This is a genomic window from Tenacibaculum sp. TB-53 (assembly GCF_059716285.2).
In genome coordinates this window covers 1,155,172-1,270,514 of sequence record NZ_CM202790.1, presented here as the reverse complement: position 1 = coordinate 1,270,514, position 115,343 = coordinate 1,155,172, and the positions used below count along the sequence as shown (strand labels likewise).

100 protein-coding genes (2 of these 100 only partly in view) are annotated in these 115,343 nt (G+C 32.0%); 30 read left to right on the top strand and 70 right to left on the bottom strand.

The features are described from left to right. From AC3VJB_RS05725 to AC3VJB_RS05710, 4 genes are all read right to left on the bottom strand, one after another. On the bottom strand, nt 1-114 hold the 5' portion of the coding sequence (locus AC3VJB_RS05725; RefSeq protein ID WP_159491364.1) for a DUF6452 family protein. 363 nt of this gene lie to the left of the window's left edge; the window shows 114 of its 477 coding nt (coding positions 1-114); the start codon lies at nt 112-114; its stop codon lies off the left edge, out of view. Nucleotides 115-121: 7 nt separating this feature from the next. After that, the gene (gene rlmD, locus AC3VJB_RS05720; protein ID WP_159491362.1) at nt 122-1,573 is read right to left on the bottom strand and encodes a 23S rRNA (uracil(1939)-C(5))-methyltransferase RlmD; all 1,452 of its coding nucleotides are present in this window, start codon (nt 1,571-1,573) and stop codon (nt 122-124) included. A 114-nt stretch (nt 1,574-1,687) separates the two neighbouring features. Beyond that, a complete protein-coding gene (locus AC3VJB_RS05715) occupies nt 1,688-2,383 on the bottom strand; it encodes a YiaD family glycine zipper/OmpA-like lipoprotein (protein WP_497666881.1) in 696 nt (231 codons plus the stop codon). Nucleotides 2,384-2,396: 13 nt separating this feature from the next. Further along, entirely contained in the window at nt 2,397-2,873 is a 477-nt protein-coding gene (locus AC3VJB_RS05710) for a lipocalin family protein (protein ID WP_047789007.1), read from the bottom strand. 248 nt (nt 2,874-3,121) lie between these two features. On the opposite strand from AC3VJB_RS05710, the gene rocD reads away from it, so the two are divergent. Continuing rightward, nucleotides 3,122-4,366 carry an ornithine--oxo-acid transaminase gene (rocD, locus tag AC3VJB_RS05705; protein WP_437824890.1) on the top strand — a complete coding sequence of 415 codons (1,245 nt, stop codon included), beginning with the start codon at nt 3,122-3,124 and terminating at the stop codon, nt 4,364-4,366. 250 nt (nt 4,367-4,616) lie between these two features. Here rocD and yidC read toward each other — a convergent pair whose 3' ends face one another. Both yidC and pyrG read right to left on the bottom strand, forming a co-directional pair. Continuing rightward, nucleotides 4,617-6,488 carry a membrane protein insertase YidC gene (yidC, locus tag AC3VJB_RS05700; protein WP_047789005.1) on the bottom strand — a complete coding sequence of 624 codons (1,872 nt, stop codon included), beginning with the start codon at nt 6,486-6,488 and terminating at the stop codon, nt 4,617-4,619. 195 nt (nt 6,489-6,683) lie between these two features. Beyond that, nucleotides 6,684-8,303, bottom strand: coding sequence for a CTP synthase (gene pyrG, locus AC3VJB_RS05695; RefSeq protein ID WP_047789004.1), 1,620 nt, complete (start codon nt 8,301-8,303; stop codon nt 6,684-6,686). 229 nt (nt 8,304-8,532) lie between these two features. On the opposite strand from pyrG, the gene rpmH reads away from it, so the two are divergent. The 3 genes from rpmH (at nt 8,533) to AC3VJB_RS05680 (ending at nt 12,316) form a co-directional block, all read left to right on the top strand. After that, entirely contained in the window at nt 8,533-8,694 is a 162-nt protein-coding gene (rpmH, locus tag AC3VJB_RS05690; protein ID WP_028891113.1) for a 50S ribosomal protein L34, read from the top strand. A 103-nt stretch (nt 8,695-8,797) separates the two neighbouring features. Beyond that, nucleotides 8,798-11,650, top strand: a complete 2,853-nt coding sequence (gene carB, locus AC3VJB_RS05685; protein WP_167713684.1) for a carbamoyl-phosphate synthase large subunit — start codon at nt 8,798-8,800, stop codon at nt 11,648-11,650. Between the two features lie 144 nt (nt 11,651-11,794). Continuing rightward, entirely contained in the window at nt 11,795-12,316 is a 522-nt protein-coding gene (locus AC3VJB_RS05680; RefSeq protein WP_073183636.1) for a flavodoxin, read from the top strand. 22 nt (nt 12,317-12,338) lie between these two features. Here AC3VJB_RS05680 and AC3VJB_RS05675 read toward each other — a convergent pair whose 3' ends face one another. Further along, nucleotides 12,339-12,890: an acyl-CoA thioesterase gene (locus AC3VJB_RS05675; RefSeq protein WP_159615986.1), complete on the bottom strand. Its 552-nt coding sequence runs from the start codon at nt 12,888-12,890 to the stop codon at nt 12,339-12,341. Further along, nucleotides 12,880-13,266 carry a 6-phosphogluconate dehydrogenase gene (locus AC3VJB_RS05670; RefSeq protein ID WP_159615984.1) on the bottom strand — a complete coding sequence of 129 codons (387 nt, stop codon included), beginning with the start codon at nt 13,264-13,266 and terminating at the stop codon, nt 12,880-12,882. Before AC3VJB_RS05670 ends, AC3VJB_RS05675 begins: the two co-directional genes overlap by 11 nt. A 104-nt stretch (nt 13,267-13,370) precedes the next feature. Here AC3VJB_RS05670 and AC3VJB_RS05665 point away from each other — a divergent pair, with 104 nt between their 5' ends. Beyond that, nucleotides 13,371-14,546 carry a GlmU family protein gene (locus AC3VJB_RS05665; protein WP_497666880.1) on the top strand — a complete coding sequence of 392 codons (1,176 nt, stop codon included), beginning with the start codon at nt 13,371-13,373 and terminating at the stop codon, nt 14,544-14,546. Between the two features lie 41 nt (nt 14,547-14,587). Here AC3VJB_RS05665 and AC3VJB_RS05660 read toward each other — a convergent pair whose 3' ends face one another. The 6 genes from AC3VJB_RS05660 to AC3VJB_RS05635 form a co-directional block, all read right to left on the bottom strand. Further along, nucleotides 14,588-16,918 carry a TonB-dependent receptor plug domain-containing protein gene (locus AC3VJB_RS05660; RefSeq protein WP_167713686.1) on the bottom strand — a complete coding sequence of 777 codons (2,331 nt, stop codon included), beginning with the start codon at nt 16,916-16,918 and terminating at the stop codon, nt 14,588-14,590. Nucleotides 16,919-16,960: 42 nt separating this feature from the next. After that, nucleotides 16,961-17,875, bottom strand: coding sequence for a FecR family protein (locus tag AC3VJB_RS05655; protein ID WP_047788997.1), 915 nt, complete (start codon nt 17,873-17,875; stop codon nt 16,961-16,963). An 82-nt stretch (nt 17,876-17,957) separates the two neighbouring features. Next, nucleotides 17,958-18,476 (bottom strand): RNA polymerase sigma factor, encoded by a 519-nt coding sequence (locus AC3VJB_RS05650; RefSeq protein ID WP_497666879.1) that lies wholly within the window; start codon nt 18,474-18,476, stop codon nt 17,958-17,960. Nucleotides 18,477-18,538: 62 nt separating this feature from the next. After that, nucleotides 18,539-20,287, bottom strand: a complete 1,749-nt coding sequence (locus tag AC3VJB_RS05645) for a M14 family metallopeptidase (RefSeq protein ID WP_497666878.1) — start codon at nt 20,285-20,287, stop codon at nt 18,539-18,541. Between the two features lie 19 nt (nt 20,288-20,306). Continuing rightward, nucleotides 20,307-20,759 (bottom strand): pantetheine-phosphate adenylyltransferase, encoded by a 453-nt coding sequence (gene coaD, locus AC3VJB_RS05640; RefSeq protein ID WP_047788995.1) that lies wholly within the window; start codon nt 20,757-20,759, stop codon nt 20,307-20,309. After that, entirely contained in the window at nt 20,759-21,742 is a 984-nt protein-coding gene (locus tag AC3VJB_RS05635) for a D-alanine--D-alanine ligase (protein WP_073183623.1), read from the bottom strand. Before AC3VJB_RS05635 ends, coaD begins: the two co-directional genes overlap by 1 nt. 154 nt (nt 21,743-21,896) lie before the next feature. Here AC3VJB_RS05635 and AC3VJB_RS05630 point away from each other — a divergent pair, with 154 nt between their 5' ends. Both AC3VJB_RS05630 and AC3VJB_RS05625 read left to right on the top strand, forming a co-directional pair. Next, entirely contained in the window at nt 21,897-22,478 is a 582-nt protein-coding gene (locus AC3VJB_RS05630) for a PASTA domain-containing protein (protein ID WP_073183621.1), read from the top strand. A 17-nt stretch (nt 22,479-22,495) separates the two neighbouring features. After that, complete coding sequence (locus AC3VJB_RS05625) at nt 22,496-23,530, top strand: RluA family pseudouridine synthase (protein WP_047788992.1); 1,035 nt, start codon at nt 22,496-22,498, stop codon at nt 23,528-23,530. 41 nt (nt 23,531-23,571) lie between these two features. On the opposite strand, the gene AC3VJB_RS05620 is transcribed toward AC3VJB_RS05625, so the two are convergent. The 15 genes from AC3VJB_RS05620 to AC3VJB_RS05550 form a co-directional block, all read right to left on the bottom strand. Beyond that, nucleotides 23,572-24,855, bottom strand: coding sequence for an APC family permease (locus AC3VJB_RS05620; protein ID WP_281979867.1), 1,284 nt, complete (start codon nt 24,853-24,855; stop codon nt 23,572-23,574). 221 nt (nt 24,856-25,076) lie between these two features. Further along, nucleotides 25,077-25,199: a hypothetical protein gene (locus tag AC3VJB_RS05615; RefSeq protein ID WP_389863903.1), complete on the bottom strand. Its 123-nt coding sequence runs from the start codon at nt 25,197-25,199 to the stop codon at nt 25,077-25,079. Nucleotides 25,200-25,234: 35 nt separating this feature from the next. Then, nucleotides 25,235-25,717 carry a M24 family metallopeptidase gene (locus AC3VJB_RS05610; protein ID WP_439655278.1) on the bottom strand — a complete coding sequence of 161 codons (483 nt, stop codon included), beginning with the start codon at nt 25,715-25,717 and terminating at the stop codon, nt 25,235-25,237. A 232-nt stretch (nt 25,718-25,949) separates the two neighbouring features. Next, the gene (locus AC3VJB_RS05605; RefSeq protein WP_167713688.1) at nt 25,950-26,993 is read right to left on the bottom strand and encodes a DKNYY domain-containing protein; all 1,044 of its coding nucleotides are present in this window, start codon (nt 26,991-26,993) and stop codon (nt 25,950-25,952) included. A 163-nt stretch (nt 26,994-27,156) separates the two neighbouring features. Continuing rightward, the gene (locus AC3VJB_RS05600) at nt 27,157-28,134 is read right to left on the bottom strand and encodes a DUF6630 family protein (RefSeq protein WP_253680012.1); all 978 of its coding nucleotides are present in this window, start codon (nt 28,132-28,134) and stop codon (nt 27,157-27,159) included. A 209-nt stretch (nt 28,135-28,343) separates the two neighbouring features. Further along, complete coding sequence (locus AC3VJB_RS05595) at nt 28,344-28,502, bottom strand: hypothetical protein (RefSeq protein ID WP_281979866.1); 159 nt, start codon at nt 28,500-28,502, stop codon at nt 28,344-28,346. 283 nt (nt 28,503-28,785) lie between these two features. Further along, entirely contained in the window at nt 28,786-30,057 is a 1,272-nt protein-coding gene (argH, locus tag AC3VJB_RS05590; protein ID WP_497666877.1) for an argininosuccinate lyase, read from the bottom strand. A gap of 364 nt (nt 30,058-30,421) precedes the next feature. Beyond that, a complete protein-coding gene (locus tag AC3VJB_RS05585) occupies nt 30,422-31,495 on the bottom strand; it encodes a M20 family metallo-hydrolase (protein ID WP_437824874.1) in 1,074 nt (357 codons plus the stop codon). Further along, nucleotides 31,492-32,271, bottom strand: coding sequence for an acetylglutamate kinase (argB, locus tag AC3VJB_RS05580; RefSeq protein ID WP_281979863.1), 780 nt, complete (start codon nt 32,269-32,271; stop codon nt 31,492-31,494). Before argB ends, AC3VJB_RS05585 begins: the two co-directional genes overlap by 4 nt. Nucleotides 32,272-32,589: 318 nt before the next feature. Next, a complete protein-coding gene (locus AC3VJB_RS05575) occupies nt 32,590-33,528 on the bottom strand; it encodes a Rossmann-fold NAD(P)-binding domain-containing protein (protein WP_281979862.1) in 939 nt (312 codons plus the stop codon). Beyond that, nucleotides 33,525-34,652: an aspartate aminotransferase family protein gene (locus AC3VJB_RS05570; protein WP_497666876.1), complete on the bottom strand. Its 1,128-nt coding sequence runs from the start codon at nt 34,650-34,652 to the stop codon at nt 33,525-33,527. The genes AC3VJB_RS05575 and AC3VJB_RS05570 overlap by 4 nt, the downstream gene beginning before the upstream one ends. Then, on the bottom strand, nt 34,652-35,449 hold the full coding sequence (gene proC, locus AC3VJB_RS05565; protein WP_497666875.1) for a pyrroline-5-carboxylate reductase: 798 nt from the start codon (nt 35,447-35,449) through the stop codon (nt 34,652-34,654). Before proC ends, AC3VJB_RS05570 begins: the two co-directional genes overlap by 1 nt. Before the next feature lie 10 nt (nt 35,450-35,459). Next, entirely contained in the window at nt 35,460-36,437 is a 978-nt protein-coding gene (argC, locus tag AC3VJB_RS05560) for an N-acetyl-gamma-glutamyl-phosphate reductase (RefSeq protein WP_497666874.1), read from the bottom strand. A gap of 165 nt (nt 36,438-36,602) precedes the next feature. Further along, nucleotides 36,603-37,781 (bottom strand): argininosuccinate synthase, encoded by a 1,179-nt coding sequence (locus AC3VJB_RS05555; protein ID WP_073183590.1) that lies wholly within the window; start codon nt 37,779-37,781, stop codon nt 36,603-36,605. Next, nucleotides 37,778-38,389 carry a GNAT family N-acetyltransferase gene (locus tag AC3VJB_RS05550; RefSeq protein ID WP_073183588.1) on the bottom strand — a complete coding sequence of 204 codons (612 nt, stop codon included), beginning with the start codon at nt 38,387-38,389 and terminating at the stop codon, nt 37,778-37,780. Before AC3VJB_RS05550 ends, AC3VJB_RS05555 begins: the two co-directional genes overlap by 4 nt. 899 nt (nt 38,390-39,288) lie before the next feature. Between AC3VJB_RS05550 and AC3VJB_RS05545 the strand changes: the two genes are divergently transcribed. From AC3VJB_RS05545 to ilvA, 6 genes are all read left to right on the top strand, one after another. After that, the gene (locus AC3VJB_RS05545; RefSeq protein WP_281979858.1) at nt 39,289-40,176 is read left to right on the top strand and encodes a branched-chain amino acid transaminase; all 888 of its coding nucleotides are present in this window, start codon (nt 39,289-39,291) and stop codon (nt 40,174-40,176) included. A 1-nt stretch (nt 40,177) separates the two neighbouring features. Further along, on the top strand, nt 40,178-41,854 hold the full coding sequence (gene ilvD / locus AC3VJB_RS05540; protein ID WP_497666873.1) for a dihydroxy-acid dehydratase: 1,677 nt from the start codon (nt 40,178-40,180) through the stop codon (nt 41,852-41,854). 167 nt (nt 41,855-42,021) lie between these two features. Continuing rightward, nucleotides 42,022-43,755, top strand: coding sequence for a biosynthetic-type acetolactate synthase large subunit (ilvB, locus tag AC3VJB_RS05535; RefSeq protein ID WP_281979856.1), 1,734 nt, complete (start codon nt 42,022-42,024; stop codon nt 43,753-43,755). A 6-nt stretch (nt 43,756-43,761) separates the two neighbouring features. Beyond that, nucleotides 43,762-44,289 carry an acetolactate synthase small subunit gene (gene ilvN, locus AC3VJB_RS05530; protein ID WP_281979855.1) on the top strand — a complete coding sequence of 176 codons (528 nt, stop codon included), beginning with the start codon at nt 43,762-43,764 and terminating at the stop codon, nt 44,287-44,289. A gap of 24 nt (nt 44,290-44,313) precedes the next feature. Then, nucleotides 44,314-45,816, top strand: a complete 1,503-nt coding sequence (ilvC, locus tag AC3VJB_RS05525; RefSeq protein WP_281979854.1) for a ketol-acid reductoisomerase — start codon at nt 44,314-44,316, stop codon at nt 45,814-45,816. Nucleotides 45,817-45,820: 4 nt separating this feature from the next. Further along, nucleotides 45,821-47,086 carry a threonine ammonia-lyase IlvA gene (ilvA, locus tag AC3VJB_RS05520; RefSeq protein WP_497666872.1) on the top strand — a complete coding sequence of 422 codons (1,266 nt, stop codon included), beginning with the start codon at nt 45,821-45,823 and terminating at the stop codon, nt 47,084-47,086. A gap of 115 nt (nt 47,087-47,201) precedes the next feature. Here the strand turns inward: ilvA and AC3VJB_RS05515 are convergent, their stop codons facing one another. The 3 genes from AC3VJB_RS05515 to AC3VJB_RS05505 are packed head-to-tail and all read right to left on the bottom strand — an operon-like array spanning nt 47,202 to nt 50,325. Beyond that, nucleotides 47,202-47,567: a YchJ family protein gene (locus AC3VJB_RS05515; protein ID WP_437824853.1), complete on the bottom strand. Its 366-nt coding sequence runs from the start codon at nt 47,565-47,567 to the stop codon at nt 47,202-47,204. Between the two features lie 2 nt (nt 47,568-47,569). Then, nucleotides 47,570-47,929, bottom strand: a complete 360-nt coding sequence (locus tag AC3VJB_RS05510; protein WP_497666871.1) for a hypothetical protein — start codon at nt 47,927-47,929, stop codon at nt 47,570-47,572. A gap of 47 nt (nt 47,930-47,976) precedes the next feature. Further along, nucleotides 47,977-50,325, bottom strand: a complete 2,349-nt coding sequence (locus tag AC3VJB_RS05505) for an FdhF/YdeP family oxidoreductase (RefSeq protein ID WP_437824851.1) — start codon at nt 50,323-50,325, stop codon at nt 47,977-47,979. 258 nt (nt 50,326-50,583) lie between these two features. Here AC3VJB_RS05505 and AC3VJB_RS05500 point away from each other — a divergent pair, with 258 nt between their 5' ends. The 6 genes from AC3VJB_RS05500 (at nt 50,584) to AC3VJB_RS05475 (ending at nt 57,592) form a co-directional block, all read left to right on the top strand. Further along, nucleotides 50,584-50,994, top strand: coding sequence for a response regulator (locus tag AC3VJB_RS05500; protein WP_047788969.1), 411 nt, complete (start codon nt 50,584-50,586; stop codon nt 50,992-50,994). After that, a complete protein-coding gene (locus AC3VJB_RS05495) occupies nt 50,994-51,533 on the top strand; it encodes a heme NO-binding domain-containing protein (protein WP_047788968.1) in 540 nt (179 codons plus the stop codon). Before AC3VJB_RS05500 ends, AC3VJB_RS05495 begins: the two co-directional genes overlap by 1 nt. After that, nucleotides 51,533-53,623 carry a PAS domain-containing sensor histidine kinase gene (locus AC3VJB_RS05490; RefSeq protein WP_281979852.1) on the top strand — a complete coding sequence of 697 codons (2,091 nt, stop codon included), beginning with the start codon at nt 51,533-51,535 and terminating at the stop codon, nt 53,621-53,623. The genes AC3VJB_RS05495 and AC3VJB_RS05490 overlap by 1 nt, the downstream gene beginning before the upstream one ends. A gap of 229 nt (nt 53,624-53,852) precedes the next feature. Further along, entirely contained in the window at nt 53,853-54,170 is a 318-nt protein-coding gene (locus tag AC3VJB_RS05485) for an Hpt domain-containing protein (protein ID WP_047788966.1), read from the top strand. Nucleotides 54,171-54,175: 5 nt separating this feature from the next. Continuing rightward, nucleotides 54,176-54,883, top strand: a complete 708-nt coding sequence (locus tag AC3VJB_RS05480; RefSeq protein WP_073183565.1) for a LytR/AlgR family response regulator transcription factor — start codon at nt 54,176-54,178, stop codon at nt 54,881-54,883. Between the two features lie 114 nt (nt 54,884-54,997). Then, nucleotides 54,998-57,592 carry a T9SS type A sorting domain-containing protein gene (locus AC3VJB_RS05475; RefSeq protein ID WP_073183563.1) on the top strand — a complete coding sequence of 865 codons (2,595 nt, stop codon included), beginning with the start codon at nt 54,998-55,000 and terminating at the stop codon, nt 57,590-57,592. Nucleotides 57,593-57,596: 4 nt separating this feature from the next. Here AC3VJB_RS05475 and AC3VJB_RS05470 read toward each other — a convergent pair whose 3' ends face one another. Then, a complete protein-coding gene (locus AC3VJB_RS05470; RefSeq protein WP_497666870.1) occupies nt 57,597-59,603 on the bottom strand; it encodes a tetratricopeptide repeat protein in 2,007 nt (668 codons plus the stop codon). Between the two features lie 206 nt (nt 59,604-59,809). Between AC3VJB_RS05470 and AC3VJB_RS05465 the strand changes: the two genes are divergently transcribed. The 3 genes from AC3VJB_RS05465 (at nt 59,810) to AC3VJB_RS05455 (ending at nt 62,678) form a co-directional block, all read left to right on the top strand. Continuing rightward, the gene (locus AC3VJB_RS05465) at nt 59,810-60,088 is read left to right on the top strand and encodes an STAS domain-containing protein (RefSeq protein ID WP_159491304.1); all 279 of its coding nucleotides are present in this window, start codon (nt 59,810-59,812) and stop codon (nt 60,086-60,088) included. 19 nt (nt 60,089-60,107) lie between these two features. Further along, nucleotides 60,108-61,364: an oligosaccharide flippase family protein gene (locus AC3VJB_RS05460; RefSeq protein WP_437824846.1), complete on the top strand. Its 1,257-nt coding sequence runs from the start codon at nt 60,108-60,110 to the stop codon at nt 61,362-61,364. A gap of 96 nt (nt 61,365-61,460) precedes the next feature. Continuing rightward, nucleotides 61,461-62,678 (top strand): glycosyltransferase, encoded by a 1,218-nt coding sequence (locus AC3VJB_RS05455; RefSeq protein ID WP_047788960.1) that lies wholly within the window; start codon nt 61,461-61,463, stop codon nt 62,676-62,678. Here AC3VJB_RS05455 and AC3VJB_RS05450 read toward each other — a convergent pair. The 3 genes from AC3VJB_RS05450 to AC3VJB_RS05440 are packed head-to-tail and all read right to left on the bottom strand — an operon-like array spanning nt 62,668 to nt 68,482. Then, the gene (locus AC3VJB_RS05450; protein ID WP_047788959.1) at nt 62,668-64,185 is read right to left on the bottom strand and encodes a cellulase family glycosylhydrolase; all 1,518 of its coding nucleotides are present in this window, start codon (nt 64,183-64,185) and stop codon (nt 62,668-62,670) included. The two genes, AC3VJB_RS05455 and AC3VJB_RS05450, sit on opposite strands and share 11 nt — an antisense overlap. Next, nucleotides 64,179-65,390, bottom strand: coding sequence for an Ig-like domain-containing protein (locus AC3VJB_RS05445; protein WP_047788958.1), 1,212 nt, complete (start codon nt 65,388-65,390; stop codon nt 64,179-64,181). Before AC3VJB_RS05445 ends, AC3VJB_RS05450 begins: the two co-directional genes overlap by 7 nt. 2 nt (nt 65,391-65,392) lie before the next feature. Then, nucleotides 65,393-68,482 carry a putative glycosyltransferase family protein gene (locus tag AC3VJB_RS05440; protein WP_047788957.1) on the bottom strand — a complete coding sequence of 1,030 codons (3,090 nt, stop codon included), beginning with the start codon at nt 68,480-68,482 and terminating at the stop codon, nt 65,393-65,395. 180 nt (nt 68,483-68,662) lie between these two features. Here AC3VJB_RS05440 and AC3VJB_RS05435 point away from each other — a divergent pair, with 180 nt between their 5' ends. Together AC3VJB_RS05435 and manA are read left to right on the top strand one after the other, a co-directional pair. Then, complete coding sequence (locus tag AC3VJB_RS05435) at nt 68,663-69,871, top strand: response regulator (RefSeq protein WP_159491296.1); 1,209 nt, start codon at nt 68,663-68,665, stop codon at nt 69,869-69,871. Between the two features lie 49 nt (nt 69,872-69,920). Next, complete coding sequence (gene manA / locus AC3VJB_RS05430; protein WP_159491294.1) at nt 69,921-71,147, top strand: mannose-6-phosphate isomerase, class I; 1,227 nt, start codon at nt 69,921-69,923, stop codon at nt 71,145-71,147. Between the two features lie 2 nt (nt 71,148-71,149). Here manA and AC3VJB_RS05425 read toward each other — a convergent pair whose 3' ends face one another. From AC3VJB_RS05425 to AC3VJB_RS05405, 5 genes are all read right to left on the bottom strand, one after another. Next, nucleotides 71,150-71,578 (bottom strand): hypothetical protein, encoded by a 429-nt coding sequence (locus AC3VJB_RS05425; protein WP_047788954.1) that lies wholly within the window; start codon nt 71,576-71,578, stop codon nt 71,150-71,152. Further along, nucleotides 71,578-72,129 (bottom strand): hypothetical protein, encoded by a 552-nt coding sequence (locus AC3VJB_RS05420; protein WP_047789155.1) that lies wholly within the window; start codon nt 72,127-72,129, stop codon nt 71,578-71,580. Before AC3VJB_RS05420 ends, AC3VJB_RS05425 begins: the two co-directional genes overlap by 1 nt. Nucleotides 72,130-72,192: 63 nt before the next feature. Next, nucleotides 72,193-73,188 (bottom strand): metal-dependent hydrolase, encoded by a 996-nt coding sequence (locus AC3VJB_RS05415; protein WP_167713712.1) that lies wholly within the window; start codon nt 73,186-73,188, stop codon nt 72,193-72,195. Between the two features lie 24 nt (nt 73,189-73,212). Beyond that, nucleotides 73,213-74,010 (bottom strand): hypothetical protein, encoded by a 798-nt coding sequence (locus tag AC3VJB_RS05410; protein WP_167713713.1) that lies wholly within the window; start codon nt 74,008-74,010, stop codon nt 73,213-73,215. A 33-nt stretch (nt 74,011-74,043) separates the two neighbouring features. After that, nucleotides 74,044-74,676 (bottom strand): putative DNA-mimic protein, encoded by a 633-nt coding sequence (locus tag AC3VJB_RS05405; RefSeq protein WP_167713714.1) that lies wholly within the window; start codon nt 74,674-74,676, stop codon nt 74,044-74,046. Between the two features lie 101 nt (nt 74,677-74,777). Between AC3VJB_RS05405 and AC3VJB_RS05400 the strand changes: the two genes are divergently transcribed. Next, nucleotides 74,778-75,245: a 2Fe-2S iron-sulfur cluster-binding protein gene (locus tag AC3VJB_RS05400; RefSeq protein ID WP_159616550.1), complete on the top strand. Its 468-nt coding sequence runs from the start codon at nt 74,778-74,780 to the stop codon at nt 75,243-75,245. A gap of 111 nt (nt 75,246-75,356) precedes the next feature. Here the strand turns inward: AC3VJB_RS05400 and AC3VJB_RS05395 are convergent, their stop codons facing one another. From AC3VJB_RS05395 to AC3VJB_RS05375, 5 genes are all read right to left on the bottom strand, one after another. Continuing rightward, a complete protein-coding gene (locus AC3VJB_RS05395) occupies nt 75,357-76,493 on the bottom strand; it encodes an alkene reductase (RefSeq protein ID WP_167713715.1) in 1,137 nt (378 codons plus the stop codon). A 99-nt stretch (nt 76,494-76,592) separates the two neighbouring features. Next, nucleotides 76,593-76,979, bottom strand: coding sequence for a cupin domain-containing protein (locus AC3VJB_RS05390; RefSeq protein WP_167713716.1), 387 nt, complete (start codon nt 76,977-76,979; stop codon nt 76,593-76,595). A 10-nt stretch (nt 76,980-76,989) separates the two neighbouring features. Continuing rightward, complete coding sequence (locus tag AC3VJB_RS05385; protein ID WP_167713717.1) at nt 76,990-77,502, bottom strand: GNAT family N-acetyltransferase; 513 nt, start codon at nt 77,500-77,502, stop codon at nt 76,990-76,992. A 9-nt stretch (nt 77,503-77,511) separates the two neighbouring features. Continuing rightward, complete coding sequence (locus AC3VJB_RS05380) at nt 77,512-77,676, bottom strand: hypothetical protein (RefSeq protein ID WP_167713718.1); 165 nt, start codon at nt 77,674-77,676, stop codon at nt 77,512-77,514. 10 nt (nt 77,677-77,686) lie between these two features. After that, a complete protein-coding gene (locus AC3VJB_RS05375; protein ID WP_167713719.1) occupies nt 77,687-78,670 on the bottom strand; it encodes a polysaccharide deacetylase family protein in 984 nt (327 codons plus the stop codon). 99 nt (nt 78,671-78,769) lie between these two features. Here AC3VJB_RS05375 and AC3VJB_RS05370 point away from each other — a divergent pair, with 99 nt between their 5' ends. Beyond that, nucleotides 78,770-79,609 carry an AraC family transcriptional regulator gene (locus AC3VJB_RS05370; protein ID WP_159491276.1) on the top strand — a complete coding sequence of 280 codons (840 nt, stop codon included), beginning with the start codon at nt 78,770-78,772 and terminating at the stop codon, nt 79,607-79,609. Nucleotides 79,610-79,827: 218 nt separating this feature from the next. Here the strand turns inward: AC3VJB_RS05370 and AC3VJB_RS05365 are convergent, their stop codons facing one another. The 21 genes from AC3VJB_RS05365 to mnmE form a co-directional block, all read right to left on the bottom strand. Beyond that, nucleotides 79,828-80,469 (bottom strand): DUF6266 family protein, encoded by a 642-nt coding sequence (locus AC3VJB_RS05365; protein WP_497666869.1) that lies wholly within the window; start codon nt 80,467-80,469, stop codon nt 79,828-79,830. A 177-nt stretch (nt 80,470-80,646) separates the two neighbouring features. After that, on the bottom strand, nt 80,647-81,303 hold the full coding sequence (locus AC3VJB_RS05360) for a DUF6943 family protein (protein ID WP_497666868.1): 657 nt from the start codon (nt 81,301-81,303) through the stop codon (nt 80,647-80,649). 858 nt (nt 81,304-82,161) lie between these two features. Then, nucleotides 82,162-83,214 (bottom strand): ArsO family NAD(P)H-dependent flavin-containing monooxygenase, encoded by a 1,053-nt coding sequence (locus AC3VJB_RS05355; protein WP_497666867.1) that lies wholly within the window; start codon nt 83,212-83,214, stop codon nt 82,162-82,164. A gap of 9 nt (nt 83,215-83,223) precedes the next feature. Continuing rightward, entirely contained in the window at nt 83,224-83,565 is a 342-nt protein-coding gene (locus AC3VJB_RS05350; RefSeq protein WP_320230589.1) for a heavy-metal-associated domain-containing protein, read from the bottom strand. A gap of 13 nt (nt 83,566-83,578) precedes the next feature. Further along, nucleotides 83,579-83,935, bottom strand: coding sequence for a hypothetical protein (locus AC3VJB_RS05345; protein ID WP_497666866.1), 357 nt, complete (start codon nt 83,933-83,935; stop codon nt 83,579-83,581). A gap of 3 nt (nt 83,936-83,938) precedes the next feature. Beyond that, nucleotides 83,939-84,913, bottom strand: coding sequence for a permease (locus AC3VJB_RS05340; protein ID WP_497666865.1), 975 nt, complete (start codon nt 84,911-84,913; stop codon nt 83,939-83,941). A gap of 1 nt (nt 84,914) precedes the next feature. Next, complete coding sequence (locus AC3VJB_RS05335) at nt 84,915-85,160, bottom strand: thioredoxin family protein (RefSeq protein WP_497666864.1); 246 nt, start codon at nt 85,158-85,160, stop codon at nt 84,915-84,917. 117 nt (nt 85,161-85,277) lie between these two features. After that, complete coding sequence (locus AC3VJB_RS05330) at nt 85,278-85,886, bottom strand: sigma-70 family RNA polymerase sigma factor (RefSeq protein ID WP_497666863.1); 609 nt, start codon at nt 85,884-85,886, stop codon at nt 85,278-85,280. A 17-nt stretch (nt 85,887-85,903) separates the two neighbouring features. Further along, a complete protein-coding gene (locus tag AC3VJB_RS05325; RefSeq protein WP_497666862.1) occupies nt 85,904-88,003 on the bottom strand; it encodes a Piwi domain-containing protein in 2,100 nt (699 codons plus the stop codon). 48 nt (nt 88,004-88,051) lie between these two features. Next, a complete protein-coding gene (locus tag AC3VJB_RS05320) occupies nt 88,052-91,201 on the bottom strand; it encodes a type I restriction endonuclease subunit R (protein ID WP_497666861.1) in 3,150 nt (1,049 codons plus the stop codon). A 2-nt stretch (nt 91,202-91,203) separates the two neighbouring features. Continuing rightward, a complete protein-coding gene (locus AC3VJB_RS05315; protein ID WP_497666860.1) occupies nt 91,204-92,181 on the bottom strand; it encodes a bacteriophage abortive infection AbiH family protein in 978 nt (325 codons plus the stop codon). Nucleotide 92,182: 1 nt separating this feature from the next. After that, nucleotides 92,183-93,274: a restriction endonuclease subunit S gene (locus tag AC3VJB_RS05310; protein ID WP_497666859.1), complete on the bottom strand. Its 1,092-nt coding sequence runs from the start codon at nt 93,272-93,274 to the stop codon at nt 92,183-92,185. 124 nt (nt 93,275-93,398) lie between these two features. Further along, a complete protein-coding gene (locus AC3VJB_RS05305) occupies nt 93,399-94,964 on the bottom strand; it encodes a type I restriction-modification system subunit M (RefSeq protein ID WP_497666858.1) in 1,566 nt (521 codons plus the stop codon). A 13-nt stretch (nt 94,965-94,977) separates the two neighbouring features. Continuing rightward, a complete protein-coding gene (locus AC3VJB_RS05300; RefSeq protein WP_497666857.1) occupies nt 94,978-95,268 on the bottom strand; it encodes a helix-turn-helix domain-containing protein in 291 nt (96 codons plus the stop codon). A 252-nt stretch (nt 95,269-95,520) separates the two neighbouring features. Then, nucleotides 95,521-97,338 (bottom strand): DUF3987 domain-containing protein, encoded by a 1,818-nt coding sequence (locus AC3VJB_RS05295; RefSeq protein ID WP_497666856.1) that lies wholly within the window; start codon nt 97,336-97,338, stop codon nt 95,521-95,523. A gap of 3 nt (nt 97,339-97,341) precedes the next feature. After that, complete coding sequence (locus AC3VJB_RS05290; RefSeq protein WP_497666855.1) at nt 97,342-98,073, bottom strand: BT4734/BF3469 family protein; 732 nt, start codon at nt 98,071-98,073, stop codon at nt 97,342-97,344. Nucleotides 98,074-98,248: 175 nt separating this feature from the next. Continuing rightward, nucleotides 98,249-98,545, bottom strand: coding sequence for a helix-turn-helix domain-containing protein (locus AC3VJB_RS05285; protein WP_497666854.1), 297 nt, complete (start codon nt 98,543-98,545; stop codon nt 98,249-98,251). After that, nucleotides 98,542-98,841: a helix-turn-helix domain-containing protein gene (locus AC3VJB_RS05280; protein WP_497666853.1), complete on the bottom strand. Its 300-nt coding sequence runs from the start codon at nt 98,839-98,841 to the stop codon at nt 98,542-98,544. The genes AC3VJB_RS05285 and AC3VJB_RS05280 overlap by 4 nt, the downstream gene beginning before the upstream one ends. A gap of 230 nt (nt 98,842-99,071) precedes the next feature. Further along, nucleotides 99,072-100,088, bottom strand: coding sequence for a DUF6617 family protein (locus AC3VJB_RS05275; RefSeq protein WP_497666852.1), 1,017 nt, complete (start codon nt 100,086-100,088; stop codon nt 99,072-99,074). Beyond that, a complete protein-coding gene (locus tag AC3VJB_RS05270) occupies nt 100,085-101,179 on the bottom strand; it encodes a phage integrase SAM-like domain-containing protein (RefSeq protein ID WP_497666851.1) in 1,095 nt (364 codons plus the stop codon). The genes AC3VJB_RS05275 and AC3VJB_RS05270 overlap by 4 nt, the downstream gene beginning before the upstream one ends. A 185-nt stretch (nt 101,180-101,364) precedes the next feature. Next, nucleotides 101,365-102,759, bottom strand: coding sequence for a tRNA uridine-5-carboxymethylaminomethyl(34) synthesis GTPase MnmE (gene mnmE, locus AC3VJB_RS05265; protein WP_159491230.1), 1,395 nt, complete (start codon nt 102,757-102,759; stop codon nt 101,365-101,367). Between the two features lie 373 nt (nt 102,760-103,132). Between mnmE and AC3VJB_RS05260 the strand changes: the two genes are divergently transcribed. From AC3VJB_RS05260 to AC3VJB_RS05245, 4 genes are read left to right on the top strand one after another with little or no spacing between them, the layout of a single operon-like run. Beyond that, on the top strand, nt 103,133-103,609 hold the full coding sequence (locus tag AC3VJB_RS05260; protein ID WP_073183544.1) for a hypothetical protein: 477 nt from the start codon (nt 103,133-103,135) through the stop codon (nt 103,607-103,609). 43 nt (nt 103,610-103,652) lie between these two features. Beyond that, entirely contained in the window at nt 103,653-110,912 is a 7,260-nt protein-coding gene (locus AC3VJB_RS05255) for a T9SS type B sorting domain-containing protein (protein ID WP_497666850.1), read from the top strand. Between the two features lie 10 nt (nt 110,913-110,922). Beyond that, nucleotides 110,923-111,864: a PorP/SprF family type IX secretion system membrane protein gene (locus tag AC3VJB_RS05250; protein WP_159616748.1), complete on the top strand. Its 942-nt coding sequence runs from the start codon at nt 110,923-110,925 to the stop codon at nt 111,862-111,864. A gap of 11 nt (nt 111,865-111,875) precedes the next feature. Further along, the gene (locus AC3VJB_RS05245; RefSeq protein ID WP_437824808.1) at nt 111,876-113,765 is read left to right on the top strand and encodes an OmpA family protein; all 1,890 of its coding nucleotides are present in this window, start codon (nt 111,876-111,878) and stop codon (nt 113,763-113,765) included. Nucleotides 113,766-113,817: 52 nt separating this feature from the next. On the opposite strand, the gene AC3VJB_RS05240 is transcribed toward AC3VJB_RS05245, so the two are convergent. The 3 genes from AC3VJB_RS05240 to AC3VJB_RS05230 form a co-directional block, all read right to left on the bottom strand. Next, on the bottom strand, nt 113,818-114,309 hold the full coding sequence (locus AC3VJB_RS05240; RefSeq protein ID WP_047790570.1) for a CAP domain-containing protein: 492 nt from the start codon (nt 114,307-114,309) through the stop codon (nt 113,818-113,820). 103 nt (nt 114,310-114,412) lie between these two features. Then, nucleotides 114,413-114,850: a DUF4268 domain-containing protein gene (locus tag AC3VJB_RS05235; protein WP_047790571.1), complete on the bottom strand. Its 438-nt coding sequence runs from the start codon at nt 114,848-114,850 to the stop codon at nt 114,413-114,415. Then, on the bottom strand, nt 114,850-115,343 hold the 3' portion of the coding sequence (locus tag AC3VJB_RS05230) for a MiaE family protein (RefSeq protein ID WP_073183535.1). The gene runs 88 nt beyond the window's last position; the window shows 494 of its 582 coding nt (coding positions 89-582); its start codon lies off the right edge, out of view; its stop codon occupies nt 114,850-114,852. Before AC3VJB_RS05230 ends, AC3VJB_RS05235 begins: the two co-directional genes overlap by 1 nt.

Sequence of the window (115,343 nt, the reverse complement as noted above, 5' to 3'; positions counted from 1 at the left end):
ATCGTAAAAACGAAGCACTAAATTAGGGGTTACAGGATTTTGTGTACAGAAATCATCTTTTTCACAGGCCGTTAAACCTGCTATAAATATGAATAGAGCAATGTATTTTTTCATATAATGTTTATTTTTCAAATAGAACTACCGTTTCTATGTGTGATGTATGTGGAAATTGATCTACTAAACTAATCTTTTTTAATTGATATCCGTTTTTCATCAATTCCTCCGTATCACGAGCTTGTGTTGCTGGGTTACAAGATACATAAACCATTCTATCTGCATTTAAGTTTATGATTTTCTTAAGTGTTTTTGGTGCAATACCCGCACGAGCTGGATCTAAAATAATGGTTCTTATCTTATTTTTATATTGTGGGTGTTCGTTTAGGAACTTTCCTACATCAGCTGCATAAAATTGCAAACCTTCAATATTGTTACGTTCTGCATTTTTCTTAGCGTCTTCAATAGCAGAGGCTACAATATCTACACCAACAATTTTAGTGTTATTCGACTTTGAAGCAATAATTTGTCCAATAGTTCCTGTTCCACAGAATAAATCCATCACTACGGTATTGTCAATTGCATCTTTGTTTTCTAACGCATAATCAACTACTTTGGTATATAGTTTTTCGGCAGATTTAGGGTTGGTTTGAAAAAAGCTTTTCATGCTAATTTCAAAATTTAAACCTAATAACTCTTCAACAATTTTATCTTTTCCATATACTAATTTTACACTTCCTGAGGTAGCAATAGTTCTATCGCCAGTTTCGTCATTAATAGTATGTAATAAACCAGCAACTCTATCGCTAAATAACTCTACTAAATAATTAGCAAATTCTTTTAAATCAAATTTAGGTAAATCGTGAGAAGTGGTTACTAAGTTGAATAACAATTCGTTGGTTTTGTATGATTTTCTTACTACAAAATACCTAAAGAAACCTTCTTTTTTAGGTCCGTGCCAAGGAGCTAAACCAGTTTTTTTACAATATTCTTTAATGTTTTTGATGTTGTCTTCAACTTGTTTGTCAAATAAACCAGAATCTTTTTCAAGGTTATCACCCATCCACCAAACACCGCGACGTTTAAAACCTAAGGTAAATTCATCTACATCGGTTTTGTTTTCACGGTCGTAACCAATGGCAGAAAAACCATATTCCATTTTATTTCTATAGTGGAATACATTAGGGGAAGCGATAAATTCATCAAATAAATCTTCAATATTTTCAACTTTACCAATACGCTTAAATAAAGATAACGTACTTTCTTGCTTGTATTTGTGTTGTAAATCTATAGGTAATTGAATGTAAGGTGCTCCAGGAATATCTTGATAAGGAATAGCTACTTCGTCCTCAGAATGTTTTAAAACATCAATTAATTTACACTCTGCATACTTTTTCTTTGATTTGTCTACACGTGCTTTTACTAACTGTCCTGGTAAAGTGTTAGGAACAAAAACAACAAAAACACCTTCTTCTGAACGTATTCTTCCAATTCCTTTTCCGCCGAAGGCATAATCTTCAATTAAAATTTCAATGACTTGTCCTCTTTTTACAAACTTATTTCGTTCTCTTCTTGGCATTCTATACTATGATTTATAGTGTGCAAAATTAGGAAAAGATATGGTTTGAAGGTAAAAAAAAGACCACTCATTGTAGAGCAGTCTTTTTAGGTATAGTTTGTAAAAGTTATTTTTTTATTGACGAGCTTCTTGCTTAGCTTCTTTTATCATTTGCTCGTTTGCAACGATAGCAAACTCTACACGTCTATTTTTACTTCTTCCTTCAGCAGTATCGTTTGTTGCTATAGGATCTTTAACACCAAGTCCTTTAGTTTTAAAACGACTGTTTTTTAATCCCTTACTAGCTAGGTAACTTTTTACAGAGTTAGCTCTTTTTTCTGAAAGCGTTTGGTTGTATTCAACCCTACCTGTACTATCTGTATAACCATAAATTACAATATTAGTATCTCCATAATCTTTAAAAACAGGGACTAATTTATCTAAGTTAGCTTTAGCAGTAGTTGTTAAAGTAGCTTTGTTAGTAGCAAAACGAACGGCGTTTTCTCCTAAGGTAAGTTTAATACCTTCACCAACTCTTTCAACTTCAGCACCAGGTAAAGCTTCTTCAATCTCACGAGCTTGTTTATCCATTTGATTACCAATTACACCACCGGCAACACCACCTACAACGCCACCTAAAATAGCTCCAAGTTCTGAGTTGTTTTTACTTCCTACATTATTACCTATTACAGCACCTATCACAGCACCAGCGGCTGTACCAATAGCAGCTCCTTTTTGAGTGTTGTTAGCATTTTGAATAGATTTACATGAGGTAAAAACTGTACTAGCTAAAAATAAAATTGATAAACTATAAATTATTGATTTTTTCATAATGTTTTATTAATTATTGTCTTTGAAATGAATAGGTAATGTTTTTTACTTGGCCAGCAACGTTTACTTTGTCTATTAAATCGAAGCTAGTTTCAGTAACATTATTTATATTTAATATATATCCTTGGTTTACTTCTTTTGCTTTGTGGTTATTTATAATTTTTAAAACAAAATTACCATCTTTATTAACATACCAAGTAATTGGAGAACTAAAGTTTTTACAATTTGTACTTGGATTATTTAAATTCATTTGTCCTTTATTATTGTTAGAGATAAAACTCCAATCACTACCAATAAAACAGTTAGAATCTTCTAAATTAAATGAGTTTACTTTTAAATAATTTGAACCCGGAAAACTTACAGCAGTAATGGTCCAGTTACCCTTTAACATTCGTTCAGTTTTGTTGTCAAGTTTTGTGTTAGTTACAGATGTAGATTTACAGCCGATTGTAACTATAGAAAGCAGTAGTAAAAAAAAGATTTTTTTCATAAAAATGATATTTAGTTAAATTCTCTTAAAGATAAAAAAACTAATTAACTGTTGTTTTATTGTAAATAATAAAAAGTTAAGTAGTCTATATTTTTAGACCCTATAAAATCTAAGAAAGTCACTTAAATTTAATAATTTTGTAGCTAGGGATGATTTCTTTCCCACGCTGAATTTTCGAAACTTCTTTTTCGAAAGGATAAAGGTAGATAAGGAATGGTTATTTTATAAATTTTAAAAAATTAAGAAAAATGGCTGTTTTAGACCAATTAACTTCGCAACAAGCGATTGACTTAGAAAACAAATACGGAGCACATAACTACCATCCATTACCAGTAGTGTTGAGTAAAGGAGAAGGAGTATATGTATGGGATGTTGAAGGAAAAAAATATTATGATTTTTTATCGGCTTATTCCGCAGTAAACCAAGGACACTGTCACCCAAAAATTGTAGGGGCAATGGTAAACCAAGCGCAAACATTAACATTAACATCTCGTGCTTTTTATAACGATATGTTAGGAAAGTACGAAAAGTTTGCAACTGAATACTTTGGTTTTGATAAATTATTACCAATGAATACTGGTGCAGAAGCTGTTGAAACGGCTTTAAAAATCTGTAGAAAATGGGCGTATGAAGTAAAAGGAATTAATGAAAACGAAGCGCAAATTATTGTTTGTAAAAATAACTTCCACGGAAGAACAACTACCATTATTTCTTTTTCAAATGATCCAGTAGCACGTAAGAATTTTGGGCCATTTACTAATGGGTTTATAAAAATAGAGTACGATAACTTACAAGCTTTAGAAGAAGCGTTAGAAAACAACGATAACATTGCTGGTTTTATGGCCGAACCTATTCAAGGAGAGGCTGGAGTATATGTACCTTCTGAAGGGTATTTAGCAGCAGCGAAAGCGTTATGTGAAAAACATAATGTATTATTTATTGCAGATGAAGTACAAACAGGTATTGCACGTACAGGTCAGTTATTAGCAGTAAACCACGAAAATGTACAGCCAGATATTTTAATTTTAGGTAAAGCATTAAGTGGAGGAGCATATCCAGTATCTGCAGTATTAGCAAATGATAGCATTATGAATGTTATTAGACCTGGAAACCACGGTTCTACTTTCGGAGGAAACCCAGTTGCAGCAGCAGTAGCTATAGCGGCTTTAGAAGTAGTTAAAGAAGAAAAATTAGCTGAGAATGCTAAGCGTTTAGGTAAAATCTTTAGAGAGGAGTTAGCTGAGTTTGCCAAAGAAAACGAGTTAGTAACGTTAGTACGTGGTAAAGGGTTATTAAATGCTGTTGTAATTAATGATACTGAAGATAGCTCAACAGCTTGGGATATTTGTATGAAGTTACGCGATAACGGATTATTAGCAAAACCAACGCATGGAAACATTATTCGTTTTGCACCACCATTAGTAATGAATGAAGAGCAATTAAGAGACTGTATTAATATTATTAAGAATACTATTACTGAGTTTAAAAAATAGTTTATAGCCTTGATTTATAAGGTATGAGTTATAAACTACTCTTAATCACATTATATACTTTATGGAATGAGCTCGATAAAAATTGAGCTCATTCCATTTAATATTAAAAGTGTTCTATGGTTAATTTAATTAGTTTAAAAGTTAATGGTAGAGTGTATATTTAACTTTTATCTTAAAATCCCTCAAATAGTATCTAACTATTTGAGGGATTTTTTAAAGTGTGTTTTCAGTTAAAATATATGCTGAAAACTTATTTTTTATTTTTAGCACGTTGTTGTGCGGCTTGTTGCTCTTGAGCTTGTTTCATGGCAGCATCTAAACGCTCACGGAATTTACTCTTTTTAACGGGCTTCTTTTTGTTTTCTTCAATCTTAGCATGAATCTTAGCTTCATCAATAACATAGTTCTTAATAACAAACATGATTATGATGGTTAATAAGTTTGAGATAAAATAGTATAAACTTAATCCACTAGCATAGTTATTAAAGAAGAATAACATCATAATAGGAGAGAAGTAAATCATCCATTTCATCATCTTACTCATGTCAGGCATTCCTTCTTGAGTAGGAGCTTGCATATTAGCTTGCTGGCTTTGGTTCATTTTCATGTAGAAGAAAATAGCTACAGAAGCTAAAATTGGAAATAAACTTACGTGGTCTCCATAGAAAGGAATTTTAAATGGTAATTTAAAAATAGTATCATATGAAGATAAGTCATTAGCCCATAAGAAACCTTCTTGTCTAAAATCAATATTGGTAGGGAAAAATTTGAATAAAGCAAAGAACACAGGCATTTGCATTAATGCGGGTATACAACCAGACATCATGCTCACTCCTGCTTTTCGCTGTACAGCCATAATTTCTTGCTGACGCTTCATAGCGTTTTCTTTCCCAGGATACTTTTTATTGATTTCTTCCATTTCTGGACGAATCACTTTCATTTTAGCACTTGATAGGTACGATTTGTATAATACAGGAGACATTATAATACGTACTACGATTGTCATTAAAATGATAATTAATCCGTAGTTACCAATAAATCCTTTTAACATATTAAATACAGGGTAGAATATAGTACGGTTTAAGAAACCAAAAATTCCCCAACCTAAATCAGCAATTTCGTCTAAGCTAGTCCCTTTATAAGATTTTAATAAATTATAATCTGTAGGTCCGTAAAACCATTGCATATTATAATTTAATTCTCCGTTTGTTAAAGCTAATGGAGTTTTTAATCCGTAAGTTTTAGTGTACACACTATCTTTATCTTCACCTGCAAAGTCAACAGATTTCAAGGTGGCATTACTAAACGGTGTATCAGATGTTAAAATAGAAGAGAAGAAGTGTTGTTTATAAGCAACCCAATCAATATCACTCACAACATCATCATCATTCATTTGTAAGTAATCTACTTCATCATCGGCTTTATAATAGTAGTAAGAGTACATGTTTTCGGTTTTCAAACTCTTTTCGTGTCTAAAACCTTTTAAACTCCAATCTAAATTTATTTCTTGAGAACTATTAATTGTATTACTCAACCCTTGTGAACGAACAGCAAAACCTACACGGTAATCACCTTTTTTCATTTCGTAGCGGTATTCTAAAAACTTAGATTCAGAAACCTTTAACTTCATAGAAAGTACTTGCGTATCTCCATTTTTGGTTAGAGTAGGAGTAAATAGTAAATCTTTAGTATTTAAAATTCGGTTATCAGTAGTTCCGAAGTTGATATTGAAAGAAGCATTATTATCTTTAACCAAGTATAGAGGTAAAGAATCGTATGTTTTGTAGTTTTTAACTAAAGCTTCGATGATTTGCCCCCCTTTGTTATCAATAGTTAACTTAACAACGTCATTTTCTAATGTTGTGTTTCCTTCTTGGCTTTTTGAAGCTCCGTATGCAAAAGCACCAAACTTATTTCGTAAAGCAATTTGCTGTAACGAGTCGTTTACAATTACATTATCGGTTAAATTGTTTTCAGTGTTAGTAGCATTAGCAGTTTGCTCTGTCTGGGTAGTAGCTTCAGGAGTTTCTTCTGGCTTTTGAGTATTCATCCACCAAAGCATAATTCCTCCTAATAAAAGCATTCCTATGAAGGAATTTAAATCAAATTTTTTTTGTTCCATTGATATATGTTAAAATGTCAACTTGTCATTTAAAGTTTTTCTTAAAAGCTGAAAAACCCGACAAAGGTAGTAAAACCCTATAGTTTTTTTGAGGTTTTACGGTGAATAATTTTGTTAGTAATGGTAGTTCAAACAGTATTCCAATTTTTATAAACAATAAAAAATCCTGTAAACTTAATTACAGGATTTTAAAATTTACTTCTTTGATTGTTTTAAAGCCGCTTTAATAAAGCTAACAAACAGTGGATGCGGATTCAACACCGTACTCTTGTATTCTGGGTGATATTGAACTCCAACAAACCAAGGGTGAGAGTCAATCTCAACAATTTCTACTAACCCTGTTTTAGGGTTAACACCTGCTGTTTTCATACCAGCATTTTCTAATCGTTCTTTGTAGTCGTTATTGTATTCGTATCTATGACGATGGCGCTCACTAATTAATTCTTCTTTGTAAGCTTGAAAAACCTTAGAATCTTGTGTTAATTGACAGTCCCAAGCTCCTAAACGCATAGTACCACCTTTTTCAGTAACATCTTTTTGCTCTTCCATTAAATTAATTACTGGGTGTGCTACATCAGGATTCATTTCTGTGGAGTTAGCGTCTTTTAAATTTAACACGTTGCGAGCAAACTCAATAACAGCCATTTGCATACCTAAACAAATCCCTAAGAAAGGTATATTGTTTTCACGTACATATTGTACTGCTGCTATTTTACCTTCAATTCCTCTATCACCAAATCCAGGAGCAACTAGTACACCGTTTAAACCTTCTAGTTGTTTAGCAGCGTTTTCAGGTGTTAACTCTTCAGAATGAATCCAACGAACGTTAACCTTTGTTTTATTAGTAGTTGCAGCTCCTGCATGAATAAACGCTTCTGTAATTGATTTATACGAATCGTGTAATTCAACATATTTTCCAACCAAACCAATTTCAATACTAGAGGTAGGGTTTTTATGACGCTCTAAGAACTTATTCCAAGTTTTTAAGTTAGGCTGTTTACGTGTAGATAGGTTTAATTTATCTAAAACAACATAATCTAACCCTTCTTTAAACATAAGGTTAGGAACATCGTAGATAGTTTCAGCATCTAATGACTGTATTACATTTTGTTTTTTAACATTACAAAATAATGCTAATTTGCGTTTAATATCATCAGAAATTTCGTGTTCCGAACGGCATACTAATATGTCAGGACTCACACCACTTTGCATTAATGTTTTTACAGAATGTTGTGTAGGTTTTGTTTTTAATTCACCAGCGGCTGCTAAGTAAGGTACTAGGGTTAGGTGTATAACAATTGCATTATCTTCTCCTAAATCCCATTGTAATTGACGAACAGCTTCTATATATGGTAAAGATTCAATATCACCAACCGTTCCTCCAATTTCAGTTATAACAATATCATAATCGCCAGTATTTCCTAAAATTTGAACTCTGCTTTTAATTTCATCAGTAATATGAGGAATAACCTGAACGGTTTTTCCTAAAAACTCTCCCTTACGCTCTTTGTCTATTACAGATTGATATATTCTACCTGTAGTTACATTGTTAGCTTGTGAAGTAGGAATGTTTAAGTAACGTTCGTAGTGTCCTAAATCTAAGTCGGTTTCAGCTCCATCATCAGTTACATAACATTCTCCATGTTCGTATGGGTTTAATGTTCCTGGATCTATATTAATATATGGATCTAACTTCTGAATGGTTACAGAGTATCCTCTTTCTTGTAATAATTTGGCTAGAGAAGCGGCAATAATTCCTTTCCCTAGTGATGAAGTTACGCCTCCGGTTACAAAAACGTATTTTGTGTTGTTCATGGTACTGTTAGGTTTGCGCAAAAGTAAGAAGTCTGGCAATTAGAACAAATAAAAAAGATAAAAAACGTGCAGAAAAATTATGTATGTTTGTCAAACAAACTTTTTTTGAAAAAAAATAAAATAAGGGTTTGTCAGACTGAAAAACTATTGTATATTTGCCCACGCTTTTAGCAGACGGAATTTCACAAAAGCAAAACATTTTTAAAGAAGATATTTAAGATATACTGTAATGAGTAAAAGAACGTACCAACCATCGAAAAGAAAAAGAAGAAACAAACACGGTTTCCGCGAAAGAATGGCTTCTGCTAATGGACGTAAAGTATTAGCTAGAAGAAGAGCAAAAGGAAGAAAAAAGTTGTCTGTTTCATCTGAATCTAGACCAAAGAAATAATGATTAACTATTGTTAATATTTTAAAGGCGTTACTATTAAGTATCGCCTTTTTTTATAACCAAACAATTTTTATTTTTACATCACAACACAACACAGACTAAAATGCCTAAAAGACAAGACCTTAAATCGATTTTAATTATTGGATCAGGACCAATTGTTATTGGTCAAGCATGTGAATTTGATTATTCAGGATCTCAAGCGTTAAGATCTTTGAGAGAAGATGGAATTGAAACCATCTTAATTAATTCTAACCCTGCAACAATTATGACAGATCCTTCGATGGCTGACCATGTATACTTGTTGCCACTTAACACAAAGTCTATTGTTCAAATTTTAAAAGAACACCCACAAATTGATGCTGTTCTACCAACAATGGGAGGGCAAACAGCACTAAACCTTTGTATTGAAGCTGATGAAAAAGGAATTTGGGAAGATTTTGATGTTGAAATTATAGGAGTAGATATTGACGCTATTAATATTACAGAGGATAGAGATAAGTTTCGCTTATTAATGGAAGAAATAGGGGTGCCTATGGCTCCTCAAGCTACTGCAACATCATTCTTAAAAGGAAAAGAAATAGCACAAGAATTCGGATTTCCATTATGTATTAGAGCGTCGTTTACTTTAGGAGGAGCGGGAGCATCTATCGTATATGATGAGAAAGAGTTTGAAGAATCATTATCTAGAGGATTAGAAATATCTCCGATTCACGAAGTAATGATTGATAAAGCAATGATGGGATGGAAAGAATACGAGTTAGAATTATTACGTGATGATAATGATAATGTTGTAATTATCTGTTCTATTGAAAACATGGATCCAATGGGAATCCACACAGGAGACTCTATTACAGTAGCTCCAGCCATGACATTATCGGATAAGACGTTCCAAAAAATGCGTGACATGGCAATTAAAATGATGCGTTCTATTGGTGAGTTTGCAGGAGGATGTAACGTTCAGTTTGCGGTTTCACCAGACGAGAAAGAAGATATTATTGCGATTGAGATTAATCCACGTGTATCTCGTTCATCAGCATTAGCATCAAAAGCAACTGGATACCCAATTGCAAAGATTGCTGCTAAATTAGCAACTGGTTATACTTTAGATGAGTTAGATAATCAAATAACGAAGTCTACTTCAGCTTTATTTGAACCAACATTAGACTATGTAATTGTAAAAATACCTCGTTGGAACTTTGATAAGTTTGAAGGTTCTGATAGAACTTTAGGTTTACAAATGAAAGCGGTTGGTGAAGTAATGGGGATCGGACGTTCGTTCCAAGAAGCATTGCACAAAGCAACGCAATCGTTAGAAATTAAACGTAACGGAATTGGAGCTGATGGTAAAAGTTATACAGATTATAACCAAATTAAAGACAAGTTAAAATATGCTTCTTGGGATCGTGTATTTGCTATCTATGACGCTATTCAAATAGGAATGCCGCTGAGTAAAATCCATGAAATCACTAAGATTGATATGTGGTATTTACGTCAATATGAAGAGTTGTATATGTTAGAAAAAGAAATTTCTACCTATACTATTGATACCCTTGATAGAGAGTTATTATTAGAAGCTAAGCAAAAAGGATATGGAGATCGTCAAATCGCTCACATGTTAGGATGTTTAGAAAGTGAAGTGTATAAAAAGCGTGAAGAATTAAAAATAAAGCGTGTATACAAGTTGGTAGATACTTGTGCTGCAGAGTTTAAAGCACAAACTCCTTACTATTATTCAACATTTGAAAGTGAAATTGAAACTGCTGAAGGTGAAGTTTCTGTGTCAAATGAAAGTGTGGTGTCCGATAAGAAAAAAGTAATAGTATTAGGTTCTGGACCAAACAGAATAGGTCAGGGAATCGAGTTTGATTACTGTTGTGTTCATGGGGTTTATGCTGCAAAAGAATGTGGTTACGAAACCATAATGATTAACTGTAATCCTGAAACTGTTTCTACTGATTTTGATACGGCAGATAAATTATACTTTGAGCCAGTTTTTTGGGAACATATCTACGATATAATCAAGCATGAAAAGCCAGAAGGGGTTATTGTTCAATTAGGTGGACAAACAGCTTTAAAGTTAGCAGAGAAACTAGAGCGTTACGGGATTCCAATTTTAGGAACAAGCTATAAAGCATTAGATTTAGCTGAAGATAGAGGAAGTTTTTCAACTTTATTAAAAGAAAATAACATTCCTTATCCAGAATTTGGAGTTGCAGAAAATGCAGATGAAGCTTTAGCTTTAGCTGACGAGTTAGACTTTCCAATTTTAGTACGTCCATCATATGTACTTGGAGGGCAAGGAATGAAGATAGTGATTAATAAAGAAGAGTTATTAGAGCATGTAGTAGATTTATTACGAAAAATTCCTAATAACAAATTATTATTAGATCATTACTTAGAAGGAGCAATTGAAGCAGAAGCAGATGCGATTTGTGATGGTGAAAATGTATATATCATAGGAATTATGGAGCATATTGAGCCTTGTGGAATTCACTCAGGAGATTCAAATGCAACTTTACCAGCGTTCAACTTAGGAGAATTAGTATTAGAGCAAATTAGAGAGTACACTAAAACAATTGCTTTAGCACTTGATACTGTTGGGTTGATTAACATTCAGTTTGCGATTAAAGATGATAAAGTATATATTATTGAAGCAAATCCACGTGCTTCTCGTACAGTTCCATTTATAGCAAAAGCTTATAAAGAACCTTATGTAAACTATGCTACAAAGGTAATGTTAGGAGAGAAGAAAGTAACTGATTTTGAATTCAATCCTCAGTTAGAAGGTTTTGCAATTAAACAACCAGTATTCTCTTTTAACAAGTTCCCAAATGTAAATAAGAACTTAGGACCTGAGATGAAATCAACAGGAGAAAGTATTTTATTTATAGATTCGCTTAGAGATGATGCCTTTTACGATTTATATGCAAGACGTAAAATGTATTTAAGTAAATAAAAGCATTTTAGAATAATAATATAGAAAATCCGAAGTAAATATGCTTCGGATTTTTATATTTTATATATGACAATATTAAACTTATTTACTTTCTAAGTATAATTTCTTACTGTATATTTGTTATTTAAAACAAATCTAAATAAAATGAACAGAATAGGATTAATTTATGGTTCTGATACAGGAATGACTGAAGAAATTGTAAGTTCAATAGTTGATGATTGGCAGGCATCTGAAATAGAAGTTATTGAAGTTTCTAACATGAAGAAGGAAGATTATAATCGGTTTGATAAATTTATTTTAGGTTTATCAACTTGGTACGATGGCGATTTACAAAGCGATTGGGAGACCTATTATGAAAATGAGTTTCAAACTATTGATTTTACAGGAAAGAAAGTGGCTATTTTTGGATTAGGAGATCAATATGGTTATGGTGAATATTTTGTTGATGGTGTAGGAATTTTAGCTAAAAATGTGGTTAAAAATGGAGGCGAACTTATTGGAAAATGGTCGTGCAAGGAGTATGATTTTGAAGAGTCAAAAGCTCAAATAGAAGAAGATAAAGACTATTTTTATGGTTTAGCTCTTGACGAGGATAATGAACCTGAAAAAACACCAGATAGATTAGCGAATTGGCTTAATCAAATAGAAAAAGAGTTTGACTTGTAAGCTTTCTTTTTGTGTTTAAATTTTATTTTAAATCAATCTTAACATTATAATTTTTTAATTCTTCAATGTAGTTTTGAGCAGTAAAATTATTATTATCAAATTTTTCTTGTCTATTCTTTTTCATTTTAATTCTATGGATGGCTTCTAAAAATCGACGCATTTCATTGTCATCATTAATAATAATTCCTGGTACTTCAGCATTATCACCATTGTCTTTTTTTGCTACCATTGTAAAATAAGAAGAATTACAATGTTTGGTCTTTCCAGTTTGTATATTTTGTGCTTCTACGCGTATACCAACTACCATCGAAGTTTTACCTACATAGTTAATAGACGCTTTCATGGTAACTAATTCGCCTACTTCAATAGGGTTTATAAAGTTAACGGTATCTACAGATGCTGTTACGCAATAGGTACCTGAATGTTTAGAGGCGCATGCAAAAGCAATCTGATCCATTAGCTTTAAAATATATCCACCGTGAATTTTGCCACTAAAATTGGCGTGAGAAGGAAGCATTAATTCAGAAATAGTAATGCGAGTATCTTCTATGTTTCTGTAAATATTATTGATCATTATCTTTTTTTATTCCTCTAAAGTGAGGAGATTGTTCTTCTTCAACATGGGTTATAAAATATTTTGTGTCACCTAACCAAAAGAAAGTTCCAAAACGTTCTTTGTAAGTAACTTTTACATAACGACCTTGATATTCTTGAAGTTTTTTTATGACTTCCTTTTGATTGTCCTCTACAGAAAAGGCAAAAATTTGCGCTCCAGAAATACCTTGGCTAATTTCACCCTCCCATGTTTTTACTACCACACCTTTGTAGCTAATTTTAATAAGTTCACCAGAGCGAACCCCTTCACTATAAGGAACAAAATAAATAAAAGCATAGTATAGTGCTGCTATAAGAGCAATACCAATTAAAATTAATCCTAAAATTTTTTTCATAGTAAGATATTGAAGAATGTATAATAACAAAAGTAAGGTTTATATTTTGACTTGTAAAATGAATTGAAAGTGGTAAGTTTGTGTTGCTTCAAAAAATGATTAATATGAACTATATTTTATTTGATGGTGATGTACGTACAGCTCTACTACCATTTACATATACACGACCAGTAGCTGATATTAGAGTAGGTATTTTAACTATTAGAGAAAAGTGGGAAAAATATTTAGGCTTAACAACAACTACCGTAACAGAGGAGTATTTAGAGGAAAAATATCCTATGGTTGAAATGGAAGAAAATGTATTATTAAATGCCTCTTTCTTGCCAACTAAACCTTTGGTTGAAATGGTTAAAAACCTACAAAACAATCAAGCTATTTTTAAAGGTGAAGATGTTATTGCTTTTTATACGACAGATACTCAGGAAGAAGTAGATTTTTCTTCTTATGAACATATAGAGTTTGAAGATGATATAATTCAAATAAAAAATACTTGGGATATTTTTTCGTTAAATGACAAAGCAATTAGAGCTGACTTTGATTTAATAACTGAAGGTAGAAAATCGGAACCAATTCCAGAAACTGTTAATTGTGTTAATAGAAACGATATTTTTGTTGAGAAAGGAGCTAAACTAACTTTTGCAACCTTAAACGCTTCAACTGGACCAATTTATATTGGTAAGAAAGCAGAAATAATGGAAGGTGTAGTTGTACGAGGCGCTTTAGCTATGTGTGAAAATTCAGTATTAAAATTGGGAGCTAAAATTTATGGAGCGACTACCTTAGGACCTTATTGTAAAGTAGGAGGAGAGGTGAACAACTCAGTATTATTTGGGTATTCAAATAAAGGACACGATGGATTTTTAGGAAATTCAGTATTAGGCGAATGGTGTAATATTGGAGCTGATAGTAATAATTCTAACCTTAAAAATAATTATGCAGAAGTTAAGCTGTGGAATTATGAAACAGGGCGTTTCGCTAAAACTGGATTACAATTCTGTGGTTTGATGATGGGAGATCATTCAAAATGTGGAATTAACACAATGTTTAATACAGGAACAGTTGTTGGTGTTTCTGCGAATATTTTTGGAAGTGGATTTCCAAGAAATTTTGTTCCTTCATTTAGTTGGGGAGGAGCATCAGGTTTTACTGAATACAAAACAAATAAAGTTTTTGAAGTAGCTAATGTAGTAATGAAAAGACGAGGTATTGAGTTTGGTGAGAGAGAAAAACAAATTCTAGAACACGTTTTTGAAGAAACAAAACAATACAGAAATTATTAAACCAAAAGGAAGGACTTTACAAAATGTAAAGTCTTTTTTTATTAAAAATTAACTCTAAAAACAAAGTTAGGTGTAATTCCTAGAGATATTTTGTTAACCTCTTTTAACTTATATTCAATTTCATTATCAGAATTTCTAATTGGAATAGCATTATAAGTTCTACTTAAAATATTTTTGTTATTAAAAAGATTAAGTAAAGAGAAGCCCAATTTACCTTTCCAGTTTTTAGAAAAATTAAAAGAATACGTCATAGATGCATCCAATCTACTATAATTAGGAAGTCGAAGCCCATTTATATTGTCTGAATCTATAATAATACGAGGAATTCCTTCATCATCTGTATAAAATCTTTTAACGGCAGTATAGGGATTTCCTGTTCTAAATATCCACCCAAGAGAGAACTCATAGCTGTTTAATTTGTAAGCATGAGACCAAGAAAGATAATTAGTTATATCATGATTTGCAGGAAAAAACTTATTTTCTAAGTCTAAAAATTTAAATTTATTTTTTGTGTATGAATAATTAACCCAAGTTCTATAATTATTAAATTTTTTATTTATAAGTATATCAATACCATGTATTTTACCTTTACCATTAGAAAAGTCATTGGTTTGGTCGTTATAACCACTTGTTTGAGACGTCATACCACTAACTTTTTTATAGTAAGGTTCAATATCAATTTTCCAATTATTTTTATTAAAAAGTATTCCCGCTGAAACCTGTAAGCTTTTTTGTAGAGGAATATTATCATCATTTACTTGAGCCCATATCTGATTTTCTAAATCAAAACCTAATCTGGAAGTTTGAAACTCTATAATTTGACTCAATGTTTGGTGTTTTTGTTCAAAAGAAGCTTTAAAACTTAAGCTTGATGTAAGTTTTTTCTCCAAATATAATCTAGGTTCAAAAACAAATTTATCGATTTTTGAAAAGTAATTCAATCGTATGCCAGAATTTATATTCCAGTTATTGTTATCATATATATATTCCGTAAAAATTGAATGTGTATTGTTTGTAACTTTATCTTTTTGTATCGAAGAGTTCCTATTTCCTTCTAAGTCTATGAGATATTTTAATTCGTAAGTAGCTTTCGTAGATGTAAAATCATAACCCCAAAATAAATCTGTTTTATCGTTAAAAGAATAATTCATATTGTAGGAAAGCCCAAAATCAGTTAAAGAATTATTTTTAGTTGATAATAAAATTAAATAATCATCTATATAGTTATAGTTTCCTTTATATTTTAATTTAAAGTTAGAAAAATAACTTTTTATATTATGAGTCTTTTTTTCCGAAGATTGTTTATTCCAATTTACACTTACACCTGTATTATGGATATCTAACTCATCATTATATTTGTCTTTATACCTAGGAATTACAAAATTGTTAAGCATTTGATTATTTGTGTATAAGAAACTAATGTTTAAAGATTCGTCTTTACTAGGGGTGTATATAAATTTTGTGGTATAATCTGAAAAATTAAATTTATTATCTCTACTAAATTTAATGTTTTTATCTATTATTTGACTTTCTTGATTATCATCAAATGTTTGAAAAACACGCATAGACAATTTATCAAAGGTGAAAGTTTTTAAAACATCAGAAAAAGACCTTCTTGCAGAAATAGAAAAAGCAGTTTTTTTTGAAAAAGGAATAGTAAGAAGTGCATCAGCATGCGTCATGTTCAATCCGAAACTTCCAGTTATTTTGTGCGGTATTTTATTTGTAGTTTTAATATCTATTACACCAGATACTCTATTACCATACCTAGCTCCTGTACCGCTTTTAGAAAGGTTAATCTCTTTGGTTGTATAAGGGTTAAATGCTGAAATCATTCCAAAGAAATGACCAGAATAGTACATTTTTATACCGTCCCATAAAACTAAGTTTTGATTGGGAGTTCCACCCCTTATATATATTCCTGCAGCTGTTTCATTAGGACTTTGAACACCAGGAATAATTTTTAAACTTTCTAGTATATCTGGTTCAGTTAAACCAGGTAAAACACCTAATTGTTTTGGAATAATAGATATAGTTCCATCTCTTTTTTTATTAATACCAGAAGTAATATAATTAGTTACAAGAACTTCTTTTAAAAGATTATACTCATTTGATTTAAATGTTGAATTTATTGTTATATAATAATACCGCTCATTAATTTTATTAAAAATTAATGATGTTTGACGTTGAATTTCATTGATAAGATAAACAAGTTCACATTTCTTTTTTTTAAAAGAAATATTTTTATCATTAATGACTTCTGTACTAAAAGAAAATTTTACTTTAAAAAGAGCTTCTGTTTCTTTTAAAACGTTTAATAAAGGAGCATCAATAAAAGAAATGTCTACCTTTTCCTGAGAAAAAATAGACATAGTTAAGCATAAAAAAAGTATACTTAATTTTATCTTCATTTATTAATACGTCAATATAACTGAACTATTTTCTGCTAATTTATAAGAAATTTTCATAGGAGCAAAAACAGTTTGTAACGCTACATCAACATTTTTATGTGTAAAAGTACCTGTAAAACGTTTAGAAGTGTCAACGTTAGAAGTATCGAACTTTAATTTAAATTGATTTTCTAAAGCTTTTATAACTTGATGTAAAGGAGTATTATTAAAAGAGCTTTCTCCTTCTATCCAAGAGGGAACAGAGCCTACAAATTCCCAATTTTCACCAGAGTTATTATAATTTCTATAAGCTTTCCCTTTAGTTAGTATAATTTCTTCTTTACTTTTTGACGTAACTTTAACTTTACCTTCGTAACATTCAATTTCAAAATAATTTTTTGATGTATTTACTGTAAACTTTGTTCCTAGTACAGTTACATTACCTTCATTAGATTTTACAGTAAAAGACTTTCCTTTTTCGACTTCAAAATAAGCTTTTCCTGTCAAAAAAAGCTCTCTTTTATTATTCCAGTTTTGTTTATCATAGCTAATTTCAGACTTAGGTGATAAATATACTATAGAATTATCAGGTAATGTAATAGTTAATTGCTCTCCGTATTTTGTAGAAAAATCAACAGTATTATTATTAAAGTATAAGAAGCTAATTAATAATATAACAGAAGCAACCGCCCCATACATCCATTTAGGAACTAATTGCACTACTTTTTTATTAGCTTTAGATTGTTTGATGTCTGTTTTGAGTTTATTAAAAGCCTCTTCCTTATCATAAAAAGGTGTTTTTAAATTTAGAGAAGCATCATCAATAGCTTTAAATTGATGATAAACATCTGTTTTTTGAAACTCTTTTAATTCTTCCGCTGTTAGCTCATTGGCTATCCATCTTGCTAAAAAGGTTTCTTCTTTATAATTTATATTCATTTTCTAATCTATTCGTGCTATTTGTATTAAAAACAAGTAAAAGATTAATTACCCTACCTAATTAATACAAATATTACTTTTGTTATACTTTACCTATCTGTTCTTTTAAAGTAAGTAATGCTTTACTCATTCTTTTTTCTACAGCTTTTACAGAAACTCCAACAATATCTGCAATTTCAACATACTTTTTCTTATCTATTCTACTAAGCAAAAAAACTTCTCGTTGTTTTTCAGGCAAGTTGGCTATTGCTTTTTTAAGCTTAGTATGAAATTCTTCTTCTTCTAAAATAAAATGAGGAGTTTCATTAGTTTTACCAGAAGAAACATTTTTCTTTTGATGTTCCAAAACAACTTTTTTGTGAGCAACATCGTTTAAAAAATGATTGTTGGCTACTGTATATAGATAAGATTTAGCTTTTTCGAAAACAACTTTAGTACAATTATTCCATAGTTTTATATACGCTTCTTGTACGATATCTTCAGCTTGCTGGAGATCACCGCATTTGTAATATATATAATTTCTCAATGTTTGCGAATGTTGGTTAAAAACTTCTTCAAAAATTTTTTGCTCACAAACAGATTTTAATGGGTCTTTATTCATTTAAATCAAGTTCCTAATCGGTGACAAATGTATGAAAATGTAACTAAGAGGTTAAAAAATTATCAATATAACTTATAAATTGGTAATTTCTTATGAGCTTTTTCATAATGAGGTGTTTTTTTATAAACCCAATATAATTGTGTTTGCGCATTTTTTGCAAAATCTTCTTCTGTTTTTACTTTTTGAAGAAACTCTTGTTTTAATGAGGGATTGTTATTTAAAAACTCTTCAGCAATATCTTCAAAAACGTAAGAAGAGTATCCCTCTTTTTGTTGTAAAATAGTATCAAAGAAATTCCAGTTGAAGAAAGAATCAATAGCTTCAGCTTCCAAGGTCTCTATAATATAACGTATTCCTGTTTGGTTTGTAGGAATATAAATATCTCCATTATTAAATTTAACTTGTAGACCTCTTGTTTGGGTAACTTCAGTATTGTAGTGTAAATAATGACCTTCGTATGCCGTTTTTCGAGTTTCAAATTCTTTGATGTGCTGAACTTCTACAGTTAATAAGGTGTCTTTTTCAAAACGAGTAAATTCAATTTTATTATTTTCTAATCGTTCTACAACGTCATGCCAACCTTGTTCTAATATATAGGCCTTGGGTATGGCGATTTCTTTGGTAGGAACAAAGTAGTTATAATAAGAAACTTTTTTAATGTAAGGTTTTGTTCTATCATAAAACAAACGTTTTCCATTGGTAACTTTACTGTCTATAAAAGTTCCTTCGTATCCTTTAAAATGAAGAGCTGTAGGATTGTTCTTATCAACTGTAAATAGAATAGGATATGTTTTTTTGTTTATTATTTCTTCAACAGCATTTTTTCGTAAATCTTTTATTTTGTTACTGTTTTCTTTGGAAAAATCTAAAGCAGAAAACAACAATTCATAGGTTTGTTCTACTCTAATTTTATACGGTTTCAACATATGAGTTTCAACCATTAATCCTAAGGTATTGAAGAGGGTAGTGTACCCAGTAGAATATCTAGGTGAATCGAAAAACTGTGACCAACCACTTTCTGGAGTTGTTCCCCAAACATTTACATAAGGAGTAATAATAATGCCTTTCTCAGCCAAAGAATGTTCTATTTCAGGACGCATTTTTGTTTCAATAAACTCACCTAAATTTCCTCCCAATTTATTGTGTTGTGTAAATAGATGTGTAATTGCGTACTGATAGTCTGCTCCATTGCTTACATGATTATCTATAAAAACATCTGGATTTACAGTGTGAAAAATCTCAGTAAATGTAGCGGCATTTTTAGTATCTTGTTTAATAAAATCACGATTTAAGTCGTAGTTACGAGCATTTCCTCTAAAACCGTATTCTTTTGGACCATTTTGATTGGCTCTTGTGTGTGAGTTTCTGTTTAGGGAGCCACCAATATTGTATATGGGAATAACACAAATTAAAGATTTTTTGTATTTGTTTTTTAAAGAATCATTTTGAACGATGTCTCGTAATAATAGCATCGAAGCATCTATTCCGTCAGATTCCCCTGGATGAATACCGTTATTGATTAAAATTCTATTTTTTGAAGAATTTTTAAGTTCTTCAATATTGGTTTTTCCATCAGTATTAAAAGCAACTAAATGTAAAGGTTTTCCAATATCTGTAGTGCCTATTTCAAACAATGAAATTTCAGGGTAAGTGTTAGCCAACTCTTCATAAAAAGAAATAACCTCTTTATAAGTAGGAGTCTCCGTTCCGTTTGATGTTTCAAACAGGGTGGTGAATTCGATGTTTTTTTTTGTAGGTTTTTGTTTACAAGCAGCAGCTATTATTAGGAGTAATACAAATAGTTTTTTCAAAAGAATAGTTTTAAAAAGTTTAAATTCTAACTGCATCTGGAACCAAGCCTGTGTAGTCTCCATCGTTTCTGATAACATCTCTTACAATAGATGAAGAAATATAGCTTTTACCTGAAGAGGTTAGTAAAAACACAGTTTCAATTTCAGAAAGTTTTCTATTAGTATGTGCAATCGCTTTTTCAAACTCAAAATCGGCAGGATTTCGTAAACCTCTTAAAATAAATTGAGCGTCTTGTTCTTTACAAAAGTTTACAGTAAGTCCACTATAAGTAAGTACTTTTATTTTTGGCTCATGCTTAAAAGTTTCTTCAATAAAACGTTGACGCTCCTCTAGAGAAAACATATATTTTTTATCGGCATTCACCCCAATTGCAATAATTAATTCATCAAAAAGGGTAACACCACGTTCAATAATATCTAAGTGTCCTAAAGTAATTGGATCGAAAGATCCAGGAAAAATTGCTCTTTTCATTATATCTTGTCATTTAAAGCCATTTCAATAGCGTTTCCAAATAATTCAGTTAAAGAAATACCCGCATGATTGGCTTGCTGTGGTAAAATACTTGCTTCTGTTAATCCAGGAACAGTATTCATTTCTATAAAATGTGGTTCATCGTTAACTAAAATATATTCAGAGCGAGAAAAACCACGCATATTTAAAATTTCATACACACGTTTGGCTACTTCTTTAACTCTCTTTCTTTGAGAATCAATTAAACGTGCAGGAGTGATTTCTTGAGATTGACCTTCATATTTAGCTTTATAATCGAAGAAATCATTTTCAGAAACAATTTCTGTTATTGGAAGTACTTTTGTTTCTCCTTTGTATTGAATTACTCCAACAGAAACCTCAGTTCCATCTAAAAAGCTTTCAATTAATATTTCAGTATCTTCTTCGTATGCTTTTTCTATAGCAGGAATTAACTCTTCTTTAGTATACACTTTAGATATGCCAAAACTAGAACCTGCTCCGTTTGGTTTTACAAAGCAAGGAAGTCCTACTTTTTTAATAAAAGCATCACAATCAATCTCATCACCTTTGTTTAGATATATAGAAACAGCTGTTGCTATTCCGTATTGTTTCACTACACTTAAGGTATCACGCTTATTAAAGGTTAAAGCCATTTGGTAGAATGGGGCAGAGGTGTGTTTTAAACCAATAAGATCAAAGTAAGCTAAGATAATTCCGTTTTCGCCTGGTGTACCATGAATAGCATTAAAAACACAATCAAATGTAATTTTTTGACCTTTAATTTCAATTGAAAAATCTTCTTTATTTATTGGATATTCTTCTTCGTTATCATCAACATACACCCATTTATTTTCTAAAATATGAACTTTGTACGCGTTATATTTTTCTGTATTAATATGTTTGTAAACTACATTACCACTTTTTAGAGAAATTCCTACTTCAGAGGAATAACCTCCCATAATAATAGCGATGTTTTTTTTCACTTCAAATGTATTTCAATTACTGTTTTTATCATTGTTTATCTAAAATCCAATCGTTGGATTATACAAACTTACCAAAAAAACTCGTTTAAGACTTGTTGAATTTAAAATAGTAATATTTTTACTGTAAATTTGTGCGATCTTACAAAAAAATGATATGAGTAATTTAACAGGAAAATCTGGAGGTTTATTTGAATTTATTAAAAGTAAATCTTTTTTAAAAAATATAATTATAGCAGTTGTTTCAATACTAGTTTTTGTATTTGTTCTACAATGGTGGTTAGGAGTTACAACAAACCATAATCAAAAAATACAAGTACCTGACCTACATAAAATGTCGTTAGCTGATGTTGAGCAAAAATTAAGTGAATTAAATTTAGATTTTGTGGTAATTGACAGTGCAAGTTATAATCCAGATTATCCTAAGAAGTCAATTATTGAGCAAGATCCGGAAGCAGGTGATTTTGTAAAAGAAAAGCGTAAAATATATTTAACCTTAAATCCGTCAAAGTATAGAGATATAGAGGTGCCTAATTTAAATGGACGTACCAGACGTCAGGCAACAACACACCTACGTTCAATAGGGTTTAAAGTAGGAACTAAGGTTACTTGGGTACACGATATAGGAAAAGATGTGGTTCGTGGATTAAAGTATAACGGACAAAAAATTGAACCGGGAACTAAATTACCAAAACAAACAACCATCGACTTGATTTTAGGGGATGGTAACGGATACTAATTTTTATAAATTGATTGATGCAGGAAGATAACACTCCAGAGATAGAAAATGATGATTTATACGAGCACCATAGGTTTGTAGCAACAGATGGTCAAGTACCATTGCGAGTAGATAAGTTTTTAATGAACTTTATTGAAAATGCAACTCGAAATAAAATACAGCAAGCAGCTAAAGCAGGAAATGTTTTAGTAAATGATGTAGCAGTAAAACCAAACTACAAAGTAAAGCCTAAGGATATTGTTAGGGTGGTATTAACATATCCACCTCACGAAAACTTATTAGTAGCAGAAGATATTCCTATTGATATAGTATATGAGGATGATGAAGTAATAGTGGTGAACAAGCCAGCAGGTATGGTAGTTCATCCTGGCCATGGAAATTACTCTGGAACATTAGTGAACGGACTAATTCATCACATAGAAAACTTACCAACCAACTCTAATGAACGTCCTGGTTTAGTACATCGTATTGATAAAGATACAAGTGGATTATTGGTAGTTGCAAAAACAGAATACGCAATGGCACATTTGTCTAAGCAGTTTTTTGATCGTACTACTGAACGGTTGTATTATGCTTTAGTTTGGGGAAATATTGAAGAGGATGAAGGAACGATTGAAGGAAACATAGGACGTAGTTTTAAAAATCGCTTACAAATGGATGTCTTTCCTGATGGTGAGCATGGTAAGCGTGCTGTTACTCATTATAAAGTACTTGAAAGACTAACGTATGTAACCTTGGTACAATGTAAGTTAGAAACGGGTAGAACGCATCAAATTAGAGCTCACTTTAAACACATTGGACATACACTTTTTAACGATGAACGTTATGGTGGGAATGCTATTTTAAAGGGAACTACGTTTACTAAATACAAACAATTTGTAGATAATTGCTTTAAAGTGTTGCCAAGACAAGCTTTGCATGCAAAAACTTTAGGTTTTACACATCCAACAACAGGAGAGTTTTTACAATTTAACTCTGAAGTACCAGAAGATATTACCGCTTGTTTAGAGAAATGGCGTACGTATTCTGAACATTCTAAATTGGAAGAATAAAAACTTATTCAAAGGCAAAGGCTATATAAAATGAATTCATTTTATATAGCCTTTGTTTCATTTTTCTTGTAGATCCACTCAATAATAAAACATAGAGTAATAATACCAAGAGAAACAAATACACCAATAAGATTTGATTCTAATTGTTGTCTTATAAGAATAATTAGGGCAACAGCACATAAAATGCAACCGAATAAAGAAATTCCTTTATTAGAGTTTGTTTCTTTTGAAAGCTTAAAACCTACATAATTTACAATTCCGAAAATAAGGATAAAACCAACACTACCAGCGATAGAAATACTTTCTAAATTCAAGGTGTTAACTAATATTAAAGTTGCTATAGCTGTAATTAGTAATCCGATAGGTTGATTCCAAAATTTAGCTAGAAAGTGATGTGGTAATTCATCATCTTCTGCAATTTCATAGTTCACTTTACTACCTCCGTATAATGAAGCATTAATGGCAGAGAAAGTAGAAATTAATGCTGCTATAGTTATGACAGTAAAACCTACCTGTCCTAACATTGGTTTAGCGGCTTCAGCTAGTACATAATCTTGTGCTTTGGCAATTTGATTAAAAGGAAGGGAACCTACAGTAACAAGAGCTATGATAATGTACAATATAATTACAAATATTACAGAATAGTAATAAGCTTTTGCTATGTTTTTTTCAGGATTTAAAATATCGGGAGCAGCATTAGCAATTAGCTCAAAACCTTCATAAGCAACAAAAATGACCATACCTCCAGCAAATAATTTGATAGGATTCTCCCAGTTACTAATAGATAGTTGTGCCATATTAGGATTTCCTATTAGTCCATAAGCACCGAAGGCAATAAAACCAATAAGAATTATAAGTTTAATAGCTACTGCGTACGATTCAATTTTTCCTACTACAGCAATACTGTAGTAGTTAATTGCTGTAGCTATAATAATAATAGCACTAGCATATATATGGAAGTTGATTGTTTTGTTTTGAGTAATTTCCCATAGGTTAGGAGCATATGAACCAAAAGCAGAAGCATATAAAGAAAGCATTACAATATAGCTTATCCATAAAAGATTGTTAATTGCTCCACTAAAAATAGTTCTTCCAAAACCTTGATTAATAAACTTTACGGTTCCTCCTCTATCTGGATATTTTTTGGAAAGATGTACATAGCTGTATGAGGTTAGTAAAGCTAATATACCTGCAAGTAAAAAAGCAATTGGAGTTCCACCTTTGGCAAGTAAAACAGCAAGACCTAAAATGGCAAAAATACCACCACCCACCATACCTCCAACTCCTATTGAAATGGCTTCTTTTAACCCTATTTTTTTAGACATATTTAGTGACTGTTAGTTAGTGTAACAGTCACTAAAGTAGTTATTTCTTTTGAAAGTGTTTTTTTTAAGTAAAAGTGATGGTGCAATGAGTTATTTAAACCCCAATTTCATTAGATTTTGATAGAACAATAGGAGTTTGTTTTACCTGTTACTAATATTGTTTGTTCGTGTTGTGTTATATATCCTCCTTTATTTCCAACCAAAGGCCATTCATTTTGCAACTAAACAGCTATAGTTGAGCTTGTAGAGATAAAAGTTTCAATTGCTACAGTAGTATTTTTTCTAAATCGTTCTTGGTTAGTTTTTACTCTGTAGTTTAAAATATTTTCTGGTTCTTCGTGCAAACTTCTTCCAACTCCATGTCCAGCTAAGTTTTTAATTACTTTAAATCCAACTTTTTAGCTTCAGTTTCTATTAAATATCCAATATCAACCATTTTAACACTTCCTTTTATATTATTTATAGCTTTTTTTAAGATGTTTTTAGAAGCATCTACAAGAGGTTGATGATTGTAAATGTCTTTACCCAGTACAAATGAACCTCCATTATCTGACCAAAAGCCATTTAACTCAGCAGATACATCAATGTTAATTAAGTCTCCTTCTTTTAGAATTTTTTTATCAGAAGGAATTCCATGAACCGCTTCTTCATTTACACTAATACAGGTATAACCAGGAAAACCATAAGTTACATAAGGAGCAGATTTAGCGCCAAAGCTTTTTAAAATTTCACCACCATATTCGTCAAGCTCTTTGGTAGACATTCCAACTTTAGCATATTCTCTCATTAGTTTAAGTGTTAATCCAACCACTTTACTAATTTTTTTCATTCCAATAAGCTCTGATTCTTTTGTTATTGACATTTTATTTTTTTTAAATTTATGCTTCTTCCTCTTTTCAAGAAGTATAAGCAAACTTTATAAAGTAATAAAAGTACCAAAAAGTATAAGGTTTTAGTAGATTAGGTTTATGATGGCCTTTTAGATAAAGTCAATTTTTTATTAAAACTAACCGTTTTTTTATATTCTCAATATAAAGTATAGTGTATTCGTATTTTATGTTTGTTTTCAAATAGTTACTATTAAGGAAGTAGGTTTAATTGTTTTCTACAATTTGGTCTCCTCGATAAGTATGATTTTTATCCTTATACAGTAAAGAATGTTTTTTATTTACTGGTCCAAAAGTAGCCACATCAGCGTCTTTTAATAGTTTTCCATAAACAAATACATGGTTTTTATCTTTTGAATAAAAAGAGGTTTTAAATATACTGAACGTATTTGGGTCAGCTTTTTCAATTATATCTCCGTGATAGAACACGTTGTTTTTATCTTTAGAATACGGGAATTGAATTATTTCAAAAGAAGCAGGATCAGCATTCTCAATTTTTACTCCATCATAAACAACCTTATTGTCAAATAATAGAAACTTATCTTTTAAAACAGTTAAATTGTTGATGTTTTGGTAAGGTATCGATATTAGAGAGTCTACCATTTTACCATTTTGATACTCCTGAAAATCATAAATATTGTTTTTATCAGCAATATATCTATTGTTGATTTTTTTAGTTGTAGCTGGATCTATTGTAGAAGCTAGTAATTTATAGCTTTTTAATGAGTATACATTATTTTTATCTTTAACAAAGTTGCTATTTATAATTGTAAATGAATTATAATCTACATTTACAGGCTTATAGTTGTAAAAATAAAATTTGTCGTCTTTAGACCAATCATTATCAATTTTTTGAAATGTATTTGGATTAGCTTTAGCTATTTTCCACAAGTGCTTTTTTCCTTGACTTTCCTCTTGAATATCTTGGGGTAAATAGTTTACAGCTAAATATACATGGTCTTTATCAAAACAGATGTAATTGTCTTTGTGGACATAAAAGGTAGAAACATCTACTTCATTATCTATAATATGAGTTTTAAAATATAGGTGATTTTTGTCTTTTCCAAAATCTCTTCCTAAGACCTTGAAGCTCTCAACATCTGCATTTATTTTAGTGTTACCCAATTCAAACCAATTTCCCATAGGAGAATAACAGATGTTATTTTTTGATTTTGAATAGTAATAGGAATCTGAAATAGATTTATCTACAGGACCTGCAAAAGGACTACAGGCTTGAGAGATAATCGCCATTATAAATAAGAATGCCTTTAGAAGAGGAGAATGTTTAGCTCGTGTAATTTTTTTAATTATAAAATTCAAAATAAGTATAATTATGATTGTTGATATATAAGGGTAGTTTGTAATTAAGTTCATTAAATAACTATATAATTAGTGTTTGTAACTTAAATAACTTTTATTTTTCGTAATAGTTGTATCCAATAAGTTTAATAAGTTTTTGTATTCTTTTTTTATCTGTAATTTTATGTAAAATAAAAACATATTCGTCTGACTGAGTATCTATAAAACCTAATTGAAGATTATTTTGTCTTAAAGGTTTATCGAAATCCTCAAAAACGTTATCAAAAGAAACAGATGCATTTTTTTTGTAATTATTAGGACTGGGTAAGTCAATAGATAAGTTAAAATTATCTTTTAATGTTGATTTTAAAAACCATTCTAAATCTTTAATATCAGCTTTCCAGTCTAATCTTATAATAAACGAAATATCATCTTCTTCTAAAAGGTCTATTAAATAGTTAAGTGTTGTAAAATATTCACTGTCATTATCATAGTTTTTAAGGTTTCCTATATGATTTAAAACGCATTCTTTTTTGTTTAAAACACATATTTCAGTCAGTTCTTTGTATGCTTTTCGCTGAATACTATTTATAGATGGACGCTCTTTTTTTGTGTTTACTTTTTTGTTAGAGTTTTTTTCTCTTTTTAAATTTTCTTCTACGAGTTTAATGAGTTCTGAGAAAGTAGCTTCTATTTTAGTTATAATTCTTAAATCATATACAGGTTTATGCATATCTGGAATATGAAACCATTTTATATCTTCACCACCATTGCATTTTCTTATTTCAATTTGGTTTTCAATTCTAACAATAAAATAAAACTCTGTAGGGAAGTTATAATCTTCATAATCATAAAATATAATTGAATTTGGAATATAAACTTTACGTTTACTTGAATCATATTCAATATCGTCTGTATATAAAAGTAACGTTTTAAAAATCTCTTTTTTTGAATTAGTAAACTCTATTTTTTTTGGAAAGTTTTTTTCAATAATTGTATTTTCAAATATGTATTTGAAAGAATTGATATTAAGAGTAGTTGATTTAAACGGTTTTCCGTATAGTTTTTTCTTATCGTAATATATTCTTGCCATATTTCTATTTATTAGGAGTTTTATTTGGTTGATTAACAATGATTCTTAAGATATTTGTAAGTGTTTTTATTTTGTACAACGAAAAAACAAAGGTTGTTTATTTTCCAAACTAATTGTTTCTCTCTTTTATTAAGCGTTAACCAAGGTGAAATTGAATAAAAAACATACAAAAATATAGGGTTAAAAAAGTATAATTAAACTATACACTGTTACCAACTACTTTCTTCTTTAATCAGTTCTAGTTGTCCGTTTACAATTTTATAAAACATCATTTTTTCATTTCCTTTTTCTACATACGGAAGTCCATATATAATTAATTCTTTATGTGAATTTGTTTTAGTATATAGAAATTGATATTTTGGTTTCAATAGAATGTTTTTGTTTTTATCGGCAATACCGTAAGAATAATAATCCTCAGTTTTACTTCCATTAAACTTATTTTTAATGTTTTATTCATTTATTAGTTTTCAGAAGTAGCAAACGTGCAACGATTTTTTTAGTCTAAAACTAATAATTTTTTATATATGTTCTTTAATAGAGGTGAATTTATATTTTAGTTTCGTTTTTTGAGCTGATTATTGCATGAAAAACTATTAACTCAAATCTAGTTGTAAAGATTCCTCCTCGAGCCTCGTTTGGAGTGACTAATCATTAACCAAGCTTCTCACGTATTTTATCCAAACACAAATTATCAATACTACCCACATGCGTATGTTTTTTAGAAGTATCAGGTGTATATGTACCGTTAACAACTTCGCCACCAATTTTTTGGTAAGCTTCTCTAAAACTCATACCATTTTCTACCAAGGTATTCATATTGTCTACTGTAAATAGATATTTGTACTTTTCATCATGTAGGTCAATATCTTTTACAATAACTTGCTGAATAGCATATTCAAAAATATCTAACACATCTTTTAACTCTTCAAAAGCATTGATAATATTTTCTTTTAATAACTGATAATCTCTATGATATCCACTAGGTAAATTGTTAGTAATTAATAAGGTTTCAGTATACAAAGCTTGAATCTTATTACACTTTCCTCTAATCAATTCAAATACATCAGGATTCTTTTTATGTGGCATAATGCTACTACCTGTGGTTAATTCATCAGGAAAAGAAATAAAATCAAAATTCTGACTCATATACAGGCAGATATCCATCGCAAAACGAGCTAGTGTATTACTCACACTACCCAACGCCATGGTAAGAGTACGTTCACTTTTTCCTCTACTCATTTGTGCAGCAACCACATTGTATTTTAAGGTCTCAAAGCCTAATTCTTTTGTGGTGAATTCTCTATCTATAGGGAATGAGCTACCATATCCAGCTGCTGAACCTAACGGATTTTGATCTACTGTTTTTAGCGCTGCATTAACCATGTACAAATCGTCAATTAGCAATTCAGCATAAGCAGAAAACCATAATCCGAAAGAAGAAGGCATTGCCACTTGTAAGTGGGTATACCCTGGTAATAGCTTGGTTTTGTGTTGTTCTGCTAACTGTAATAATGTATTGAATAACGTTTTAGTTTTATCAGAAATCAACTGTAAATTGTCTTTATAATACAATTGTAACGCTACTAAAACCTGATCGTTTCTTGAACGTGCGGTATGAATTTTCTTACCAACTTCACCGCACATGTTGGTTAATTCGAATTCAATTTTAGAATGTACGTCTTCAAATTGAGCATCTATTATAAAAGGACCTTCTGCCACTTGCTGTTGTAGTGTAGTGATTCCAGTAGTTACTTGCACTAATTCTTCCGAAGTAATAATACCGAGTGAGGCTAACATTTTAGCATGCGCTAGTGATGCTTGCAAATCATACGGTGCAATATGTATGTCTATTTCTCTATCGTTCCCAACAGTGAAATGTTCTATTTTTTTATCTATGGATAATCCTTTGTCCCAAAGTTTCATGTTTTTATGTTTTTTAATTAGTACTGAGTATTGAGAAGTTAGTATTGAGTGTTAAACACTATAACTAACAAAATTCTCATTGTTTGTTTGTCACCTCGAACGTATGTGAGAGGTCTCAAGGTTATGAGTTACTCTTTTTAATGAGATTCCTCTCTATCATTCGGAATGACGATTTGCTTTAGAAAAAGATGTCTTGTATCTCTTTTCTAGTTTTTTATTTGTTATTTATAATGTCACTTCGAGTAAAGTTATTGAAATGAAATAAAAATAATTTTGTATCGAGAAGTACTCGAATGGTTCTCGATACAATTTTTACTTCGCTATCACTCAATAAAAATCACTCGAACTGACATGTGTACAGTAGCTAATTCTTAACTCCTTTTAATACGTTCTCTAAAAGCTTAACATACAACTCAATTCCTTCCTCAATCTCTTGAAGATAAATAAACTCATTAGCGGTGTGTGAACGTGTGCTGTCTCCAGGTCCTAATTTTAATGACGGACAACTCAATACTGCTTGGTCAGATAGGGTAGGAGAACCATAGGTTGTTCTTCCTAAAGCCAACCCTGCTTGTACCAAAGGGTGTTCTTTTGGAATAGAAGATGAATTCAAATTCAAGCTACGTGGTTGTATGTTACAAGGTGCATGTTCTTGTAGAAAGTCATTTATTTCCTGATTGGTATATTGGTCGTTTACACGAACATCTACTACCAATTTTACTTCAGAAGGAACAGCATTGTGTTGTTTCCCTGCATTGATTTGTGTTACCGTGAGTTTTACGTCTCCCAAGGTTTCCGAGGTTTTTTCAAATTCAACATCTTTAAACCACTGTAATACTTCAATAGTGTTGTAAATAGCATTGTCGTGATTCGGATGTGCGGCATGACTTGGGGTTCCTTTTACCTCAGCATCAAAAACGACCAAACCTTTTTCAGCAATAGCTAAATTCATTAAAGTAGGTTCTCCTACGATAGCTACATCAATCTTTGGTAAAGTTTTTAGTAATCCGTTTAAACCGTTAGGACCACTGCTTTCTTCCTCGGCAGTTCCTGCAAAAACAAGGTTATAAGTCAAGTTTTCTTTCTGGTAGAAATGGGTGTAGGTTGCCAATAACGAAACCAAGCATCCACCAGCATCGTTACTTCCTAATCCGTAGAGTTTACCATCTTCTATAATCGCTTTAAAAGGATCTTTGGTATAGCCGTTATTAGGTTTTACGGTATCGTGATGCGAGTTGAGTAATAACGTAGGTTTGTTAGCATCAAAATGTTTATTTACCGACCACACATTGTTCTGAGTTCTAGTGTATGGAATATCATACTCTTTAAACCAGTTTTCTAGCAGTAGGGCAGTAACATCTTCTTCCGAAGAAAAAGAAGGTGTTTCTATTAGGTTTTTTAACAGACTGATGGCTTTTGTGGTAAGTCTTTGTATCATGATAGTTGTAATGAGGTGTGTTTGTTTTTTGAGTTAAATAGCATAGTTGTATTGCCTATGTGTACTTTTTGAACGTTGTTTTTTAGGGCATGAAAGCAATTGTCTAACTTAGGAAGCATTCCTTCAAAAATGACTCCGTCAGCTTTTAATTGCGCGTAGGATTCTGAAGTGATTTGTTCGATAATAGAGTTGTCATCGGTTACATCACTTAGCACTCCTGATTTTTCAAAACAGTAATATAGTTCTGTACTAAAATGAGCAGAGAGACCTATAGCAATTTCTGAAGCTATAGTATCGGCGTTGGTATTGAGTAATTGTCCGTTTGCATCGTGCGTAATCGCACAAAACACTGGAGTTACTTCGTTATTAATTAATACCGTTAGTACTTGCGGATTTACGGTAACAACGTCGCCTGCAAATCCGTAATCTATGGGTTTAGCAGGACGTTTAGTTGATACAATAGTATTTCCGTCAGCTCCTGTAAAACCAATAGCGTTGGCGTTATGCGCTTGTAACTGCGCAACAATTTGCTTGTTGATTTTACCTGCATAAACCATAGTAATCAAATCTAAAGTTTGCGTATCGGTTACACGTCTACCATCAATCATAGTCACAGGAATATTCAACTGTTTAGCCAATTCAGAAGCTAATTTTCCACCACCATGTACCAATACTTTCGGACCTTTTAGCTGAGCGAAATTAGTTAAGAAACTATGTAAGGCTTTCTCATCATTAATGATGTTTCCGCCTATTTTAACAATCTTTATGGTTTTCATTTTTAGTTTTAAGTTTAATTTATTGTTCATTTTTTCTTGATAAAAAACGAACCAAAAAATCAAGTCTGTAAAGAGGAAATTGCTACGCACCACTCATTTTCAAAACTTCATGCTTAAAGCTATGCTTAGCACTTCCGCTTTTTCACTCGTTATTTCTTTATACAGACAGTTTTCATATTTTAATTCTCTTTTAATTTAATGTCACGTCGAGTGATTTTTAGTACTGAAAGGGAGAAAAATCGTATCGAGACGTTTTCAAGTAGTTCTCGATACATCTCCCTCAGGTCGACACTCGAACTGAGAAGTCAAAATTTAAATTCAACTTAAATGATTTAAAATCTCTTTTAATACTATCTGTGCAGCAAAAGTTCTGTTGTTGGCTTGTTCAATCACAAGAGAGTTCTGACCGTCTAAAACAGCGTCTTCAGCTACCACATTTCTTCTAATAGGTAAGCAGTGCATAAATTTAGCAGCGCCTAGTTTTTCCTGAGTAATCATCCACTTAGGGTCTTCATTTAGTATTTTACCATATTCATTAAAAGAACTCCAGTTTTTGGCATAGATAAAATCGGCATTTTCAAAAGCTTTCTGTTGATCGTATTCTATAGGGAACTGTTGTGTGATTTCAGGATCTAGCTCATATCCTTTTGGATGGGTAATTACAAAATCGACTTCCATTTTATGCATGAGGTGTACAAAGGCATTGGCAACCGAGTGTGGTAATGCTTTGGGGTGTGGAGCCCAAGACAACACAACTTTAGGTTTACCAACTTTTTTAGTTTCCGTAATAGTAATCGCATCTGCCAAGGCTTGCAATAGATGATCAGTAGCGCTTTCCATATTAATAATAGGAACTGAAGCGTATTTTATAAAACTGTTGAGTATAATTTCAGAGGTATCTTTTTCTTTGTCTTTCAACGTTGGAAAAGCTCTTACTGCAATGATATCAGCATACTGAGAAATTACCATGGCAGCCTCTTTAATATGTTCTGAAGTACTTAAATTCATCACAGTACCGTCTTCAAACTCCATATTCCAAGCATTGGTAATGTTTAACACACTTACTTCCATACCTAAGTTTTTAGCAGCTTTTTCGGTACTTAACCTTGTACGTAAACTAGCATTGAAAAAAAGCATGACTAAGGTTTTGTGTTTTCCCAAATCAGCAAACTGATAGGGGTTTTCTTTTAATTGAATTGCTTTTTGAATGGTTTCTGAAAGGTTTTCAATATCGTTTAGGCTGGTGTATTTCTTCATGACAGTTCCTTTTTTAAAGACTCAAAAAACACATCGATATGTTGCTTTTGAATGGTTAACGGGGGAAGAATTCTTAACAAGTTCGGATTCTTAGCGCTTCCAGTGAAAATATGATGCTTGAATATTAGGTTTTTTCTTAGGTCAGCAATAGGAGAATCGAATTCTAATCCTAACATAAGACCTCTTCCTTTTACAGCTGTTATTTGTGGAATTGAAGCTGCTTGTTCCATAAAATATGCAGCAATTTGCTGTGCGTTTTCCATCAATTGTTCTTTTTGGATGGTTTCAAGAACAGCTAAGGAAGCAGCACAGGCTAAGTGATTACCGCCAAAGGTTGTCCCTAACAAACCGTAAGAAGCCTCAATACTTGGATGGATTAAGATTCCACCCACAGGAAATCCGTTCCCCATTCCTTTTGCCATGGAAATAATATGTGGAGTAATTCCATGTTTTTGAAAAGCAAAGAAATCTCCTGTTCTACCAAATCCGCACTGAATTTCATCAGCAATAAGTAACGTGTTGTATTGTTTACATAGGTTTTCTAATCCTTGGTAAAAAGTTGTAGAAGCTTCGTCTAATCCTCCAATACCTTGAATGGTTTCTATTATAATAGCACAAACATCGTTGCCTTGTAAAGCTTTTTCAACACCTTCCAAGTCTTCAAACTCTAAAAAAATAACCTCTTGCTGCGCATTGATAGGCGCTACAATCTTAGGATTGTCAGTTGCTGCTACTGCAGCTGAAGTACGTCCGTGAAATGAATTCTTAAAAGCAATTATTTTCTGCTTACCAGTGTGAAAAGAAGCTAGTTTTAAAGCATTTTCATTGGCTTCAGCTCCAGAATTACATAAGAATAGTTGATAGTCTTTACAGCCAGATATGTTTTTTAGTTGTAATGCTAATTCTACTTGCAACGGATTTTGAATCGCGTTGCTATAAAAACCTAGTTTACTTACTTGCTCACTAATGTTTTTTACATAGGTAGGGTGTGAGTGTCCGATAGAAATTACAGCATGTCCGCCATATAAATCTAAATATTCTGTGCCTTTATCGTCGTATACATATACATCGTTGGCGGTTACTGGGGTAATATCAAATAGAGGATATACGTTAAATAAACTCATTAGTTTTCTTTTTTTATGGTATTAATTTTGTTAAAAGAGGCTACCATTCCCTGTATTAAGGCGGCACTTAAACCTTTGTGTTCCATTTCATTCAAACCTTCAATGGTACAGCCTTTTGGAGTGGTAACTTTATCGATTTCTTCTTCAGGATGATTTCCTGTAGCTATGAGTAGGTTGGCAGCACCTTCGCTGGTATACATCGCAAGTTCTTGTGCTTCTTTTGCATCGAAACCTAACTGAATAGCGGCTTGTGTAGTTGCCCGTATTAAGCGCATCCAAAAAGCAATTCCACTAGCACATATTACAGTGGCTGCTTGCATTTGATCTTCAGGAATAATCATTGAAGTTCCTAGTTGATTAAAAATAGTTGTAGCTATTTCTAAATCTTCCTTCTTTTGAGTATTACCACTAAGACAAGTCATCGATTTTCCAACGGCAATAGCAGTATTAGGCATGGCTCTGATAATAGTAGTATCTGAACCAATAAGCGTTTCCATTTTTTCAATAGAGAAACCAGCAACTGTAGAAATCACTAAATGATTGTCTGATAATAGAGGAGCAGTTTCTTTTAAAATAGTTTCTAAATGTGTTGGTTGTACTGCAAAAATTAATACATCAGATGCAGTGATTGCTTCCTCGTTATTAGAACTAATGAAAACGTTGGGTACCTCTTTAAATTCATTAAGTTCTTCAATGTTTCTCTTGGTTAAGAGAAGTTGAGAAAACGAATTGTTTTGTATCAATCCTTTAGCGATTGATTTTCCTAAGTTACCTGTACCTATAATTGCTATTTTCATGTCTTTTATTTTAAAAATATGTTGCTTTTAGTTGTAATCCTGTATTCTCTTGAAAACGAAACATTAGGTTCATATTCTGGACTGCTTGCCCAGAAGCTCCTTTTAATAAATTATCAATAATGCTTGTTATGAGGAGCTTATCTCCGTGTTTATGCAAATGAATTAAACACTTGTTGGTGTTTACTACCTGTTTTAAGTGTAATTCATTATCAGCTACGTGTGTAAAAAGAGCCTCTTTATAGTAGCCTGAATACAGTTGTTGTGCTTCTTCTAAACTTCCTTCAAAATCTGTGTATAATGTTGCATAAATACCTCTGGAAAAATCTCCTCTGTTAGGGAGAAATAATACTTCTGAATCAAAACTAGATTGAAGCGTATGCAAGGTCTGACTGATTTCTCCTAAATGCTGATGGGTAAAAGGTTTGTAATAGGAAAAATTATTATCTCTCCATGTAAAATGCGTGGTTGCTGATAATGAAGTACCTGCTCCAGTAGCACCAGTAACCGCATTGACATGTACATCATTTTGTAATAAACCTGCATCTGCCAGTGGAAGCAATCCTAATTGAATAGCTGTAGCAAAACACCCTGGATTTGCAATATAAGAAGCGTTTTGTATAGCTTCCTTTTGAAACTCAGGTAAACCATATACAAATTGCTTTCCTTGAAAAGTACTATCAGCTTCTAGTCTAAAATCATTTCCTAAATCAATAATCTTAGTATGATTTGAAAAGGTATGTATTTCTAAAAACTTTTTAGAGTTTCCGTGTCCTAAACATAAAAACAGTACGGCTACAGAAGCATTGATTTTATTGGTGAATACTAAATCGGTACTCCCCACCAAATCCTGATGGACATTCGCTATTTTATTACCGGCATTAGAAGTGCTATACACAAAATTAATAGTCGCTTTTGGATGTTGTAATAAAAGTCTAATTAACTCTCCTGCTGTATAACCAGCACCTCCGATGATTCCTACTTGTATCATATTGTTTGTTGTTTTAAATAGTAGAATGAGTTTTCATTCATGAGATCATCACGTCGTTATCACTCCTCATGATGACGTTTTTGTCATTGCGAGCCTTTCGACTGTCGCTCAAGACAAGCTCAAGAGTGGCAATCTGTTTATTGTTAATCACTCACTGTTTACTGTCTACTGATTAACTTGTTGGTATATTTTATTCTGATTTCCTAAGATTTTGATAAAACCTTTCGCATCTTCAGCAGTCCATCCTTTGTTTAGTTCACCGTAACTACCAAATTTGGCATTCATTAAATCATGTGGAGAATCAATTCCATCAAGTGTAAAATGATAGAGTTTCAGCGTTACAAAAACATCGCCAGTTACCTTTGCTTGGCTATTTGTAAAGAAGGCTTCCATATCTCTCATTACAGGATCTAAATACTGACCTTCATGCAAATGCATGCCATAAAAGCTAGCTAAATACTCTTTGTGTTGTAATTGCCACTTGGTTAAGGTGTGTTTCTCAAGTAAGTGATGTGCTTTAATAGTGATTAATGCCGCAGCAGCTTCAAAACCAACTCTTCCTTTAATTCCTACAATAGTATCGCCCACGTGAATATCTCTACCAATTCCGAATTTAGACGCCATGGTATTTAATTGCTCAATGTTTTGTACAGGAGTTTTTTCGTCATCATTGATAGCCATTAATTCACCTTTTACAAAAGAGAGTTTTACTTGTTCAGGTACTGTCTTTGTTACTTGAGAAGGGTAGGCGTGTTCTGGTAACGGATGTTCTGAGGTTAAGGTTTCTTCACCTCCTACACTGGTTCCCCATAAACCTTTGTTGACAGAATATTTAGCTTTTTCCCAAGACAAATCAATACCGTTACTTTTTAAGTACTCAATTTCTTCTTGTCTTGAAAGTTGTAAATCTCTTATAGGAGTTATGATTTCAATTTCAGGAGCAATGGTTTGAAAAATCATATCAAACCTTACTTGATCATTCCCAGCACCTGTACTACCATGAGCAATATAACTAGCACCAATACTCTTAGCATAGTTTACTATTTCTATAGCTTGTATAATTCTTTCAGCACTTACCGAAAGTGGATACGTATTGTTTTTTAACACGTTACCAAAAATTAAGTACTTAATTACTTTATCGTAATAATCAGTTACGGCATTGATATTTTTATAGGTAGTCAGACCCATTGTGTAAGCGTTGTGTTCAATCTTTTTAATTTCTTCGGAAGAAAATCCGCCAGTATTAACGCTAACAGCATGAACTTCATATCCTTGTTTTGATAAGCTTACCGCACAGTACGAAGTATCTAATCCGCCACTATAAGCAATTACTAATTTTTTCATTTTTTGTCTTTTTTTAGGAAGATGGTTTCCTTAATTCTTTTGAGTCTTTGAAAGACTTTGGCTTTTACTTTTATGTTTTGAGGTTTTTTGTTAGGATCGAATAACATACCGGTACACAAACACATTTTTTGCTGTGTACGTTGCAAGACATCGTAATTTTTACAAGTCTGACAACCATTCCAAAAAGACTGATCTTCTGTAAGTTCAGAAAAAGTAACAGGTTGATAGCCTAATTCGCTGTTGAGTTTCATAACCGCCAAACCAGTAGTAATACTAAATATCTTAGCATTAGGAAATTTAGCTTTAGAATGCTCAAAAACTACTTTCTTAATTTGTTTGGCTAAACCAATACCTCTATAGTTTGGGTGAACAATCAACCCAGAATTGGCTACAAATTTGCCATGACTCCAGGCTTCGATATAACAAAAACCAGCAAATTGATCGCCATCTAAGGCAATAACAGCGTTACCATTTTCTAGTTTTGTAATGATGTATTCTGGTTTTCTTTTGGCAATTCCTGTGCCTCTAACCAGAGCAGCTTCGTCAATAGTTTGACAAATAATTTCAGCATACTTACTATGCGATTGATCAGCAATAACAACTCTCATTGAAATTGATTTTAGATAAACATTTTGTTAAAAATCGGTGGTTTAAAAAGAAGAACCGGACACACCTAGGTTCCCAAAATGAAGTAGTACCCTTACGGGCGACGTCGGATAAAAATAGGTCGTACAACAGTAATGTTATTGAAAACAATAACAAGAGTTAATAACGATATAAAAATGTAGATTATAGAAATCAAAAGAATGAAAATAAAATTATACAATACTCAGTTTAGGACAAAAGGAAGACTAGCGTCGGTTGAAAGACCGCACTAAAAAACTGGGTATATAGTTGTATATTTTATTTGTTTGCATAACGGCACAAATCTATAAAATAAATTTTGATAAATGCTAAATAAAAAATAAAAACTTTTATAATGTTAAGTAAAACAGTGGGTTAGGAGGTGTGTTTTTAAGGGGAGAAATAAAAAAATCAAAAAAATATTAGGATAACTAAAAAATAATTTCAAATATTTGTGGCATCAAATGAAAAAACAAGTTTTAAATATCATTTCTATTATTGTCATTGTGATTATTTCACAAGGATAGGGAAGCGGTATTTAATATTTAACATATAAATTAATAAAAAAGGCTTCCTAAATTTAGGAAGCCTTTTTTAGTTGCAAAAAACATGAATCAAATTTTTAACATCGTGGTAATTATTATTGTCATTATTAGCTCTCCACCGAGTTGATACAGATAGTTATTGCCTATAAGGAAGCCTGTATCTAACTCAAGATACAGGCTTTTTTTATACCGTGAATATCATAATGAATTGGTTTTAAGTGTTTGGTTTTGAGGTTTTTGTGTGTTTTTGAAGGGTAATGAAAATCATCAGAACCTTAAAAAATAAGAAAGTAAAGTAAAAAGCGAAAAATAATTTTGAACAGTAAAAACAACTAAAAATGTACTATAACGAGGAAACAGTAATTTTTTACAACGGACAGTTTATCAAAGCGAAAGATGCTAGCGCTAATTTGTATAGCCAGAGTTTACACTACGGAAATGGAGTTTTCGAAGGTATCAGAGCTTATAATACAACCGAAGGAACTAAAGTCTTTAAGTCGTATGAGCATTACAAAAGGCTAAAATACGGAGCAGAAGTCATGAATATTCAATTGGATTATTCTGAAGAACAACTAACGCAAATTACTTATGAATTATTGGAACGTAATGGTTTAAAAGACGCATACATCCGTCCGTTAGTCACTACAGGATCAGATATGAGTTTGTTAACTTCTAAAGAGACGAACTTAGTAATACAATGTTGGGAGTGGGGCAAGTATATGGGAGATAAATTACTACGTGTTAAAACATCGTCGTTTCAGCGTCCGAATCCGAAGTCATGTTTTGTAGAAGCTAAAGTAACAGGACACTATACGAATTCAATACTATCAACTAACGAAGCAAAAAATAACGGTTATGATGAAGCATTGTTATTAGATATGAACGGCAATGTAGCTGAATGTTCTGGAGCAAATGTTTTTATGCAGAAAGATGGGAAGTTATACACGCCACCAAGAGGTCACATTATGGCAGGAATTACCCGTGCTACAGTTATCGATTTATGTAAAGAAGAAGGAATTTCTGTAGAAGAAAAGTATTTCACTTTAGAAGAATTAAAAAATGCTGATGCTTGCTTTTTCACAGGAACTGCAGCTGAAGTAGTAGGGTTACAATCGCTAGACGATTATCAATTTCCATTAGCGTGGGAAAAATCACATGGACATAAACTAATGAAATTATATAAAGACGAAGTATTAGGCTTACGTCAAAAACGCAAAGCAAGTTAATATGGAACTAAACAAATTTAGTAAACAAGTAACTCAAGACGATACGCAACCAGCAGCACAAGCTATGTTGCATGCTATAGGTTTGTCGAAATCAGACTTAGAAAAACCCTTGGTAGGAATTGCAAGTACGGGGTACGAAGGAAATCCGTGTAATATGCACCTAAACGATTTAGCAAAATTGGTAAAAGAAGGAACTGAAAGTGCCAATTTAGTTGGGTTGATATTTAATACCATAGGGGTTTCTGACGGAATATCTATGGGAACCCCAGGAATGCGCTATTCACTACCATCTCGCGATGTCATTGCTGACTCTATGGAAACGGTAGTGCAAGCGATGTCATATGACGGATTGGTAACCGTAGTGGGGTGTGATAAGAACATGCCAGGAGCCTTAATGGCAATGTTGCGTTTAAATCGTCCATCAGTTTTAGTATATGGAGGAACTATTGCTTCAGGATGCCATGAAGGAAAAAAGTTAGATGTAGTATCAGCTTTTGAAGCTTGGGGAGAGAAAGTTGCAGGAACTATTACTCAAAAAGAATATCAAAGTGTTATTGAGAAAGCATGTCCAGGAGCTGGAGCTTGTGGAGGAATGTATACTGCAAACACGATGGCGTCAGCAATTGAAGCCTTGGGTATGAGTTTACCTTACAACTCGTCTAACCCTGCGATAAGTAACGATAAAGAACAAGAATGTGTAAAGGCTGGTGAAGCGTTACGCGTATTACTAGAAAAAGATATCAAACCATCAGACATCGTTACTAAAAAATCGTTGGAAAATGCAGTACGGTTGGTAACGGTTATGGGTGGTTCTACCAATGCAGTATTACACTTTTTAGCCATAGCAAAAGCAGCAAATGTGCAATTTACTTTGGAAGATTTTCAACGTATTTCTGATGAAACGCCATTCCTAGCCGATTTAAAACCTAGCGGAAAATATTTAATGGAGGATGTGCATAAGGTAGGTGGTACACCGGCAGTTTTAAAGTATTTACTAGAAAAAGGGTTGTTACATGGAGATTGTTTAACCGTAACAGGAAAAACAGTAGCAGAAAACTTAGCAGCAGTTCCAAATTTAACGGATGGGCAGGAAGTAATTAAGCCAACAGAACAACCTATCAAAGCTACGGGACATTTACGAATGCTCTACGGAAATTTAGCTAAGGAAGGTTCTGTTGCAAAAATAACAGGAAAGGAAGGATTGTATTTCTCTGGAAAAGCAAAAGTTTTTGAAGGTGAATACGCAGCAAATGATGGGATACGAGATGGAAAAGTTGAAAAAGGAGATGTAGTCGTAATTCGTTATGAAGGACCTAAAGGAGGACCAGGAATGCCAGAAATGCTAAAGCCAACAGCCGCTATTATGGGAGTAGGGTTAGGTAAAGATGTTGCTCTAATTACAGATGGTCGTTTCTCAGGAGGAACTCACGGATTTGTAGTAGGGCATATCACGCCAGAAGCACAAGAAGGTGGTGTAATCGCTTTAGTAAAAGATGGAGATACCATAACCATCAATGCAGAAACGAATACGATTAATCTAGAAGTTTCAGAAGAAGAGTTAACTAAAAGAAAACAAGAATGGATAGCTCCACCTTTAAAAGTGAAAAGGGGAGTGTTATATAAATATGCAAGAACAGTAGCATCAGCATCTAACGGATGTGTAACCGACGAATTTTAATCGCAGGGCGATAGCCAGAAGATAAATTTCTTGAGGCTTGCCTAAAGGTGTTTGATTTTTAGATAAAGACGAGAGAATTAAGATTCAAGACTACATATAGTAGCACTAAAAATTTAATAAAAATAACTAAGCATATAGCTAAAAGCTAAAAGCATAAAGCTGAGTTTATGGAAACAAAAACGAAACAACAAACAGAACAAGAAATCACACAAAAAGTAACCATTACAGGTGCAGAAGCTGTAGTAAGATGTTTATTAGCAGAAGGAGTCGATTTATTGTATGGGTATCCAGGAGGAGCTATTATGCCTGTATATGATGAGCTGTATAAATATCAAGATAAATTACATCATGTATTAACACGTCACGAGCAAGGAGCAACTCATGCAGCACAAGGCTATGCGCGAGCTACAGGTAAAGTAGGAGTTGCCATGGCAACTTCGGGTCCAGGAGCAACTAACCTAATTACTGGTATTGCCGATGCACAGATAGATTCTACGCCAATGGTATGTATTACAGGACAAGTAGGAGCACACTTATTAGGGTCTGATGCTTTTCAAGAAACAGATATCGTAGGTATTTCAACTCCAGTAACGAAGTGGAATTATCAGATAACCAAAGCAAGTGAGATCCCCGAAGTAATGGCAAAAGCATTTTACATCGCCCGTTCAGGAAGACCAGGACCTGTTTTGGTTGATATTACTAAAAATGCACAGTTTGAAGAGTTTGATTTTGAATATAAAAAATGTACTTCAGTGCGAAGTTATCAACCTGTTCCGAGTATGAACATCCAAAGTGTTGAAGCAGCTGTTGAGTTGATTAATAACGCGGAAAGACCATTTATAGTTTGGGGACAAGGAGTAATACTAGGAGAAGCAGAAGAAGAATTTAAAGCTTTTATAGAGAAAGCAGGAATTCCATCGGCAAGTACGTTGTTAGGCTTATCGGCTTTACCAACCAAACACCCTTTACATGTTGGAATGGTAGGAATGCATGGTAATTACAGTCCGAATAAACTCACCAACGAGTGTGATGTATTAATAGCTGTTGGAATGCGTTTTGACGATCGCGTTACTGGGGATTTAAGCCGTTATGCGAAACAAGCTAAAGTGGTGCATTTTGAAATTGACCCGGCGGAAGTTGACAAAAATGTAAAGACAGATGTAGCTGTTTTAGGAAATGTAAAAGAAACCTTAACGGAAGCACTTCCTCTTTTAGAACAGAATTCACACAAAGAATGGTTGCAAGAATTTAGAAACCTTGATGCTGTAGAGTTTGATAACGTGATAAAAAATGATTTGTTTCCAACGAAAGAAGGGTTAACAATGGGAGAGGTTATTAAGCAAATAAATGAAGCCTCAGAAGGAAAAGCCATTGTAGTTACTGATGTTGGACAACACCAAATGATAGCAAGTCGTTATGCAGAATTCAATCAAACGAAAAGTAATATTACATCAGGTGGATTAGGAACTATGGGTTTTGCTTTACCTGCGGCAATTGGAGCTAAAATGGGAACCCCAGAGCGTGAGGTAGTTGCTGTAATTGGTGATGGTGGTTATCAAATGACCATACAAGAACTCGGAACTATTTTACAAACTAAAGCAGCTGTTAAAATAGTAGTATTAAATAATGAATTTTTAGGTATGGTACGCCAGTGGCAACAGCTGTTTTTTGATAAACGATACGCTTCTACCATAATGACAAATCCAGATTTTATAGCAATTGCTAAAGGGTATCATATGGCAGCTAACAGAGTGACTAAAAGAGAAGATTTGGCGAATGCTGTCCAAGAAATGATACAATCTAAAGAAGCCTATTTCCTTGAGGTTTGCGTAGAAAAGGAAGATAATGTATTTCCAATGATTCCAACAGGAGCGTCAGTATCTGATGTTCGATTAAAATAAGAAAATATGAGTACAAAAAACACTTATACAATTTCAATATATACTGAAAATAACGTAGGGTTGTTAAATAGAATATCAGCAATATTTCAACGAAGACATATCAATATTGAGAGTATCAACAGCTCTTCTTCAGAAATTAAAAGTGTGTCGAGAATTACACTTTTGGTTAAGATTACTGAGGAACAAATGAAAAAAATAATTGGTCAAATAGAAAAGCAAGTAGAGGTAATCAAAGCTTTTTATCATACGGATGAAGAGACGATTTACCAAGAATCGTGCTTATTCAAGCTAAGTACGGATTTGCTAACAGATAATGATGAAATACAAACAATTATCAATCAAAGTAAATCAAGAGTTATCAATGTAAATAAAAACTTTTTTGTTCTTGAAAAATCAGGAACCAAAGAAGAAGTCGAAGAACTATATCACATTTTAGATAAGCATGGTATCATGCAATTTGTTCGATCTGGTAGAATAGCTATTACAAAAGATGAAATGCCAGTATCAAAATTATTACAATTAATAAAAGCATAAACAAACAACACAAATACAATAGAAATGAAAAATTATTTCAACCAATTATCATTAAGAGAGCAGTTAGAACAATTAGGAAAATGTAGATTTATGAATGCTGAAGAGTTTTCAGAAGGAATCACAGCATTAGAAGGAAAAAAAGTAGTAATTGTAGGATGTGGAGCACAAGGATTGAATCAAGGATTAAACATGCGTGATTCAGGGTTAGATATTTCGTATGCTTTACGTGAAGCAGCCATTAAAGAGCAACGTCAGTCATTCAAAAACGCAACCGAACACGGTTTTGAAGTAGGAACATACGAAGAATTAATTCCTATTGCTGATTTAGTATGTAATTTAACACCCGATAAACAACATACACAAGTGGTAAATGCGGTAATGCCATTGATGAAATCAGGAGCGACGTTATCATATTCTCACGGATTTAATATTGTTGAAGAAGGAATGCAAGTCCGTAAGGATTTAACCGTAATTATGGTAGCGCCTAAGTGTCCAGGAACAGAAGTAAGAGAAGAATACTTGAGAGGATTTGGTGTGCCTACATTAATTGCGGTGCATCCAGAAAATGATCCTGAAAATAAAGGATTAGCGCAAGCAAAAGCCTATGCATATGCAACAGGTGGGCATAAAGCAGGAGTGTTAGAATCATCGTTTGTTGCTGAGGTAAAATCAGACTTAATGGGTGAACAAACGATCTTATGTGGAGTGTTACAAACAGGGTCAATTTTGTCTTTCAATAAAATGGTAGAAGAAGGAGTAGAATCAGCATACGCTTCTAAACTTATTCAATACGGGTGGGAAACAATTACCGAAGCGTTAAAGCATGGAGGAATAACTAATATGATGGATCGTTTGTCTAACCCAGCAAAATTGAAAGCCTACCAACTTTCTGAAGAATTAAAAGAAGTATTGGCTCCGTTATTCAACAAGCATATGGATGATATTATGTCAGGACATTTTTCAAAAACTATGATGGAAGATTGGGCAAATGATGATGTGAATCTATTAACATGGAGAGCAGCTACTGGAGAAACGCAATTTGAGAAAACAGCTGCTACTTCTGAAGAAATTTCAGAACAAACCTATTTTGATAAAGGAACTTTATTAGTTGCTTTTGTAAAAGCAGGAGTTGAGTTGGCTTTTGAAACCATGGTGAAATCAGGAATTATCTCAGCATCGGCATACTACGAATCGTTACATGAGTTACCGTTAATAGCCAATACGGTAGCACGTAAGAAGTTGTTTGAAATGAATCGTATTATTTCTGATACTGCTGAATACGGATGTTATTTATTCGACCATGCAGCAAAACCAATATTAGCTGATTTTATGAAATCAGTAAGTACTGATGTTATCGGAACGGAATACAGTACTACTAATGAGGTAGATAATCTGGAATTAATAAAAGTGAATAAAGCAATTCGTAACCATCCAATTGAAGAAGTAGGAGCAGAATTGAGAGAAGCAATGACTGCTATGAAGGTTATCAAAACCAATGTCAGTCAAGAAGAACCTGTTTTAGCATAATAGTATGGAAGTTCAAAAAGAAACGTATTTTCCTAAATTAGAAGCAATAGAGCAAGCTGCTACAACTTTACAAGAAGTTGTGGCGGTTACTCCGTTGCAAGAAAATTTTAACTTATCACAACAATTCAATGCTAATATCTTTTTAAAGAGAGAAGATTTGCAGCAAGTTCGTTCGTATAAAATTAGAGGGGCTTATAATAAAATTAGTTCTTTAACAGAAGAGGAACTGGCAAATGGAATTGTGTGTGCTAGTGCAGGAAATCATGCACAAGGAGTTGCCTTAGCATGTAGAAAAAAAGAAATCTACGGAACTATTTATATGCCTGCACCAACACCAAAACAAAAGGTAGAACAGGTGAAAATGTTTGGTGGTGATTTTGTAGATATTCGATTGATAGGTGATACGTTTGATGACGCTTATAAAGCAGCAAAACTCTTATCGGATAGTTTACAAAAAACGTTTGTACATCCGTTTGATGATGAAAAAATTATTGAAGGACAAGCCACAGTTGGTTTGGAGGTTTTAGAACAATCACAACAATTTATCGATTATGTTTTTGTACCTGTCGGAGGTGGAGGATTGGCTTCTGGTCTATCAAGTGTTTTTAAGTTAGTATCTCCAAAAACAAAGATTATAGGAGTAGAACCAGCAGGAGCGCCTTCTATGAAAAAATCGTTAGAAGCAAACAAAAATGTCATATTAGAAAACATAGATAAGTTTGTTGATGGTGCAGCAGTACAACAAGTAGGAGCGTTGACCTATAAAATTTGTAGAGACAACTTATCGAATATGATTACCGTTCCTGAAGGAAAAGTGTGTCAAACTATCTTAGAAATGTATAACAAAGAAGCAATAGTGGTTGAGCCTGCTGGAGCTTTGACGATAAGTGCACTTGATTTTTACAAAGAAGAATTGAAAGGTAAAAATGTAGTGTGTGTTATTAGTGGGAGCAATAATGATATTACTCGTACCGCTGAAATAAAAGAACGTGCATTGTTATACAGTAAATTGAAGCACTATTTTGTTGTTCGTTTTCCACAACGTGCAGGTGCGTTAAAAGAGTTTGTAGCTGAGGTATTGGGTGAAAATGATGATATTACTTTTTTTGAATATTCTAAAAAAACCAATAGAGAAAATGGTCCTGCTGTTGTTGGTATAGAACTAGAGAAAAAAGAAGATCTGCAACCATTAATTCATCGAATGAAACAGCGAAACTTTTATGGTGAATACCTAAACGATAAACCTAATTTATTTGAGTTCTTGGTGTAAAATAGATAAAACTGTCTAAGGTGTCATTTCGAACGAGGGACGAGGAGTAATCTTTCAAAAATGAGTAACAAACAAAAGACTTCTCCCTTTGGTTGAAATGACATTTTTGACAGTCTTATTTTTGACCAAGATATACCCAATGGTCATTTTCTTTACAAAAAATAGAGTTTTCGTGAATTACATCGATACTACTATTTTCCATAAAAAAAGCTTTAAACTCAACAGTGGTTTCTGTAGCGTGCAGCACATCTAGCTTTATCCAATTAACAGCTTTTGTCCAAGCTAAAATCTCTTTCTTTTCTCGCTTAGAAGGTCTGGTACTGCTGTGGTGACTTTTTTGTAGGTAATTAATATCTGCTAAAACAAAAGCACTATATCTTGAACGCATTAAAGCTTCAGCTGAGGTAGCTGAATGAATATTTTGATGTGCTTTTTGACAGCAATCACTGTATTTTTTATTAGGGTTACATGGACACTGCATATTTAATTAATTAACTCGGGTTGTTCTTGTATTCTAAAACAGCGTTCTTCTCCTAGAAATAAGGGATTTCCGTGTTTTTCAGACCAAAATCCATCTAAGATATTTTTAGAAAGGCAAGAGTACACAGCGACTCCTTTATATATAGTGTTATCATCGCCTCTGTAGTTAAAGTTAATAACTAAAATGTTTTTTTTAAAGAAACCGGTACCAAATTGTTCTTGTTGCTTGTTAATAAGCCATTTGGCAATAATTCTGTTGTCTTTATCAAGAGTTAAAGAGAGTGTGCCTTTGTAGGTGTTATCGCTTTCGTCTTGATTACTGCCTATAATATCATAAGTTCCTACTAAACCTTCTACTGTCATTTAATGTTCAATAATTAAGCAAAATTAAGATAGTTTATTATAAGTAACTACTTTTCTTGGTTAATAAGAGCAGTATTGTGTTTTTTTATTTTAATTTTTACATGCTTTGAGGCAGGCATATTACTACCTTTAACAGTATTGTGAATTGACACTAAAACATTAGTTTCCGGAAAATAAGTAACCGTGTTTTTTTCAGGAATAGGATATTCAACTATAATAAATAGTGGAGCAATACGCTCTGTATTGTCATCATAATTGTACAAGTCTACTTTATCACCTGCATTAAATCCTGCTTTTTCAATATCTCTTTTATTCATAAAAATTACACGACGCTCATTATAAACTCCGCGATAACGATCATCTAATCCATAAATAGTAGTATTGAACTGATCATGAGTTCTTACCGTAGCCATTAAATACTCATCATCAGCCAATGTGTTTTTAGGCAATGTGGTTATAGAAAATGGAACACGATCTCCAAACTCTTTAGTTTTAAACCGTCCTTCACGAGCCGCATTAGGTAAGTAAAATCCGCCTTTTTGTTTTACACGAACATTGTAATTGTCAAAACCTGGAATACATTTTTCAATATCATCTCTCACAGCATCATAACTATTCATATAACGATCCCAATCAACCACACTTTTACTTCCTAAAGTAGCTTTTGCAATACGGCAAACAATATGAGTTTCGTTGATAAGTTTGTCAGATATTGGTTTTAATACTCCTTTAGACCACTCTACGATTCCCATGGCATTTTCAGCACTTGTATACTGATGCTCACCATTAATCATATCAATTTCACTTTTAGAAATAGTAGGCAAAATTAAAGCTTCTTTTCCATGAATTAAATGGGTTCTATTAAGTTTAGTAGAAACAGAAACAGATAAGTCTAGTTGTCTTAATCCGTTTGTAGTATAGGTGGTGTCAGGAGTAGCAGACAAGAAATTACCTCCCATACTAAAGTGTACTTTAACTTTTCCTTCATTCATTGCTTTTATAGTATCAACTACATCGTAACCGTTCTCTCTTGGCGGGTTAAAACCAAAAACTTCGTTAAGTTTATCTAATTGTTTTTGGGAAGGATGATTATTAATCAACATTGTTCTGTTTCCTTGTACATTACTATGACCTCTTACAGGACAAGAACCCGCTCCGGGTTTACCAATACTTCCTTTTAAAAATAAGAGATTCAGAACTTCTTTTAAAATATCAACCCCGTTAGGTTGTTGCGTAAGCCCCATTCCCCAACAAATGATAATTCGGTTTTTATAAGCTAACATTTCAGCAGCTTTTTGAATATCTTTTTTTAGAACACCAGATATACTTGCTAATTCATCTACGTCATAATTTTCAATTTGCTTAATTAAATCGTTATAACCAACTGTTTTATTTTTGATAAATTCTTGATCGAAAACTTTACCTGGGGTTTCTTTTTCAAAATGAAATAGTAAGCGTTCGATAGCTTTTAGCAGTGCTAAATCTCCATTAATTTTAACGGGAAGGTGTAAATCGGCAAGTTGGATACCTTTTCCTAAAATACCACTTATTTTTTGAGGATCTCGGAAGCCCATTAAACCAGCTTCGGGAAGAGGATTAACAGCAATAACTTTAGCTCCATTCTTTTTCCCTTTTTCTAAAGCGCTTAACATTCGTGGAGAATTCGTTCCTGGATTTTGACCAATAATCATAATGATATCAGTATCGTAGAAGTCTTTTAAAGTGGCTGTTCCTTTTCCTATCCCTGTAACTGAGGCAAGGGTGAAACCAGAGGTTTCGTGACACATATTGGAACAATCAGGAAAGTTATTTGTTCCAAATTCACGTACAAAAAGTTGATATACAAAAGAAGCTTCGTTACTTGTTCTTCCAGAAGTATAAAAAGCAGCATTATTTGGAGATTCTAATTTATTTAAGTGTTCAGCAATTTTAGCAAAAGCATTGTCCCAGCTAATAGGTTCATAATGTGTACCATTTTTAGGCAAGTACATTGGTTCAGAAAGTCGCCCTAAACCACCTATTTCATAGTCACTCAAGTTGGTTAATTCTTCAATAGAGTTTTGTTTAAAGAAGGAAGCAGTAATTTTTTTATTAGTAGCTTCTTCTGCTAAAGCTTTAACTCCGTTTTCGCAATATTCAGCAATAGGTGATCGTTCATCATCTGGATCAGGCCAGCCACAACTAGGACAGTCAAAACCATTAAACTGATTCATTTTAAATAAAGCTTTTCCTCCTCGCGTTAGAGTTTTATCTTTAATTAAACTTTTTATAGCGTTAGTAACTCCGGGAATACCCGCAGCCCAATCTTTCGGAGCACCAGTTCTTAAACTTAATAGTTTATAAGGAGGTTCTGCAGAAGGTTGTTTGCTTTTGTCTTTTTTATTTTGATTTTCCATAATTATAAATAGACTGTTGTTATGAATAAAAAGCGTTTCATTATAAGTCTTTATAAAACTAACAAAAAAAGACTAAAGAGAAATGCTTAATTTGTAACAGTATTATTTTTTTTATATATTGTATGAAAATTGTTCAAAATGTTCATCGATACTTTTTGTTCATTCATCGATAGTTAGGTATAAGTAGTCTATTTTTAGATGGAGTGTTAAGAATTTGCATTAATATTGGTATAGTTAATAAATATATCAGAAAACAAAATGAAGAAAAATCTTAATGTCCTTTTAATAGAAGATAATACTATTGAAGTAATGAAAATGGATAGGACAGTTTCATTACTTAAGCTAAAGCATAAAATAATAGAGGCTAAGACAGCCGATGTAGCACTGGAAAAGTTAAATGAAGGATTTGATCCTGATATAATTTTGCTTGATTTGAATATGCCGAAAATAAGTGGTATTGAGTTCTTATCAATAATTAAAAAAAATGAAGATTTTAGGCACATACCAGTTATTGTATTAACAACGTCTAATAATAAAAAAGACATTGTAGAGTGTTATAAAATAGGTATTTCAGGGTACATTTTAAAGCCTTTAAAGTATGAAGATTATATTACAAAAATAGATATAACATTGTCGTATTGGGCTATTAATGAATTAAAAAATAATTAATGAAAGGAATTGTTTTTACAGAGTTTTTAGATTTAGTAGAAGAAAAATTTGGTTTAGAAATGGTAGATAAAATTATATCCCAATCAGAGTTAGAATCTGATGGGATATATACTTCTATAGGAACTTATAGTTTTTCTGAAATGTTACAATTACTTGAAAACCTAAGCTCGAATACAGGTGTTTCTATAGATGATTTGTTACTTATTTATGCGGAACATTTTTTTAGTGTTTTGAAAGAAAGTTATTCTGGACTTTTAGAGTCTTTTAATGACCCCATAGAAATGCTTTCTTCAATAGAAAATCATATTCATGTAGAGGTGAGAAAAATTTATCCAGATGCAGAATTACCCACTTTTATAGTTGAAAGTAGAACAGACACATCATTAGTAATGATTTATAAGTCCAATAGAGCAATGCATCATTTCGGATTAGGTTTAATGAATAAAACATTTGAACATTTTAATAGTAGTGCAACAATAATATTAGAAAAGATTAAAGAAGACGGAACAGAAGTTAAATTTATTATCAATAAAAATTAATGAGTCAAAATGAAATAGAGATATTAAAAAGAGCTTTAAAAAGAGAAAAGGCAGCAAGAAAAATAGCTGAAAAAATATTAGAAGATAAATCTAGAGAATTATTTTTAATTTCTGAAAAACTAAAAAAAACAAACGAAAAGTTAGAGGAATTATTAAATGAGAAGTCTTCACAACTAAAAGGAGTTTTTGAAAATATTAACGACTCTTACCTAGTTATGGATCTAGAGGGGAATGTCTTAACAATGAACGATGCTGCTAAAGAACTTTTTGGCTATGATATATCAAAAGAAGATTTAAATGTAAAATCTTTACTACATCCTGAAGACACAGTATATGCTTTTGAGTCGTTTGGTAAACTGTACGAAACAGGTACTTTTTCAAACTACACTTCCAGAATTATTAGTAAGGATAAAAAGGTAAAATGGGTTCAAATTAATGCCAGTATAATTTATAATAAAAAGAATGAAAAAATAGCTGCACAAGGAATTATTAGAAACATTTCAGAAAGTAAGAGAGCAACAGAGTTAATTGAAGAGCAGAAGAGAGAGTTAGATATAATTGTTGAAAATTCATCTTTAGGAATAGCATTAGCCAAAGACGGTAAAGTTATAAGAACAAATAAAGTTATAGAAGAACTTTTAGGGTATTCTAAAGAGGAGTTTGCAGGATTAACTATTAAAGAAGTATCTTTTAAAGATGATGTTTCGTTGTCTATGAACCATTTAGGTAAGATGGAAAGAAACGAAATAGATAATTATGTGATAGATAAACGATATAAAAGAAAAGATGGTTCTATTTTATGGGCTAGAGTTAATGTAAACTCTGTAAATGATGCTCTAGGACAAACAAAATTTCAAGTTGCTATCATAGAGGATATAACATTACAAAGGGAAAGAGCATTAATTATTGATATGATTAATGAATTGGCTAAATCTATTTTAGGAAAAGATGATATTTATGAAATAGCCTGGGAAGTAACTGAAAAAATAGCTGAATATTTAGACTCTCAAGACTGTGTAATATATTTGTTAAACAATGATAATAACACATTAGAACAGATTGCTTCATATAGTTTTGGACTAGATAGAGGAGAGATAATTAAGGATGTTTTATCAATTGGAGAAGGTATTATTGGAAGTGTTGCAAAAACAGGAAAAGGCGAAATTATAAACGATACTTCTTTAGATGATAGATACGTTGTTGGTGAAAAGGTTAGATATTCTGAGATAGCAGTTCCTATAATTAGTGAAGGTAAGGTGATAGGTGTTATTGATTCTGAACACGAAGAAAAAAATTATTACAGAGAAGAAAACTTACATACATTAGAAAATATAGCAAGTCTTGTATCTATGCAATTAAAGAGTGCTATAAACTTAAGAGAGAGAGAAAAGGCTGAAAAAGAAAATTTACAACTTTTAAAACAATTAGAGAAAAGTAATAATGAGCTAAATGAATACGCACATGTTGTTTCTCATGATTTAAAATCTCCATTAAGAAGTATTGATGCTTTAGTTTCTTGGATAAAAACAGATAATGAGGGTAAATTAGATGATACTACCCTTCAAAACTTTAATTTGATAGGAGACACTTTAGAAACAATGGAGAATTTAATTTCTAGTATTCTAGAGTATTCTAGCGCAGGCTCAGAGGTAAGAGAAAAAGAAGAAGTAAATTTAAATATAATCATAAATAACTTAATTCAAACACTATATATACCTGAAAACATTTTTATAAATGTCCTAGAAGAGTTACCTACTGTAAAAGGAGACTCTATTAAATACCAGCAACTTTTTCAAAATTTAATAAGTAATGCAATTAAATTTTCAGATAAAGAAAAAGGAGTAATAAACATAAGCTTTACAGAAAAACCTTCATTTTATCAGTTTTCAGTACAAGATAACGGAATTGGAATTGAAAAAAAATACCATGATCGTATTTTTAAAATATTTCATTCTTTAAAAGAAAGTAAAGAGTCAACAGGTATCGGACTTTCTATTGTAAAGAAAATAGTACAGTTGTATGGAGGAACAATGTGGTTAGAAAGTGAATTAGGTATCGGTACAACGTTTTACTTTACCATAAAAAAATAAAATATTACATTAAGCGCAACTAGGATAAATACTACGATGTTTGCGTCGAAAATTAAGAACTTTTTTTATAAATACTTCATAAGCTTGCTCTGATGTAGCTAACTTAAATATATGTATATGTTTTTAAATCAGGTTTTTGTATTGCGATAAAACGAAAATTAATATGAGTTTTCATATAAAATTATTATTTTAGATTTTATAAAAAGTAGAAGCCCCCAAAATAATAAGTATGGAAACCCCGAATTTAAACTATGTTAATGAGTTAGCAAGAGGAGATGAGTCAATAAAAAATACATTGATAGATATAATAAAGACTGAATTTCCAGAAGAAAAAAATGATTATTACGAGAGCTTAGAGGAGAGAGATTGTAAAAAATTGGAAGATAATGTTCATAGAATTAAACATAAAATTAGTATTTTAGGTCTTGAAAAAAGTTATGAATTAGCTAATGAATTTGAACATAATTTAAGAGATAATAAGATTGATAAAGTTGATGAGTTCGAAAAAATATTAGTTATAATAACAAATTATTTGAAAACCATTTAAATTTTATGAATTGTATTATTATTGATGATGAAAAGTTAGCAAGAACTATTATCAAAACTTTGTGTGATGATATAAGTACTATAAATGTATTAGGAGAGTTTTCTAATGCTTTACAAGCAATTAAATTTCTAAATGAAGGGCACAAGGTAGATCTTGTTTTTTTAGATATTCACATGCCTGATTTTACTGGTTTAGATTTTGTAAAAACCCTAAAATCACCACCCCTAGTTATTCTTACAACATCTGACCCTAAGTTTGCAATTGAAGCTTTTGAGTATGAATGTATAATTGATTATCTATTGAAACCATTGGATGTTAACCGTTTGAAAAAATCAGTAGAAAAAGCTCATAAGAAAAATATAGAAAAACCATTAGAAAAAATAGCTTCACCTACTGAAGTAAAAAATGATTTTTATATAAATATAGATAGGCGCCTTATTAAAATAGATTTACCTTCAATATATTTAGTAGAGGCTAAAGGAGATTATATAAATATAAAAACAGAAGAAAAAAATTATATAGTACATTCCACACTAAAAAAAATAGAAGAAAAGTTGCCTGATACATTGTTTTTAAAAGTACATCGTTCTTATATAATTAACTTAAAAAAAATTATAGATATAGAAGATAATAGTGTTTTAATAAAAAAAGATGTTGTTCCTGTAAGTAGATCAAAAAGACCTGAGTTAATGAAGCGTTTAGATTTACTGTAGCATTCCATCTAAATAAAAATGCATTTCGTCTATACTAATAACTAATACAACGTGTTGTAAACTTTTTAAAGTATTAATAGTCATAGTTTTGTGATATATCAAACACAAAATATTATGAAAAACAAAACTATACTATTAAAAAAAATATTATACATTAAAATAATATTACTTTCTTTTTCAAGCATAGCACAGGAGCCTTTTAATTGTGTGTACGATGCATATTTATTTCAGTATAACGATGTTTATTCTATTGATTTAGCATCAGGAAATTCTTATTTAGTTAAAGAAGATATTACCCAAGGAAACATAAATGCAGCAGCCTATAATCCAACTGATGGATATATTTGGGGGTCTTTAACTAGTCCAGAAAAAACTATTGTTCGTATTGGAAAAGATTTTTCAACAACAACTTTATATATAAATGAATTACCAACAAATAATAGGTATGTAGGTGATATTAGCTCAGAGGGAGTATATTTTTTAAAAGGAGGAGGGACTACTTTTTACAAAATAGATTTAAACCCTAACTCGCCAACATATGAAAAACACCTAGAAACCGAAACATTATCTCAAAATATCAACATTCACGATTGGGCCTTCAATGCGGTAGATGGAAATTTATACGCAGTAGAAAAGAAAACAAATATTTTATACAGAATAAATCCAAGAACTTATGAAGTTGAAGCACTAGGAGTAGTACCAATTCTTTCAGGGCTAAATTACACTTATGGAGCAGTATATTTTGATTTATCAGGGCGTTTTTACGTATCAGCAAATCAAACAGGAACAATTTACGTAATTCAAAATGTACAAGATATAAAGCTGCCTACCGATATTGAGTCAAATTTATTTGCTTTTGGACCATCAAGTGCTAGTAACGATGGTGCTAGATGCCCAACTGCACCAGTGCCACAAGAAATATGTGATAATGGGATTGATGATGATGGAGATGGATTAGTAGATTGTCAAGATCCGTCATGTTCAGGTTTTGGAGTATGTGGAGTAATGTTAGCTCCTACATCTGGAGGTAATGAAGGAGGATTGGAAAGTAATGGAAGATTATCTGAATTAATTAATAAGAGGAACTACAATAGAACCAAGGTAAATTATAAATTTAATAGAGCAAGTGCAAGAAAATTAAAAAAGTCAGCAAAGTATAGCAAGAGGTCAAAAGGAGAAATTATGTTAGAAAGTTTCATCCCTTTAGAAGTAATAAAGGAAGATAATGTAATAGAATCAACACCAATAGACCTGTTGGCTATTACAAATGCTACAGAAATTTATTCAGTAGATTATATGAAAAACGATGTTCCTGTAGCTTCTATATTAGCAATGAAAACCGAAAATGGAGTTTATGAACATTCAAAATATATCTGTGATCGTTTACTAGGGGCAGAGTTAGTTTCAGTATCAACAATTGAAATTAAAGGAAAACAGTTTATAAAATCACTAATAAGAAATGCTGATAATACAGTTGAGTTTGTGTTAAGCTTATCAGCTAAAGCAACAAATAATGAAACCCATTTTTCTATAGAAAGCCATTGGAATTTAGATAAATATGAAAAAGATATTACTTTTTATAATTTTCAAATATGGTCAAACTCGTTAGATGATTTATATCTTCTTGCTGATGAAGTAATTAATTTATTAGAAGTAGTAAAACCAATTTCAGCTTATTATTTATCGTCTGCACCAACAGTTTTTGTTAGAAAAGGTAAATATGTTAATGGAATACTTGATCTAGAAATAATTAATACAAATAAGAGTGATAAAGTAACTTTTGACTCAGGGTTTAGAAGAACGGAAACAGATGTTTTTAATAAAGCAAGTCAACCATTAAATTTAGAAGAAAATTATATTACAAATATAAAAGTACCAACAGGAAATTTATTTGATATAGGTTTTAGAATAGGTGATGGTATTGCTACTCCAGATGATTTATTTATGTCTGATGGTCCTTGGGGGGTTGATGACTCACAAGAAAACACAACAATAGTAGATTATAACGTATTTCAAAATAAAAATAAATTTAGTGAAGATGATTTCCCTATAGAGAGGAATATATACTTAAAGGCAACAACAGAAAGTTATTTTGCTGCATATAGAGCATTAACTCCACGTTTTAGCGCTGTAGATTTATCTGACTACAATAGTTTTAACTTTAAAGCAAGAGGTAATGGTAATGTAGAAATAGTTTTATTGAAAAAAAGTATAACATCATGGGAAAATCAATTTAAAACAACAATATTATTGACTGATGAGTTAAATGAGTTTAAAATTCCTTTTTCAGAATTTAAGTCAAAAAATGGAGAAGAACTATTATTAAACGATATAACTACAATAACATTTACAATGACTTCAGATGATGGCAGTATGGTAGTTAAAGAAATGAATTTACAAGATGTTTATTTTTCTAAAAATAGTAAATTAGAGGTGTCAAACTTTAACTTACAAACTAATCAAGTTAAAGTAGTACCTAATCCTGTAAAAACAGTATCTAAAATTTATTTTAACTCAAAGTATGAAGAATTGGTTAATATTAATATATATAACTCAATGGGTAGGATAGTAAAAACTATAACTTTTGAGGCTAAAATAGGAGAGAATATAGTTTCTTTTATAAAAGGAGATCTTAAAACAGGAATATATTTATGTAAAATAATAGGAACAAAACAAAAGTATAAAACAGTTAAATTATTAGTAGAATAAAAAATTAAAATAATTGACTGTTAAAAAGAGGTTTTTTGAATAAATACCATTTAAAACGAATTCCAATCTCAGAAAAAACAAAACCAGCAGCTGTAGTAGATGCAATATTACTTTGATTTCCAAAAACGTTCAAAAAACTTCTTCTATTTAACTTATAACCTATTTTACCTTGAAGACGGTAAGTACTTTGTTTTTCGTTATTTTCAATAAATTGATAACCTACAGCTGCTGTTAATTCATAAAACCATTTATGTGTTTTAGTATCATTTTCATTTTTAATTATATTTAAGAAGAGCTCAGAAGCGTTAAACTCTTCTGGACTAAAATACAGTATTGGAACTTGATTTTTAAAAGAAATATATTGATAATTAAGACCTATCTTTAAAGAAGGTCTCTTTAATACATTGTAGTATAAAGATGTAAAAAGTAAATCTCTTTTATTATTATCATTTTGTGAAGTGTAATAATATTGTGTAAACCATCCCAAATTAAAGTTAGTATTTAAGTTATAATTAACAACAAAATTATTTTGAACAATTTCTCTTGCTATCAAAGCAGCATTAAAATTTTGAACCTCTCTTTTATAAGCAAAACTTAAATTTTGAAGTTTAAAAGGTTTTATGTGTAAGCTTACATCTGTAAGTAACTGTTTGTAAGAATTTACCTTTGTGGTAGAAGAAGTTATTCCAATACTACCATTGAGAGTAATGTTGTTTTTAAGTTGATAAGAAGCTCCTAGTAAAAGGTTATTGGAAGTAGCCTCATCTTCGGTATCAGAATTATTAGTTGTTCTGTAGGTATAATTAGCTGAAAATTTAAGTTTAGTATTTACTGGAAACTCAACGTTGGTTAAAAAAGAATAAGCGTTATTATTACCATTATCAAAAGAGTATAATACTTTAGTTTCTGTAAAAGGAGTAAAGGTTTTATTTAAATTATTTATAAAATTTAAGGCATCTTTTTGGTTGTTATATATCTGTAGAGTTCTGTATGCACTATTGTAAGCTTTTTTATAATAACCAAGAGCTTTTAATGTGTTAGCCTTACCAAGATTACCGTCAAAAGAAGCAGTGTCTTTTTTTAAAATAGTATTATAGTCAGTAAGACTTTTTTTAAAATTACTCTTATAAATATTTAAGGTAGCCCTTAAAGAAAGCATCCAGTTTTCTGGAGTTTCTTTTGTAGCTAACAGTTTATTTATTTCTTTTTCAGCCAAACTATACTTTTGATTCCAAATCAAAGCTTGTATATATCTTTCTTTTGTTTGATTTATAGTTTTAGCATCGGTAGTTATATGTATATTTTTAATAGCTTTTTCACTAATTTTTAAGGACTCCTTTTCTTTAAAATTTAAATGATTTGTGAGTGATAAACCATTTAAAGAAATTAAATAATTTTGGGGATTATTACCAATAGCGAGGTATGTTTCTTCAGCTTTTTTTAATTGTTTGGAAATAAGATATAGTTCTGCTAAATTGAGTAATGTTTCTTTATCATTAGGAAAAAAATGTAAGTTTTTCTTTAAGTAGTTTTCAGCAATAGTGTATTTATGGTTATTTTTTAAGAAATTAGCATAACCTAAATGAATATATTTTTTAGATAATAAAGCATTATTATTTTTTGGGGAAATGATTAATGCTTTGTTAATGTAAATTAATGCTTCTTTGTATTTTTTTAAGTTTGATAAGGTGTTGGCATAACCTAAAAGTACTGTAAAGTTTTTTGGAGCTTCTCTTAATAATTGTTCATAATATTTTTTAGCAAAGGTATAATTGTTATCCCATAATAATGATTCTGCATAATTTATCTTAATTTCAAAATCATTAGGAAATTTTTTTAATAAATTTTCAAATAATAAAACAGCTTTTGTTGGATTTCCGTTTAATCCAACAGCTCTTCCATAACATAAGTTTGCAGTTTTATTGTTTGGGTATGTTTTAAGAATTTCTTTAAAAAATGCAAGAGCTTTATCGTATTTACCTGTCTCTAAATATGTGTAACCTTGTTGCATGTCTTGAGCAAGGCTATGTAGACTAATAAAAAAAAATATTAGAGGGGCAATATATTTAAGTTTCATATTATTTTTTTGTTAATGCAAGTTAAGCATTAGTATTTAATCTTTCATCGAAAGTAAATTGTTTTTCGTCGATAAACTGTTTTTTTTGAGGATATTAAGGAGATATTTGTAGTGTTAATAACCTATAAAAACTTTAAATCATGGCTTTACAAATTTCAGAAAACAACGGAACTTTTTATTTAAACGGAAAAATTAACAGTACAACAGTTAGATCTTTCATAATTCATTTTGAGTACTGTATAGAAAAGTGTAAAAATGTTGTAATTAACATTGATAACGTAAATGAGATTGGAGTAACAGGCTTGAATGCTATTAAAACATTAATGGCAATTGCATTAAAACAGCATAAAATGTTCTCTGTAGTAGGGTATGGATGCAAAGAAGTTTATGATCATTTTTATTCTTCACAAGTAGCTTAACAACAAAATAGCAATCAGTATGATAGCAATAACAAAAAATAATTATAGAATTAACTCAGAGCATTTATTTATGATAAGTGCTCTTTTAGTAAATGGAGGAAATTATATTTATAACCTATTACTAGGTAGAATTCTTGGGCCAGAAAAGTTTGCTGATGCAGCAATTATGATAACTTTTTTATTAGTGTTTTCTTTTGTCGCTATGACTTTTCAATTAGTTACAGCAAAATTTTCTGTGATATTTGAGCAAAAAATTCTTAAGTCGTTTATTTATAAGATGAATAGAATAGCTGTCATATCTGGAGTTGTTTTAGGTATAGCAATAGTTTATTATTCTAAAGACTTACAACTTTTTTTTAAAACAACAACATCTAATATGTTCGTTATTTTTGGAGTAGGGGTTCCATTATACTTTTTAATGAGTATTAATAGAGGTTTTTTTCAGGGTAAAAAAAAATTTGGAGCTTTAGCAGTTACTTATCAATTAGAAATGATAAGTAGACTGGTGTTTACACTAATATTATTATATTTTTTAGAAATAGATTCATCAATACTTATTGCAATAGGTATTTTTTGCTCTTTTTTATTTGGGTTAATACCTTTCAAGATTCAAAAGATAAAACCAATAAAAGAAATTAAATTAAGTGTATCTCAAAGAAAAATGATACGTAGCTTTTTTTTAATTACTGTTTTTTATGAGCTTACTCAAATAATTATTAACAATAGTGATATTTTATTGGTAAAACATTATTTTGAGACTTATGATGCAGGTTTATATGCTTCACTAGCTTTAATAGGTAGGGTGGTTTATTTTGTAACGTGGATGTTTGTAATGTTATTGTTACCAAAAGTAGTACAATTAAAAAAGGAAGGCAAACCCACACGTTCAATTTTATTAAAAAATGTAGGTTATATTTCATTGCTAATTATGGTATTAGTTGCTGTATGCTCTCTTTTTCCTAAAGAAGTTGTATTAATATTATTTGGGAAAGATTATATAGCTATAGCTCCTTTATTATGGAAGTACGCACTTGCTACGGGAGTTTTTGCAATATCTAACGTTTTTGCATACTATTATCTATCTTTAGATAAATACATACCAGTCGTAGCATCTGGTATTTTTGGGTTACTACAAATTATCTTTATAGTCTTGTATCATAACACATTAGGTCAAGTGGTAAATATGCAAATTTTAGCAATGACACTATTATTAAGTTTACAATTAAGTTATTTTCTTTTAAGAGATACTAAAAAACCAACAACATCTAAACATTAATACCATTAAACTACAGATATCTGTATTTCAACTAAAAAAAGGGCTTAACTTGTTGTTTTGTAGGATCTTTGAAATGTAAATTAAACAATACTAACCATGAGACTAGCAATTGTAACAGCATATCCACCAAGTAAAGTAACGTTAAATGAATATGCATATCATTTAGTTAAAAACTTTAGACAAAAACAAGAAGTAACGGAGCTTATATTGTTAACAGATACAACCAAAGAAATAAAAGATGTTAGTTTTATTGAAAATGGCTGCAAAGTAACAGTAAAAGAATGTTGGAAATTTAATAGTTTATTTAATATTATAACAGTAACTAAAGCTATTAATCAAGTAAAGCCAGATGCTATATTATTTAACCTACAATTTATGAAGTTTGGAGACAAGAAAATTCCTGCAGCTTTAGGCTTAACTTTACCACTGGTTTGTAAACTAAAAAAAATACCAACAATAACTTTGTTACATAATATTTTAGAGCAGGTAGATTTAAAGAGCGCAGGTTTTACTTCTAATAAGCTTTTACAAAAAACTTATAACTTTATTGGTACTTGTTTAACAAGGCTAATTTTACAATCAGATACTGTAGCTGTAACTATTGAAAAATATGCAGTGATTTTAAAAGAAAAATATAAAGTTAAGAATGTAAAGTTAATACCTCATGGTACATTTGAAATTCCAAAAAAACCATGTTACGAGTTGCCAAAAGGTCCCATGAAAATAATGACTTTTGGAAAATTTGGAACTTACAAAAAAGTAGAGGCTATGATTGAAGCAGTTGAAGTAGTGAGAAGTACAACAGGATTGAATTTAGAAATAGTTATAGCTGGTACTGATAATCCGAATGTAAAAGGGTATTTAGAAGGAGTAAAGGAAAAATATAAAAATGTATCTCAGATTGTTTTCACAGGATATGTAGAAGAAAATGAAGTAGAAAATTTATTTAAAGAAAGTGCTGTAGTAGTTTTTCCTTATACCTCTACAACAGGCAGTTCTGGAGTTTTACATCAAGCTGGTAGTTATGGAAAAGCAGTTGTAATGCCTAATTTAGGAGATTTAGCATTGCTTGTAAAAGATGAAGGTTATAAAGGTGAATTCTTCGAACCAGAAAGTGTAACAAGTTTAGCTAAAGCAATAGAAGCAATCGTAATAGATGAAAATTATAGGGTAGAATTAGGTAAAACAAATTATAAGGCGGCAACAAAATATCCTATGGAAAGAATAGCAAGTTTATATCTTGAAGAGTTTTCTAAAATTATAGAAACAAAAAAAATAACATCAAAAAACTTAGTAACCAATTCTACTGTTTAGAAATATATTTAAAAGAAGGTTTCTTTTCCCCATTATTTTTAATAAACCCGAATTTTTTTTGTGGGTTTACTCTCCAAGGGCGTTTACCTACAACGCCCTTTGGTATTTTACTAAAATCGTATAAAGTCCAAGAAAGAAAAGGAATATTGTTTGTTGTTAAAATATGCTGCATGTTTTTAAAATATTCAGCTTGTTTTTTTTCAGACCCCTCAAAAAAATTCCATATACCACTATATGAAGACATACCAAACTCTCCTAAAACAATGGGTTTGTTAGGCAAATTAGATTTTAACTTTTTATACTTTTTCTCAAACATTTCTAAATTATCATAATAATGGAAAGAAATAAAATCTAATTTATCACTTAAAAGGTGAGCACTTTCAGTGTTTGACCAGCCAATAGTTACAGGGTGTTTTGTATCAATGGATTTAACCAAGTATAATAAATGTTCTAACCAAGGAATAACGTTTTCTTTCCCTCTGGATTTAAAATCTAAATTAGGTTCATTTTTTAAATCCCATGCTAAAATGGCATTATGGTTTTTAAATTTTGAAACAATTTTCTCAGCATGTTTGAAGGTAAAAGTCCAATCTAGCACATCGTAATTTCCATAAAAATCAAACAGAGTAACAATTACCTTTATTCCTTTTTTATCAGCTAAATTTAATAGTAAATTGAGTTTTTTTAATTTGTTTTCATCCACATTTTCCTTCCCGAAATCGTCATAAGGAACAAATATCCTAATAGTATTTAAATTTGCTCTTTTTATAATATTAAAGTCTTCTTCAATAATTTTTAATTCAAAATTATCACCAAACATGCTCCATGGAGTAGCTTGAGGGTAATAATTAATACCTTTAATATTAGTATATTCTAGATTTGTTTTCTTTAAATCTTCTTGAAAAGAAGATGAACCTTCTTTAACAAAATGTCTTATACGCCAAAAACCATCTTCAAGTAACAAAATGGCTTTATAGTTTGAAAACTCTGTAGTTTCATGAATATTATATTTATTTTTAATTATTCTTTTATACTCTAAAACATTTTTATCTTCTAAAACAGCTAATTGTCCGTCTTCACTAAAAAAAACAATATCAGGATTATGTTTTAGAGTTGTAGCGTCTATTGTAATGTTTAGGGAATCGTTATATTTAATGATATTCTGTATATTTTTACGAGCATTTTTAGTGTAATAATCGTTTATACCTGTAGTAAGATTAGATTTATAAGCAATATGTTTAACATACCAACCATCTAAATAATCTTTTTCAATTTCAGTTAAGGTTTGTGTATCCATAATTCTACCTTCATTTCCATCTTTTACCCAGGTTATTTTAGGTATGTAATTACGAATATCTTTTAATTCGGTGTGTAATATTTTACTTCTATCAGCACCTGTGTTAAGGTAACTGTATAAAGAGCTAATTAAAAAAAGGAGCATAGAAATAATAATAATGTAAAATATTATTAAAGATGAACGCATTATGTTTTTATCTATACCTACCATAGTTCTATGTTTTTAAATTCTTTGTAAATACCAGCAGCGTCAGTAGTTATTTTATATATCCCTTTTGGTAAAATATTAGGGTTTAAGTTAAAATATACATAACCATTTTGTGTTTCTTTGATGAATTCTTGTATCAAGATGTTGTTTTGGTATAGTGAAACTTTAACCTTTAATCCATCAGGTATCATTTGCCCCATAAAACTTTGTAATGGTCCTATACTAATAGTTCGATTCTTTTCAGTAAAAGAAACTATATAATTTTTAATAGCCTTTTTATAATCTAATATTATCCTATCACTTTCAGCAATTCCAATAACATAAGCTTTTACAGACCATTGATCTTCATAATCTGGATGAACTATTTTTGCAGTAGCAATACCGTTGATAGTAGTACCTGATGTTTTCAATACATTTCCTTTACTATTAGTAATAAAAAAATCTACAAAACTACCATCACTTATAATATTATCATTAGTGTCTTTTAATTGTGATGTATATAAGGTTGTAATTTGATTTCCATCTGCATACTTGTGATGTCTTTTAGCAAAAACGTTAAAATTAACAGGAATTGCAGGCATTATATTAATATCATATTCCTTAGAGTGTAATTTAAAACAGTTTGAAGAAATTAAAACTCTACCGCTTTTTGTAGGAGAGTATATGTTTTTGTATGCGATTAAGTTTTTAGTAAATACTTTTTCTTTTTGGGTATCTGTTAAAAATTGTTGATTTATTGTAATAGGGGTGTTTTTTTTTAGAGGATTGTCCAATATATCTGTTGGTATGGTAACAATCATTGCATAATCTTTTCCACCTGCTTCTATACTAGGGGGACCTAAGTAGGTTTCTATAAATGTAGGTTTATTTTGTGCAATTATAGTAATCTTACCAGAAAGTACTTTTTCAGTATTAATGAGTGACCAGTTAATGATACCTTTTTTTTTGCTTAAAAACATTGGAATATCAAAGATTAAAGAATCTTTTTTAGAGGGGGTAATTATAGTGCTACCATAACTATTAGCGCAATATAGTTTGTATTTTGTAGATTTATGAGTATTAAACTTTAGTTGAATTAAAGTTCCTGCTAAAAACTCTTTTTTTGTGGATAATAACTTTAAAGTTGTATTATTACTTTCATTGTATTGTGCGTTTACACAACTAATAAATAAGCATGTGATACTAAAAAAAAACTTCTTTTTAAACATCGTTACTTTGGATTTCCTATAAAGTTATTCATTTCAATTTTTACATATTTATATTTAGGGTGTGAAATTTTTTGCAATTCTGAAAAAGCGTGATTTTTAACCCTATTTGGAATCAATTTGTTAGAGATTTCTTCGTTGGGAAGTCCATTAACAAAACAATTTTGCATATCATCATTAATAAATATGATTTTTTTATCTTCTAACAATTTATAATTAAAATGTTTTTTGCGTTGTTGTCTAATGCCACTTTTAATAAATAAATGATCTACCCAAGCTATTTTTTTATCTTTATTATAGTATGTAATGATTAATTGAGGTACGGTAATCTCTTGAATTCCACTGTTAAACAATGTTCCTTTTATGTTTTTTTCTTCTATAATAAGCTCACTTAAGGCAAGGTCTTTATATAAATCAGAATTAGAAACATTTCCAGCTGCTTGTAAATTGAATTTAGTAGGTTGCTCTTCAAACTCAATAGGTGTAAACTCATCAGGATTAAATGTTTTTGGTATGGAATCAAGTGTTTTGGACCAGGCTATACCTTCAAAATTAATCCTAAAAGAACTAATCTCTTTAGGCATTAGTTTATGTTTTATATGATACTTTGCATTATAAGTAGCTAATTTTTTATTCGAATCATTATATAAAGTACCTTTAATAACAACATCTGCAGGTACATTATCTATGTTTTGTATTTCACCAATAATAGCATAATGATTATCAAATTTCACGAGCTTAGCTGTAACGATTTCTAAAACAGGTTGTTTTAAAACATCTTCATGGTGAGTTTGTTCAGTTGTAATTCTTTTTCTTCCTTGATTAAAATATCCTGTTTTATTATTTGAGTAAAGTTGATCAGGAGGTAAATCAAAATCAATTACATCAGGTTGTAAAAACCATTTACCGTTTAGTTTAATAGCCGTTTTATAATCTGTTTTATTAATTTTTTCTAAAGGTGTAATCCATTTTGTATGCACAGTTATAGTAGCTAAGCTATCTGTTTTTTTAGTAACAACAGTATTTAAAGCGTCTAGTTTAGCATAAGAGCTTAATAAACCATCAGTAACAGAGACTTCTAACATATATTGTGCTATTGAAATATTACTTTTTGGATTAATAAGGTTGTAAGCTTTTTCAAATTGTTTAAAATCTAAAGCATCATAATAAGATATTACAAGGTTTTCGGGCGATTGCTGTGTATTGTTTTCAAGATAAAATTTATACATACCAAAAAAAGAAATAACAGTTAAAAACAGTAACCATATATGAGCAAAGGGTAATACTTTTTTTGTAAATCCAGAGTAATTTTTATAGGCTTCAATACATAGCACGTAAGTATTCTTTCTCATTTTTATGTGCTTGTTAAATAAACTCTTGACATTTAAAAGTAAAGCGAAAATAACAGTTAGAAAAGGAACTGTTCCCCAAAGTAATTTTTGCCATATAGCTACATCTTCTTTTGGTAAAATAGAAGAGAGAGGTGGAATGTTTAATTTTTCCCAAACTATTATACCGTTTTCTAAAGGAGATAATCTTTGCCAACCACAGAAATATAAGATGGGATCATAAAATTTATCATTAGAAAAAATATATTTTAAATTATACTTTTCTGGAGTTGTTAAAAACTGTTGAAGCGATCCAATACCGGCAATACCTTTGAATTTTGAATTTTCAAGTCGTTCTATAGGCCTTGTTGTAAGTTCTGGTAAACGTCTTGCAGAATGATAATTTCCATCTACAGTCATAGCGTTTGTTTGAGCAGATAACCATGCCATTTGATCTCCAAAACCAAGTGTAAGATAACGCCATTGGTCGTGTTGATCTTGGTTTAGAAAGTTAATAATAGGCAACATTTTTATTTTTTGAGGCTGTGATGGTCTAAAATAGCCAAGACTCATTGTAAAAATAATGGTAAATAAAAATAAAGAGGCTATTAATCCTGCAAGTAAACGGTGGTAAATTCTTCCTAATTTTTTATGAATAACGTTTTTTAAATCACCATGTATAAAGTGATAGGTTATTTCTCCAAAAAGTGGTATTGCCATAATAGAAGCCCATAGGGTAAACCTATCTAAGGTTAAAATATTAAAAGCATTTTCGCCCAAAAGTTTTAAAGGAACTGGGGTAGTACCTCCTGTTCCTAAAATAAAAAGCATAGTAAAAGAAATACCAATAAATAAAAAACGCTTACTAAAATATCTATAAAAAAAATAAGGAAGAAAAACTAAAAGTATTCCCCAAGGAATCATAAAAAAAACCAAACCAGAAGATGTAACTTCTAGAAAATTATCTCTAGAACCATGTGGTATTGGAATTTGTGTAATAGGATTTTTTTTAGAGTTAATCCAGTAAGGTAGTAAGCACCCTACTATGATTACTAGAGCTAAAATTATAAAAAGGATATTATACTTAAACTGAGATTTAAATTTAACTAAGAATAATTTAAATGTAATTTTCTTATACGATTTAACTTCATCAAAACAAACATCCATAATAACCATTCCTATTAAAGGTAAAATAAAAAATACCATTCCAAAAATAGGAGTAACATGATGCGAGGTTACAGTAACTGAAATTAAAGAAAGAGATGTAAGTAAATATTTATATTTTTTTGTTTTTAACCACAAATAAATCTCGGGTAAAGCATGCATTAAAACAGAAACACCAATAATACTGGGTAATTGTCCAAAAATATGTAGTGTTTCTAAAAAAGAAGAAGAAAGAGCAGCTGTAATTGCTGCATAACCAGCTATTTTTTTATTAGCAGTTATAAGTAGAGAAAAACGATATGCACCAGAAATAAAAAGTATAACGCCTATTATAGCTACAGTAAAAAGCCCAAATTTTAATCCTCCTATATACGACAAAGCAGCAATTGATTGATGTACCAGAGGTGGGTAGCTCATTACCGTAAATCCAGTATACCATTTGTAGTTCCAAGGCTCAAACCAATTACTTGCATAATGCTCTGCAAAAAACAAATGTATTAGAGCATCATATGTGTTTTCTAGGGTAAAAAAGATAAAAGAACCATGAAAAGCTATACCCAAAAGAAGCGCTAATATTAAAAGTTTGTTTGATTCCTTTCTCATTGAAATTTATATAGTTAGCTTTTGTTATTGTAAATATAAACGATTTAAAGATATAATATTTTTTGTTTAACTAAAGTAAACTACCATTCGTCTAAAGAAAACATCCCTTTAAGTGTTGTAAGTCATTAAAAAAAAGATACATAGCTATTTTTGGATCAAATAACTGTTAAAAATTTAATTATGAAAATACTAGCTATAGATGATCAAAAGCTAATATTAATCCCCCTAAAGAAGAGATTGTTAGAGTTAGGTTATGATGTAAAAACTGAAACGAATGCTTTTGAAGGTATGAAATTGTATGATTCATTTCAACCAGACTTAGTTATAGTAGACATGAATATGCCAACAATATCGGGTATGGAGGTTATAGATTATATAAGAAACTCTAAAAAACCGTCTACATCAGTAATTGTATTATCAGGAAATACAGATGATAAAATGATAACTAAAGGTTTTGATTTAGGAATTGATGATTACATGAAAAAGCCATTAAGCTTAAATGAAATTTGTGTTAGAGTGAAAAGGCTAATAGGGGCTCCTGAAAATATAGTAAGTATAGAAAAACAAAATAATCTTATCATTAAAGAAAGATGTGTTGGGGTAGTAATACCTTGTTACAATGAGGAGAAAAGACTACTAAGTAAAGAGTTTACCAGTTTTATTGACGAGAATTCAGGGTATCACTTATGTTTTGTAAATGATGGAAGTACAGATAAAACTTTAGACGTGCTAAATAATTTGAGAAAAGGAAGAGAAGATTTTATAACAATATACAATTGCGAAAAAAATGGAGGTAAAGCAGAGGCTGTTAGACAAGGAATGCTACACATGGCAAACTTTAAAGATTTAGATTATATAGGTTTTTTAGATGCAGACTTATCTACAGACTTGTTAGATTTTGATGACTTAGTTTCTACAATTGAAAAATCTAACTTTAAAATAGTTAGTGGATCAAGAATTACTAGAATGGGGGCTAATATAACAAAAGAATCTGCTAGAAAAATAATTAGTCTTACCATTAATTTTATTATAAGAAAAATATTATCAATGGATTTTAAAGATACACAATGTGGAGCTAAAATTTTTCATAGAGATGTAATTGATATCGCATTTAAAGAAAAGTTTATTACAAAATGGTTATTTGATGTAGAGATTTTTTTAAGAATTAAAAAGCATTTTAAAATTGAAAAAGCAAGAGAAATGATGTGTGAAAAACCTTTAAAAAGATGGATACATGCAGACGGGTCTAAGCTTTCTATGAAAGATTCTATAAAAATAATAGGTCAATTAGGTCAAATAGCATGGAATTACAGAGTAAAAAAAAAGAAAGACTCAACGCTAATTGGTAAAATGAAAATGGAAGAATTTTCAATAACCTTGAATAACTAAGCAAGTATAAATAAAAAGATTTAGCAAGTAACTATTAAAATATTAAGATATGATTAATGAAGCTACACAAACATTTAATTTATTAGCGCTTACAGGGCAGATTCAAAATTATGATTGGGGAGGTGATAATTATATCACAAAGTTGTTAAAAAGAAAAAACGACGGAAAAAAAATAGCAGAGTACTGGTTAGGAGCACACAGAAAAGCCCCATCTATAATAAAAACATCTGTTGGAAATCAAACTTTAGATAATTTTTTAAAAAGAAACTTAAAAAAATGTTTAGGTAAAAGAGTAGCAAGAAAATACGGAAGATTACCTTTTTTATTTAAAGTGTTAGATGTAAAAAAGACATTGTCAATTCAGGTTCATCCTTCAAAAAAAAATGCAGAAAAAGGATTTAAGGAAGAAAATATTTTAGGAATTCCATTAACAGCACCTTACAGAAACTATAAAGATGATAATCACAAGCCGGAAATTATGGTTGCTTTGAGTGAATTTTGGTTATTACACGGTTTCTTACCCAAAAGTAAATTAATAACAAGATTAGAAGAAACACCAGAATTTAAAAAGTTAGTTAATATATTTAAAGAAGAAGGATATTTTGGCTTATATAAAAATGTGATGGAAAAATCAAATGAAGAAGTATATGAAATATTAAAACCTTTAATAGATAGAATTACTCCATTATATAAGAACAAAAAATTAGATAAAAATAGTCCTGACTTTTGGGCAGCAAAAGTTGTTGATGAATCTACAAATAATAAAAAACTAGATAGAGGAATTTTTTCTATATACTTTTTTAACATAATGAAATTAAATAAAGGAGAAGCTGTTTTCCAAAAAGAGGGAGTACCCCATGCTTATTTAGAAGGCCAAAATATAGAATTAATGGCTAATTCAGATAATGTTTTAAGAGGAGGTTTAACAAAAAAACATGTAGATGTTGCTGAGCTATTAAAGAATATTGTTTTTGAAGAAACAAATCCAGAAGTTTTGTATGGTTGTTTGAAAAAAGATAATTTAGAAAGAGTGTATGAGACAGAAGCAAAAGATTTTGAATTGAGTAAAATTAATATTGCAGAAAGTCAAGTATACAAGGCAAAATCTAGATCAGTAGAAATTTTAATAGTCATTGATGGAGAGATAGAAATAGTAGAAACAAAATCTGTTTTAAATTTAAAAAAGGGACAATCAGCCCTCTTAAAAGCAGGAAGTATTTATAAAATAACTTCTAAAAAGAAAGCAACAATTTACAAGGCAAAAGTACCTTATTAAAATTAAAGTTTTTTCAATAAGCCTTTTTTCTTTTTTGAAGCTTTTAAAAGTCGGATAAGATTGTTCATTCCAATAACAACTAATATAGAAATACAAGCGGCTGTACCTAATGCGCCTCCATAACCATTAAAAAAAGTAGGACTAACCGTATAGATAAATCCAAAAACAATTCCTGCAAAAATAATTGAAGTATAGTTACGAGTAAGTTTACTAGAGGTCATACCAACAAAAGAAGCACCAAAAAATACCCAAGGAATTTGATTGGCTATATCTTCAGAAAATAACTCAGAAAAAAGAGAACATGTACTAGCAACAAAAAGAGTGAGTAGAGCAGAAGCTCTTACAGGACCCTGTTTGTATTTTGTACTTACTAAAAACGTTAAAAAAGCCCCAAGTATGCTTGTTAAATATATTGATATGGTGGTAAGCACTATGAAAGAATTAAAAGAAATAACGATGAAATAACTACACTACCAAAGGCAAGAGTACCCAGTTTACCACCAACTCCATTAAAAAGGTTTTTAGAGAGTATAAAAAAAATACCCGCTATGATACCTGCAATAATTATAAGGCTATAATCAATAGCAACGTTTTTTTGTGACATTCCTACAAAACAACCACAATACATAGCATTGGGAATATTTTGTAAAACCTTCGACTTTTTATTTAAATCAGGTAAAAAAGAAGCAACTGTACCAATAAGTGTTGCTGCAAAAACAGAATTTAATTTAGTGAAAAGATGTAAGTAACTTGTAAGTATAGCTCCAATTATAACAAAAATTATTACATAGAATGGCTCAAAATCTACTCTTTTAATTTTAAAAAACTTTATGTAACTATAAATTATAAGTGTAGTAATAAGTGTTGTTAACGATAGTATTGTAAAAGTATTTTTATGCTCAAACAATAATGCAGTAATAAATGCAAATTGAGTAAGAACTAAAAAAATGATAGAAAAAAAGTGAAAATATTTTTGTCTCAAACCAGAGTTATTCTGCAATTATAATATAATGGCAAATTTACGGTATAAACTATGATTTATCAATTAATTTCCTTGAATTCTAACCCAAAGATCTGTTAATAATTGTTTAGCTTTTTCACGATTTCTAGGTACTTCGTTTATAACTATTTTATTTTGCTTTTTTGTTATTTGAAAGCTAAAAGCAAACTGCTGAAAATTAGGAGCTACGCTTAATAACCCAAAGCGTAAATCATTTAAATAAATTAAATTATTCTTTTCTGAAATTGTATACCAACCTTTGGTAATTTTAATAAGTCGTTTTATTGAAACATTATTTTTATAATCGTCTAATAAATGATGATTTTTAGGGTAGGAATAAAATTCAATTGGTTTAGTATCAAAAAAAGAATAATAACCTATTAGATAAGCATCATCTGTTTCAACATTTGCAGACCATAAAATGGTGTTAAAAGGCGTAGGTTTGGTTTCTATTTCTTTATAAGAAATCCCTTGTTCTTTTAAAGCGTGTGAAAATTTAGTATAAGTGATTCCTTTAATAACAAGAGTAATTGCCATGTAAGAGCTACTAATAATTAGTCCTAAATTGTTATACTTTGTTCTTTTAGCTGTCCCTTTACGTTGAAACATTGCCATTAGTAGAAATACTAAGAAAGGTAATGTGTATAAAGGGTCAATAACAAATATATTTTTAAAAGCTAACCGCAAATCGAGTGGCCAAAAAAGTTGAGTTCCCCAAGTGGTATGTGCGTCTAGAATTGGATGTGTTATAAATCCCCAAAACATAAGTAGAGCCCATTCTTTAGTGGAGGCATTTTTTTCATATAAAGAGATAAGCCAACCAAAAATCCACCCGAAAACAATTGCAAAAAATACAGAATGTGTAAAACCTCTGTGTATTTCTAGAGCAGTAACAGTGTCAAAAAGCTTACCAACATAAACATCTAAGTCTGGAATAGTACCAGCGATGGCACCATAAAGCATTGCTTTGTTTCCTACTTTTTTACCTAATACAGCTTCTCCAACAGCTGCCCCAAGAACAATTTGTGTGAGTGAATCCATTAGGCAAAAATACTTATAAAACGGTTAGTAAATAGTGTTATAATATTCGTTAATCCATTTTGTAGGATATTTATTGTATAAATCGTTAAGAAGTAACTTGTTTGCTTCGGAAGTTTTAAAATCTTTATAAAAACTACCAAGAACCCAAACAGTTTCTCTAGATAACTCTCTTTTATGACACTCTAAAAGAACTTGCTTCGATTTTATTGAAGGGTCTGTTAATAGTAATACTAAAGCTCCCGCTGTTTCAAAATTGAACTCATTAAAGAAAGGCGTTATTTTTTGAGCTCTTTTTAAGAGTATTTCATTCTCTAAAAAAAGAGATGCTTTTAGTTTTTTTCGTAAACTAGGATAGCTAGTATATGAGTTCACCTTGATAACAAATTTTAAGTTTTCTAAAAACTCGCTATACTTTGTATTGTATAGGTTTTCTATATCATTTAGTGAGTTCACTCCAAAGAGTACATATACCGTACTAGGTCTTAAAACATTAATATTATATCCCTCACCAAGAGACGATAGTGTTTTTTCAATTCCTTTTAAGAAAAGAGGGTAATTGTTTTCTTTTACTTTTGTAATAATACCTAATCTAGAGGCGTGAAAATAAGCATCAATAATTTTTTGCTTGTCTATTCCTTTTAAAGCTTTTGTTAGTGTTGCATTAATATCATAATGACGATACGGATAAAATTGACCTTGAAATTTATGGAGTAAAGCTTCGTTTTCGCTTTCAATAAAAAGATCAATAATTTTACTTGTGGTAAGTTTACCTAAAGATTGATATTTTTTTTCTTGTAACTGTATTATAATCTCTCTTTCCATTTATGAGATGTGTTTTATTAATTGTTGATGTTTTTAATGAAAAACTATAGCTGCTTTGTTGTGAATACTATGTTTTGCAGCTTTGAACAACTCACACCAAACTAGTTTTTCTTTCCAAAAATCTTCTTCTGCGTTTATTGATTTATTTACAGCTTCAATATTTACAATAGTATCGTCTTCATCTAGTTGAATATTAAGCTTATTTGCTATAAATTTTAATTCCTTAAATAGAGTGTATGACGAACCAATCATTGCACCATCAATAGGAATTTCATCATTATCAAAAACAATATCGATAAAATCTACAGGAACATAAAAACCTGTACAATCTGAATGACATATAAGATGACAAGTAAGGCCTGATGCATGATCATCTATAATAGAATCTTCACAAGGCTCACTGTTAGGGCTAAATGGAATAGGAGTCCAATCTTCATATTCGGCACAATAAGCATAAAAACGCCTTAAGTGATGAATAAAATCGTAAGAAAACCCACCAAGTTCTAAAGAACCACCTTCTAATTCAGTTGGTTCTTCGTAAGGTGTAAGCCCATTTAATTCTAGTAGTTTGTTAACATCTTTAAATACTGAAGAATAATGTTTAAAAGCTTCTTCATCCATTTCTTTAAAGCTAGCAAGTGCTCCGCTAGTAATGTATAATCCCATCTTTTGTTTTTTAATTTAATTGCTTGTAAAAGTATAAACAAGTGTAAGTAGAAAGTAATCTGTTTTATAAGCGTAGTTAACCGTTGTAAATTTGAAAAAAAATGAATCTACTTCCAGATACAGAAAGTAATATAATTTCTCCCTATGCGCAGAATGCAGAATATTTTATCTGTGGATCTGGTACTATGATAGAAAATACTCAAAAAGTATTACAGAGTATGGATGTTCCAGATACTCGAATTCTTATTGAAAGCTTTGGAGGAGGAAGATTAGAAGAAACTACAGAAGTCATCGATAATGCTCATTTAACTGCTAGTTTAGATGGAGAAGAAATAAACATACATATTCCAAAGGGTAAAACTATATTACGCGCCATGTTAGATAATAATTATAATCCTCCATATTCATGTGAAGGAGGAGTATGTTCTAGCTGTATGTGTAAATTGAACAAAGGAGAAGTTTTTATGAAAAAGAATCTTACTTTATCTGAAGAAGATGTTAAAGAAGGATATATTTTAAGTTGTCAAAGTCTTCCCTTAACACAAGATATAGAAATTGTTTTTGAATAATTTTATACAATAGTTTCGAACAAATAGAAAACAAAGTATTGTGTATAATTACTACTTATAAAGTTTTGGGTAAGCCCCAACTCCAGGCTAGGGAGCTGGTAGCTTCAGGCTTTATTTTTCTTCAATAGTATCCATGCTTCCTTGTTTTAAAAAAGGATAATCTGTATATCCTCTAGCATCCCCACCACCAAATAACGTATTAGTATTAGTAATTTTGTTTAATGGAGCATTTAGTTTTACTCTTATCGGATAATCGGGGTTCGTTAAAAAATTGCGTCCAAACCCAATTAAATCAACCAGTCCTTTTTCTAATAAATCTTCTCCTTGTTCAGGTGTTTTATTTCCTGTAGCAATAATAGTTTTGCTAAATGTTTTACGTAGGTTCTCTCTAAATTCATTAGGAATTTCAGGAGCATCATCCCAATCTGCTTCACATAGATGTAAATAAGTAATTCCAATGTTTTCAAGTTCTTGAGTCGCAATCATTATAGTGTCTAATATTTCAGGATCGTTCATGTCTTTAAAACTAATAAAAGGGGAGAGGCGAACTCCGGTTTTTTCATGACCAATTTCCTGAGCAACTGCTTGAGTGATTTCGGTTAGTAATCGAACTCTATTATCTTTAGTTCCCCCATATTCGTCGGTTCGTTGGTTAGAATTACTTCTTAAAAATTGGTCAATTAAGTATCCATTGGCTCCGTGAATTTCAACACCATCAAAACCTGCTTCAATAGCATTTTTAGCTCCTGTTTTAAATTCTTCAATTACTTGATTAATGTCTGCTTTTGTCATTGCCCTAGGTTCTTCTACAGTAACAAAAGTAGCATCACCATTAGGGGCTCCATTAAAAATATAAACATTGGTGTCTTTGGCTGTCTTTTTAGAAGGAGCAATAGGTTGTAATCCGTTTACTTTAGAACTAGATACGCGACCAACATGCCATAGTTGTAAAAATATTTTACTTCCTTTTTTATGGACTTCATCAGTAATTAATTTCCAACCTTCAACTTGTTCTTGTGTGTAAATTCCGGGTGTTTTAGCGTAGCCTTTTCCTTGCAATGAAACTTGAGTAGCTTCAGATATAATTATTCCTGCTGAAGTTCTCTGTCCGTAATATTCAGCCATTAGTTCATTAGGAATATCACCAGGCTGTGAGCTTCTAGAACGTGTCATGGGAGCCATTAAAAATCTATTTTTTAATGTCAAGCCATTTTTATTATAGTGTTGATATAACTTTTTAAAAGCCATGATTTACAAAGTTTTAATTGTTTAATAGTATAAATTTACTACGGTTTGAAGATGTTTTTGTTGTATAATTTCATGTTTTACTTGTGAAAATACATTGTCTTATTCCACAAACTCTACAGTTGTAAAATGTAGGGTGGTAGTACCTATGTTTTCTAGATTATGTATAAAGTAGTTTTTAGTGCTTAAGTTATTAAAGTACTTAATATCATTAGGTTTATAGGATGTTTCAATTATAGAACCATTAGAAAAATAAGAACGAGAGTTACCCCTTGTATGACAAACATAAAAATAAGGTTTATCATGTTTATGAAACGGAAGACTTTTTCCGGGTTCCAATTCAATATGCCATATTTTAACATGTTTATTTTCTAATAATAATTGTTGTCCAATTTTATGACTATTAGCTCCTAATTGAATAGACTTTTTTAAGGATTCTGTCCAATGTACAGACCAATTACCAGCTGTGTTTATTGTTTCTACTTTCATAAGGAAGGTATTAGTTTATAGCATATAATAACCATTCTTTAAACTCATGCTTAGGAAGAATGATGTCTTTTTTAAAGATGAAACCTAATTTATTGAGTAACTTTTGAGAGCCAGTATTACTAGGACGTGTAATAGCCACTAGGTTTTGAATTCTGAATTCATTTATAGCTACTTCTTTTATTTTTGAAGCACTTTCAAAGGCATATCCTTTACCTTCAAATTGGGGTAAAAAAGCAAAGCCAAAATCAATTCCATCAACTCCTTCACGATCATAAAGTCCCACAGTTCCTATTTTTTCATTATCAGATTGTCTAATTACAGTATAGCTAGAGTATCCTAATTGCTTGAGTTGTTTAAGCATAACTGTTTCAATATATTGCTTTGCATGAGTAGTAGAAGTTATGTTTCTATCTCCAATGTTTTCAATCCATTTTGGAGTATTAAATAAGTTGAAAATAAAGTCGGTATCTTCAGTATTTGTCGGTCGTATGATTAACCTCTCAGTTTGATATTGTGAACTCATTTATTTTGATTATTTACGGAATGTTACTTGGTTTGTTTTATCAAAAACTGCACTTTCAGTATTCTTGAAGCCTTTTAATTCCCAATCTTTTTCTAACTGGAAAGGTAATTTGTTTTGCGCATTAATAATTGTTAGTGTACTAAGTAGAAGGTATAAATAGATTGCATGTTTCATGTTGGTATTCTTATTTGTTAAATTTTAATTCGGCGTTATCAATTGGTGTATTAGGATCGTTTATTACCATTTTAGCAATATCATCTTTACGCATAAACACTACACCTTCATGTTGTTTTGCATATTCAATGAATTGATTTACAACATTAACTACTGCTGGAGCACCTCCAATTCTATCGTGTAAACTCACACTCATCATTCTTCTTTTAGAGACTCCTTCTTTATAAAGTTGATTGAATTCTGTTTTTAGTTGGAATAAGAATTGATCTGGCGACCAGTTTTTACCAGCAATATTTACAATGTCGTTGTTACGCAACGTATAAGGCATTACAACAAAGTTTTTACCTCTTACTTTAGTAATGAAAGGCTCATCACGACTTACATCATCAATATGATATAAAAAGTCAAGTTCTTGTAAAACCTTAAGAGTGTTGGGGCTTCGGCGTAACCAGTTAGCATTGTATCCACGACCTCTTTTTCCTGTAATTGCTTCTACTGTGTCAATTCCTTTTTTAACAAAGGCAAGTTCTTCTTCGTAACTTAAATTCCACTGATCGTCCCAAGCAATTCCGTGAGCAGCTATTTCATGTCCTTTACTAGCCATAGCCTTAGCTATTTCAGGGTATTTTATTGCAGCTTCGCCTACAACATGAGAGGTTACTTTTATATTGTGTTTATCCCATAAATCCATCATTCGCCACATTCCTTCTCTTGCTCCATAGCGAAACCAGCTTTCAGCAGGCAAATCAGGATTTCCTTTAGGTAATGAGTTTCCTGAAAAAGGACTTTCAGCTCCTTCAGGTTGTCCTCCTGTTTCAAACTGCATTGAAAAAGAAATGACTAATTGTGCTCCGTTAGGCCAATAGCTTTTTTTTGCTACAGTTTTTGTTGAAGTAGAACTTATTTTACGTGTATTCTTTTGCTCTTTTTTACAAGCATTTAATGTTAAGCTTACCGCTATGATAACCAATGCTATAATGCTATTATTTTTCATTTTATATTGTTTAATTAACTGTTGTGACTGCAAAATTAGCAGCTATTTTAAGTTATGCTGTTGTATGAATACATTGTATATTTGTATAAAAACATTCTAATGACACAACGTTTTTATATTACCAAGAACTTAGATGTATTTGAGTTTGATGCAGAGAAGGAGTGGGGCTACCCAAGACATAAGCACCATTTTTTTGAGTTGACTTTTGTTTTAAAAGGAAGCGGAAAACATGTTTTAAACGAAAGTGTTATTGATTATAAAGAGGGAGATTTATTTTTTTTAACTCCAAAGGATGAACATGAGTTTATTATTGGTGAGCCAACAAAATTTGGAGTGCTAAAATTTACAGAACAGATGTTTTTAGAAAAGGCTACATTTTCTACAAGTACTTATTGGAGAAAGAATTTAGAGGCAGTAATTTTTCATCGAAACATTGTAGCTAAAAGTGTAATTAGTTGCGAAACAGATAAAGAGCAACTTTTTAGACTTTATCATTTGATAAAAAGTGAATTGCATAGTCCGTTAACTTACAGTCGTAATGTATTATCTGAATTGTTTGGAGCTTTGTTAATTATATTGTCGAGAAACTTAAAGTCTACATTAAAAAATAGTGGACATGTTTACGATAAGAATAAGGCAGATTTAATATTGACGTATATACGACAAAATGTACAAAATAAAGAACTTATAAAGGTTGATGTTATTGCAGAAACGTTTCATTTGTCACCAAACTATGTTGGTATTTTTGTAAAGAAACATACAGGTATATCCTTACAGCGTTATATAATGGAAACCAAAATAAAAATGGCAGAAAGCTTGTTAAAACAAAGTAGTTTAAGCATAGGTGAAATTGCTGAGAAAACAGGTTTTACAGACTCAAGTCATTTTAATAAAACATTTAAAAAGTACACGGGTAAAAATCCGAGCGAATATATTTAAATTCAATATTTTGTTGAAGAGTTTCGTTTCTTACTTCCCGATACAAAATGTAATGTGATACTGACTTTCAGTTAATTAGCTATCAATAGATACAAATAAGCAACAAAAAACATTGAAATACAGCTAATTAAGCACTAAATAAAAGAAAATCGTAGATTTCAAATATAAAAAAACCGCCCCTAAAAAAGGACGGTTCTTCAAGAAAACGTCAATCGCTATTAAGCAACTGTTACAGAACCTAAATAAGAGCTATTCGCTACTTTAGAGCCATCTTCTGAGATAAACGCTAAGAATACCTCAACATCTTCACTCGTGTATTCAGAAGGCACTGAAATACTTTCTGTTCCTGCTGACCTTGCTGGTCCAGCTGTGGTAGATACACTTTCTCCTCTTGTTGCATTGTAAAGCAAAATCATTGCTTTATCAGTAGCTAAGGCACTACCACTTCCAGAGTTATCAGTCCAGGTTATATCTACTGTAGCTGCACTTGGCGAAGAAGCAGCTCCACTATCAGCACCTGTAAGATTGCCACGAGTTACCAAAGAGTTTGCGTAGTCAATGGTAAAGTTTGGATAAGCTCCTGTGATTGCATTGTTCAAGTTGTAAGACATTGCAGCATTAAACTGAGTCATTCTGTTAGCATACAATTTGAAACCAACACGCAAGAAGTCTGTCATTGGTTGTAGAAAGCGAAGCACAGTTGAAAACTTTGAACGTTGGTCAACTTGTCCTTCGGTTCTTGGGTTCGCTACACTGGAAGGTTTAATTCTTAGGTAATCAATGCCCTTCCAAGTTCCACCGATTACATTCCCAACCTGTCCTGAGACACCACCGAGAATACCTTGATTAATTTTTCCCATCTTTTTTAATTTTTATGAGGTTAAACAAATGTTCGGACTTGGCACGGACTTGACTCGGCTTTGTCCTTTAATATCTAAGATACTTCAATAAGTGTACAGTAGTTAAGTCAGGGTTGCTGTTGCTTTTCTTTGATCTTTTTTGCACAAAAGAATTTGATTTTATGACAGATGCAGTGTTTAAACTGCACCTGTTTTGTTCATCAACTTATAGAAGATTGCCTTTTTGGCGGTATCAATCATTTTTAATGAAAGTTTGAGTTTTTCCTCATTTACTTCCAACAATTTCAAGTGATGAATTGACTGGTGAAATAACTGAGGATGTTTGCTTGCAATACATTCATTATCCCGAAGGTGCTTTTTCATATCTCCAATCGTGATGAATGGAATTACAGAACCTTTCAGGTAGTAATGGAAAGATTTAGACTTCCATAATCCGAAGCAAAGCCAATACATAAAATCCTTATCGGTTTCATTGGCTGTAATGCAGACAAAGCAATTCGGACAAGGTTCATTCAGCGGTTTTCCGCTATTCAATCCTTTATTCAGTATAAAGAAATGAGGTTCGGAGTAATTCTGGTTTAATCGGTGGGTTTTGATGCGAAACGTTTTCATATAGTGAGCCATTAAATATTTGCTCGCTACGCTTCGCACATTCATTTTTAAAAGAGAAAAGAAAAAAGGGAAAAAAAGAAAAGAGAAAGCTCTTGAAAAGGCGTGTTTGGGAGGGTTGTCAAGGTTTTTGGGAAAAATACAACCCAAAGGGTGGAGATTTTTTTCAAAACCCGTAGGGCTTGACCTTGATAATCCATTTGTGCGGTGGGCTTGTGCGGACACGCCTATCTTTGCTATTCTCTTTTTTTTGAATGTTCTTCAATATTTAAGGGCTTATGAAATCGTTTTTAAAATCTGTTTAATCAATCGGAATGTTGAATTGGAATGAGGAGTTTAATCGTGCGTAAACGCAGGTAAAAACAGCCTTGAGCTAATCGGCTGGACGAAGGCTGCAAGTAGTGAGGTACGAACGGATTGCGGACTTTGGACAAGCAACGCGAGCCGCCTGCGAGTGGAGCAAGGGTGGTACAAAAGGCAACCCTCTTTAGGGTGGTTTGTAGCTATGTGTGAAGTGGAACGTAGCCTTTTTGTAATTTTTCTTTACACAAAAAGGCGGAGTGCAACGGAACTTACACAAGGCTTACCGCTTTAATAGCCAGAGCGATAGCGGTGGCAAATCAATCAGTATTAAGCCGCAGCCCGTAGCGACCCGCAGGCGAGCAAAATTATGGGTAGTGGTTGGATTTTTTGCGACTGACTAGAGGAACGGAAGGAAGTGGTAAAAAAGACAAGGGAACTACCGTGACAACTGACAGAGGAACGCAATAAAAGTGACAAACTGCGTAGCTTTAGCGAAGCACCCGTAGGGCGTTATAGCTCTTTTTTTGACCTTTAAAAATTGAAGTATTCCAAAAAATGTGCTGTAATGGTTTGGCGATTTTATTTGCTGACGACCGAAGGCGGAACACCGCTTTACCTGCGTTTGGATGTGCGTGGGGAAAAGCAAGTGTAGGACTGAATGAATTGTAGTGCAACGGAAAGTAATGAAGGTCTTCTCTTGCTGAGCGTTGCAGGAAGTGGGTAATTGTAGTAAGTGAGGTACGAGCGAACGAAAAGTACCTACTGTAAGCAAATGGGGAGTTATGACAATGAATTAATTATTTCTTTTGCTGTAATTTTTGCAGTTTTACCAACGCCATAAATGGTTGCTGAAGCAAAACCTGTCCAATTACCATAACCCACTAACCATAAATTTGATTCTTTAACTGCTCGCGTATTTTTTGTTATAACTTTATCATTTACAATAATATTTAATTTTTTTAAATGGTTCAAATAAGGCCTGAAACCAGTACACCATATAATGGCATCAAAAGCTTCTTTACTACCATTTTGCCAAATAACTCCATTTTTATAGAATGAGAAAAATGGACGATAATCTTTAAATACATTACGTGTTAATCCTTCTTTCACACTTTCAACTTGTACAATATCACTCAAAGAAACTTGTAAAGTATTTGAAGTATTCTTTTTCTTAAGGTACTTTTCATTAGCTTGATTAAACAAGTAACGACCGTCAATTTCTTCTGGTAGAAATACAGGTTTTTCTAGTGTTACCCACTTTGTATAAGCTACTTTAGAAACTTCAGCTAAAATTTGAGCACCAGAATTACCCCCACCAACAACAATTACTCTTTTGTTTTTGAAAGGTGAATTATTTTTATAAACACTAGAGTGTATTTGCATACCTAAAAATTCATCAATTTTAGGGTATATAGGAATAAAAGGTGAACGAGCTGTACCTGTAGCACTTACTACAGTTTTGCTAACAAACTCTCCTCTATTAGTTTTTAACTTAAATAACTCTTTTTCTTTAACAACTTCTTCAACAAATGTACTTCGTTGTATTGGGAAATTATATCGTTTTTCGTAATTGGACAAATAACTCAAATATTCTTCCTTTGTAGGATATTCTTGTTTGGTTGTAGGCATTTGCCAACCAGAAAGTGAGCTATATTGAGAAGGTGAAAATAATTTTAAACTATCCCAAGTATGTAACCAAGAACCACCGGAATTACCTTCTGCATCTAGAATTAAATAATTTAGTTTACTTCTTTTTAAAAAATAAGCAACGGACAAGCCTGCTTGCCCGCCACCTATTATTATACAATCAAATATTTTATTAGGTATTGCCATAATAAGCCCTTACTTAATTTCTTTAATTACTTTATAAGGGGTTTTGTTAATGGCTTCTTTTACTTCTTTATCGGTAGATTTTGTACTATCGTACCAAACGGTTATTTGACCTTTTTTAGTGTTAGAAACAGCTTTAATAAAACCTTTAACGTTTTTCTTTAATGAATATTCTACAATTCCTGTACAACAAGATTGGGTGAATTTTTCTAATTGATACGTTTTTTTAACAGTATCAGAGATAACAATGTTTCCTTCAATTTTCTGATGAATATTTGTATCGTTATTATGGGTAAAAGCTAAGATATTTGTAGCAAATACTAGTGTTAATATAAGAGATGTTATTGATTTCATAATTATTAAATTTTTAAATATATGGCAGAATTAATATGATTAATGTTATAATGGCAACGCACCATAAAAACGTTTTTGATTGTAGAAATGATAATGATTTCTTTTGTTTAGTATCTAGTTTACTTATTGTCTCTTGACTTTCTATGGTGCAGCAAGCTTGTTCTTTTTTAGGAAAATATGCTCTATATAAATTGTAAGAAACTGCTATTAAACTGAATGCTATAAGATACGGTTTTATTGTTGCTAGCCATACCAATTGAGAAACACTTGCTCCTAACATTCCTGCAAAAGCCATTAATGGACCAACACAACAAGTGCAAGCGACTAATGCTACAAATACAGCACTTATGGATGATAAAATTGATTTCATAAATTAAAATATTAAATTAAAAACATAACCTGAGATAATCATTCCTATTCCGATGACTGAAAAGAAAGCAATGATTAGTTTTTTTTGCATCACTTTTTTCAAGAGTAAAGCTTCAGGAAGTGATAAGCCAATAGACCCCATCATAAAGGCAATAGCCGTACCTAATGGTACTCCTTTGTCAACCAAGGTTTCTACGACTGGTAAGACACCTACAGCATCAATATAAAGTGGTATTCCCATAATAACAGCAATAGGAACTGCAAAAGGATTGGATTTAGAAATGTATGTCTCAAAAAAGGATTGAGGCACATAACCGTGAATAAAAGAACCTATTCCAATACCAATAAAGATATATGGCACTAATTTTTTTAATGTACTTAAAGCTTCTTTATGTATTTCAGGAAACTTCTGTTTTAAAGACCTTTTATCTTCAATTGTTTTTTCAGTTTTAGAATGCAATTGTTTTAACCATTCTGCTATATGAGCTGACATTCCCATTTTATCAAGAATAATCCCACCTATAACACCTAAAACAATACCAGATAAAATATAAATTAAAGTAACCTTCCAACCATAAGACACCCAAAATAATACAATAGCTATTTCGTTTACTAAAGGTGAGGTTATTAAGAAAGATAATGCAATACCCAATGGAATTCTAGCTTGCATCATCCCTACAAATAAAGGAATTGATGAGCACGAACAAAAAGGGGTAATAGCACCTAATAAAGATGCTAATACATTGCCTAAACCTGATTTTTTATTTCGTTCTAAATAGTCACGTATTTTATCCATTGGTAAATAACTGGTTATGATACCCATAACGTAGGTTACTATCACAACCAATAAAGCTATTAAAATAAACGTGGCAATAAAGTATTGAAGGGCTGTTGCAAACAGCCCTGATTGGTCTAAACCTAATAATTCAAACACGATATAGTCTGAAAAACTAGATAATAATTCTGTCAACTTCTCCATATTATGCTGCTTTTAGTGCTGCGAGAAGTTCTGCCTCAGAATTAAATGACTTATAAGCGTGAACCTTACCGTTAATTACTAATGAAGGAAAAGACATTGTACCATAGACCATGGTGTCTTGCATTTCTGACAGTTCCTCAATAGTAATTGACAGATTGTTTTCTTGTGCTAATTTTTCTAATTGTTCCTTTATAGGGGAACCTTTTGCACAACAAGAAGAGTGTAAAATTTTAACTTCAGTGTTCATAATAAATATTTTTAATGATTAAACTTTATTACGAAGTCTGAAATCTTTTAAAAAAGACACATTTTTAGGAACAAAAAAAAGTATTTTTTTGATAGGTTACTTATAACCAATCATTTATCAATGGTTAATTAGTTGTTTTTTTTCTATTTTTTGTAATGGTGTACAGTGAGATTTTATTGTGCACGAAGAAAAATTACCTGATTTGTCATATTGAATATCACAACATTCTATAAATAGGGATTTTAATTTTTCTCTACCTCGCTGGATTCTCATTTTAGTTGCGGATAAACCAAGGTTAAGTTGTATAGCAATCTCTTTTTGAGGAATATTTTCAATATCGCTTAGATGTAATGGCTTCGCATATTTTTCTGGCAGCAAACCAATCATAGGGATGATAAAATCAGACTCTAAAATGGAAGAAACTGTATCACTAGAAATACTATTTTCTTTCCATTCTTCATCAAAATTAAATTCAATCTTGTTTTTATTGTAATAATCTGCAATGGTATTACGAGTTACTTGAAACAACCAAGCTTTGATATTATTAACTTCTATGTTTTTTTTATGAGACTCTACCAATTTGAGCATCACCTCTTGAACAATATCTTCAGCAAGGTTTATATCGTTTGTTTTCTTTATGATATAAGCTTTCAAGAATTCATAAAATTCTTGTACTACCTCATTGATGTTACAACATTCTTTATTTTTTCTTTGATTGTTATTCATTTTATTTATAATTAATACTACAAAAACCAAAGGTTATCTTTTCCAAATTCGGGTATTTCGTTACCGTCAAAGTGTGGTAGCATTTCTGCAACCATTTCAGGGTATTTAATGGTAACTGGTAAATTCTGTTGGCGAACTGATTTCCAATACATTCTACTGAATTGATATACTTGGTCTATAAGCTCTCTTACTGTCTTAATATCTTCAACCAATTCTTTTTGTGTACAATAGATTTTCAGTTTTATCGGGAATGGGAAACCATCATAAAAATTGAACTGGTTATTGCTATATCTCGTATTATTAAACAAGAGAAACTTGTTGTAACCTATATTGATGTAAGTACCGCTTAATGGCATTAAATCCTTCCAATTCAAATCAAAAGCAACAATATCAGAAGATTCGGTTTTATTAATAGATACTATGAATACTGGAATGCCTAATCCTAACCTTTTTAATCCATCTTCTATGGGTTGTAATTCGTCTTGGCTCATTGTTTTATAAAAATGAATTACCAAGCGTTTTATATCAGGGTTTAGGGCTGCATAGTCCTTTACTGATTTAATGATGGAACCCGCCAATTCTCTTGTTTGGTCTTGTTGGAAACACTCAAAACGGTTAAATCTTCCATTATTAGAGAAACTGAATGCACTTCCTATGTATTTAATATCGAAATCAGGGTTTTTAAACGCTCCTACACCAATTACCAATTCTTTCTTTATCGTATTATCTAAACGCCAAGGAATACCGTTTAATTTGGCTAATATGGCTATGGCAATGTTAGGTAAGCTAAAGTAATATTTGTCGTTGGTCATTACTTTTTCAGCATCTATTACCTGAGAGGGAATCCCTTTTTTGAGTAATAGCTCTTTCAGTCTGTAATAAATCTTTCTTTTGGACTTATCAGGTGAGTTTTTAGAAAACGGACTGATGTAAATGGCTATGTATTGAATATCGGGTTCAAAATGCTTTTCTGTTACTTTATGATAGATTTCAGACCAAGGATTTTCTCTATCCTCAAACATTATACTAAAGTCACTTTCTGTATAGTAAGGCGTATGAATGAATTTTGATAAACCTCCAAAGCCTCTTTCCGTACCTTTAAAAAAACCATCCATTTTCTTAGCTACCTGATAATCGTCTTTATGAAAAATGAAAAAGAAATGAATATTGGAAGTATCACTAAAATCAAAAGGACCGTGATTTTTCATACCGTTCATAGGAACAATATTGGTATTGCCTTCTCCGAACAATAACTGATTGCTATTGCTTTTAACTCTTCCCATTTTGATTTCTTCTACTGGTATAAAACCATTGGAATTGATAGGGATAAGCTTTTTAAATTCTTCGATATTTAGATAGGTGTTATAAAAGAAGTCGATAGCATCTTTAAACTTTTTGTATTTGTTTGATTTATCAGGTGCTTCTGTAGTTTCTCCTAAAGCATCACGAGTATTGAAGTTCCATACAGGGAATACTTGGTGGTATGCTCTTTTTCCTGCATTTGGTAATTCATTAAATTTATACAGTCCATTATCAAATATTACCCAATTAAATGCTTTTGGTGAAACGAACTCTTGTAGTTCATCAACCGATTGTTTATATACTTTGGAAATACCTTCAAAGGTTACAAGTAACTCCAGTTGTTTGGTTACTGTCTTGAACTGTACTTTAAGCGAATAGCGGTCGAATAAATTAAACTGTCCTGTTTTATCGTACTTCTTACTTGGTAGCCAAACTTCTGTATCTCTGATAAAATTAGGTTTGACCAAAAAGCCTTGCCCTTTGAAATATTCGTGTATTAAGTAGTTGTAGTACCGTTTTAATATGGAAACCGATAAAGATGAATTATGTATTCTAAATGATCGTTCTTCTCCGTTTTCATCTTCCTTCGTTTCGTAGCTTGGATTAACCGCTTTTGTAACTGGATAAAAATCTTCTACTTCTTTTGTAAATGATGTGTAATAATGCTTTTGTTCTCCAAACTTTTCAATAACCTCATCTGGGACTAACTTATGATACACTCTAGTTAGGTTTTCATCTTTTACGTTGGTAAAGTAGAGTGTTAGTTCTTCCTGAGGATGGTTGAAGGTTAGTATGTTGAAACAGTGATTTTGCATTAGTTTAATTGGTTTTATCGGTTCATATTCCAGTTTTAGGTTGGCACTCTATTTTGATTGATTATACTTTTTAAAATTCTCTGCTTGTTCAAAGATTTCTTTATACACCTCATCACGTTCTACTGGTGGATAGCCGTGTTCGTCTAAAAGAAGTATTAGACCTACTTTTAAGGCAGACTTAATGTCATCTCTCTTATTCCAATCAGGGAATTTTGCTTGACCATCAACCAAATTTTTAACTGATTTGGCTAATGCAATTAATTTATCTTCAGGATAGGTAAAATCATATTTTACGCACAAATCCTTTAGTATGTCATAAAATGCTTTTTCTTCAAAATCAATCCCTAAATCATCACCTGCTTTAAACTCTTTGTAGACATCCCAAATAAGGTTGGTTAATTGCTCCGCCATTTCTTCATACACTTCACTTCTTAGAATATCATTTTCATCACGTTCATTGTACTTCTGAACCAAGGATTCCATTTTCTTAGAGAAGTCAACTCCTTTAACTTTATTGACTTTCTTCATTTCACCAATGGCACGAGCAAGAAGCTGTTGTAGTAGCTTAATCTTTGTATTGGGTAATTTGATTTTATCGATTTTGGCTAAGTAGTCTTCATCAAAGATGTCCTGCTCTTTCTCAGTTTCTTCGCCCATCTTAAATATCTCATCAACACCATCACTTTGTAAGGCGTTTTTAATCATCTCTCTTACCCTGGCGTTCATTTGAGCAGTGTCAGGTGCATCACCTTTAGTCAATTTGAAAACAATAGACCGAACAGCTAAATAGAAATGAGTGTAATCTCTTTCTTCCTGTGTTAATTCTTCACTTCCAGCACATATATCATAAGCTGCTTTAAGCCTTTTAACCAAGCCCATAAAGCGAGTTTCCATTTCTTTGGTCAACTGTACAAATTCAGCTGCCATATTGAGTGTATTCAACTGGTCTAATGCTGAACCATTAAAGTATTTTGAACTATCAAATTTGTGTAGAAGCTTAGCCAATAAATCCAGATGATTTCTAACCACTATTAAGGATTGTTGGATGTCTTCAAAATTATCTTTGTCGCCCTCTGAGTATTTTTTAAGGGCTAAATTCATTTGCTTCTTGATGCCTATATAATCTACAACCAAGCCTTTGTTCTTACCTTTAAATTTGCGGTTTACACGTGAAATGGTTTGGATTAAATTGTGTTGCTGAATTGGCTTATCTATGTAGATACTGTCTAAGAAAGGAACATCAAAACCTGTTAGCCACATATCGACTACAATGGCTATTTTGAAATTAGATTTTTCGTTTTTGAATTGCCTGTCTAATTCCTTGCGATATTCTTTAGTGCCTAATAAATCATATAATTCTTTTGGGTCGTCTTTACCACGAGTCATAATCATTTTGATACGCTCCATTGGTTTGATTTCCCTTTTGTCTTTCTCTGTTAAAACTGCTCCTTCCTCTGCTAAACGTACTTCATTCCATTCTGGCCTTAACTCAATAACATTCTTGTAAAATTCATAAGCAATATTGCGAGAGCTACTTACAAACATTGCTTTTCCTTTAATAGTAGCACCTTCTGAAACTCTGTTTTCATAATGCTGAACAAAATCAGCAGCCAATTCTTTTAATCTATCTGGGTCGCCAAGAATGGCGTTCATACTTGCAGATTGCTTCTTACTTTCTTCTACCTGATATTCATTTGCTCCAGCTTCCTCAGCTTCTTCATAATACTTCTCAATCTTTTCTAACTCGCTATTCTGTAAAGCTATTTTTGCAGCTCTACCCTCATATACAATACGAACAGTGATTTCATCCTTAACCGATTCTGTCATTGTATAGGCATCTACCACCTTACCAAACACGTCTAAAGTCGCATCTACTGGTGTGCCTGTGAAACCAACATAAGTGGCATTGGGTAACGAGTCGTGTAAGTACTTGGCAAAGCCATAGGACTTTTTTACACCTTTTTCGGTAACTCTAACCTTTTGGTCTAAGTTGGTTTGACTTCTATGAGCTTCATCAGAAATGCATATTACATTGGTGCGTTCCGTCAATAACTCAATATCTTCTGTAAACTTGTGAATTGTGGTTAAGAATACACCACCACTTGCACGACCTTGTAATAGTTCTCTTAGTTGTGCTCTGCTTTCTACGCTTGTTATCGTATCATCACCGATGTAAATTTTAGCATTGGTAAACTGTCCTGAAAGTTGGTCATCTAAATCGGTACGGTCTGTAATAAGGACAATAGTAGGATTCTCAAAATACTCACTCTTCATTAATAGTCTTGTGAGATATAGCATTGTATAACTCTTACCGCTTCCAGTTGCTCCAAAATATGTACCTCCTTTTCCGTCTCCTTTAGGTTTTTGAGCTTCTTTAATATTATCGTACAAGGCTCTTGCTGCATAATATTGTGGATAGCGACATACTATTTTTTCATCTTTTTTAGAGGTATCTGGAATGTAAATGAAGTTTTGAATAATATCCCTTAGCCTGTTTTGATGTAGCATTCCTTGAATAAGGGTGAACATACTATCTATACCATCTACATCTTTGGATAAACCTGAAATTCTACGCCACGCATAGTAAAACTCATAAGGTGCGAAAAATGAACCTGCTTTGTTATTCACTCCATCACTGATTACGCAAAATGCATTGTATTTGAATAGTTCTGGTATATCTCTTTTGTAACGTGTAGTTAATTGTACATAAGCATTATGAATGGTGCAGTTTTCTTTGATAGCTGTTTTAAACTCAAACACCACTACTGGTATTCCATTGACATAAATTATACCATCAGGAATACGTTTTTCTGTTCCTACTATTTCTAATTGGTTGACAAACTTGTAGGTGTTATTATTTTGGTTGGAATAATCGATTAAGTAAATCCAAATATCTTTTTGGTTGCGGTCTTCACGCTTGAAACTAAAACCGTCAGACAGCCAACGCATAGCGGTTTTATTGGTCTCGTATAAATCAGAAGAAGGCAAGGTTTTGAGTTGTAATACAATGGACTTTGCCTCTGTGAGTGTTAGGCCATTGTCTTTATATTGGTTTAAAAGAAATTCTATTAAATCCTCTTCAATTAATACCTCTTCAGAATTGCGGGTAATGGTATTGCCTAAGTAGTGAGGATAATCTTCATTACTTAATAATTCTATAAACGCTTCCTCTAATTTTGCTTCTGTAAATTTCCCCATACTTATAATTCACTTATGGTTTTTAGGTGTATTTTTTCTTCTGCCACACCTAAGGATTGTACTAATGCTTTTCTATTGGCTCGTTCTGATTCACGGTAATAGGACACTACCCAATCTTCATTACCATTTAGGTATTGCCTTAATTTACTGAAATAAGGCATATCTACCTCAGCTAAAGAATGACCTAAAACATACACTGTTTCTATATGATTGAGCTTTTTAAAAAACGAGTGTTTTTGGGCTATAACGTCTTCTGTTGGTTTAAAGGATTCTTTAAAGTAGCCACGTACTTCATCTTTTCCTCTTTCAATAGAATAGTCGTATTGGTCTGCCATCCACTCTTCCCAATATTCTCTTTCTTCAGGATCTTCGGGTGGTTGTTCTTCTTGCTTTTCAAATTCAGCAGGGTCTATGCCGTGACCTAAGATTAAGTCGTTGCCTTCACCAGCTTTGTTGTGTATGTACTCTATACTATCACGATTTACACCATAATAACGCTCTAATGTATGTGTATAATTGAAGGTTAGAAAAAGTGCATCTGTATTAATGTTTGCTAACTGGTCTGTTGACAATTCGGGATATTCTACATTATTGATAAATTCTTCAAATGCTTGTCGCATTTTTAATGTAGCCTTCTCAACAATGTTTTGAATGTAGATTTGAATATCATAAAGGTCTCTATCTCTATAATCATCACTACCATAGTTTGGGGTGTGTTCTGCGTGGTTTTCTAATAGTAAATCCCCATCCATTTGAGCTAAAGAAGCCTCAAACTCCCACCACATAGGGTCTTTTAAACTTTCTTCATCGTCTTCATCTAAATCGCCAAAACCATAGTACTCCATAAATACCTCATAAATATCACTATGCTGTTTTTGTAGAAACAAGCCAAATGAAGTGTACCAGGTGTCTAAGCTATGGTGTAAATCGAACCCATTACCTATGATATAGAGTGTTGTATGGTTTTCTTCTTTTTTCATTTTACAGTGCTACTTGTTCTATCATACTCATTTTGCTTAAAAGCATTATTCTAAATTCAGTAAGTGCTTTATTTTCTATTGTCAAGTTCTCACGATGTTTCATAATTTTAACAAAAGGATGTTTTGACATTACTGAATCTTTTGGTACGACTAAATTTATATTTTCTATAATCTCCTTACTCAAATTTGGCTGTGCTCCACCGATTGCCACACTTACTATTTCATCTCTATTCACTCTTAAATGATAGTATAAAAATGTTGCCTGAAATTCGTCATTACAAATCATCGCACAACAAGCTTGATTCGTAGTAGCGGGTATTTTTAAGTAGCCTACTTGTCCCTTTGTATCACCTTGACCATACATTGCTACTAAAACTGTATTAATTGGTAAAAGAGTTACAGGGCAATTTTTTAAGGCTAAGTCAGAAATATGTTCTTCAGAATTAATAAGCACGCTGTTTTTAAGCTCTCCAGTTTTAATCCAAGGGTGGTCATTTGAAGACCAGAATTCATTAGTGCTACGATTTGGTGTGCTTCCACTTTTCATTTTTAATGTATAGTCACTAATCTTTTTAACATCCCATCCTATTGGAATCTCCTTATCCAACTCATCATTATAAACCATCTCTCCACCAGACGATTTATAAGGCTTACCTTCTTCATTTGGAAATTCAAAATCCACAAACCAATGCTTATACAAGGCTTGTGCAGTTTCTTCCAGTTTATGGTTGAGTTGTTCGTTGAGTTTTATGCGGTTGGTAACGGTGTTATATTCTTTTACAATTTCTTGCTGTGTCTGTTTATCAGGAACTTTAATTTCGATAGTACATAAATCATCCCAAGAAATACTTCCTCTAACATCACCACCACTAATAAAACCTAAATATCTATCGGTTTCAGGTCTGCGAAACCACATCATTAAGTAATCGTCTAATAATTCATTATTATCTATTATTTCAAAAACATAATAGGCAGATGAAACAATAGAAGGAAAGTCTTTGGTGTAATAAGATACTGGTAGCTTTTTATCTCTCCCGACACTCATCAACTTACAAGCAAATTGACCTTTATTAACTACTTTATACTTTGACATATCTGCACCAACCGTATTAGCTACAGACGGAATAAAGCACTTATCAAGTGTGACACCAATTAAATTGGTAACTGATAAATCGGAATTTCGATTATTGACCTGTTGTATAAAATCACCTAATTTTCTATATCCCAATTTCATAACCTAAGTTTTTAAAGACTTTTAAAAGTTCTTTTTTCGAGTCTTCTTGTTTTTTCATAACATCAGATAAATCATTGGATATAGATGTCATTTTTGTATCAAAATCTACTTCTTCGTCTTTGTTTTTAAACTCAATGTATTTACTTGGAACTAACGAGAAATCCTTTTTTTCAATTTCTTCAATTGAAGCAGAATAGCAGTATTCAGGAATATTTTCGTAACCTGATTCCTTTTCTTGCCATTTATGATAAGTCTCTGCTATATTGTTGATTTGTTTGGCTGAAAATTGGATGAATTTTTTCTCAAAAGGTTCTCCGATTTCACGTAAATCCAAAAACAGAATTTCATCTTTACGTTCTCTCAAGTTTCGGGTTAAATCAGGTAATTTTAATGTACGTTCTGTTTTATTTTTATTTAAAATCCAGAGTGATACACTAATTGGTGTTGTATAAAACATTCTTTGAGGTAAAATGACAATAGCTTCAACCAAACCATTCTCTACTAATTTTCTACGGATTTTGTATTCTTCTCCTGTACCAGATAATGCACCATTAGCCAGAATAAATCCTGCTACACCATTTTCAGACAGCTTGCTCACCATATTCAAAATCCAACCATAGTTAGCATTGCTTTTTGGTGGTACATCATAGCCTTTCCAGCGTGGGTCGTCTATTAATTCATCTGCACCTCTCCAATCTTTTTGATTGAATGGTGGGTTTGCCATAATGAAATCGGCTTTTAAATCTTTGTGTTGGTCTTGAGCAAAGGTGTCGGCTGCTTTATCTCCCAAGTTTGCAGAAATACCCCTAATGGCTAAGTTCATCTTAGCTAATTTATACGTAGTGTTGGTATATTCTTGACCGTATATAGAGACCTCTTTCTTATTACCGTGATGATTTTCTATAAATTTGATAGACTGCACAAACATTCCGCCAGAACCGCAAGCAGGGTCATAGATAATGCCTTTGTAGGGTTCAATTAGTTCTGCGATTAGATTTACGATACTTTTTGGGGTGTAAAATTCTCCCTTTCCTTTTCCTTCTTTTAGAGCAAATTTTGAAAGGAAATATTCGTACACTCTCCCTACAATATCCTGACCTTCATTTTGAAGTGTGTCTATTTCATTTATTTTATCGAGTAATGACCCTAATTTAGATTTATCTAAACCTAAGCGAGAGAAATAGTTGTCGGGCAAAGCTCCTTTTAAAGAAGGATTGTTTTTTTCAATAGTATGCAATGCAGTATCAATTTTAATAGCAATATCGTCTTGCTTTGCATTTTTGCTGATGTAGGACCAACGGGAAATCTCTTCTAAGAAAAACACATTCTTCATATTGTAGAAATCTTTCATTTCCACATACTTCTCCTTACCCTCAGCAATGAGTTCCTGTCTTCGTTGTTCAAATTTATCACTGGTAAATTTCAGAAAAATCAACCCTAATACTACGTGTTTGTATTCTGAGGGCTCAACAGAGCCTCTTAATTTATCACAAGACTGCCAAAGGGTTTCTTCAATGTTTTTTGTCTTTTCGCTCTTCTTTTTAGCCATATAAAGCTGTTTCTTAATTTTTATTCGTCTTAATGTCTTTTTCTGCCATTTTTAAGGCTTGCAAAGCCTGTTCTTCATCTATAAGCACCTCTAACAGTTGGTCTGTAAGCCAAAGTGCTAATAGGTCATCTGCTTTTACTTTTAGTATTTCTGCAATCTTCAACACCTGTTCTCGTTTCGCTCTACGTTCACCACGTTCAATCTTGCTAAACATAGGTGTGTCAATTTCTAACTGTGCTGAGAGTTGCCGTTGTAATAAACCTTGACTTTCTCTTAGCTCCTTAATGCGATTACCTAATTTCATTTGCTTATGTCTATCAATTATTTGATGGTCAAATTCAAAATATTTACCCTCAAAACCATTGGTTTCAAAAGGCTAATTGGATTTTTTACACCTTTTATTTTTTTGACTTGTCAAATCTTGTCCAATATAGGAAGAAAAGAGCAAATAATAGGAAAGAAATGTGAGAAATAGTAAACAGATTTTAAACAGAATAGCTGCTCTCTGTGATAGTCTATGTTTTAAGGATTTTAAGGAAATAGAGGAAGCCAAGGATTATAAATCCTTAGCATCCTCAGCATCCTTGTTTTCCTCAATAGAGAGGTTTATATACCTGTCTTGTTGTTCACGATGAATGAGGTTCGATTTTACAAAACTGGTGATATAGCCTTCCGCTGTTTTTGCAGGAATGTTTAGATTCTTGGCTACTTCCAAATATTTCTGTCGGTTGAAGTTTCTTGGTAAGGCGTACAAGAATTTTTCCTTACGGTTCAATCGACTTGGTTTGCTTTCTTCTTGTGGCAGTTCACTAAACACCTTACTGGAATGTTTTACCAATACTTTAATCATAACTAATGACGTTTGAAAATCTCTTTCCTCACAAATGAGCTTATTTGAAGTATCTCCAGTCTCTAAAACTCTCAATGCTGAAAAAAGCATACAGAAACGGAAGGCAATTAAACCTAACCTTCTAATGGTAGCCATATAGTCTAACCCTTGAAGATTGAGGTATTTTACTTGTATCTCGCTAAAAAACTGATTGAATTGCTCTTGTTGGTCTGCGGTTAAGTGAAACTGAAAATCACCATTGCTTTTGAGTAACTTATACAGTTCGTAGAACTGATTGCCTAAGTTTTCAAAGTAATCATCTAAACCGTTATCTGTAGTACTTGCAAATACGTTTTTCCAAACAGGCTTTACATTCATAAAGTAGAAAATAAAGCGGCTGAACAAGCCGTTTTCTGCATTTGGTATGAGTGCCGAAACTTGTTTTGGCGTTCCTGAAAGGACGGTTGAAAGACAAGGACTTTCTATATCTACAAACTCACGGTCGGTTCTGCGATAGTAGGATATAGTTTCGTGGTGGAATGCTTTTCTGAAACCATCACTATAATTTCCGTAATCACTTTTAAAGGCGTGTGCCAAAGTATCACCCTCAGTTTCAAAAATTAAGCCTTTGCCATCACTATCACCCAATAATTGATATGCACCTGTAGAACTGTTATTTGCAGGAATAAAGAGCATTTTTTCAGGTGGTTTCGCTGGTTTTTCTACACCTTCAACTTTGCCTTTGTTAGCGTTGTACTCTGCTAAATCTAATTCATAGTGTTGTTTATGCAATTTGGCTTCTTCACGTAATTCTTTGTGAATAGGATTTACCAACTGGCGACAATGCACCAAACGTCCTTTTCCTGCGGATGCTTGTGCGGTTATGAATAGAAAGAGATTGCTAAACACTTTCTTCCCATCATAGATGCCGAACAGTTTAGGAAAACAAGCACTAATAGCTGCCAATGAGCCCAATAGTAAAATATCTCGTTCTTCATCTGAAGTGGCTACTGCAATTACTTGCTGTAGGTATTCGGGAAGCTCAGGATATAAGGATTTCGGGAATGTTGGCATCATTTCCTTTATCGTTTCTTTTTCCTGATGGTCCTGTTCTGGTGTATTCCTTGATGAATTGTAACTGCTATTGTTCGCCTTATAATCATCAAAAGATTGTGTTACAATAGAAACACCTGCTTGTTTAGCAAGAAAGAAGAAGGTTTTCAAAGAAACGCCTTGACCCTTTGACTTTAGGCAATTGTCGAATTGTTTATCACATTCCTTAGAGTTGTAACCTGAATAATATTGGCTTACTCTATGAAATAGACTTCTACCTGATTCCCCAAATTCATCAGCAAAGGCAAAGCCTATGTTAATCCAATCATTGTAATTAGGTGCAATATCAATATGATTTGCTTCTATGTTTTGAATGACTTTCTCAACTTCTGAATTATCGTCTGTAATTGGCTGGTAGTTCTGTTCTGTATGTTGCTGTTGTTGGTTTGAATTATCCATCCATTCCAACGGATTAAATGTTTTCTTTTCCATTTTCTATAAATATTTTGGATTGATAAATACATTGGGGTCGTGAGGTAAAAAACAAGCTCTTGAAATGTCTTTACCCGAACCATCTACTTCCAAACTGTATGTGTGTTGGATGTAATTGGCAACCGCCTTGAAATAATCTTGATGCTTAACCTTGGTTAACTCAATAGGAATAATCCATTTTAAACCATCACCAGAAGGTGATGTAAATAGAAGCTCCGTTTCAAAGTATTCATCTTTGAGTAGTTCTTCTTTCAGTGTAGAAATATCACTGATGTGGTCAAAGTCAATCGTAAGCAACCCTGAATGCTTTTTGAGGTGTTTGTCATTTCGTTTTGAAAACGCACCAGAAAAGGTGACATAATTGAAATTAAACGCCTTGTATTTTCGGGCTTCCTTAACGTCTTGAATATTGCGAAGTGTACTTGTACACGAAGCAAATTCGTTGCCTTGGATGAGGTTGTAAACCTCTATCAAGGTTATCTCCTTTGTGGGTACTACATTGGTAACAGGCTTTTTGTAATAGCTGAATACTGGCGGTATTGGTTTAGAGATTTCTTCTTGAGGTTCAGTGGTAAATTCTTCCTCTTGATTATAAAATCCGTTTTTCTGACCTATACGCAAATGCAATTCTTCATTCAGCTTATCCAATAATTCCTGACCAGAGAGTTTAAAATGAAGTGCTGCAAAATCAAATACATTGCCCTCTGCAATAGCTTTTTCACTATCTGTATGCACCGCACAATTATCTATTATCTTAACCCATAATGTAGGCTTGCCTGCATTAAATGGGTTTTTAGTGGGTTTACAGTCCCTTCCCGAAAGGGAAAGAACTGTGTCGCCCGGATAGTACTGTCGTAACACAAAGGCATAAATATTTAGGCCGTAATGTGTTTTGCTTAATATGGCTTCTCTATTTACGTCCATCACACTTGAAGTTTGGGTTGTAATAGTTAGCCTGTAAAAGCTCTTCAATATCGGCTACCTTGTAGTAAAACTTACCGTTTACCTTACTGTAAGGAATTGTACCATTAGAACGGTATGTTTGCAGGGTACGAGGGCTAATGTGTAGCATCTGCATTACATCCTGATTGTCTACCCACGCCTTTTTTAGGTATTCAACCTTTGTTGCATTTAGCAATTCAATACGTGTTTTTAAGTCTCTCACTTCTTGAGAGAGTGCCTCCAGTAAATCGATTATTTCAGTCATAGCTTTACTCTCCCTTTTTTAATTAGATAATCTGCTGCTTGTTGCTCTATCTCTTCATTAGAGGCGTTACGGTTTCTCAATAGCCACTGGTCTAATTCTGCACGGTTGAAATAGAGTTTCTTACCGTTAGGTTTGTAGTGTGGAATGTTTCCTGCACTTGTTAGTTTGTACAAATGCGATTGTGATAATTCTAGGTACTTACAAGCTTCATTGAAGTTGAGTACATTCTTTAGTATTAGATTTTGGTCTAATACGTGTTTCTCGATAATTTCAAGTCTTTTTAATATCTCTTCCATTGTATTATGGTTTTGAAAATTTATAAAAGACTTTAGGCCTAAAGTCATATTCGATGTCCGAATACAGTGCTAAAGTAGATTGACTTTAAGGTTGTTATGGGTGCAGAAACAAGGAGCAGTGTAGAGTGCAGAGTGCAGAGTGGGAAAACAAAAGCAAAAACCCTTATCGGATTAGAATAAGGGCTAAATAAAAACTGAAAAAGAATAGGAAGTGTAAAGTGCAGAGTAACCTATTTTAATAGGTTTACGGCATTATCGATTTTGTCACCTGTAAGATTTGGGCGTTTTAATGACCTGAATTTTGAACGGTTGAACGGTTCTTTGTTTTCATCTACAAAGCAAATGCAAGTTACTTGCCATTGCTTTTGTTTTAAATCTTCTACCAGTTGTAAACCTTTGTGAATGCGTTTTACGAAGTAAAAAAGCTCACTGATATTTCCTGTCCAAGTTATAGGTGTATTGATTTTTGTACCTGAGAAAATCTTTTTGAACGTAGCTAAAGGTGTATCAGCACTTATAAAATTGTTGAGTTTTAAACTATCCCATAAATCACCGAGTTTATCGGGATTTGTATTGTACTGTTTGTAAGTGAATGAATTGAACTGAATAGGACTATTCTTAATTTTTGGTTTGGGTTTCCTAATTGGTTCTGGAACAACATCAATAACTTGTAGTTTTTTAATGTGAAGCTGTTCGGGAATAGGTTCATTTAATAATTGGGAGTAGAAGTCCTCCACAATAAAAACATCATCAACCCAATCTTTAAAAGCCTCCTGAATTTCTAAATATAGCTGCATATAGCCAAGTTTGAGCAACTGCATAATATAGGTGTTTGCTTTATGAGTTTGGTCTAATTGATAAGAGGTGTTTTTAGGGTTTATGTACGCAAGTGCATAATCCTTTTTCTTTAAAAGTTCTCCAAGGTCTTTTAAGCGTGATTTTAATCGCTTGTTAAGGGTGTCGTTAAGATAGTAGCGGATTAGGTTCTCGTTTCTATCTTCATCAATGGTTTGGTATATTGTATCGAAATCAGATTTAACGGTATTCAGAATAAGCCTTGAATAGTATTTGGTTTTATTGTTAAATGGTCTGTGAAAATCTATTTGAAACTGCAAAGGTTGTTGAGGTGTGTATTCTTTTATACTTCTGAATTTGGAAGCAAATACATCATCTATACTATTTTGAGGAAGCCAAGGGCGTAACTCAAAATCAAGAATTTTATCTAAAGTGTTGTTTTGTTTGCTCATAAATCGAGTTTAATTCGGTTAGCTGCTTCTTTCTTTTGTTGGTCAATTACCTTAGCGTAAATCTGTGTAGTTTTTAATTCTCTATGACCAAGTAATTTTGAAACTGTATAGATGTCTGTTCCTGCTGAAAGTTGTAATGTTGCGTAGGTATGTCTTGCACAATGAAAGGTTATTGTTTTAGATATTCCTGCTCTCATCATCCATTGCTGTAATTTTACATTGTTCCAAGCTGAGTAACGTAATCCTTTAAAAACTCTTTCGTCTTTGTCCTGACGCTCTCCAAGTAAACCAACTGCTTGTTCTGAAATAGGAAGGGTTTCTGCTCCTTTGGTTTTTTTCTGTCTGAAACGAATGTAGTAGCCCATTTCGTTTGAGTGTTGAACTTCTGACCAAAGCAACTTATTTATATCAGACCAACGCAAACCTGTAAGACAAGAAAATATAAAGGCTGTTTTGATTTGTGGCACTTCACATTCTGCTTTTACTGCTGCTTGTAATTCTTCAAGGGTTAAGAACTCTCGTTGTGGTTCTCCTTGTTTAAAGGTTTCTACACCCTCAGAAGGATTGGATGGTAGAATACCATCTTTAACTGCTTGTTTTAATGCAGCTCTTAATTTGTTGAAGTATGAATACTTTGAGTTTTGAGATAGAGGTAGTTTGCTTGATTTTTTAGCTTCAGTATCAAGGTAATCTTTAAAACCTTGAACAAAGTTTCTATCTACCTCTGCAAAAGTAATATCATTAGGGATGTGTTTTTTAAGATGCTTTAGCATACTATCCCAATTACCGTAATTACCAGAGCTATCTTTTCTCTTATTTGTGAGAAGCTGTATGTAGTTGGTAAAACTGCCTTTTAGTTTTTCGTTATCACGGAAGCCATAAACTCCGTTTTGGATTTCGATTTGTCGCTGTGCTCTAATCGTTTCAGCCAATTGTAGCGTTTTCTTATTAACCTCTCTTTCATCTTTAGTTTTAGGGTTCGGTTCTAAATAGAGTTTTAAATACTCTGTTTTACGTTTCCCTTTGTGATAGTAATCCAAGTATAAACTGGTCTTACCACCTTGATTGCGTTTTCTTAGTGTAACCTTCATATCTCAAAAAGTTTTGCAGTTGTTTCTGTAACAGCAAACTTGTTGTTAGCAACAAAACTTGTTTCTATAACAACAAATTAGAAACGAAAGATACGCAAAAAAGGGCAAATTAGCAACAAGAAAGAGAAGTTATAACCTATTAACCATCAGTAAGAGAAGGGTTTAGCTAAGTAAAGGAAGTGTAGTTACTTCCCAATACAGAAGTTTCCGAAAATGTGACCTAAAATATCCTTATCTACATCATATTCACCAGTAATATTTCCTAAATGACGTAAGCACTCACGAATATCTATGGCAAATAAATCAGAAGAAATATCTAACTCAATACCATTTTTAACAGAATTGATACTTTCCAAAGCTAAAGTCAACGCTTCAAAATGACGAGAGTTAGTAACAATTGTTTCATTATTACTCAAAGCTCCAGTATTGACTAATGAAATAAGTTCTTGTTTTAACTCGTCAACTCCAATATTTTGTTTTGCAGAAAGTAAAATTAAATTTTCAATTTCTGATTGTAAAATAGATGAATCGTGGCATGACAAGGTGTCTATTTTATTGGCGATTACCAATAAACGTTTGTTAGGAAAACGTTGCTTTATAGTCTCAATTTCCTCTAAGAATAAGTCTTTAGAATGTATATACTTATTGGAGTCAATTAAAAATATAATTAATTGTGCGTTTTCTGCTTTTTCATATGCTTTTTTGATACCGATGTTTTCAACAACATCTTCAGTTTCTCTAATTCCAGCGGTATCGATAAAACGAAAAACAACACCATCAATAATTAATTCATCTTCAATAGCATCACGAGTTGTACCAGCAATATCAGATACGATAGCCTTTTCTTCATTAAGCAAAGCATTTAATAGAGTAGACTTTCCAACATTTGGTTCACCAATAATAGCTACAGGTATTCCATTTTTCATAGCATTCCCAAAGGCAAAAGAATCTATTAAACGTTTTAAAACTGCCGATATTTTAGCTACTAATTCTTTAAACTTGGTTCTATCAGCAAACTCTACGTCTTCACCAGAAAAATCGAGTTCTAACTCAATTAAAGCAGCAAAATCAAGTAGTTGTCCTCTTAATTCTTTTAGTTCATTGGTAATTCCTCCACGCATTTGCTGAATTGCCATTTGATGAGAAGCAGCAGAGTTTGAAGCAATCACATCAGCCACAGCTTCCGCTTGCGATAAATCCATTTTACCATTTAAAAAGGCACGCATTGTAAACTCACCGTTATCAGCCATTCTACAACCATTTTGTAAGAAAAGTTGAATGATTTCTTGTTGAATAAAACTAGAACCATGACACGAAATTTCTACTACATCTTCACCTGTATATGAGTGCGGATTTTTAAAAATAGATACTAAAACTTGATCAATAACAACTCCATTATTCACAATATGACCTAAATGTAAGGTATGAGATTTTTGATTTAATAATGATTTATTTTTCTTTACAGAAGAGAAAAATGAATCCACAATTTTTATAGAATTTTCTCCAGAAAGTCTAATAATAGCAATAGCACCAACCCCTGCTGGTGTTGCTAAAGCAATAATTGTATCGTTTTGTATCATATCGCAAAATTACCTAATTTAGTATGAAGTATTATAAAATATCAACAACATATTTTTACTAAACAAGTATGGGGAAAAACCCCTTTTTTAACTTTTCATTTTTTAAACCTGAAAATAAATGCTACTTTTGGTATAACTGTTTTTTAGAACTTAAAAAACGTTAATCCCTCAAAAATAATACTATTCCATTTAGTATTGGCTTCCTCGAAAAATCTTATTGTACATTCTTTATGTGTTATACTTATATAATACTCTGAAATGCGTACCTCTTAATTACCCTGCCCCCAAAATTACAGTTACCCCCACTTTTAAAGTTAGATATACAACTTTTATTGCTTGTATATGTAGTATAATAATTATAAAAACAAATAATATGAGAAAAAATATTATTCAAAAACTACTGTATTTATTCTTTTTAGGTAGCGGTTTAAGTCTTTGTTCACAAAATTTAACAGAGTTATCGGTAGTTTCCTATAGTGATAAACCAGATTATGAAAGAGTGCATGTGCATAAACTAAAGATTAGCAATAATAGCATAGTAGAAAAAGAATATCGTTTTTCCATAAACAATGTACCGTGCAAAAATCAAGAAAAAATAGAAACGATATTAGAGTATTCATTATTAGATGAAAAAAAGAAACCTCTTATAAAAGCATTAAAAGTACTATCTAAAAGAAGTAAAATACTTTATTTAAAAATAACTAAACCATACAATATCAAATTAGGAAGTTGGAATTGTATAGAACTCCTGGTAAATGACCTTCAAGAGCAAGTGTCATTACAGAAAAAAGCTCCCTCTAGCAAGATTAATATAAAAACATATATACCAAATCAGAGTAATGACAATTAGACGATTAGCATAAGATTGTTGTTATTAGAAAAACTTAGAGGACATGAAAAAAATTACTAGTTTTACTTTATTTTTTATAGTGGTTTTTCTCGTTGCTGGCGGAAAATTAGAAGCCCAAATAAAAAAAGGATTCCAACCTAGATTTTCAGAAGCAGTTAAAGGAAATGTAACATTAATAGCAAATAATGTTTTATCAAGAAATAAAACAACGAGCTATATAGGAAGCGACGGAAACCATGACTTTAGTAATAACGTTTTTGTTGATATAGATAGTGATGCAAGTACATTCAATTCAAGTAGCGCAAACTTATCTAACCCAGAGCCAACAGTTAGTTGTTTAAGTATAAAGAAAGCATATTTATACTGGGCAGCAGCTGATAAAGAGGAAGACAATTCTTCAGATGAACCCAATTGGGATTATAATAAAGTAAAATTGCAATTACCAGGAAGTTTAGGTTATACAACTATAACTGCTGATGATGTTATTTATAGAGGAAGAGACGAGATAGGTCACTTTGTTAATGATCCATACATTTGTTTTAAGGATATCACAAGTGAAGTAAAAGCTTTGGCAACACCCTATGGAACTTATCAAGTAGCTAATGTTAGGGCAAAGGAAGGAAGTTTGACTTCACATGGTGGAGGAAATACAGGAACTTCTGGAGGTTGGCAAATAGTATTTGTATATGAAAGCCCTACTTTACCAGCAAAAAATATATCGCTTTTTGATGGTTACGCACATGTTACAAGTAGTGTTAATAATTTTGAAATTGGATTTAGTGGTTTTCAAACAGTACCAACAGGAGATGTAGATGTAGATGTAGTAATAGGTGCCTTAGAAGGAGATAGAGATTTATCAGGAGACAGGTTGCAAATAAAAAATACTAGTAACAATTGGGTAGATTTATCATATAGTTTAAGGAGTTCAAGTAATTTTTTTAATAGTAGAATAGCTAAAAATGGAAGTAACTTTATAGATAGAAATCCAGCTAGTACTAATACTTTAGGATTTGATGCAGATGTATTTGCTCTTAGTAATCCAGGAAATAGTATAATAGCTAACAATCAAACTTCTGCGACAATAAGATTAACATCAAACCAAGAAACATACGGACTCTTTTTAATAGGATTGTCTGTAGATGTTTGGAAACCAGATTTAGCCCCATTAATATTATCAAGCTCAACAAATACTAGTAGTGTAGAAGACACTGTTAGTTTTTCAGTCAATATAGAAAACAATGGTAATGACAATGTAAAAGACTTAACAATAGAAACAACAATACCTCAAGAAGTAGATTTAATAGAACCAATAATAGGGTTACCTTTTGGGGTTACTTATAGCTATAATACAACAACTAGATTATTAACCTTTGATGCTATTGATGGAATTACAGATGTTGGAGATACACCATATAGTTTAAGTTTTCAGGTGAAAGTAAAAGAACAGTGTTATTTTCTAGAAGAAATGTGTTCCGATAAATTTCAAATGCAATTAATAGCAACTTATGCAGGAGAAGAAAATAATAGTACACAAACAACTTTAAGTTCTAAATCAGTTGATTCTTGTGGCATAGGAGATAATTTACCTAATGAGATAAGTATTAACCAACCTGACGAGGCTAATTGGACAACTACAGTTGATTCATTAGATAGAACAGTGTCTTGTGAAGATAGTGTTGCCCTAGCTACAGCGCAATTACTTACCCCAGAAGCAAGTTGTGATTTAACAATAACCAAAATACCTGGAAGTTTTGAGGCTTCAACAACTAATTGTCCTGTTATAGGAACATATACTAATATTTGGACATTTACAGATAGTTGTGGAAGAACAAGTGGACAATTTACCCAAACCATTACGGTAACTGATACTTCAGCACCCGTACTATCAGAAACACCAGCTGATGTAAGTGTCGACTGTGAAGCCATACCAGCAGTACCAATCATTACCGCAACCGATAACTGTGATAGCGTAGTAGATGTAATTTTCACTGAAGTAAGCAATACAGTAGTAGACGGCTGTGGAGAGATTGTACGTCAATGGGAATCAACCGACAACTGTAGCAACACGGTAAGTCATACACAAACCATCACAGTAACCGATACTACAGCACCTGTATTATCAGCAACACCAGCCGATGTAAGTGTCGACTGTGAAGCCATACCATCAGTACCAACTATCACTGCAACCGATAACTGCGATAGCGTAGTAGATGTAGTATTCACAGAAGTAAGCAATACAGTAGTAGACGGCTGTGGAGAGATTGTACGTCAATGGGAATCAACCGACAATTGTGGCAACACGGTAAGTCATACACAAACCATCACGGTAACCGATACCACTGCGCCTGTATTATCAGCAACACCAGCCGATGTAAGTGTCGACTGTGAAGCCATACCATCAGTACCAACTATCACTGCAACCGATAATTGCGATAGCGTAGTAGACGTAGTCTTTACCGAAGTAAGCAATACAGTAGTAGACGGCTGTGGAGAGATTGTACGTCAATGGGAATCAACCGACAACTGTGGTAACACCGTAAGTCATACACAAACCATCACAGTAACCGATACTACAGCACCTGTATTATCAGCAACACCAGCCAATGTAAGTGTCAACTGTGAAGCCATACCAGTAGTACCAACTATTACCGCAACCGATAATTGTGATAGTGTAGTAGATGTAATCTTTACCGAAGTAAACAATACAGTAGTAGATGGCTGTGGAGAGATTGTACGTCAATGGGAATCAACCGACAAATGTGGCAACACGGTAAGTCATACACAAACCATCACGGTAACCGATACCACTGCGCCTGTATTATCAGCAACACCAGCCGATGTAAGTGTGGACTGTGAAGCTATACCAGCAGTACCAACCATTACCGCAACCGATAACTGCCATAGCGTAGTAGATGTAGTCTTTACTGAGGTAAGCAATACGGTAGTAGACGGCTGTGGAGAAATTGTACGTCAATGGGAATCAACCGACAATTGTGGCAACACGGTAAGTCATACACAAACCATCACGGTAACCGATACCACTGCGCCTGTATTATCAGCAACACCAGCCGATGTAAGTGTCGACTGTGAAGCCATACCATTAGTACCAACTATCACTGCAACCGATAATTGCGATAGCGTAGTAGACGTAGTCTTTACCGAAGTAAGCAATACAGTAGTAGACGGCTGTGGAGAGATTGTACGCCAATGGGAATCAACCGACAACTGTGGTAACACGGTAAGTCATACCCAAACCATTACAGTAACCGATACCACTGCGCCTGTATTATCAGCAGAACCTGCTGATGTAAGTGTCGACTGTGAAGCCATACCAGTAGTACCAACTATTACCGCAACCGATAATTGTGATAGTGTAGTAGATGTAATCTTTACCGAAGTAAACAATACAGTAGTAGATGGCTGTGGAGAGATTGTACGTCAATGGGAATCAACCGACAAATGTGGCAACACGGTAAGTCATACACAAACCATCACGGTAACCGATACCACTGTGCCTGTATTATCAGCAACACCAGCCGATGTAAGTGTGGACTGTGAAGCTATACCAGCAGTACCAACCATTACCGCAACCGATAACTGCCATAGCGTAGTAGATGTAGTCTTTACTGAGGTAAGCAATACGGTAGTAGACGGTTGTGGAGAAATTGTACGTCAGTGGGAATCAACCGACAACTGTGGCAACACGGTAAGTCATACACAAACCATTACAGTAACCGATACTACAGCACCCGTATTATCAGCAACACCAGCCGATGTAAGTGTCGACTGTGAAGCTATACCAGCAGTACCAACCATCACTGCAACCGATAATTGTGATAGTGTAGTAGATGTAATCTTTACCGAAGTAAGCAATACGGTAGTAGACGGCTGTGGAGAAATCGTACGTCAATGGGAATCAACCGATAATTGTGGTAACACCGTAAGTCATACCCAAACCATCACGGTAACGGATATTACCAAACCAGATTTTACAGTACCAGTAGATATTACAATTTACAAAGATGATAATTGTACTTATGATGCTAGTATTGGAATCACTGGAGATGTTACCAATGAATCGGACAATTGTGATACAACTTTAGACGCTAGTTATAGTGATGTAGAATCGGCAGGAACCTGTGAAGGAGAAGTAATAGTTACTCGTACATGGAGTCTTACTGATAACTGCGGGAATACAACTGAAAAAGTTCAAACAATAACAGTTAAAGACAATACTGCACCAATTATAGACGAAACAAACAAAAATAATATAGACATAGAATGTGGAGTAGGAGATACAGAAACTACGTTACAAGATTGGTTGAATAGTAATGCAGGAGCTACAGCAACCGATAACTGTAGTACTGTAACATGGACCAATAATTATGGGAATGATACCTCTGTAAAATGTGATGGAAGTTATATCACAGTAACTTTTACAGCAACAGATGCTTGTGGAAACTTTAGTACTACAACAGCAGGATATTTAATTAAAGATGAAACAGCACCCACAATAACTCAGCAGCCATCAGATAAAACTGTAGAGTGTGATGGAGCAGGAAACATAACAGATTTAAATAATTGGTTAGCAACTAATGGAGGAGCGACAGCGACAGATGATTGTAGTATTGTAACATGGAGTAATAATTATACAGCTTTAACATACACCTGTAGTTTTACAGGAGAAGTAGAGGTGGTTTTTACAGCAAAAGATGCTTGTGGAAACACTGTAAATACAACTTCAGCTAAGTTCACTATAGAAGACACAGTAGCACCAGAATTTGTAGAGACTTTACCAGCGGCAGAAATCACCGTAAGTTGTGATAACATTCCAGTAATGGAAACCTTAACAGCAACCGATAATTGTGATGCTTCTGTGACAGTAATTCCAAGTGAAGTAACCAGTGGAGATGACGATGCTTGTGGATCAGAATACTTGATTACAAGAAAGTGGACCGTATCAGATTGTTCAGGAAACACAACAACACATATTCAGGTAATTACAGTAGAAGATACTACAGCGCCAGAGTTTGTAGAGACTTTACCAGCGGCAGAAATTACGGTAAGTTGTGATAACATTCCAGCAATGGAAACCTTAACAGCGACCGATAATTGTGATGCTTCTGTGACAGTAATTCCAAGTGAAGTAACCAGTGGAGATGACGATGCTTGTGGATCAGAATACTTGATTACAAGAAAGTGGACCGTATCAGATTGTTCAGGAAACACAACAACACATATTCAGGTAATTACTGTAGAAGATACAGTAGCACCAGAATTTGTAGAGACTTTACCAGCGGCAGAAATCACTGTAAGTTGTGATAACATTCCAGTGATGGAAACTTTAACAGCGACAGATAATTGTGATGCATCAGTAACGGTAATTCCAAGCGAAGTAACCAGTGGAGATGATGATGCTTGTGGATCAGAATATTTGATTACAAGAAAATGGACAGTATCAGATTGTTCAGGAAACACGACTACCCACATTCAGGTAATTACTGTAGAAGATACAGTAGCGCCAGAATTTGTAGAGACTTTACCAGCGGCAGAAATTACAGTAAGTTGTGATAATATTCCAGTAATGGAAACCTTAACAGCAACCGATAACTGTGATGTTTCTGTGACAGTAATTCCAAGTGAAGTAACCAGTGGAGATGACGATGCTTGTGGATCAGAATATTTGATTACAAGAAAATGGACAGTATCAGATTGTTCAGGAAACACGACTACTCATATCCAAGTAATCGCAGTAGAAGACACAGTAGCACCCGAATTTGTAGAGGAATTACCAGCAGATGCAACAGTAAGTTGTGATACAATTCCAGCAGCAGCGGTATTAACCGCAACAGATAACTGTGATACTTCTGTAACTGTGAATTACTCAGAAGAATTTTCAGGACAAGACGATATATGTGCATCAGAATATACGATTACAAGAACTTGGGCAGTTCAAGATTGTGCAGGTAATAGTACATCACACACTCAAGTAGTAACAGTTGAAGATACTACGGCTCCAGAGTTTGTAGAGGAATTACCAGCAGATGCAACAGTAAGTTGTGATACAATTCCAGCAGCAGCGGTATTAACCGCAACAGATAACTGTGATGCTTCTGTAACTGTGAATTACTCAGAAGAATTTTCAGGACAAGATGATGCATGTGCATCAGAATATACAGTTACAAGAACATGGACAGTAGAAGATTGTGCGGGTAATGAAACTTCGCATACTCAAGTAGTAACTGTTGAAGATACACAAGCACCCGAATTTGTAGAGGAATTACCAGCAGATGTAACAGTAAGTTGTGATACAATTCCAACTGTAGTAATTTTAACAGCAACCGATAATTGTGATATTTCTGTAACTGTGAATTACTCAGAAGAATTTTCAGGACAAGACAATATATGTGCATCAGAGTATACAGTTACAAGAACATGGGCAGTAGAAGATTGTGCGGGTAATGAAGCTTCTCATACTCAAGTAATAACTATTGAAGATAATGAAGCACCACAATTGGTATCAACATTAGAAGACATTATAGTAGAATGTGATACTGTTCCTGATGTTCCAACTTTAGAATTTACAGACAATTGTTCTTCAAATGTAACACAAACTGACTTTGAGGAAACAAGTACGTTTGATGGAAGTGATAGCGATTATACAATTACAAGAACATGGACAGTTACAGATGACTGTGGAAATGTAGCAGACTTTATACAGTATATTACAGTAACTGTAAAAACATCTGTAACAGAAATAGCGGATTCAAGGTGTATTGACGATGGCGAAATTAACTTAAATGATTATTTGGCAAATCAAAGTGAAAACGGAACTTGGGAAGTGACTCAAGGAAGCGTTACAATATCTAATGATGGAAGTTTTGATCCGTCAGGGGTAAGTTTAGGAGATTATGTGTTTACATATACATCATCAAATAGTAGTTGTTTAACAGTAACAGAAGTTACGATTAATATAAACGATGACTGTTTAGTATTACCATGTGGGCAAGAAGATGTGGTAATTTCAAAAGCAGTAACTCCTAATGGAGATTCATGGAATGAGTTTTTCGAAGTTACAGGAGCTGAATCCTGTGGATTTATAGCCAATGTAAAAATATTTAACCGTTGGGGAGCTAGAGTTTTTGAATCTAAAAATTATGTAAATAATTGGAACGGAACTTCAGATGGAGCAACGTTTGGATCAGCAGAAAGATTACCGGCCGGTACATATTACTACATTGTAATATTAGAAAATAGTGGGTTAAAACCATTTACAGGAGCAATTTACTTAGGAACTAAATAATATTATAGCTATGAACCAAAATTACAAGCTATTAAAAGCAACTATTGTACTGTTTTTTGCAACAGTTTTAACAGTTCAATCACAACAGCTACCACAGTTTACTCAATATATGTATAATACAATTTCTATCAACCCTGCATATGCAGGAAGTAGAGAAGTACTGAGTATTGTTGGACTGCATAGAAGTCAGTGGGCAGGATTAGATAGAGCACCAGAAACACAAACCCTATCTATTCACACTCCACTTAGAAATGATAAAATAGGATTAGGATTATCATTTATAAATGATCAATTAGGCTATGAAAATTTCACCTATTTATATGGAGATTTCTCATATACGATTCAGCTTAATGAGGATATAAAATTAGCCTTTGGACTTAAAGCAGGATTTACTCAATACAATATAGATGATGCCTTAATAGCAACTGAAGGATCAGATCCAGGAATTTCAGGGATTCAAAATAGATGGGAACCTAATTTTGGGAGCGGTTTATTATTACATACAAATAAATGGTATGTGGGGTTTTCAGCTCCAAGATTATTAAATATAGATCATAATGATTTGGTTGTTAATGGAATTAATTACGGAATTATAGACAGAGTAAGTTATTATTTAACAGGAGGATATGTTTTTGATTTGAGTGATAATGTAAAGTTTAAGCCAGCGACGTTAATTAAAGCAACGAATGGAGCACCAGTATCATATGACATAACAGCAAACTTCTTATTCAATGAAAAATTTTGGTTAGGAGGTTCTTATAGAATCAATGAAAACACAGGAGCTTTAGGGGCTTTAGTAGATTTTCAAGTTTCTCGTCAGTTCCGAATAGGTTACGCGTACGAGCATCCATTATCAGACATTAATCAATACTCAAATGGTACACATGAAATATTATTAATGTTTGAGTTATTTCCTAAGTCATATAGAACGAAATCTCCTAGATATTTTTAAAAAGGATAGTTATGAAGACAAAAATTACACTGATACTACTTTTTTTATCAAGCTTTGCATTTTCTCAAAGAAAAATAGCAAATAAATTTTATAAAGAATATGCGTATGTAAAAGCAGCTGAATTTTATAAAAAAGCCATAAACGAAGGAGATGATGGGGTGGATATGATAACAAGGTTGGCAGATTGTTATTATAATAACTCAAACTCTAAACAAGCTGCTTATTGGTATGGAGTTGCTTCAAATAGAAAAGAAAACTTAACTGATGATGCTATATATAAGTATGTACAGTCACTTAGAAGTATAGGAGAGTATGACAAAGCAGATAAATGGCTTCAAAAGATATCTGACAAAGCGTTAAAAGTAAAAAATGTTGACTATAATAAATTAAAAACACTTAATAAAGACTCTGTAGTAGTAGCAAACTTAGAAATTAATACTAAAAACTCAGAGTTTGGAACGTATGTAAATGGACAAAAACTATATTTTGCTTCGACAAGAAAAAAAGATGGTGAAATTTATGAATGGAATAACCAACCGTATTTAGACTTATATCAAGCCAAAATTATTAAAAATAAAAAAGATGAAGATAGTATAGTAAGTGTTATTCCTATTGTATCTTCTAAAATTAACACGGGTTTTCATGAATCGAGTGTAGCAATAACTAAAGACGGGAAAACGTTATATTTTACAAGAAATAATTTAAACGAAAAGAAAAAACTAGAGTATAGTAAAAAAGGTACATCACATTTAAAAATATTCAAAGCTACGTTGGTTAATGGGCAATGGGATAATATTGAAGAGTTACCGTTTAATGATAAAATGTATTCTAGTGGACATCCAGCATTGAGTCCGGATGATAAAACATTATATTTTGTATCTGATAGACCAGATAGTTATGGGTTAACGGATATTTATAAAGTAGCTATTTTAGCTAATGGAGAGTATGGAGCACCAATAAACTTAGGAGATAAAATAAATACAAAAGGAAGAGAAATGTTTCCTTTTGTAGCTAAAGATTATACCTTATATTTCTCTTCGGATGGTTATGCAAATTTAGGATTATTAGATATTTTTAAATCTGATTTACTAAAAAATAACTCGTCAGAAGTTATAAATATAGGAGCTCCATTTAATAGTGGATATGATGATTTTGCTTTCTTTTATAATGAAGATGCAAAAACAGGGTACTTTTCTTCTAACCGACCAGGAGGAAAAGGACAGGATGATTTATATAAGTTTAAAACCTTAAAGTGTAAACAATATATAAAAGGGAGAACTTTTGATAAAAGAACAAAAGAAATTTTACCTAACACTTTAGTAGAGCTTATAGACTTTAAAGGAAAAGTTGTAAAAAGGTTCGTAACTCAAGAAGATGCCACTTACGTTTTTGAAGTTGAATGTGAGAAGAAATTTTCTTTAAGAGGAACAAAACTAGATTATAAAGATGACTTCATTAATAATATTGAAACGACAGATGTAAGAGGTATAGAAATAGAGCGTGATTTATATTTAACACCATTAATTATAGGAAACGAAATAGTAATAGATCCTATATTTTTCGATTTTGATAAATGGAATATACGACCAGATGCAGCTTATGAACTAGAGCATATTGTACGAGTAATGAAGAATCATCCAAAAATGATTATTAAAATTGAAGCTCATACAGATAGTAGGGGTAGTGATAAATACAATGAGATTTTATCAGATAGAAGAGCTAAATCTACCAGAGATTATATTTTTTCAAGAGGTATAGCTACCAACAGGATAGAAAGTGCTATTGGTTATGGAGAAAAGCAGTTGGTGAACAAATGTTCTAATGGTGTACCTTGTTCAGATGAAGAGCATCAAGAAAACAGACGCTCAAAATTTATAATTGTTAATGATTATAAAAAATAATATCTAAGACCTCTATTTATTTTAAAAATAGAGGTCTTATCAAGTATTGTTGTTATTTTTTTACAAAAATATTGGTATAGTACCATGTACCACCAGTGTTTTTTTCGGCAGTCACTTCAAAATGGGTAAAATCACCTTCAATATTTTTTCGATGTCCCTCGCTTTTAATCCATCCATTAACAACAGATTCAGCAGTAGAATATCCATAAGCTACATTTTCAGCAACCTTAATAGCATTTGTGTTTTCAACTAAATAATCTTTACGATCATGAAAAAAATCGTGAGAAAGCTCTTTTTTCTTTATCATATACATAGTATGATTATATGTTTGAGATTTTATAGCTTCAAGTTTTTTTAAAGTAGATAAGCCTTTGCTTAATCTATAATCATTAATAAGATCAAGAATTTCATTTTCTATTGATTTTTCTTCTATGCTAACGGTAGAATCAGAAGGAGAGTCAATTAATTCATTTTCATTTGAAGAACAAGAAAAGAAAACTAAGGCACAACATAGTACCAATAACTTAAAGGGGAAGTTATTCATTTTTAATAGGGGTTAGGGGTTAAATTATTTTAAAAGTCCAAAAATAGTACAAAATACAATTTAAAACAAGTTTCTTTTTATGCTTAAACGTATTTTTGTATGATTAGATAGCCTGTTTTATAAAGTCTTCATATTCATAAAAAAACAGTTCAAACTGTGTCATAGTCTCTACAAAAAACTCATAACAATCTCTCCAAGTATCTTTATTGTGAATACTAAATTTTTTATCAAAAGGGATATAAATTCTACGAATAATTTTGTGATTGTTTAACTCAAAATTATCATCAAATATAACTTCAGGTAAATATTCTGTTTCCAATATTTTCTTCAAAGAAAGAAGTTGATCGTAAAGTAATTCATTGGCTACATCTTCTGGATGTTCGAAATCTAAACAAACTGAAGCGTTTTTTCTATCCGCTTGAAATTTAAAAGCAAATCCCTTTATTTTGGTATTGTATAACAACCATTTTCTTGGAAAAGATTTTCCAAAACTAGTCCAAAATTCTTTACGCAATCGGGCAGATTCTTCTTTACTAAACACTATCCGTGAACTTTTGCAGTTTTACCTCTTTCTCGCATCATTTCGGCTTCGAAAGCCAATAAATCTTCCCATTTTTTATCAACGATTTCACGATCCATATACTTACGAGCATACCCTAAAAATAAGGTATAATGATTTGCTTCAGAAACCATTAAATCCAAATAAAATTTAGATAATTGTTCATCTTCCATATTATCAGCAAAAACCTTAAAACGTTCACAGCTACGTGCTTCTATTAGAGCAGCAACTAAAAGTCTGTGAATTAGCGCTTCTGTTCTATTACCTGTATGAGGGAAAAATTTTTGCAATTTTAAAGCATAATCGTTTTTAGTAGCCTGTCCTAAAACCATATCTCGCTCTATCATTATGTTATGTACCATCCTAAAATGTTCCATTTCTTCAATAGCAATATCACTCATATCTTTAACAAGTTCAGTTTCTTCAGAGTAATTGATAATAATTGACACAGCATTTGAAGCAGCTTTTTGTTCAG

Excerpts from the sequence above, each read along its gene's own strand:
- yidC (WP_047789005.1), bottom strand. The coding sequence starts at position 6,488 with ATGGAACAAAAAAAATTTGATTTAAATTCCTTCATAGGAATGCTTTTA.
- AC3VJB_RS05510 (WP_497666871.1), bottom strand. The coding sequence starts at position 47,929 with ATGACAGTAGAAGGTTTAGTAGGAACTTATGATATTATAGGCAGTAAT.
- AC3VJB_RS05490 (WP_281979852.1), top strand. The coding sequence starts at position 51,533 with ATGAGTCAAAATGAAATAGAGATATTAAAAAGAGCTTTAAAAAGAGAA.
- AC3VJB_RS05355 (WP_497666867.1), bottom strand. The coding sequence starts at position 83,214 with ATGGCAATACCTAATAAAATATTTGATTGTATAATAATAGGTGGCGGG.
- AC3VJB_RS05365 (WP_497666869.1), bottom strand. The coding sequence starts at position 80,469 with ATGGGAAAAATTAATCAAGGTATTCTCGGTGGTGTCTCAGGACAGGTT.
- ilvN (WP_281979855.1), top strand. The coding sequence starts at position 43,762 with ATGAGTACAAAAAACACTTATACAATTTCAATATATACTGAAAATAAC.
- AC3VJB_RS05515 (WP_437824853.1), bottom strand. The coding sequence starts at position 47,567 with ATGCAGTGTCCATGTAACCCTAATAAAAAATACAGTGATTGCTGTCAA.
- AC3VJB_RS05680 (WP_073183636.1), top strand. The coding sequence starts at position 11,795 with ATGAACAGAATAGGATTAATTTATGGTTCTGATACAGGAATGACTGAA.
- AC3VJB_RS05390 (WP_167713716.1), bottom strand. The coding sequence starts at position 76,979 with ATGAAAGTAGAAACAATAAACACAGCTGGTAATTGGTCTGTACATTGG.
- AC3VJB_RS05675 (WP_159615986.1), bottom strand. The coding sequence starts at position 12,890 with ATGATCAATAATATTTACAGAAACATAGAAGATACTCGCATTACTATT.
- AC3VJB_RS05415 (WP_167713712.1), bottom strand. The coding sequence starts at position 73,188 with ATGGATTCACTCACACAAATTGTTCTTGGGGCAGCTGTTGGAGAAGCT.
- AC3VJB_RS05475 (WP_073183563.1), top strand. The coding sequence starts at position 54,998 with ATGAAAAACAAAACTATACTATTAAAAAAAATATTATACATTAAAATA.
- AC3VJB_RS05285 (WP_497666854.1), bottom strand. The coding sequence starts at position 98,545 with ATGACTGAAATAATCGATTTACTGGAGGCACTCTCTCAAGAAGTGAGA.
- AC3VJB_RS05650 (WP_497666879.1), bottom strand. The coding sequence starts at position 18,476 with ATGAATAAAGACCCATTAAAATCTGTTTGTGAGCAAAAAATTTTTGAA.
- AC3VJB_RS05400 (WP_159616550.1), top strand. The coding sequence starts at position 74,778 with ATGAATCTACTTCCAGATACAGAAAGTAATATAATTTCTCCCTATGCG.
- carB (WP_167713684.1), top strand. The coding sequence starts at position 8,798 with ATGCCTAAAAGACAAGACCTTAAATCGATTTTAATTATTGGATCAGGA.
- AC3VJB_RS05305 (WP_497666858.1), bottom strand. The coding sequence starts at position 94,964 with ATGGCTAAAAAGAAGAGCGAAAAGACAAAAAACATTGAAGAAACCCTT.
- ilvD (WP_497666873.1), top strand. The coding sequence starts at position 40,178 with ATGGAACTAAACAAATTTAGTAAACAAGTAACTCAAGACGATACGCAA.
- AC3VJB_RS05240 (WP_047790570.1), bottom strand. The coding sequence starts at position 114,309 with ATGAATAACTTCCCCTTTAAGTTATTGGTACTATGTTGTGCCTTAGTT.
- argH (WP_497666877.1), bottom strand. The coding sequence starts at position 30,057 with ATGAAACTTTGGGACAAAGGATTATCCATAGATAAAAAAATAGAACAT.
- AC3VJB_RS05410 (WP_167713713.1), bottom strand. The coding sequence starts at position 74,010 with ATGGAAAGAGAGATTATAATACAGTTACAAGAAAAAAAATATCAATCT.
- AC3VJB_RS05370 (WP_159491276.1), top strand. The coding sequence starts at position 78,770 with ATGACACAACGTTTTTATATTACCAAGAACTTAGATGTATTTGAGTTT.
- AC3VJB_RS05505 (WP_437824851.1), bottom strand. The coding sequence starts at position 50,325 with ATGGAAAATCAAAATAAAAAAGACAAAAGCAAACAACCTTCTGCAGAA.
- AC3VJB_RS05710 (WP_047789007.1), bottom strand. The coding sequence starts at position 2,873 with ATGAAAAAAATCTTTTTTTTACTACTGCTTTCTATAGTTACAATCGGC.
- AC3VJB_RS05500 (WP_047788969.1), top strand. The coding sequence starts at position 50,584 with ATGAAGAAAAATCTTAATGTCCTTTTAATAGAAGATAATACTATTGAA.
- AC3VJB_RS05300 (WP_497666857.1), bottom strand. The coding sequence starts at position 95,268 with ATGAAATTAGGTAATCGCATTAAGGAGCTAAGAGAAAGTCAAGGTTTA.
- AC3VJB_RS05470 (WP_497666870.1), bottom strand. The coding sequence starts at position 59,603 with ATGCAACAAGGTTACACATATTTAGAGACAGGTAAATACGATAAAGCT.
- AC3VJB_RS05380 (WP_167713718.1), bottom strand. The coding sequence starts at position 77,676 with ATGAAACATGCAATCTATTTATACCTTCTACTTAGTACACTAACAATT.
- AC3VJB_RS05465 (WP_159491304.1), top strand. The coding sequence starts at position 59,810 with ATGGCTTTACAAATTTCAGAAAACAACGGAACTTTTTATTTAAACGGA.
- AC3VJB_RS05600 (WP_253680012.1), bottom strand. The coding sequence starts at position 28,134 with ATGGCAAGAATATATTACGATAAGAAAAAACTATACGGAAAACCGTTT.
- AC3VJB_RS05630 (WP_073183621.1), top strand. The coding sequence starts at position 21,897 with ATGAGTAATTTAACAGGAAAATCTGGAGGTTTATTTGAATTTATTAAA.
- rocD (WP_437824890.1), top strand. The coding sequence starts at position 3,122 with ATGGCTGTTTTAGACCAATTAACTTCGCAACAAGCGATTGACTTAGAA.
- AC3VJB_RS05585 (WP_437824874.1), bottom strand. The coding sequence starts at position 31,495 with ATGATACAAAGACTTACCACAAAAGCCATCAGTCTGTTAAAAAACCTA.
- AC3VJB_RS05445 (WP_047788958.1), bottom strand. The coding sequence starts at position 65,390 with ATGTTTAAAAAGAAGTTTTTTTTTAGTATCACATGCTTATTTATTAGT.
- AC3VJB_RS05620 (WP_281979867.1), bottom strand. The coding sequence starts at position 24,855 with ATGTCTAAAAAAATAGGGTTAAAAGAAGCCATTTCAATAGGAGTTGGA.
- AC3VJB_RS05275 (WP_497666852.1), bottom strand. The coding sequence starts at position 100,088 with ATGAGCAAACAAAACAACACTTTAGATAAAATTCTTGATTTTGAGTTA.
- AC3VJB_RS05350 (WP_320230589.1), bottom strand. The coding sequence starts at position 83,565 with ATGAAATCAATAACATCTCTTATATTAACACTAGTATTTGCTACAAAT.
- AC3VJB_RS05280 (WP_497666853.1), bottom strand. The coding sequence starts at position 98,841 with ATGGAAGAGATATTAAAAAGACTTGAAATTATCGAGAAACACGTATTA.
- AC3VJB_RS05545 (WP_281979858.1), top strand. The coding sequence starts at position 39,289 with ATGTACTATAACGAGGAAACAGTAATTTTTTACAACGGACAGTTTATC.
- AC3VJB_RS05320 (WP_497666861.1), bottom strand. The coding sequence starts at position 91,201 with ATGGGGAAATTTACAGAAGCAAAATTAGAGGAAGCGTTTATAGAATTA.
- AC3VJB_RS05625 (WP_047788992.1), top strand. The coding sequence starts at position 22,496 with ATGCAGGAAGATAACACTCCAGAGATAGAAAATGATGATTTATACGAG.
- AC3VJB_RS05660 (WP_167713686.1), bottom strand. The coding sequence starts at position 16,918 with ATGTCTATTTTTTCTCAGGAAAAGGTAGACATTTCTTTTATTGATGCT.
- AC3VJB_RS05440 (WP_047788957.1), bottom strand. The coding sequence starts at position 68,482 with ATGAGAAAGGAATCAAACAAACTTTTAATATTAGCGCTTCTTTTGGGT.
- AC3VJB_RS05375 (WP_167713719.1), bottom strand. The coding sequence starts at position 78,670 with ATGAAAAATAATAGCATTATAGCATTGGTTATCATAGCGGTAAGCTTA.
- AC3VJB_RS05555 (WP_073183590.1), bottom strand. The coding sequence starts at position 37,781 with ATGAAAAAATTAGTAATTGCTTATAGTGGCGGATTAGATACTTCGTAC.
- AC3VJB_RS05670 (WP_159615984.1), bottom strand. The coding sequence starts at position 13,266 with ATGAAAAAAATTTTAGGATTAATTTTAATTGGTATTGCTCTTATAGCA.
- AC3VJB_RS05260 (WP_073183544.1), top strand. The coding sequence starts at position 103,133 with ATGAGAAAAAATATTATTCAAAAACTACTGTATTTATTCTTTTTAGGT.
- AC3VJB_RS05250 (WP_159616748.1), top strand. The coding sequence starts at position 110,923 with ATGAACCAAAATTACAAGCTATTAAAAGCAACTATTGTACTGTTTTTT.
- pyrG (WP_047789004.1), bottom strand. The coding sequence starts at position 8,303 with ATGAACAACACAAAATACGTTTTTGTAACCGGAGGCGTAACTTCATCA.
- AC3VJB_RS05315 (WP_497666860.1), bottom strand. The coding sequence starts at position 92,181 with ATGAAAAAAGAAGAAAACCATACAACACTCTATATCATAGGTAATGGG.
- AC3VJB_RS05550 (WP_073183588.1), bottom strand. The coding sequence starts at position 38,389 with ATGAGAGTTGTTATTGCTGATCAATCGCATAGTAAGTATGCTGAAATT.
- AC3VJB_RS05455 (WP_047788960.1), top strand. The coding sequence starts at position 61,461 with ATGAGACTAGCAATTGTAACAGCATATCCACCAAGTAAAGTAACGTTA.
- AC3VJB_RS05480 (WP_073183565.1), top strand. The coding sequence starts at position 54,176 with ATGAATTGTATTATTATTGATGATGAAAAGTTAGCAAGAACTATTATC.
- AC3VJB_RS05245 (WP_437824808.1), top strand. The coding sequence starts at position 111,876 with ATGAAGACAAAAATTACACTGATACTACTTTTTTTATCAAGCTTTGCA.
- AC3VJB_RS05270 (WP_497666851.1), bottom strand. The coding sequence starts at position 101,179 with ATGAAGGTTACACTAAGAAAACGCAATCAAGGTGGTAAGACCAGTTTA.
- AC3VJB_RS05485 (WP_047788966.1), top strand. The coding sequence starts at position 53,853 with ATGGAAACCCCGAATTTAAACTATGTTAATGAGTTAGCAAGAGGAGAT.
- argB (WP_281979863.1), bottom strand. The coding sequence starts at position 32,271 with ATGAAAACCATAAAGATTGTTAAAATAGGCGGAAACATCATTAATGAT.
- AC3VJB_RS05655 (WP_047788997.1), bottom strand. The coding sequence starts at position 17,875 with ATGAATATAAATTATAAAGAAGAAACCTTTTTAGCAAGATGGATAGCC.
- AC3VJB_RS05610 (WP_439655278.1), bottom strand. The coding sequence starts at position 25,717 with ATGTCAATAACAAAAGAATCAGAGCTTATTGGAATGAAAAAAATTAGT.
- AC3VJB_RS05295 (WP_497666856.1), bottom strand. The coding sequence starts at position 97,338 with ATGGAAAAGAAAACATTTAATCCGTTGGAATGGATGGATAATTCAAAC.
- ilvB (WP_281979856.1), top strand. The coding sequence starts at position 42,022 with ATGGAAACAAAAACGAAACAACAAACAGAACAAGAAATCACACAAAAA.
- AC3VJB_RS05345 (WP_497666866.1), bottom strand. The coding sequence starts at position 83,935 with ATGAAATCAATTTTATCATCCATAAGTGCTGTATTTGTAGCATTAGTC.
- AC3VJB_RS05715 (WP_497666881.1), bottom strand. The coding sequence starts at position 2,383 with ATGAAAAAATCAATAATTTATAGTTTATCAATTTTATTTTTAGCTAGT.
- AC3VJB_RS05325 (WP_497666862.1), bottom strand. The coding sequence starts at position 88,003 with ATGCAAAATCACTGTTTCAACATACTAACCTTCAACCATCCTCAGGAA.
- AC3VJB_RS05460 (WP_437824846.1), top strand. The coding sequence starts at position 60,108 with ATGATAGCAATAACAAAAAATAATTATAGAATTAACTCAGAGCATTTA.
- ilvC (WP_281979854.1), top strand. The coding sequence starts at position 44,314 with ATGAAAAATTATTTCAACCAATTATCATTAAGAGAGCAGTTAGAACAA.
- AC3VJB_RS05575 (WP_281979862.1), bottom strand. The coding sequence starts at position 33,528 with ATGAAGAAATACACCAGCCTAAACGATATTGAAAACCTTTCAGAAACC.
- rlmD (WP_159491362.1), bottom strand. The coding sequence starts at position 1,573 with ATGCCAAGAAGAGAACGAAATAAGTTTGTAAAAAGAGGACAAGTCATT.
- AC3VJB_RS05435 (WP_159491296.1), top strand. The coding sequence starts at position 68,663 with ATGAAAATACTAGCTATAGATGATCAAAAGCTAATATTAATCCCCCTA.
- AC3VJB_RS05450 (WP_047788959.1), bottom strand. The coding sequence starts at position 64,185 with ATGGTAGGTATAGATAAAAACATAATGCGTTCATCTTTAATAATATTT.
- AC3VJB_RS05340 (WP_497666865.1), bottom strand. The coding sequence starts at position 84,913 with ATGGAGAAGTTGACAGAATTATTATCTAGTTTTTCAGACTATATCGTG.
- AC3VJB_RS05665 (WP_497666880.1), top strand. The coding sequence starts at position 13,371 with ATGAACTATATTTTATTTGATGGTGATGTACGTACAGCTCTACTACCA.
- AC3VJB_RS05395 (WP_167713715.1), bottom strand. The coding sequence starts at position 76,493 with ATGGCTTTTAAAAAGTTATATCAACACTATAATAAAAATGGCTTGACA.
- argC (WP_497666874.1), bottom strand. The coding sequence starts at position 36,437 with ATGATACAAGTAGGAATCATCGGAGGTGCTGGTTATACAGCAGGAGAG.
- manA (WP_159491294.1), top strand. The coding sequence starts at position 69,921 with ATGATTAATGAAGCTACACAAACATTTAATTTATTAGCGCTTACAGGG.
- AC3VJB_RS05405 (WP_167713714.1), bottom strand. The coding sequence starts at position 74,676 with ATGGGATTATACATTACTAGCGGAGCACTTGCTAGCTTTAAAGAAATG.
- ilvA (WP_497666872.1), top strand. The coding sequence starts at position 45,821 with ATGGAAGTTCAAAAAGAAACGTATTTTCCTAAATTAGAAGCAATAGAG.
- AC3VJB_RS05310 (WP_497666859.1), bottom strand. The coding sequence starts at position 93,274 with ATGTCAAAGTATAAAGTAGTTAATAAAGGTCAATTTGCTTGTAAGTTG.
- coaD (WP_047788995.1), bottom strand. The coding sequence starts at position 20,759 with ATGAAAAGAGCAATTTTTCCTGGATCTTTCGATCCAATTACTTTAGGA.
- AC3VJB_RS05570 (WP_497666876.1), bottom strand. The coding sequence starts at position 34,652 with ATGAGTTTATTTAACGTATATCCTCTATTTGATATTACCCCAGTAACC.
- AC3VJB_RS05385 (WP_167713717.1), bottom strand. The coding sequence starts at position 77,502 with ATGAGTTCACAATATCAAACTGAGAGGTTAATCATACGACCGACAAAT.
- AC3VJB_RS05335 (WP_497666864.1), bottom strand. The coding sequence starts at position 85,160 with ATGAACACTGAAGTTAAAATTTTACACTCTTCTTGTTGTGCAAAAGGT.
- rpmH (WP_028891113.1), top strand. The coding sequence starts at position 8,533 with ATGAGTAAAAGAACGTACCAACCATCGAAAAGAAAAAGAAGAAACAAA.
- AC3VJB_RS05605 (WP_167713688.1), bottom strand. The coding sequence starts at position 26,993 with ATGGCGATTATCTCTCAAGCCTGTAGTCCTTTTGCAGGTCCTGTAGAT.
- proC (WP_497666875.1), bottom strand. The coding sequence starts at position 35,449 with ATGAAAATAGCAATTATAGGTACAGGTAACTTAGGAAAATCAATCGCT.
- AC3VJB_RS05495 (WP_047788968.1), top strand. The coding sequence starts at position 50,994 with ATGAAAGGAATTGTTTTTACAGAGTTTTTAGATTTAGTAGAAGAAAAA.
- mnmE (WP_159491230.1), bottom strand. The coding sequence starts at position 102,759 with ATGATACAAAACGATACAATTATTGCTTTAGCAACACCAGCAGGGGTT.
- AC3VJB_RS05330 (WP_497666863.1), bottom strand. The coding sequence starts at position 85,886 with ATGAATAACAATCAAAGAAAAAATAAAGAATGTTGTAACATCAATGAG.
- AC3VJB_RS05255 (WP_497666850.1), top strand. The coding sequence starts at position 103,653 with ATGAAAAAAATTACTAGTTTTACTTTATTTTTTATAGTGGTTTTTCTC.